General features: G+C 70.3%; 106 protein-coding genes, 2 tRNA genes and 2 pseudogenes (2 of these 110 cut by a window edge). 68 read left to right on the forward strand and 42 right to left on the reverse strand.

Going from position 1 to position 111386, the window contains the following annotated elements; genetic code table 11:
- The 3 genes from GWK16_RS13420 to GWK16_RS13430 all read left to right on the forward strand — a co-directional run.
- Positions 1–531, forward strand: the 3' portion of a protein-coding gene (locus GWK16_RS13420) for a peptidylprolyl isomerase (RefSeq protein WP_170054748.1). It extends 27 nt beyond the left edge of the window; 531 of the gene's 558 nt are visible here — the last part of the coding sequence; its start codon lies off the left edge, out of view; it ends in the stop codon at positions 529–531.
- Positions 532–553: 22 nt separating this feature from the next.
- Positions 554–1057, forward strand: a complete 504-nt coding sequence (locus tag GWK16_RS13425; protein ID WP_170054489.1) for a peptidylprolyl isomerase — start codon at positions 554–556, stop codon at positions 1055–1057.
- Positions 1058–1237: 180 nt separating this feature from the next.
- Positions 1238–1310, forward strand: a tRNA-Lys gene (locus tag GWK16_RS13430).
- 185 nt (positions 1311–1495) lie between these two features.
- Here GWK16_RS13430 and GWK16_RS13435 read toward each other — a convergent pair.
- Positions 1496–2308, reverse strand: a complete 813-nt coding sequence (locus GWK16_RS13435) for an aminoglycoside phosphotransferase family protein (RefSeq protein WP_170054490.1) — start codon at positions 2306–2308, stop codon at positions 1496–1498.
- A gap of 317 nt (positions 2309–2625) precedes the next feature.
- Here GWK16_RS13435 and GWK16_RS13440 point away from each other — a divergent pair, with 317 nt between their 5' ends.
- Positions 2626–3657, forward strand: a complete 1032-nt coding sequence (locus GWK16_RS13440) for an LLM class flavin-dependent oxidoreductase (protein ID WP_170054491.1) — start codon at positions 2626–2628, stop codon at positions 3655–3657.
- A 3-nt stretch (positions 3658–3660) separates the two neighbouring features.
- On the opposite strand, the gene GWK16_RS13445 is transcribed toward GWK16_RS13440, so the two are convergent.
- Both GWK16_RS13445 and GWK16_RS13450 read right to left on the reverse strand, forming a co-directional pair.
- Positions 3661–4119 carry a hypothetical protein gene (locus GWK16_RS13445; protein WP_170054492.1) on the reverse strand — a complete coding sequence of 153 codons (459 nt, stop codon included), beginning with the start codon at positions 4117–4119 and terminating at the stop codon, positions 3661–3663.
- A 71-nt stretch (positions 4120–4190) separates the two neighbouring features.
- Entirely contained in the window at positions 4191–5966 is a 1776-nt protein-coding gene (locus GWK16_RS13450) for a monovalent cation:proton antiporter-2 (CPA2) family protein (protein WP_170054493.1), read from the reverse strand.
- Between the two features lie 227 nt (positions 5967–6193).
- On the opposite strand from GWK16_RS13450, the gene GWK16_RS13455 reads away from it, so the two are divergent.
- Genes GWK16_RS13455 through GWK16_RS13480 form a run of 6 tightly spaced genes read left to right on the forward strand, consistent with a single transcriptional unit; the run spans position 6194 to position 13370 of the window.
- On the forward strand, positions 6194–7405 hold the full coding sequence (locus tag GWK16_RS13455; RefSeq protein ID WP_170054494.1) for an MFS transporter: 1212 nt from the start codon (positions 6194–6196) through the stop codon (positions 7403–7405).
- Between the two features lie 58 nt (positions 7406–7463).
- The gene (locus GWK16_RS13460) at positions 7464–8198 is read left to right on the forward strand and encodes a CoA transferase subunit A (protein ID WP_170054495.1); all 735 of its coding nucleotides are present in this window, start codon (positions 7464–7466) and stop codon (positions 8196–8198) included.
- Positions 8198–8827 carry a 3-oxoacid CoA-transferase subunit B gene (locus GWK16_RS13465; RefSeq protein ID WP_170054496.1) on the forward strand — a complete coding sequence of 210 codons (630 nt, stop codon included), beginning with the start codon at positions 8198–8200 and terminating at the stop codon, positions 8825–8827. Before GWK16_RS13460 ends, GWK16_RS13465 begins: the two co-directional genes overlap by 1 nt.
- A 4-nt stretch (positions 8828–8831) precedes the next feature.
- Entirely contained in the window at positions 8832–9431 is a 600-nt protein-coding gene (locus GWK16_RS13470; RefSeq protein WP_170054497.1) for a 2-hydroxychromene-2-carboxylate isomerase, read from the forward strand.
- Positions 9432–9474: 43 nt separating this feature from the next.
- On the forward strand, positions 9475–11076 hold the full coding sequence (locus GWK16_RS13475; RefSeq protein WP_170054498.1) for a zinc-binding metallopeptidase family protein: 1602 nt from the start codon (positions 9475–9477) through the stop codon (positions 11074–11076).
- Complete coding sequence (locus GWK16_RS13480) at positions 11073–13370, forward strand: xanthine dehydrogenase family protein molybdopterin-binding subunit (protein WP_338144472.1); 2298 nt, start codon at positions 11073–11075, stop codon at positions 13368–13370. Before GWK16_RS13475 ends, GWK16_RS13480 begins: the two co-directional genes overlap by 4 nt.
- Here the strand turns inward: GWK16_RS13480 and GWK16_RS13485 are convergent.
- From GWK16_RS13485 to GWK16_RS13525, 9 genes are read right to left on the reverse strand one after another with little or no spacing between them, the layout of a single operon-like run.
- The gene (locus GWK16_RS13485) at positions 13354–14553 is read right to left on the reverse strand and encodes a TIGR03862 family flavoprotein (RefSeq protein ID WP_277613622.1); all 1200 of its coding nucleotides are present in this window, start codon (positions 14551–14553) and stop codon (positions 13354–13356) included. The genes GWK16_RS13480 and GWK16_RS13485 overlap by 17 nt on opposite strands.
- Entirely contained in the window at positions 14550–14924 is a 375-nt protein-coding gene (locus GWK16_RS13490) for a VOC family protein (RefSeq protein WP_168038176.1), read from the reverse strand. The genes GWK16_RS13485 and GWK16_RS13490 overlap by 4 nt, the downstream gene beginning before the upstream one ends.
- A 19-nt stretch (positions 14925–14943) precedes the next feature.
- The gene (locus tag GWK16_RS13495) at positions 14944–16131 is read right to left on the reverse strand and encodes a CaiB/BaiF CoA transferase family protein (RefSeq protein ID WP_170054500.1); all 1188 of its coding nucleotides are present in this window, start codon (positions 16129–16131) and stop codon (positions 14944–14946) included.
- Positions 16132–16142: 11 nt separating this feature from the next.
- Complete coding sequence (locus GWK16_RS13500; RefSeq protein WP_170054501.1) at positions 16143–17111, reverse strand: Bug family tripartite tricarboxylate transporter substrate binding protein; 969 nt, start codon at positions 17109–17111, stop codon at positions 16143–16145.
- Positions 17108–18310: a CaiB/BaiF CoA transferase family protein gene (locus GWK16_RS13505; RefSeq protein ID WP_170054502.1), complete on the reverse strand. Its 1203-nt coding sequence runs from the start codon at positions 18308–18310 to the stop codon at positions 17108–17110. Before GWK16_RS13505 ends, GWK16_RS13500 begins: the two co-directional genes overlap by 4 nt.
- Before the next feature lies 1 nt (position 18311).
- The gene (locus tag GWK16_RS13510) at positions 18312–19157 is read right to left on the reverse strand and encodes an FAS1-like dehydratase domain-containing protein (protein ID WP_170054503.1); all 846 of its coding nucleotides are present in this window, start codon (positions 19155–19157) and stop codon (positions 18312–18314) included.
- A complete protein-coding gene (locus tag GWK16_RS13515; RefSeq protein WP_170054504.1) occupies positions 19154–19993 on the reverse strand; it encodes an amidohydrolase family protein in 840 nt (279 codons plus the stop codon). Before GWK16_RS13515 ends, GWK16_RS13510 begins: the two co-directional genes overlap by 4 nt.
- Before the next feature lie 2 nt (positions 19994–19995).
- Positions 19996–20847, reverse strand: coding sequence for an amidohydrolase family protein (locus GWK16_RS13520; protein ID WP_170054505.1), 852 nt, complete (start codon positions 20845–20847; stop codon positions 19996–19998).
- Positions 20844–21824, reverse strand: a complete 981-nt coding sequence (locus GWK16_RS13525) for a Bug family tripartite tricarboxylate transporter substrate binding protein (protein WP_170054506.1) — start codon at positions 21822–21824, stop codon at positions 20844–20846. Before GWK16_RS13525 ends, GWK16_RS13520 begins: the two co-directional genes overlap by 4 nt.
- Positions 21825–21959: 135 nt before the next feature.
- On the opposite strand from GWK16_RS13525, the gene GWK16_RS13530 reads away from it, so the two are divergent.
- Positions 21960–22883: a dihydrodipicolinate synthase family protein gene (locus GWK16_RS13530; protein ID WP_211187399.1), complete on the forward strand. Its 924-nt coding sequence runs from the start codon at positions 21960–21962 to the stop codon at positions 22881–22883.
- The gene (locus GWK16_RS13535) at positions 22883–23152 is read left to right on the forward strand and encodes a hypothetical protein (RefSeq protein ID WP_170054508.1); all 270 of its coding nucleotides are present in this window, start codon (positions 22883–22885) and stop codon (positions 23150–23152) included. The genes GWK16_RS13530 and GWK16_RS13535 overlap by 1 nt, the downstream gene beginning before the upstream one ends.
- Here GWK16_RS13535 and GWK16_RS13540 read toward each other — a convergent pair.
- Positions 23149–23601 (reverse strand): Lrp/AsnC family transcriptional regulator, encoded by a 453-nt coding sequence (locus GWK16_RS13540; protein WP_168038196.1) that lies wholly within the window; start codon positions 23599–23601, stop codon positions 23149–23151. The two genes, GWK16_RS13535 and GWK16_RS13540, sit on opposite strands and share 4 nt — an antisense overlap.
- A gap of 134 nt (positions 23602–23735) precedes the next feature.
- On the opposite strand from GWK16_RS13540, the gene GWK16_RS13545 reads away from it, so the two are divergent.
- Together GWK16_RS13545 and GWK16_RS13550 are read left to right on the forward strand one after the other, a co-directional pair.
- A complete protein-coding gene (locus GWK16_RS13545) occupies positions 23736–24995 on the forward strand; it encodes a D-amino acid dehydrogenase (protein ID WP_170054509.1) in 1260 nt (419 codons plus the stop codon).
- Positions 24996–25163: 168 nt separating this feature from the next.
- A complete protein-coding gene (locus GWK16_RS13550) occupies positions 25164–25466 on the forward strand; it encodes a putative quinol monooxygenase (protein WP_170054510.1) in 303 nt (100 codons plus the stop codon).
- Positions 25467–25481: 15 nt separating this feature from the next.
- On the opposite strand, the gene GWK16_RS13555 is transcribed toward GWK16_RS13550, so the two are convergent.
- The 4 genes from GWK16_RS13555 to GWK16_RS13570 are packed head-to-tail and all read right to left on the reverse strand — an operon-like array spanning position 25482 to position 28677.
- Positions 25482–26081 carry a hypothetical protein gene (locus GWK16_RS13555; RefSeq protein ID WP_170054511.1) on the reverse strand — a complete coding sequence of 200 codons (600 nt, stop codon included), beginning with the start codon at positions 26079–26081 and terminating at the stop codon, positions 25482–25484.
- Between the two features lie 10 nt (positions 26082–26091).
- Positions 26092–26961, reverse strand: coding sequence for an HpcH/HpaI aldolase/citrate lyase family protein (locus tag GWK16_RS13560; RefSeq protein WP_170054512.1), 870 nt, complete (start codon positions 26959–26961; stop codon positions 26092–26094).
- Complete coding sequence (locus GWK16_RS13565) at positions 26958–27833, reverse strand: hypothetical protein (protein WP_170054513.1); 876 nt, start codon at positions 27831–27833, stop codon at positions 26958–26960. Before GWK16_RS13565 ends, GWK16_RS13560 begins: the two co-directional genes overlap by 4 nt.
- 1 nt (position 27834) lies before the next feature.
- Positions 27835–28677: a serine hydrolase gene (locus tag GWK16_RS13570; protein ID WP_170054514.1), complete on the reverse strand. Its 843-nt coding sequence runs from the start codon at positions 28675–28677 to the stop codon at positions 27835–27837.
- A gap of 101 nt (positions 28678–28778) precedes the next feature.
- Between GWK16_RS13570 and GWK16_RS13575 the strand changes: the two genes are divergently transcribed.
- Both GWK16_RS13575 and GWK16_RS13580 read left to right on the forward strand, forming a co-directional pair.
- Positions 28779–29714 (forward strand): 3-hydroxyacyl-CoA dehydrogenase NAD-binding domain-containing protein, encoded by a 936-nt coding sequence (locus GWK16_RS13575; RefSeq protein WP_170054515.1) that lies wholly within the window; start codon positions 28779–28781, stop codon positions 29712–29714.
- Positions 29711–30550 (forward strand): phosphate/phosphite/phosphonate ABC transporter substrate-binding protein, encoded by an 840-nt coding sequence (locus tag GWK16_RS13580; protein ID WP_211187401.1) that lies wholly within the window; start codon positions 29711–29713, stop codon positions 30548–30550. The genes GWK16_RS13575 and GWK16_RS13580 overlap by 4 nt, the downstream gene beginning before the upstream one ends.
- Before the next feature lie 11 nt (positions 30551–30561).
- On the opposite strand, the gene GWK16_RS13585 is transcribed toward GWK16_RS13580, so the two are convergent.
- The 3 genes from GWK16_RS13585 to GWK16_RS13595 all read right to left on the reverse strand — a co-directional run bounded on the left by GWK16_RS13585 (position 30562) and on the right by GWK16_RS13595 (position 34763).
- On the reverse strand, positions 30562–31500 hold the full coding sequence (locus GWK16_RS13585) for a TAXI family TRAP transporter solute-binding subunit (protein WP_170054516.1): 939 nt from the start codon (positions 31498–31500) through the stop codon (positions 30562–30564).
- A 10-nt stretch (positions 31501–31510) separates the two neighbouring features.
- Positions 31511–32887 carry a dicarboxylate/amino acid:cation symporter gene (locus tag GWK16_RS13590; RefSeq protein ID WP_277613617.1) on the reverse strand — a complete coding sequence of 459 codons (1377 nt, stop codon included), beginning with the start codon at positions 32885–32887 and terminating at the stop codon, positions 31511–31513.
- Between the two features lie 169 nt (positions 32888–33056).
- Positions 33057–34763: an N-acyl-D-amino-acid deacylase family protein gene (locus tag GWK16_RS13595; protein WP_170054517.1), complete on the reverse strand. Its 1707-nt coding sequence runs from the start codon at positions 34761–34763 to the stop codon at positions 33057–33059.
- A 137-nt stretch (positions 34764–34900) separates the two neighbouring features.
- Between GWK16_RS13595 and GWK16_RS13600 the strand changes: the two genes are divergently transcribed.
- The 14 genes from GWK16_RS13600 to GWK16_RS13665 all read left to right on the forward strand — a co-directional run bounded on the left by GWK16_RS13600 (position 34901) and on the right by GWK16_RS13665 (position 54188).
- A complete protein-coding gene (locus GWK16_RS13600) occupies positions 34901–38275 on the forward strand; it encodes a transglutaminase family protein (protein ID WP_170054518.1) in 3375 nt (1124 codons plus the stop codon).
- Positions 38268–40745: a circularly permuted type 2 ATP-grasp protein gene (locus tag GWK16_RS13605; RefSeq protein WP_170054519.1), complete on the forward strand. Its 2478-nt coding sequence runs from the start codon at positions 38268–38270 to the stop codon at positions 40743–40745. Before GWK16_RS13600 ends, GWK16_RS13605 begins: the two co-directional genes overlap by 8 nt.
- Positions 40742–41617 carry a transglutaminase domain-containing protein gene (locus tag GWK16_RS13610; protein ID WP_170054520.1) on the forward strand — a complete coding sequence of 292 codons (876 nt, stop codon included), beginning with the start codon at positions 40742–40744 and terminating at the stop codon, positions 41615–41617. Before GWK16_RS13605 ends, GWK16_RS13610 begins: the two co-directional genes overlap by 4 nt.
- Before the next feature lie 132 nt (positions 41618–41749).
- Positions 41750–42523 (forward strand): class II aldolase/adducin family protein, encoded by a 774-nt coding sequence (locus GWK16_RS13615; RefSeq protein WP_170054521.1) that lies wholly within the window; start codon positions 41750–41752, stop codon positions 42521–42523.
- Positions 42520–44157: an amidohydrolase family protein gene (locus GWK16_RS13620; RefSeq protein ID WP_170054522.1), complete on the forward strand. Its 1638-nt coding sequence runs from the start codon at positions 42520–42522 to the stop codon at positions 44155–44157. Before GWK16_RS13615 ends, GWK16_RS13620 begins: the two co-directional genes overlap by 4 nt.
- Positions 44158–44164: 7 nt before the next feature.
- Complete coding sequence (locus tag GWK16_RS13625) at positions 44165–45106, forward strand: ABC transporter permease (protein ID WP_170054523.1); 942 nt, start codon at positions 44165–44167, stop codon at positions 45104–45106.
- A complete protein-coding gene (locus GWK16_RS13630) occupies positions 45103–45978 on the forward strand; it encodes an ABC transporter permease (RefSeq protein WP_170054524.1) in 876 nt (291 codons plus the stop codon). The genes GWK16_RS13625 and GWK16_RS13630 overlap by 4 nt, the downstream gene beginning before the upstream one ends.
- Positions 45979–45995: 17 nt before the next feature.
- Positions 45996–47594, forward strand: coding sequence for an ABC transporter substrate-binding protein (locus tag GWK16_RS13635; RefSeq protein WP_170054525.1), 1599 nt, complete (start codon positions 45996–45998; stop codon positions 47592–47594).
- 14 nt (positions 47595–47608) lie between these two features.
- Positions 47609–49042, forward strand: a complete 1434-nt coding sequence (locus GWK16_RS13640; RefSeq protein ID WP_170054526.1) for an amidohydrolase family protein — start codon at positions 47609–47611, stop codon at positions 49040–49042.
- A complete protein-coding gene (locus GWK16_RS13645) occupies positions 49039–50025 on the forward strand; it encodes an oligopeptide/dipeptide ABC transporter ATP-binding protein (RefSeq protein ID WP_170054527.1) in 987 nt (328 codons plus the stop codon). Before GWK16_RS13640 ends, GWK16_RS13645 begins: the two co-directional genes overlap by 4 nt.
- Positions 50022–51083, forward strand: a complete 1062-nt coding sequence (locus tag GWK16_RS13650; protein ID WP_170054528.1) for an ABC transporter ATP-binding protein — start codon at positions 50022–50024, stop codon at positions 51081–51083. Before GWK16_RS13645 ends, GWK16_RS13650 begins: the two co-directional genes overlap by 4 nt.
- A 71-nt stretch (positions 51084–51154) precedes the next feature.
- Positions 51155–52123, forward strand: a complete 969-nt coding sequence (locus GWK16_RS13655; protein ID WP_170054529.1) for a tripartite tricarboxylate transporter substrate-binding protein — start codon at positions 51155–51157, stop codon at positions 52121–52123.
- Positions 52124–52134: 11 nt separating this feature from the next.
- Entirely contained in the window at positions 52135–53022 is an 888-nt protein-coding gene (gene mmsB / locus GWK16_RS13660) for a 3-hydroxyisobutyrate dehydrogenase (RefSeq protein ID WP_170054530.1), read from the forward strand.
- Positions 53019–54188: an iron-containing alcohol dehydrogenase gene (locus GWK16_RS13665; RefSeq protein WP_170054531.1), complete on the forward strand. Its 1170-nt coding sequence runs from the start codon at positions 53019–53021 to the stop codon at positions 54186–54188. Before mmsB ends, GWK16_RS13665 begins: the two co-directional genes overlap by 4 nt.
- Before the next feature lie 21 nt (positions 54189–54209).
- Here the strand turns inward: GWK16_RS13665 and secD are convergent, their stop codons facing one another.
- Positions 54210–56777: a protein translocase subunit SecD gene (secD, locus tag GWK16_RS13670; RefSeq protein ID WP_170054532.1), complete on the reverse strand. Its 2568-nt coding sequence runs from the start codon at positions 56775–56777 to the stop codon at positions 54210–54212.
- 115 nt (positions 56778–56892) lie between these two features.
- Between secD and GWK16_RS13675 the strand changes: the two genes are divergently transcribed.
- The 3 genes from GWK16_RS13675 to GWK16_RS13685 all read left to right on the forward strand — a co-directional run bounded on the left by GWK16_RS13675 (position 56893) and on the right by GWK16_RS13685 (position 59895).
- Positions 56893–57846 carry a Gfo/Idh/MocA family protein gene (locus GWK16_RS13675; protein ID WP_170054533.1) on the forward strand — a complete coding sequence of 318 codons (954 nt, stop codon included), beginning with the start codon at positions 56893–56895 and terminating at the stop codon, positions 57844–57846.
- Positions 57847–57865: 19 nt separating this feature from the next.
- A complete protein-coding gene (locus GWK16_RS13680) occupies positions 57866–58933 on the forward strand; it encodes a ketopantoate reductase family protein (RefSeq protein WP_170054534.1) in 1068 nt (355 codons plus the stop codon).
- A 188-nt stretch (positions 58934–59121) separates the two neighbouring features.
- Entirely contained in the window at positions 59122–59895 is a 774-nt protein-coding gene (locus GWK16_RS13685; protein ID WP_170054535.1) for an SDR family NAD(P)-dependent oxidoreductase, read from the forward strand.
- A 110-nt stretch (positions 59896–60005) separates the two neighbouring features.
- On the opposite strand, the gene lpxB is transcribed toward GWK16_RS13685, so the two are convergent.
- The 3 genes from lpxB to GWK16_RS13700 are packed head-to-tail and all read right to left on the reverse strand — an operon-like array spanning position 60006 to position 62652.
- The gene (lpxB, locus tag GWK16_RS13690; RefSeq protein ID WP_170054536.1) at positions 60006–61160 is read right to left on the reverse strand and encodes a lipid-A-disaccharide synthase; all 1155 of its coding nucleotides are present in this window, start codon (positions 61158–61160) and stop codon (positions 60006–60008) included.
- Positions 61157–62056 (reverse strand): nitrilase-related carbon-nitrogen hydrolase, encoded by a 900-nt coding sequence (locus GWK16_RS13695; RefSeq protein WP_170054537.1) that lies wholly within the window; start codon positions 62054–62056, stop codon positions 61157–61159. Before GWK16_RS13695 ends, lpxB begins: the two co-directional genes overlap by 4 nt.
- Complete coding sequence (locus GWK16_RS13700; protein ID WP_170054538.1) at positions 62053–62652, reverse strand: GNAT family N-acetyltransferase; 600 nt, start codon at positions 62650–62652, stop codon at positions 62053–62055. Before GWK16_RS13700 ends, GWK16_RS13695 begins: the two co-directional genes overlap by 4 nt.
- Positions 62653–62701: 49 nt before the next feature.
- Here GWK16_RS13700 and GWK16_RS13705 point away from each other — a divergent pair, with 49 nt between their 5' ends.
- Entirely contained in the window at positions 62702–62956 is a 255-nt protein-coding gene (locus GWK16_RS13705) for a SemiSWEET family sugar transporter (protein WP_170054539.1), read from the forward strand.
- Between the two features lie 3 nt (positions 62957–62959).
- Here the strand turns inward: GWK16_RS13705 and GWK16_RS13710 are convergent, their stop codons facing one another.
- The 3 genes from GWK16_RS13710 to hisI all read right to left on the reverse strand — a co-directional run bounded on the left by GWK16_RS13710 (position 62960) and on the right by hisI (position 65437).
- Positions 62960–63796, reverse strand: a complete 837-nt coding sequence (locus tag GWK16_RS13710) for a formylglycine-generating enzyme family protein (protein WP_170054540.1) — start codon at positions 63794–63796, stop codon at positions 62960–62962.
- A gap of 193 nt (positions 63797–63989) precedes the next feature.
- Positions 63990–65036 (reverse strand): CobW family GTP-binding protein, encoded by a 1047-nt coding sequence (locus GWK16_RS13715; protein WP_170054541.1) that lies wholly within the window; start codon positions 65034–65036, stop codon positions 63990–63992.
- Positions 65033–65437, reverse strand: coding sequence for a phosphoribosyl-AMP cyclohydrolase (hisI, locus tag GWK16_RS13720; RefSeq protein WP_211187402.1), 405 nt, complete (start codon positions 65435–65437; stop codon positions 65033–65035). The genes GWK16_RS13715 and hisI overlap by 4 nt, the downstream gene beginning before the upstream one ends.
- Positions 65438–65480: 43 nt before the next feature.
- Between hisI and GWK16_RS13725 the strand changes: the two genes are divergently transcribed.
- The 5 genes from GWK16_RS13725 to GWK16_RS13745 all read left to right on the forward strand — a co-directional run bounded on the left by GWK16_RS13725 (position 65481) and on the right by GWK16_RS13745 (position 67690).
- The gene (locus GWK16_RS13725) at positions 65481–65948 is read left to right on the forward strand and encodes a Fur family transcriptional regulator (protein WP_248291373.1); all 468 of its coding nucleotides are present in this window, start codon (positions 65481–65483) and stop codon (positions 65946–65948) included.
- Between the two features lie 149 nt (positions 65949–66097).
- Positions 66098–66538, forward strand: coding sequence for a Rap1a/Tai family immunity protein (locus tag GWK16_RS13730; RefSeq protein WP_170054544.1), 441 nt, complete (start codon positions 66098–66100; stop codon positions 66536–66538).
- Positions 66539–66555: 17 nt separating this feature from the next.
- Positions 66556–66789 carry a YMGG-like glycine zipper-containing protein gene (locus tag GWK16_RS13735; RefSeq protein ID WP_170054545.1) on the forward strand — a complete coding sequence of 78 codons (234 nt, stop codon included), beginning with the start codon at positions 66556–66558 and terminating at the stop codon, positions 66787–66789.
- Between the two features lie 142 nt (positions 66790–66931).
- On the forward strand, positions 66932–67345 hold the full coding sequence (locus tag GWK16_RS13740; protein WP_170054546.1) for a Rap1a/Tai family immunity protein: 414 nt from the start codon (positions 66932–66934) through the stop codon (positions 67343–67345).
- Positions 67346–67357: 12 nt separating this feature from the next.
- A complete protein-coding gene (locus GWK16_RS13745) occupies positions 67358–67690 on the forward strand; it encodes a glycine zipper domain-containing protein (RefSeq protein WP_248291374.1) in 333 nt (110 codons plus the stop codon).
- Between the two features lie 47 nt (positions 67691–67737).
- On the opposite strand, the gene metC is transcribed toward GWK16_RS13745, so the two are convergent.
- The 4 genes from metC to GWK16_RS13765 are packed head-to-tail and all read right to left on the reverse strand — an operon-like array spanning position 67738 to position 71152.
- Complete coding sequence (metC, locus tag GWK16_RS13750; protein ID WP_170054547.1) at positions 67738–68940, reverse strand: cystathionine beta-lyase; 1203 nt, start codon at positions 68938–68940, stop codon at positions 67738–67740.
- The gene (locus tag GWK16_RS13755; RefSeq protein ID WP_170054548.1) at positions 68940–69782 is read right to left on the reverse strand and encodes a sulfurtransferase; all 843 of its coding nucleotides are present in this window, start codon (positions 69780–69782) and stop codon (positions 68940–68942) included. Before GWK16_RS13755 ends, metC begins: the two co-directional genes overlap by 1 nt.
- 5 nt (positions 69783–69787) lie before the next feature.
- The gene (locus GWK16_RS13760; protein WP_170054549.1) at positions 69788–70510 is read right to left on the reverse strand and encodes an alanyl-tRNA editing protein; all 723 of its coding nucleotides are present in this window, start codon (positions 70508–70510) and stop codon (positions 69788–69790) included.
- Entirely contained in the window at positions 70511–71152 is a 642-nt protein-coding gene (locus GWK16_RS13765) for an NUDIX domain-containing protein (protein WP_170054550.1), read from the reverse strand.
- 71 nt (positions 71153–71223) lie between these two features.
- Between GWK16_RS13765 and GWK16_RS13770 the strand changes: the two genes are divergently transcribed.
- Positions 71224–72156 carry a DMT family transporter gene (locus tag GWK16_RS13770; RefSeq protein ID WP_170054551.1) on the forward strand — a complete coding sequence of 311 codons (933 nt, stop codon included), beginning with the start codon at positions 71224–71226 and terminating at the stop codon, positions 72154–72156.
- 31 nt (positions 72157–72187) lie between these two features.
- On the opposite strand, the gene GWK16_RS13775 is transcribed toward GWK16_RS13770, so the two are convergent.
- The 6 genes from GWK16_RS13775 to GWK16_RS13800 are packed head-to-tail and all read right to left on the reverse strand — an operon-like array spanning position 72188 to position 75938.
- Positions 72188–72679, reverse strand: a complete 492-nt coding sequence (locus GWK16_RS13775; protein WP_170054552.1) for a DUF2165 family protein — start codon at positions 72677–72679, stop codon at positions 72188–72190.
- Positions 72680–72684: 5 nt separating this feature from the next.
- On the reverse strand, positions 72685–73134 hold the full coding sequence (locus GWK16_RS13780; protein WP_170054553.1) for a GNAT family N-acetyltransferase: 450 nt from the start codon (positions 73132–73134) through the stop codon (positions 72685–72687).
- Positions 73131–73592, reverse strand: coding sequence for a hypothetical protein (locus GWK16_RS13785; protein WP_170054554.1), 462 nt, complete (start codon positions 73590–73592; stop codon positions 73131–73133). The genes GWK16_RS13780 and GWK16_RS13785 overlap by 4 nt, the downstream gene beginning before the upstream one ends.
- 9 nt (positions 73593–73601) lie before the next feature.
- A complete protein-coding gene (gene parA / locus GWK16_RS13790; RefSeq protein WP_170054555.1) occupies positions 73602–74225 on the reverse strand; it encodes a ParA family partition ATPase in 624 nt (207 codons plus the stop codon).
- A 55-nt stretch (positions 74226–74280) separates the two neighbouring features.
- Positions 74281–74640, reverse strand: coding sequence for a cytochrome C-552 (locus GWK16_RS13795; RefSeq protein WP_248291375.1), 360 nt, complete (start codon positions 74638–74640; stop codon positions 74281–74283).
- Positions 74637–75938, reverse strand: coding sequence for a sulfite oxidase (locus tag GWK16_RS13800; protein ID WP_170054556.1), 1302 nt, complete (start codon positions 75936–75938; stop codon positions 74637–74639). Before GWK16_RS13800 ends, GWK16_RS13795 begins: the two co-directional genes overlap by 4 nt.
- Positions 75939–75986: 48 nt before the next feature.
- Here GWK16_RS13800 and GWK16_RS13805 point away from each other — a divergent pair, with 48 nt between their 5' ends.
- The 6 genes from GWK16_RS13805 (at position 75987) to GWK16_RS13830 (ending at position 84377) form a co-directional block, all read left to right on the forward strand.
- Complete coding sequence (locus GWK16_RS13805) at positions 75987–77420, forward strand: NAD(P)H-hydrate dehydratase (protein ID WP_170054557.1); 1434 nt, start codon at positions 75987–75989, stop codon at positions 77418–77420.
- Between the two features lie 334 nt (positions 77421–77754).
- Entirely contained in the window at positions 77755–78129 is a 375-nt protein-coding gene (locus tag GWK16_RS13810) for a hypothetical protein (protein WP_170054558.1), read from the forward strand.
- A gap of 140 nt (positions 78130–78269) precedes the next feature.
- On the forward strand, positions 78270–79694 hold the full coding sequence (locus GWK16_RS13815; protein WP_170054559.1) for a malonyl-CoA decarboxylase: 1425 nt from the start codon (positions 78270–78272) through the stop codon (positions 79692–79694).
- A gap of 448 nt (positions 79695–80142) precedes the next feature.
- Positions 80143–82527 (forward strand): 1-deoxy-D-xylulose-5-phosphate synthase N-terminal domain-containing protein, encoded by a 2385-nt coding sequence (locus GWK16_RS13820; protein ID WP_170054560.1) that lies wholly within the window; start codon positions 80143–80145, stop codon positions 82525–82527.
- Between the two features lie 105 nt (positions 82528–82632).
- Positions 82633–83055: a YciI family protein gene (locus tag GWK16_RS13825; RefSeq protein WP_170054561.1), complete on the forward strand. Its 423-nt coding sequence runs from the start codon at positions 82633–82635 to the stop codon at positions 83053–83055.
- Between the two features lie 47 nt (positions 83056–83102).
- The gene (locus GWK16_RS13830; protein WP_170054562.1) at positions 83103–84377 is read left to right on the forward strand and encodes a sigma-70 family RNA polymerase sigma factor; all 1275 of its coding nucleotides are present in this window, start codon (positions 83103–83105) and stop codon (positions 84375–84377) included.
- Positions 84378–84447: 70 nt separating this feature from the next.
- On the opposite strand, the gene GWK16_RS13835 is transcribed toward GWK16_RS13830, so the two are convergent.
- Positions 84448–85071 carry a glutathione S-transferase family protein gene (locus tag GWK16_RS13835; protein WP_170054563.1) on the reverse strand — a complete coding sequence of 208 codons (624 nt, stop codon included), beginning with the start codon at positions 85069–85071 and terminating at the stop codon, positions 84448–84450.
- A 127-nt stretch (positions 85072–85198) separates the two neighbouring features.
- Between GWK16_RS13835 and GWK16_RS13840 the strand changes: the two genes are divergently transcribed.
- The 14 genes and pseudogenes from GWK16_RS13840 (at position 85199) to GWK16_RS13905 (ending at position 99639) form a co-directional block, all read left to right on the forward strand.
- Positions 85199–85283 (forward strand) — tRNA-Leu (locus GWK16_RS13840).
- Positions 85284–85331: 48 nt separating this feature from the next.
- A pseudogene (locus GWK16_RS13845) lies at positions 85332–85748 on the forward strand (trigger factor); the annotation flags it as partial.
- Positions 85749–86378: 630 nt separating this feature from the next.
- Positions 86379–87161, forward strand: a pseudogene (gene tig / locus GWK16_RS25740) (trigger factor); the annotation flags it as partial.
- Between the two features lie 200 nt (positions 87162–87361).
- Positions 87362–88144 (forward strand): ATP-binding cassette domain-containing protein, encoded by a 783-nt coding sequence (locus GWK16_RS13855; protein ID WP_170054564.1) that lies wholly within the window; start codon positions 87362–87364, stop codon positions 88142–88144.
- Complete coding sequence (locus GWK16_RS13860) at positions 88137–88883, forward strand: ABC transporter ATP-binding protein (protein WP_170054565.1); 747 nt, start codon at positions 88137–88139, stop codon at positions 88881–88883. The genes GWK16_RS13855 and GWK16_RS13860 overlap by 8 nt, the downstream gene beginning before the upstream one ends.
- A gap of 52 nt (positions 88884–88935) precedes the next feature.
- Positions 88936–90180 (forward strand): ABC transporter substrate-binding protein, encoded by a 1245-nt coding sequence (locus tag GWK16_RS13865; protein ID WP_170054566.1) that lies wholly within the window; start codon positions 88936–88938, stop codon positions 90178–90180.
- A gap of 31 nt (positions 90181–90211) precedes the next feature.
- Positions 90212–91456 carry an ABC transporter substrate-binding protein gene (locus GWK16_RS13870; RefSeq protein ID WP_170054567.1) on the forward strand — a complete coding sequence of 415 codons (1245 nt, stop codon included), beginning with the start codon at positions 90212–90214 and terminating at the stop codon, positions 91454–91456.
- Between the two features lie 66 nt (positions 91457–91522).
- Positions 91523–92764 (forward strand): ABC transporter substrate-binding protein, encoded by a 1242-nt coding sequence (locus tag GWK16_RS13875; protein ID WP_170054568.1) that lies wholly within the window; start codon positions 91523–91525, stop codon positions 92762–92764.
- A 72-nt stretch (positions 92765–92836) separates the two neighbouring features.
- On the forward strand, positions 92837–94075 hold the full coding sequence (locus tag GWK16_RS13880; RefSeq protein WP_170054569.1) for an ABC transporter substrate-binding protein: 1239 nt from the start codon (positions 92837–92839) through the stop codon (positions 94073–94075).
- 86 nt (positions 94076–94161) lie between these two features.
- Complete coding sequence (locus tag GWK16_RS13885) at positions 94162–95379, forward strand: ABC transporter substrate-binding protein (RefSeq protein ID WP_338144473.1); 1218 nt, start codon at positions 94162–94164, stop codon at positions 95377–95379.
- Between the two features lie 65 nt (positions 95380–95444).
- On the forward strand, positions 95445–96653 hold the full coding sequence (locus GWK16_RS13890) for an ABC transporter substrate-binding protein (RefSeq protein ID WP_456306757.1): 1209 nt from the start codon (positions 95445–95447) through the stop codon (positions 96651–96653).
- 18 nt (positions 96654–96671) lie between these two features.
- On the forward strand, positions 96672–97556 hold the full coding sequence (locus GWK16_RS13895; RefSeq protein ID WP_170054572.1) for a branched-chain amino acid ABC transporter permease: 885 nt from the start codon (positions 96672–96674) through the stop codon (positions 97554–97556).
- A 3-nt stretch (positions 97557–97559) separates the two neighbouring features.
- Positions 97560–98549, forward strand: coding sequence for a branched-chain amino acid ABC transporter permease (locus GWK16_RS13900; RefSeq protein ID WP_170054573.1), 990 nt, complete (start codon positions 97560–97562; stop codon positions 98547–98549).
- Positions 98550–99159: 610 nt separating this feature from the next.
- The gene (locus GWK16_RS13905; protein WP_338144484.1) at positions 99160–99639 is read left to right on the forward strand and encodes an acyl-CoA thioesterase; all 480 of its coding nucleotides are present in this window, start codon (positions 99160–99162) and stop codon (positions 99637–99639) included.
- Positions 99640–99735: 96 nt separating this feature from the next.
- Here GWK16_RS13905 and GWK16_RS13910 read toward each other — a convergent pair whose 3' ends face one another.
- From GWK16_RS13910 to GWK16_RS13920, 3 genes are all read right to left on the reverse strand, one after another.
- Positions 99736–100170, reverse strand: coding sequence for a GlcG/HbpS family heme-binding protein (locus GWK16_RS13910; protein WP_211187404.1), 435 nt, complete (start codon positions 100168–100170; stop codon positions 99736–99738).
- Positions 100171–100290: 120 nt separating this feature from the next.
- Positions 100291–101910 carry an amidohydrolase gene (locus GWK16_RS13915; RefSeq protein ID WP_170054576.1) on the reverse strand — a complete coding sequence of 540 codons (1620 nt, stop codon included), beginning with the start codon at positions 101908–101910 and terminating at the stop codon, positions 100291–100293.
- Positions 101907–103271, reverse strand: coding sequence for an NAD(P)/FAD-dependent oxidoreductase (locus GWK16_RS13920; RefSeq protein WP_338144474.1), 1365 nt, complete (start codon positions 103269–103271; stop codon positions 101907–101909). Before GWK16_RS13920 ends, GWK16_RS13915 begins: the two co-directional genes overlap by 4 nt.
- Positions 103272–103370: 99 nt before the next feature.
- Between GWK16_RS13920 and GWK16_RS13925 the strand changes: the two genes are divergently transcribed.
- From GWK16_RS13925 to GWK16_RS13960, 8 genes are read left to right on the forward strand one after another with little or no spacing between them, the layout of a single operon-like run.
- Positions 103371–104480 (forward strand): extracellular solute-binding protein, encoded by a 1110-nt coding sequence (locus GWK16_RS13925; RefSeq protein ID WP_170054577.1) that lies wholly within the window; start codon positions 103371–103373, stop codon positions 104478–104480.
- Positions 104481–104488: 8 nt separating this feature from the next.
- On the forward strand, positions 104489–105427 hold the full coding sequence (locus GWK16_RS13930; RefSeq protein ID WP_170054578.1) for an NAD(P)-dependent oxidoreductase: 939 nt from the start codon (positions 104489–104491) through the stop codon (positions 105425–105427).
- Positions 105427–106197, forward strand: coding sequence for a class II aldolase/adducin family protein (locus GWK16_RS13935; protein ID WP_170054579.1), 771 nt, complete (start codon positions 105427–105429; stop codon positions 106195–106197). The genes GWK16_RS13930 and GWK16_RS13935 overlap by 1 nt, the downstream gene beginning before the upstream one ends.
- Entirely contained in the window at positions 106194–107294 is a 1101-nt protein-coding gene (locus tag GWK16_RS13940) for a polyamine ABC transporter ATP-binding protein (RefSeq protein WP_170054580.1), read from the forward strand. Before GWK16_RS13935 ends, GWK16_RS13940 begins: the two co-directional genes overlap by 4 nt.
- Positions 107291–108136 (forward strand): ABC transporter permease subunit, encoded by an 846-nt coding sequence (locus tag GWK16_RS13945; protein WP_170054581.1) that lies wholly within the window; start codon positions 107291–107293, stop codon positions 108134–108136. The genes GWK16_RS13940 and GWK16_RS13945 overlap by 4 nt, the downstream gene beginning before the upstream one ends.
- A 4-nt stretch (positions 108137–108140) precedes the next feature.
- Positions 108141–108929: an ABC transporter permease gene (locus tag GWK16_RS13950; RefSeq protein WP_338144475.1), complete on the forward strand. Its 789-nt coding sequence runs from the start codon at positions 108141–108143 to the stop codon at positions 108927–108929.
- Between the two features lie 6 nt (positions 108930–108935).
- The gene (locus tag GWK16_RS13955; protein WP_170054582.1) at positions 108936–109946 is read left to right on the forward strand and encodes a dimethylarginine dimethylaminohydrolase family protein; all 1011 of its coding nucleotides are present in this window, start codon (positions 108936–108938) and stop codon (positions 109944–109946) included.
- Positions 109947–109954: 8 nt separating this feature from the next.
- Positions 109955–110761: an alpha/beta hydrolase family protein gene (locus GWK16_RS13960; protein ID WP_248291376.1), complete on the forward strand. Its 807-nt coding sequence runs from the start codon at positions 109955–109957 to the stop codon at positions 110759–110761.
- Here the strand turns inward: GWK16_RS13960 and cnbZ are convergent.
- A protein-coding gene (gene cnbZ, locus GWK16_RS13965) for a 2-amino-5-chloromuconate deaminase CnbZ (RefSeq protein WP_170054584.1) crosses the window boundary here: on the reverse strand, positions 110758–111386 show its 3' portion. It continues 124 nt past the right edge of the window; only the last 629 of its 753 coding nucleotides appear in the window; its start codon lies off the right edge, out of view; the stop codon is at positions 110758–110760. The genes GWK16_RS13960 and cnbZ overlap by 4 nt on opposite strands.

Consider the following 111386-nt stretch of genomic DNA (forward strand, 5'->3'; position numbering starts at 1 on the left):
GCCGCGGCGGCCGCGGCCACGCCGGCCTTCGCCCAGCAGCCGGCGCTCGACCCCGAGAACACGCTGATCCTGGAACTGCCCGGCGGACGGGTGACGATCCAGTTGCTGCCCGACCTCGCGCCGCGGCATGTCGAGCGGATCAAGACCCTGGTCCGCCAGGGCTTCTACGACGGCACGCCCTTCCATCGCGTGATCGAGGGCTTCATGGCCCAGGGCGGCGACCCGACGGGCACCGGCACGGGCGGGTCGCGCCTGCCGGACCTGCAGGCGGAATTCAGCCCGCCGTCCCGCGCGCGCTTCATCCGCGGCACGGTCGGTGCGGCGCGCACGCAGAACCCGAACAGCGCGAACAGCCAGTTCTTCATCATGTTCGCCCCGGCGCCGAGCCTCGACGGCCAGTACACCATCTGGGGCCGCGTCGTGTCCGGCATGGACGCCGTGGACAAGATCAAGCGCGGTGCGCCCGGCAGCGGCACCGTGACCAACCCTGACCGCATCCGCACCGCGCGCATCGCCGCCGACGTGCGCTGATCCTTTCACGAGAGCCAGACCCATGACCGAGACCCCGGCCGCCGACCCCGAGAACACGCTGATCCTCGAGCTCGAGCACGGCACCGTGACGATCGCGCTGCGGCCCGACCTGGCGCCGAAGCATGTCGAGCAGATCAAGGCGCTCGCCCGGAAGGGCTTCTACAACGACGTGCCCTTCCATCGCGTGATCGAGGGCTTCATGGCCCAGGGCGGCGACCCGACCGGCACCGGCCGCGGCGGTTCCGACCTGCCGGACATCGAGGCCGAGTTCTCGAACCCGGGCACGGCGCGTTTCGTCCGCGGCACCTGCGGCATGGCCCGCACCCAGGACCCGAACAGCGCGAACAGCCAGTTCTTCATCATGTTCGCCCCGGCGCCGAGCCTCGATGGCCAGTACACCATCTGGGGCGAGGTCACCGCGGGGATGGACGCCGTGGACAAGATCAAGCGCGGCGCCGGCATGTCGGGCATGGTGCAGGGCCCGGACAAGATCCGCAGCATGAGGGTGGCGGCAGACGCCGCCTGAGGCTATCACCCGGCGCCATCCGACCCGGCGCCGGGTCCGGCGCGCCCGTAGCTCAGCCGGTAGGGCACGTGGCTTTCAAGCGCGGCCGCCGAGTGATATCGGGTCCGGAAGGCGCAGAAAACCGCCACTGCCAAGGTGGCGAGTTTCGGAGTTTCGACGCGGTTTCGACGCCGCGTCCGCGAGCCGGTAGCTCAGTCGGTAGAGCAACGGACTTTTAATCTGTAGGTCGAGGGTTCGAGTCCCTCCCGGCTCATTTCCGGCCCGCCCGAGCGCGGGCTCACCTATCGCCTTCCATCCCCTCCGACTGCAGCGGCGCCGCATCTGCGTCGTCGTGTGCCCGCTGGGGATGCTCGCCAGCATCGAATCGGCGCCGGCCTCGTCCTAGCCAAACTTCGCCAAACCATCCTGTTGGGCCGTCGGCCTGGCTGCAGGGGATGCTCAGCGGTCCAGTTCGGCCGCTGCTTGGGATGCGATCTCCAGATCGATGGATGCGAGCGGGTCTCCGTCCGCGAGGTACCAGGACGCGGAAAGGCCAGTCCAAGCCAGGATCCACGACGCCAGGCGCCTTCGTTCCAGCTTGGCGGCGGCGGTGACCACGTCGAGGCGGCGAGCGAAGCGGCCGAGCTCCGTCGCGACGGGGCGGGTAGGGTCGGCCAGGTCGGGATTGGTGAAGATGTTCGCGAAATCGAAGTGCCGATCGCCGACCAGCCGCTTTGGATCAATGGCAAGCCAGCCGCGTTCGCCGAAGTCGAGGACGTTGTCGTGGTGCAGGTCCCCATGCAGGGCTGTGACGTCGCGCTGCTCTGCCAGCAACTGCCGCGCCATGTCGGCGCTGCGGAGGAGGATGCCTCCGTACGTCCCGGCGGCGAGCTCCAGGTCGCGGAACAAGGCTGTCAGAGGAACCAGGTCGGGGAGGGGCTTCGGCCGAGGAGCGTGCAGCCGGGCCGCTGTGGCGCACAGGATACGACACGCTTCGTCGTCGTGCCCCGAGCGGGCCATGTCGGCGAGCGACGCAGGCCCCGTGGCGCGTTCCAGCAACAGGGCTTCGTCGTCGCGAGCCAGGACCCGCGCCGCACCGTCGCCGTCCCACCATTCCAGGAGCACACCTCCGAGGCGTTCATCTGCCTCGTGCGATAGCTTGAGCATGGCCGGTTCGCCGTCGCGCAGCACCGGCAGCAGGTGCGCCGCGTGGGTTGCAATTCGATCGCCGTCGGCGACCAGGCCCCATCGGACCAAGTAGGGGTCAAACATTCGATTAGGGCTACCACAACGGACAGGATGCGCCCCGTGGTCGGGTTTCATCTCTTCGTGTCCAGCGGGTGGGGAACTGCGCAGCAGATCAGCGCCGTCACTTGCCGGTCCGGACAATCGGCGGACCGGACCACGTGATACGCCGGCTGCGGGCAGGCGGCACCGGGCGCCGGTGGCAGGCCGGCGGACTTGTCCTCACAAACCAAAGCTGCGAGATCAACGCGCTGGATGATGTCGCTCGCGGCTCCCAGGCTGGGGGTTCCGGGTTCGGGTCCCCGCGGGCACACCATGTTTTCCCTGGCGATGCCGGAGCTCCGATGACCGCGGCGATCGAATTCGGCCTCGATACCTTCGGCGACATCACCGCCGGACCGGACGGGCAGTTGCTCTCCCACGCGCAGGTCATCCGCGACGTCATCGCGGAAGGCGTGCTGGCGGATCGCCTCGGCGTCGACTTCTTCGGCGTCGGCGAGCATCACCGCGAGGACTTCGCCGTCTCGGCACCCGACGTGGTGCTGGCGGCCATCGCCGGGCAGACGCAGCGCATCCGGCTGGGGTCCGCCGTGACGGTGCTGAGTTCCGACGACCCGGTGCGCGTCTACCAGCGCTTCGCGACGCTCGATGCTGCGTCGCAGGGGCGGGCGGAGGTCATCCTCGGCCGCGGGTCCTTCACTGAATCCTTCCCGCTCTTCGGCTATCCGCTCGACCAGTACGAGGTGCTGTTCGAGGAGAAGCTCGACCTTTTCACCAAACTGCTGCCGCAGGACAAGGTGACCTGGTCCGGGACGGTGCGCGCGGGGCTGCGCGACCAGCGCGTCTTTCCCACCGTCGAGAAGCCGCCGCTGCGGACCTGGATCGGCGTCGGCGGCAGCCCGGAATCGGTTGTGCGCGCGGCCCGGCACGGGCTGCCGATGATGCTCGCGATCATCGGGGGCGATCCACAGCGCTTCGTCCCCTATGCCGACTTCTTCCGCCAGGCCTGCGACAAGCTCGGCCAGTCGCGGCTGCCGGTCGGCGTGCATTCGCCAGGCTATGTCGCCGAGACCGACGCCCAGGCGCGCGCGGAGTTCTTTCCCGACTACAAGCGCATGCGCGACCGTATCGGCGCGGAACGCGGCTGGTCCCCGATGACGGAAGCCGAGTTCACGCAGGAAGCCGATCACGGCTCGCTGTATCTGGGCTCGCCCGAGACCGTCGCGCGCAAGATCGCGGCGACCGTTCAGGCCCTTGGCGCGCAACGCTTCCAGTTGAAGTACAGCGCGGGACCGTTGAGCCACGCGAAGCTGATGCGCTGCATCGAGCTTTACGCGACGCAGGTCGTCCCGCGCGTGCGGGAACTGCTGGGCTGAACCTCAGCCCGGCCCACAGGCCGCGGCGAGCGCCGCCACGCCGGCCCTTGTGCCGACAAGCGGAAAGTTCTCGGTCCGCCCGGCCACCGTGATGCGCAGGCGGCGACCTTCGCCGATCACCCGCCCCAGTGCCGGATCATAAGGCAGGTCCGCCGTGAGGATGTCGCCGAGTTCGGTGATCTCCGCACGCAGTCGCAGCGTGACGCGTCCGGCCTCCGAGACGAACTCCACCGGCACCTCGCGCCCCGGCGGCACCCCCCGCGTTCCGCCCAGAGAGACGGTGAAGCGCCGCTGGGGCAGGAGGCAGCCGAGGAATATCGGCTGGAAGTCCGTGTCCGGCTGCTCATAGGCGAGGACCGCGCCCTCGGCCGATTGGCGGACCTGCCAGCGCAGGCTCTCCGCATGGGCCGCCGGGCTCGCCATGCCGAGGGCCACCGCCAGCATCCATCGCGCCTTGCTCATTGTCACCTCATCCCACGAGGTCGGTATCGCCGCGGTATGCGCGGGGCGCCATGAAGGGCTTCGTCGGCCCGTCAGGTGTCGCCCTCGACCGGATGGGCGGCGAGCCAGTCGTCCTGGTGCGAGAGCAGGAGCCGCCGGCCCGCCTCCATGCCCTGGGAGGCCTCCAGCGCGAAGCGTTCGGCATCGCGGCGGCGCAGCGTCTCGATCGCCTCCTCGGCGTCCGCATCTGCGACGCCGAGCTGGAGCAGTCCTTCATGGCCCATGACGAGGGCAGATTCGAAGGTCTCGCGGATCTGGAAATCCGCCCCGGCCCCGAGCAGGCGCATCGCGTGCTCGCGGTCGAAGGCGCGGGCAAGGACGGGAATGCCCCGGAACTCCGCCTTCAGCAGGTGGACGATGCGCAATGCCGCTTCCCGGTCGTCGACGCAGCACATGATCAGCCGCGCCCGACCCGCGCCGGCGGCGTGCAGGATGTCGAGCCGCGTCCCGTCGCCGTAATGCACCTTGAAGCCGTAGGCATTCGCCTCGCGGACCATCTCGGGGTCGGTGTCGATCACCGAGATCGAACAATGCCGCGTCAGCATGGAACTGCCGACGATCTGCCCGAAGCGGCCGAAGCCGATGATCAGCACGCTCGCGGCATTGTGTTCGGGTGCCTCGACGCCGTCCAGCGAGGGCTCCACCGGCGGCACCAGGCGGTCGTGCAGGATGATCATCAGTGGCGTCAGCACCATCGAGACGATCACCGTCGCCGTCATCACCGCGTTCGCCTGGCTGTCGATGATGCCGACGGCAAGCGCCGCGCCGAACAGCACGAAGGCGAATTCCCCGCCCTGGGCCATCAGCACGGCACGTTCCAGGGCTTCCCGATGGCCGGCACGGGCGAAGCGCGCGACCGCGTAGATGGCGACAGCCTTCACCGCCATGTACGCCACCACGCCGATCGCGACGCTGCGCCAGTTCGCGGCGATGACCGCGATGTCCAGCGCCATGCCGACGGCGAGAAAGAACAGCCCCAGCAGGATGCCGCGGAAGGGTTCCACATCGGCTTCCAGCTGGTGCTTGAACGCGCTTTCGGACAGTAGCACGCCGGCGAGGAAGGCCCCCATCGCCATGGACAGCCCGCCCATCTGCATCGCCAGCGCCGACCCGAGCACGACGAGCAGGGCGGCGGCCGTCATCACCTCGCGCGCGCGGGACTGGGCCAGCAGGCGGAACATCGGGTTGAGCAGCCAGAGCCCCGCGGCGACCAGCGCGGCAATGGACGCGAGGCCGATGCCCACCGCCATCACCCGGTCGCCGGCCGTCGCGCTCGCCGCGCCGGGGGCGCGGAAGGCGACCAGCGCCAGCAGGGGCACGATCGCCAGGTCCTCGAGCAGCAGGACCGCGATGATGCGCTGCCCGGCCGGCGTGCCGATCATCCGCCGTTCCTCGAGCATCTGCATCACGATCGCCGTCGAGGTCAGCACGAAGCCCGTGCCCGCGACGAAGGCGACGGTCGCGGGCAGGCCGGTCAGCACGCCGACCCCTGTCAGCAGCAGGATGCACACGCCGACCTGGACGATGCCGAGGCCGAAGATCTGCTTGCGCATCGCCCAGAGCCGCGATGGCTCCATCTCGAGCCCGATGATGAAGAGGAACATCACCACGCCGAGTTCGGCGACGTGCAGGATCGATTGCGCGTCGCTGAACAGGCCGATGCCGTAGGGGCCAATCACCAGCCCCGCGACCAGGTAGCCGAGCACGGACCCCAGGCCGAGCCGCTTGAAGATCGGAACGGCGACGACGGCGGCACCCAGCAGCGCCACCACGCTGACGAGGTCCGGGCCGTGCGACTCAGCGGCCATCGGTCAGGAGATCCGGCATTGTCGGGGCGGTCATGGAGGGGTTCCGGTTGTTCGCGCCGATGCTGACCTCTGGCGGCGCCCGCCGCAATCACGAAGGCTGTCGCGACGTTCCCCGACAGGCCTTCGCGGCGCGCGGTCCAGACCCTCGGCCAGGGAATGGCGCGCTGCGCGAGACTGCGCGCTAGGCTGCGCGATCCGGGGGGAGGAATCAGGGGCATGCAGCGCAGATGAGCCAGCGCCCGTCGCGCCAGGCCTGGTTGATGGTGGCCGGCGGCTTCCTGGCGTTCACCGTCAGCGCCAGCCTGATGCACGCCTATACGGTCTTCCTGCTCGCCTTCATCGAGACCTTCGCATGGTCCCGCGCCGAAGCGAGCCTTGCCTATTCGGTGGGCCAGATCGTGGGCGGCGTCAGTTCCCCACTGGTCGGCGGGCTGGTGGATCGGATCGGCGCGCGACGGATGGTGCTGCTCGGCGGCTGCCTGCTGACCATTGGCCTGCTCGGCAGCGCGCAGGCGGATGCGCTGTGGCAGGTGGTGCTGCTCTATGGCGTGGTGATGACGCTGGGGGCGAACTGCATCGGGCTGGTCGTCTTCGTGCCGCTGGTCTCGCGCCTGTTCGTCGCGCAACGGGGGATGGCGATCTCCCTGCTGCAATCGGCCAACGGCTTCGGGCGGGCGATCTCGGCGCCGATCGCGCAGTGGCTGGTGGATGCCCAGGGCTGGCGCAACGCCTACCTGATGCAGGCGGGGCTCATGGGGGTTCTCATCATCCCGTTGGCGGCGATGTTCCGCCGGGCGGATGCACTGGCGCCAGCGGCTGCGACCTCTGGCGCGGCGACCGACGGCGGACGGGCCTGGACCCTCGCCGAGGCCATCCGCACGCGGCATTTCTGGCTGCTCTTCCTCGTCTACATGCTGACCAGCATCGGCAGCTTCCTCGTCTCCCTGCACCAGCTGGCCTTCGCGGTGGGGCAGGGGTTCGAACCGCTCTACGCCGCGACGGTGCTTGGCATGGGCAGCCTGCTGGCGCTGCCGGGGGTGATCCTGACGGGGACGCTGTCCGACTACATCGGGCGGGAATGGGCGGCGATCCTCGCCTATGGCATCTCGATCGTCGGGGTCGCGGCGGCGCTGACCATCGGGGACGGGTCGCAGCACCTGCTGCTCTGGCTGCATGCCTGCTTCTTCGGCATCACCTGGGGCGCGCGGGGGCCCGCCATCACCGCGAAGACCGCGGACCTGTTCGGCGGGCCGCGGCTCGGCACCATCCTCGGCGTCATCACGATCGGGTCCGGCGTGGGTGCGGGGATCGGCTCCTGGGGCGCGGGGCTGCTGTTCGACTTGACCGGGACCTACCGGCCGGCCTTCATCCTGTCCATCGTCGCCTATGCGCTGGGTGCCGTCTTCTTCTGGGCGCTGCGCAAGCCGGTCGCGCGCTGACCCCCTGGACAGCCATGCCCATGCGCCGGAGCATGGCGGCAGGGAAGGGAACCTAAGAATGGCGCGACGCAGCAAGGTCGTGGCGGATTTCGATGCCGCCGTGGCGGGCATACCGGACGGATCGACCATCGCCATCGGCGGCTTCGCCATGCCGGGCGTGCCGTTCAACCTGGTCGCCGCGCTGCTGCGGCAGGGGGCGAAGCGGCTGACCTGCATCGCCAACACCACCGGCGGCGCGCACAAGCCGCGCATGCCCGACATCGGCATGCTGGTGGAGAACGGGCAGGTCGCGAAGGTCATCTGCTCCTTCACCGCGGGCACGCGCGCTTCCGACGTGCTGCCCTTCACGCCCTATTACGAGCGCGGCGAGGTGGAGGCCGAGATCGTCCCGCAGGGCACGCTTGCCGAGCGCCTGCGCGCCGCCGGCGCCGGCATCCCCGCCTTCTACACGCCGACCGCGGTCGGCACCGAGCTCGCCGAGGGTCGGGAGACACGGGTGATCAACGGCCGCGAAGTCCTGCTGGAATACGCGCTGCCGGTCGATGTCGCCTTCATCCGCGCCTACCAGGCCGATGAGGCCGGCAACCTCCGCTTCCGCCGCAGCCAGCGCAACTTCAACCCGCTGATGGCCATGGCCGCCAAGCTGGTGATCGTGGAGGTGGAGGAACCCATCCTGCCCGCCGGCGCGATCGACCCGGACGACGTGCACACGCCCGGCATCCTGGTGCAGCGCCTGGTGCAGATACCGCCGCCGCCCGAAGGGCTCTGGCCGGTGAAGAGGGAGGCGCGCTGATGCCCTGGTCCCGTCCCCAGATGGCCGAACGCCTGGCGCGCGAGTTCCAGGACGGCTGGATCGTCAATCTCGGCGTCGGCATGCCGACGCTGATCGCCGACGTCCCCTTCGGCGACCGCGAGATCACCTACCACTCCGAGAACGGCGTTATCGGGTATGGCCCCGTCGCGGCGCCGGGGCAGGAGGACCTGCAACTCGTCAACGCCAGCGGCCAGAACGTCACGCTGCTGCCGGGGGCGGCCATCGTCCACCACGCCGACAGCTTCGCGCTGATTCGGGGCGGGCGGATGGATGTGACGGTGATGGGCGCCTACGAGGCGGCGGCCAATGGCGACTTCGCCAATTGGAAGGTGAAGGGCGCGAAGGGCGGGGGCATCGGCGGCGCGATGGACCTCGCGGCCTCAGCGAAGCGCGTCTACCTGATGCTCGAGCACCGCACGCGCGACGGCACGCCGCGGCTGATGGCGCGCTGCTCCCTGCCCATCACCGCGCGTGGGGTGGTGACGCTGGTGGTGACGGAACTCGGCCTGTTCGCCCCGACCGGCGAGGCCTTCGCCGTCCGCGACCTCGCCCCCGGCGTGACGCTGGACGAGGTCCGCGCCGCCACCGCCTGCCCCGTCGTGGAGTGAGCCCATGCATATCGACTACTACGCGTCCCTGAACTCGCCCTGGACGCATCTGGGGGCGGCGCGGATCGAGGCGCTGGCCGCCCAGCACGGCGCCACGTTGCGCATCTATCCCGTCGACTTCGGCACGATCTTCGCGGGGTCCGGCGGGCTGCCGCTGCCCAAGCGGTCGCCGCAGCGCCAGGCGTACCGCCTGCAGGAACTGGCGCGCTGGCGGGACGCGCTGGGCATCCCGATCCAGATCCATCCCAAGCACTTCCCGCACAACGAACTGCCGGCCGCGGCCTGCGTGATCGCGGTGCGGGAGACGATCGGCGACGCGCCGGCGATCCGCCTCGCACATCGGGTGCTGAAGGCCTTGTGGGAGGAGGACAAGGACCCGGCCGATCCCGCGACGCTCGCGGCGTTGATCGGCGACGTCGGGCTGGACGCGCAGAAGGTCATGGCCCTCGGCGCCGATCCGCAATGGCTGGAACGCCGCAAGGCGGACACCGAGGCCGCGCTGGCGCGCGGCGCCTTCGGCGCGCCCTTCTACATCATCGGGGACGACATGTTCTGGGGGCAGGATCGCCTCGACTTCGTGGCGCGGCGTCTGGCGCGCGGGTAGCACCCGGCGCATCATGCCCCCGGCTGACCACCGGGGGTTCCGCATGACCGACCTTTCCGCCCTGCGCCGGACGGCGCTCGACTGGATATCCGCCAACGAGGCGCGGATGTCCGCCTTCAACGAGCGCATCTGGCACTTCGCGGAACCCGCCTGGCGCGAATACAAATCCGCCGCGGCCTATGTGGACCTGCTGCGCGCCGAGGGCTTCGAGGTCGAGGCCGGGTCGGGCGGCATGCCGACCGCCTTCTGCGCGCGCTGGGGGAAGGGCGGGCCGCTGCTGGCCTCCTTCTCGGAATACGATGCGGTGCCGGGCAATTGCCAGGCCGTGGCGCCACGGCGTGAGCCGCGCGCCGGGATGCATCCCTATGCCGCGGGGCATACCGATCCGCATTCCTCGCTCGGCACGGCGGCGCTGACCTCGATCCTCGCGACGAAGGCGGCGCTGGAAGCGAGCGGGACGCCGGGCCGGCTGGTGCTGTTCGGCGAGCCCGCGGAGAAGGTCTGCGGATCGAAGCCCGTCCATGCCGCGAAGGGCTACTATGACGGGCTCGACGCTGCGGTCGTCTATCACCCGCACATGCAGAACACGGTGACGGCGGAGACGCAGTTCGGCGCCTATTGGTCCTGCGTCGTCACCTTCACCTGCGACAGCCCCGAGACCTGGATCGACAAGTCGCTGCTGCCGATCCGCGACGTCGGCCACGCCGCGGCGCGCGCGCCGGGTGCGACGGACGCGCTCTGCCTGATGTACACGACGACCAAGTACACCAAGGAGGCGATGTTCCCCCACGCCGGGTCCTGGACGCTCAACGAATTCATCATGCATGGGGGCGATGCGACCTCGGACAACCTCGCGCCGCGCTTCACGCAGATCCAGTATTCCTGGCGCACGCCGTCGCTGCCCATGGCGGAGCAGATCGCCAGGGTCCTGATGAACAATGCGCGCAGCGCGGCGGCCGCGACGGCCTGCACCGCGCATTGGCGCTGGGTGACCAAGACGCGCGTCGGCCTCGCCAACACCGTTCTGACGGATGCGACCTGGGCGAACCTGCAGGAGGTCGGCCCGCCGACCTACAACGACGACGCCAAGGCCTTCGCGCGCGAGATCCAGGCGGGTCTCGGCCTCAAGCCGATGGAGGATCCCTTCGCGGCGGCGAACCAGAAGCTGACGACGCCGGCCGAGTTCGAGGCCGGGATGCGTCACTTCCTGCCGCCCTGGCAGTGGCATCTCTCGGCCGACGACTATGTCGAGTTCTGCTGGCACTGCCCGACCGTGCGCCTGCTGACCGCGCGCCCGCGGCTGCGCGCGCCGGAGGGCGATTTCGACTACCCGACCTGGTCCTACAACGCGCTCGGCGGCCTGCCGGCGGCGATCGATCCGGGCATGTTCGTTGCCGCCAGGACCATGGCGCTCACGCTGGTCGACCTCGCGGCCAAGCCCGGCCTGCTCGATGCCGCGCAGGCCGAATGGCGCGAGCGCACCGGCGGCGGCAGGGGCGGGTCGAAATGGGTGCCGCCGCTGCTGCCGAAGGATTTTGTGGCACCCGTCGACATGCAATGGCCGGAATACGTGACGACGGCGCGCGGTGACGAATGGTGCGTGCCGACGCCGATCGACGGGCTCGGCGCCGGGGAGCAACTGTGACCTACAGCGGCCTCTCGCTGCGGCGCTTCGAGGATGCGCGCTTCCTGACGGGGAAGGGGCGCTACGTCGCCGACCTCGATGCGCCGGGCGCGCTGCATGGCGTGACGCTGCGGTCGCCGCATGCGCATGCGGAGATCCGGTCCATCGACGTGGCGGCGGCACGCGCCGCGCCGGGCGTCGTCGCCGTGCTGACATGCGCGGACCTGGACGCGGCGGGCGTGAAGCCGCTGCCTTGCACCAGCGTGCTCGCCTCGGTGAAGCCGATGATCGTGCCGGACCGCCCGGTGCTGGCGCGCGGGCGCGTGCGGCATGTCGGCCAGCCCGTCGCTTTCGTCGTCGCCGAGACCGAGGCCGCGGCGCGCGACGCCGCCGAGTTGATCGAGATCGACTACGACCCGCTGCCGGCCGTGGTGGACGGCGCGGCGGCGCTCACGCCGGGCGCGCCGCAGATCTGGCCCGAGGCGCCCGGCAACGAGGTCTTCCGCTTCGAGAAGGGCGACCGCGCCGCGACCGATGCCGCCTTCGCCGCGGCGGCACATGTTACGACGCTCGACCTGTTCAACAACCGCGTCCACGCGCTGCCGCTGGAACCGCGGGCCTGCCTCGCGCGCTTCGGCGAGGGCCGCTTCGACCTGGTCTTCACCGGCATGGGCGTGCATGGCGTGCGGCGGCAGCTCGCGACCGTGCTGGGCCTGCCGGAAAGCGCGTTCCACCTGGCCTGCCCCGATGTCGGCGGAGGCTTCGGGGCGAAGAACCTGCTCTTCCCGGACTATGTGCTGGCGCTGGTCGCGGCGCGCGCCACCGGCCGGCCGGTGCGCTGGGTCGCGGGGGCGAGCGAGGAGTTCGCCGGTTCCGTCCATGGCCGCGACCTGCGCGGCCATGCGCGGCTCGCACTGGACGGGGAGGGTCGCTTCCTCGGCCTCGATGTCGAGACGGTGGCCGATATGGGCGCCTATCTCTCGGCAGTCGGGCCGCATTGCCCGACCAACGCCTTCTCCACGGCAATGGGCGGGGTCTACGCCATCCCCGCCATGCACCTGACCGTACGCGGGGCCTTCACCAACACGGTGCCGATCGACGCCTACCGCGGTGCCGGCAAGCCCGAGGCGAACTACATCGCCGAGCGCCTGGTCGATGCCGCGGCGCGGGAGACCGGGCGCGATCCGGCGGCGCTGCGCGCGCTGAACATGATGCGCGACGCGCCGCGCGTGACCGCAATGGGCATGAAGGTCGATGGCGGGCGCTTCGCGGCCAATCTCGATGTGCTGGCCCGCGCTTCGGACGCCGCGGGCTTCACTGCGCGGCGCGCCGAGGCGGCGCAACGTGGCGCGCTGCTCGGCCGTGGCGTCGCCTGCTTCCTCGAGACCGCGCGCGGTGCGCCCGGCGAATGGACGAGCGTCTCCGTCGCGCCGGATGGCGGCGCGACCATCGCGGTCGGCACACATTCCAACGGGCAGGGGCACGAGACCTCCTACCCGCAGGTGGCCGCGGATCGTCTCGGCCTTCCCGTGGAGCGCGTGACCTACCGCCAGGCCGACACCGACCTGCTGGTGAACGGCAACGGCCATGGCGGCGCACGGTCGCTGCACATGGGCGGGCATGCGCTGGTGTTGGCCGTCGAGGCACTCCTCGGCAAGGCGCGGGCCATCGCCGCGCATCTGCTGCAGGCGGATGCGGCAGCGCTGGACTTCGCCGAGGGTCGCTTCACCGTTCGTGGCACCGACCGCTTCGTCGACCTGCCGGGCATCGCACGAGCCGCCGAGGATCCCGCGAGCCTCCCCGAAGGCATGGCGCCGGGGCTATCGGCGGATGCGCACAACACCAACGACCTCGTCACCTTCCCCAATGGCTGCCAGGCCGCCGAGGTCGAGATCGACCGTGAGACCGGCATCGCGCGCCTGACGCGCTACGTCGCCGTGGATGACTACGGGCGCCTGGTGAACCCGTTGCTGACGGCGGGGCAGGTGCAGGGCGGCCTCGCCCAGGGCATCGGTCAGGCGCTGCTGGAAGACGTCGCTTACGACGCGGAATCCGGCCAGTTGCTGACCGGATCGCTGATGGACTACGCGCTGCCGCGCGCGGACGACCTGCCGGATCTCGACGTGATCCTCGAAGGCACGCCGACCGCGGCGAACCCGCTCGGCGTGAAGGGCGTGGGGCAGGCGGGGGCGATCGCCGCACCTCAGGTGGTGATGAACGCCGTCGCCGATGCGCTGGCGCAGGTCGGCGCGACCGCGCCCGATATGCCGGCGACGCCGGAGAAACTCTGGCGCGCCATCAGCGCGGCGGGCTGAGCGCCCAGTCCGCCGCCGCGCGTCCGGCCGCGCGGCCGGTCGCGAAGCACGCCTGCAGGAGGTAGCCGCCTGTCGGCGCCTCCCAGTCCAGCATCTCGCCGCAGGCGAAGACGCCGGAGTGGCGCTTCAGCATCAGCCGCTCGTCGACCTCGCTCCAGGCGAGGCCGCCGGCCGAGGAGATGGCGCGCTCGATGGCAAAGGGCGCGGTCAGGCGCAGCGGCAGCGACTTGACCAGTGCGGCGAGGTCGTCGCGCGGGGCGCCGCCATGCAGAGCCTCCTGCAGCAGGGCGACGGCGACGGGTGGGAGCCCGCCCGCGCGCCGCAGGTGGTTGGACAGCGATATCGCGGTGGGTCGGCCGGCGATGCGCGCAGCCAACGCCTCCCGCGACAGGTCGGGCCGCAGGTCGACCAGCAGGGTCGCTGAACCTTGCGCCGCGATGGCCTCGCGGATCGCGGCCGAGAGCGCATAGACCGCGCCGCCCTCGATGCCGCGTTCGGTGATCAGCGCCTCGCCACGGATGGTGGCGTCACCGAAGGTCAGCGCGATGCGCTTGAGCGGCGTGCCGGCGAAGCGCGTGCGCAGATGATCGGACCAGGTGACTGCGAAGCCCATGTTGGACGGGCGCAGCGGCGCGATGGCGCAGTCGTGCAGCAGCGACGTCCAGGCAGCATCGGAGCCGAGCCGCCGCCAGGATGCCCCGCCGAGCGCGAGCACCGTCGCGCGCGGCTGCTCGACATGTGCGCCCTCCGGGCCGGCGAAGAGCAAGCCGCCATCGCCGTCCAAGCCCAGCCAGCGCTGCCGCGCGCGCAGCGTCACGCCCAGCGCCGCCAGCCGCGCCAGCCAGGCGCGCAGCAGCGGTGAAGCCTTCATCGCCTTCGGAAACACGCGCCCCGAACTGCCGGTGAAGGTCGCCTGGCCGAGGCCCTCGCACCAGGCGATGAGCGCCTCCGGCGGGAAGGCGCGGATGAAGGGCTCGAGCCTCTCCCGCGCCGCGTCGTAGCGGCCGAGGAAACGATCCAGCGGCTCGGAATGCGTCAGGTTCAGCCCGCCCCGCCCGGCGATCAGCAGTTTCCGCGCCGGCGAGGGCATGTGGTCGAAGACGGTGACGGCGGCGCCGGCCTCCGCCGCCGCCTCCGCCGCCATGAGGCCGGCCGGGCCGGCCCCGACGATGGCGACGTTCAGGCCGCGCTCCGCTCGAGCAACTCGATCGAGATGTTCTCCGGCCCACGCAGGAAGGCGATGCGCACGCCGGGGCGGATCGTCGTCGGCTCCATGGTGAAGGTCACGCCCTTGGCCTTCATCTCGGCGACCACGGCGTCGATGTCCTTCACCGCGAGGCCGATATGCTCGAGGCCGCGATAGGGCGCCGACGGCGCGTCGCCGGTCTTGTCCTCGGTAATCGGCGAGACGAACAGCAATTGCCCGCCGAGGTTGATGTCGATGCGCTGCGGCCCGTGCTTCAGCGTCGCGCCGAAGACGCGCTCGTAGAACGCGGCGGTCGCCTCCGGGTCCGGGCTGCGCAGGTGGATATGGTCGAAGGTGAAGGCGGCCATGGCGGGGCTCCGGGTTGGGTCAGACGGCGCGGCTGCCGTGCAGCGCGGCGCGTGCCGCGGCGTCGTAGCCGAGTTCTTCGAGGATGGCATCCGTGTCGGCGCCGAGCGGCCGCGGGGGCGCATCCACGCGCGGCCCGCCATGGGCGAAGCCGAAGGCGGCGACGGGCACGGCGAAGGGGCCGTCCACGCCAGGCGCGGCCGCGAAGCGATGGGTCAGGCCGCGCGCGCTCAGGTGCGGATCGGCCAGTGCCTCGTCCATCCGGCGCACGCGGGCGGCGGGGACGTGGCGGGATTGCAGGAAGGCCTCCCATTCCTCCGCGGTGCGGGTCAGCATGATCTCGCGCAGCGCGGCGGCCTCGGCGTCGCGCTGCGCGACGCGGTCCTCGTTGCGCGCCTTGGCCATCTCCGGCCGGCCGAGCGCGGCCCACAGCCGCTTCTGCTGGCGCAGGTTCGACGCGCCGAGCATCACCATCCCGTCCTTCGTCGGATAGGCGGAATTGGTCGCGTATTCGTGGTCGTTGCCGCGTGGCCGCGCCGGCCGTCCGGTCCGCGAATGCGCGGTGACGTGGGAGGCCATCATCATCATCGCGACATCAAGCATGGCGAGGTCGATGCGCTGCCCCTTGCCGGTCCGTTCCCGCTGGAACAATGCAGCCGAGAGCGCGAAGGCGCCCATCGTACCGGTCGCATAGTCGATCGCCGGCGCGCCGAGCTTGAGCGGGTTCACCTCCGGCGTGCCGGTGCAGGCCATGATGCCGGAAGTCGCCTGGATCACGTGGTCATAGGCGGTCTGCGTGCCGCGCGGCCCGCCCTGCCCGAAGGCGGAGATCGAGCAGTAGATCAGGCGTGTGTTCAGCGCCGAGAGCGCCTCGTAGCCGAGGCCAAGTGCGGCGAAGGCGCCTGGGCGGTAGTTCTCGACCAGCACGTCGGCCTGCGCGACGAGGCGGCGGAACACCTCCCGCGCCGCCTCCTGCTTCAGGTCGAGTGTCAGGGACCGCTTGTTCGATCCCTGGGTGAGGAAATACGTCCCCATGCCCGCCCGGTTCAGGTCCCAGTCCGGCCCGCTGCCGCGACTCTGGTCCGGGTCGTCGGGATGCTCGACCTTGATGACCTCCGCGCCCAGCAGGCCGAGCTGATAGGCTGCGAAGGGACCGGCCAGCACATGCGTCGCATCGATGATGCGGATGCCTTCGAAGGGGCGGGTCATGGCACGCTCCTCTAGCCCAGGGTGACGTTGGCGCGGCGGATCAGCGCGCCCCAGCGCTCGCGCTCGGTGGCGATGTAGGCGCCGAACTCCGCGGGCGTCATCGGCTGCGCGACGGCGCCCTCGGTCTCGAGCCTGGCGCGGAAGGGCGCCTCGCCGAGGATGCGGTTGCAGGCCTCGTTCAGCCGCGCAACCAGCGGCGCCGGCGTGCCCGGCGGGGCGACGATGCCGTACCATTGCAGCACGTCGAAGCCGGGTAGGCCCTGCTCGGCGATGGTCGGGATGTCGTTCGCCGAAGGCAGGCGCTGCAGCGAGGAAATGCCGAGCGCCCGCAACTGCCCCGCCCGCACCGGCGGCAGCGCTGGCGGCCCGCCGGTCATGGTGAGCTGGATGGTGCCGGAGATGAGGTCCGTCATCATCGGCCCGGTGCCGCGATAGGGCACATGAGTCATGTCGGTGCCCGTCGCCTCCATGAAGGCGACCATGGAGATATGCGCCGCACTGCCATTGCCGCCGCTGCCATAGGTCAGCACCCCCGGCTGGCGCTTCGCCAGCGCGACGAGGGAAGGCACGTCGGTCGCTTCCAGCCGGTTCGTCACCACCAGGAAGTTCGCGACATTCGCGACCAGCGCGACCGGCACGAATCCCGCGATGTCGAAGCTGATGTTCCGATACAGCGCCGGGTTCGCCGCCAGCGTCCCGATATGGCCCATCATCAGCGTGTGACCGTCGGGCGCGGAGCGAAACACCTGCTCGGACCCCAGCGTGCCGCCGGCGCCGGGCCGGTTGTCCACGATGAAGGGCTGGCCGAAGATCTCCGACAGCCGCTGCGCCATGGCGCGGGCGAGGATGTCGGTCGACCCGCCGGGCGTGAAGGGCACGACCAGGCGCACCGGGCGCTCCGGCCAGGACTGCGCCCGGGCCACTGCCAGCGGCGCGAGCGTGGTGGCCGCGATCGCGGTGCGGCGGGTGATGCTCGTCATGGCTTCGCCTCGATCAGCACGCCGTCCGCGCGCAGGGCCTCGATCTCCTCCGTGGTCAGCCCCGCCGCGGCCAGCACCGCGGCGCCATCCGCGCCGAGCCGCGGTGCAGGCGCGCGGGCCGGTGCGGTGCCGCCCGAGAAGTAGTTCGGCGCGCCGATCGCCCAGGTCGCGCCCTCGGTCGGGTGCACCTCCTCCCGCACCATGCCCACCGCGCGCAGATGCGGGTCGTCGATCAGCGAGGCAATGGTGTTGTAGGGGGACGCCGGCACGTCCACGCGGTCGAAGATCTCGAGCCACTCCGCCGTCGTCTTCCCGCCGAGGGAGGTCGCGCGGATGTGGAAGTACTCCTTCGTGTGCTGCACCCGCTGGGCGATGGTCGCGAAGCGCGGGTCGGTCTTGAGCTCCGGCCGCCCGATCGCGTCGAAGAAGGCGTGCGCCTGCGCGTCGGTGTTCGCGGAGATGCAGATGTAGCCGTCCTTCGTCGGCAGCGGCTTTCCGTCCGGGCTCAGCACGCGATGGTCGCCAGGCGGGCCGAGCGGCGGGCGGAAGGAATGCGCGCCGAGATGCTCCTGCATGATGTAGGCGGCCATGTTCTCGAACATCGGCACCTCGATGGCCTCGCCGACGCCGGTCTTCTCGCGGCGGTAGAGCGCGAAACCGATCATCTGCGCGGCGATCAGCCCGACCGTGTGGTCGGCGACGAGGAAGGGGACGTAGCGCGGCTCGCCGGTCGAGGCCTCGAAGCAGCCCGCGACGCCCGAGACGCCCTGGATGACGGTGTCATAGGCCGGTCGGCCGGCATAGGGACCACCGGTGCCGAAGCCGGTGATGGAACAATGGATCAGGCGCGGCGCGGCGGCGCGAAGGCCCTCGGCATCGACGCCAAGGCGCGCCTGCGCATCGGGGCGGATATTGGTGACGAAGACATCGACGGTTGCCGCGAGCCGCCTCAGCGCCGCGATGCCCGCGGGCTTCTTGAGGTCGATCGCGATCGACTTCTTGCCGCGGTTGAAGTTGAGGAACTTGCCGTTCATCCCCGGGCTGCGCCCCTTGCCGGCCAGGGAGCGCAGCAGATCGCCCGAGGGGGCCTCGATCTTGATGACCTCGGCGCCGTGTTCGCACAGCACATGCGTGCAGATCGGCCCCACCACCACGGCGGAGAGGTCGAGGACGCGGATGCCGTCGAGGGGACCGGCCATGTCAGCCGATCCTCGTCCGGATGCGGATGGCCATGGCGCCGTCCTCCTTCTCCACCCACAGGGCGCGCTGGCCCTCGGCGTCGGGGGCCTCGCCGCACAGGAAGGCGGGCCGGTTGCAGAAGACGGGCTGCATGGTGCGGGCCTCGTAGGATCGGATCTGCGCGCCGGGGTGGCGGCGGAGCAGTGCCTCGAACAGGAACAGGGTGCTGACGCTGCCGTTGACGACGAGGCCCGGATAGCCCTCGACGTCGCGGGTGTAGTCCGCGTCGTAGTGGATGCGGTGGCCGTTGAAGGCGAGCGCTGAGAAGCGGAACAGCATCACAGGATCGGGCGCCCAGGCATCCCGCCATTCGGCGGCGGGCACCGGCGCAGGCTTCTCGGGCGGGGCGGGCGCGTTCCGCTTGGCCTCGAGATAGGCGATGTCCTGTTCTTCCACCGCGACCAGGCCCTGCGGGCCGGTGATGGTGTGGCGGAGCATGACGAAGATCATCGCGCCGCTGCGCCCGACCTTGGGCGTGATGGCGGCGATCGCCGTCTCGCGTTCCAGCGCGTCGCCTACGCGCGGGGCCGCGTGGTAGGTCAGGCGCCGCCCGCCCAGCATGCGGCGGGGCAGGGGGACGGGGGGCAGGAAATCGCCCTTGGCCGGATGCCCGTCCGGGCCGAGCGCCGATTGCGGCGCGGCGTCGTCGAACAGGATCGACAGCCAATGGTTCGGCACCGGCGCGCCGCGGTCGAGCGCGACATCGGTGCGGTCGGTCAGCGCGGCCATGCGGCGCACGAGCGGCGTCGCCATCTCATCCGCCACGCGGCGGCTGCGTCCGACCCAGGATTGCAGGTCCCCGGTCATGCGAAGCCGTAAAGCCGCGCGGGATTGTCGACCAGCACGCGCTGGAGCGCGGCGGCATCGCCGAACTCCGGCAGCAGGTCGACCAGGTCGGCCTCGTCCGGTTCCCAGCGGACATTCGGATGCGGCCAGTCCGTGCCCCAGAGCGTGCGGTCCGGCGCGGCCTCGATCAGCCGCCGCGCGAAGGGAATGGCGTCGCGGAAGGGTGGGCCCGCGGCGGATATGCGCTCGGCTCCCGAGACCTTCACCCACCAGTTCGGTTGCTGCAGCAGGTCGAGCAGGATGCGGAAGGCCTGATGATCTATGCCCTCGGGGACCGGTACGCGGCCCATGTGGTCCACGACAACGGTCAGGCGCAGGCTGCGCAGCAGTTCCTCGAAGGCGAGGATGCTGCCGGCGTCGAGGTGCAGCACCAGGTGCCAGCCCATCCCGGCGATGCGATCCGCCGTGCGCTTCAGAAGGGCAAGGTCCGGAACGCCGCCGAGATGCTGCAGGAAGCCGAAGCGCACGCCGCGCACGCCGCCATCGTGCAGGGTCTTGTACTCGGCATCGCCGAAGCTCTCGTCCACCAGCGCGACGCCGCGCCAGGCGCCGTTGCTCGCAGCGATGGCGTCCAGCATCGCCCGGTTGTCCGATTTGTAGACCGTGGTCTGTACGATCACCGCGCGGTCGATGCCGAGCCGCGCATGCAGCGCGACCAGATCGTCGCGGTTGCGCTCGGGCGGCGTGTAGGGCGCGCCCTTCGCGACCGGATAGCGATCGAAGGGGCCCCAGATATGCACATGCGTGTCGCAGGTGCCGCGCGGCAGGACGAAGGTCGGTCGACGTTCGGAGGCCATGGTCAGATCGCCGGGAAGTCGTAGAGCCGCGCGGGCGTGTCGGTCAGGATCTTCCGCCGCAGCAGCGGATCGCGCGTCCAGTCGAGGAAGACCTCCAGCAGCCGCTTCGCGTCGGGCCGCCCGCCATCGGGGCGCGGATGCGGCCAGTCGGTGCCCCAGACCAGCGCATCGGGATTGGCCGCGACCAGCGCGTCGTGGAACGGCTTGGCTTCCAGGTAGTCCGGCTTGGTCGCGCCGAGCCGGTAGGTCCCCGACAGCTTGGCCATGTAGCGGCCTTCGCCCACGCCGCGAACCAGCGCCTGGAAGCCGGGGTCGTTGGTGCCGTGGCTGTGGTGCAGGCGGCCCATATGGTCCACCACGATCGGCACCGGCACCTTGGCAAGGCGCGGCTCGAGCTCCGGTAGGTGCCGGGCGTCGATCCACAGTTGCAGATGCCAGCCCAGTTCCTTCATCAGCGGGAAGAAGGGCTCGATCTCGGCCAGGCGGACACCGCCGTGATAGGCGGCGACGCCGTCGCGCCGGTATTCGTTCGCGCGCAGTCCGCGGATGCCGTCGCGATGCATGGCGCGCAGCGTCTCGGCCGTCGCTTCCCGGCCGACCACGGCCACGCCGCGCAGCCGGTCCGGCGCGCGGCGCAGCGCATCCAGCGTGCAGGCATTGTCGCGATCATAGGCCGAGGGCTGCACGATGACGCCGCGATCCAGGTCCAGCCGGTCGAGCAGCGCGAGGTAGTCCTCAAGCGTCTCGTCCTCCGGCGTGTAGGACCGCGGTTCGGCATAGGGGAACTTCGCCGCCGGGCCGAAGATGTGGCAGTGGCAGTCGGTGGCACCCGGCGGGGTCTCGCGCGTGCTCATTCGGGGCGGATCTCCGCGGCCTGGGCGGCGGCGCGCGACTTCGCCAGGTCCGCCGCGATGAAGGCGGCGAAGCCGGCGGGGGTCGCGAGGGCGTCGCTGGCGGCTTCGCCGCCCATGGCCGTCATGCGGTTGCGGAACTCGGTCTCGGCGACGATCGCCGCCATGGCGGCGCCGAGGGCGCGCATCGCCTCGGCCGGCGTCCCCGTCGGCGCGAGCAGCCCGACATAGGAGGCCGCGGTGAAGCCGGCGATGCCTTGCTCGATCATCGTCGGGGCCTCGGGCAGCGCGGGCAGGCGCGCAGCGGAGGCGACGGCGATGATGCGTGCCTTGCCGTCGCGCTGCAGCGGCAGGGCGGTCGAGAACTCGGTGAACAGCATCGGCAGGTTGCCGGCGAGGAAATCCGGCACCGCCGCGCCGCCGCCGCGATAGGGCACGTGCAGCAGCCGCGCCCCGCTCGCCGCCTTGAAGGATTCGAGGGCGAGGTGCGTGGCACTCGCCACGCCCGCCGTGCCGATGCCGATCGCCTCGGAGGCCGCGCGCGACGCCGCGATGACATCCGCCACGCTGCGATATGGCGCATTGGGCTGCACCACCAGACAATGCGGCACCTGCATCGCCATTGCGATCGGCGCGAAGTCGCGCACCGCGTCATAGGGAAGGCGGGCCTGCACGACGGGGTTCACGCTGAGTGGCCCGTTCGATCCGATCAGCAGCGTGTAGCCATCGGGCCGCGCACGAGCGACAGCCTCGGCCCCCACGCCGCCGCCGGCGCCGGGGCGGTTCTCGACGACGACCGGCTGGCCGAGCTTCTCCTGCAGGCGCTGCTGCAGAATGCGTCCGACGACGTCGGCATTGCCGCCCGGCGCGAAGGGTACGATCACGCGAACGGGACGGTCGGGCCAGGGCGCCTGGGCCCGGGCCCCGCTGGCGGCGGCGAGGGTGGCGCCCCCGGCCAGCAGCGCGCGGCGGCTGGTCATCGGATGTTTCCTCCGGTCGTTCCTGGACGGGTCGAGATATGACACGCCGCCGGACGGCTTCAAAGGCGACCCCCTGTGACGCGCCGCCGTCGCGCGGCTATGGTGGGGAAAGGTTTCCAGCCGGAAGGAATGTCCATGTTCGATCGTTCCGCCAAGGGCGTCTTCGTCATCGCGCCCACGCCGTTCCTGCCCGACGGGGCGCTCGACCTCGCCAGCACCGACCGCATGACGGATGCCTTCATCGCCGCCGGGGCCGCGGGCATGACCATCCTCGGCGTGATGGGGGAGGCGCCGAAGCTGACCGAGGCCGAGAGCCTCGCCTTCGTCGATCGCGTCATCAAGCGCAGCGCCGGGCGCATCCCCGTGGTGGTCGGTGCCTCCGCGCCGGGCTTCGCGCAGATGAAGGCGATCGCGCGCGGGTCGATGGATCTCGGCGCGGCCGGGATCATGGTCTCGCCGACGCCGGGGTTGAAGGGGGACGAGGCCGTCATCTCCTACATCGCCCAGGCGATGGACGTGGTCGATGCGCCCTTCGTACTGCAGGACTATCCGCAGCTGACCAACGTCACCATGACCGCGCCGATGATCGCGCGCATGGCCCAGGACCAGCGCATGGTGATGCTGAAGGCCGAGGACTGGCCCGGCCTCGACAAGCTGACGGCGATCCGCCGGCTGGAGGCCGAAGGCAAGATGCCGCGCGTGTCGATCCTCGGCGGCGTCGGCGGGCAGTTCCTGCCCGAGGAGCTCGCGCGCGGCGCCGACGGCATCATGACCGGCTACGCCTTCCCCGAGATGCTGGTGAATGTCTGCAAGCTGATGTGGGCCGGCCAGCGCGACGCGGCGCAGGACCTGTTCGACCTGCACCTGCCGCTGATCCGCACGGAAGTGCAGCCGGGCCTCGGCCTCGCGATCCGGAAATACGTGCTGAAGCGGCGCGGCATCATCGCGCACGACACGCTGCGCGCGCCGGGGCCGAAGCTGACGCCGGAAACGGCGGCGGAAGTCGATTACCTGCTCGCCCGCCTGGCGCGCACGCAGCCGCTGGCGGCCGCGGCCTAATGGATCCCGCGGCGCTGACGCAGCGCGCGGAGGCCGAGGGGCTTCCGCCGCTGCTCGCCGCGCTGTGGTGGGATGCGCGCGGGGACTGGGCCCGCGCGCATGAGATCGCGCAATCCGTCGAGACCGCGGACGGATCATGGGTGCACGCCTATCTGCACCGCAAGGAAGGCGATCTCGGCAACGCGGATTACTGGTATCGCCGCGCAGGGCGGCGTCGGCCTGGCGTGACGCTTGCGGAGGAATGGGCGGACCTCGTCCGCGCCTTCTAGTTCCGGCTGCCGATGACCCGGCGGATCGCGAAGGAGGACTGGATCCGCGCCACCCCCGGCAGCCGCGACAGCTGTTCCTTGTGGATGCGTTCGTAGTCGGCGGCGTCGCGCGCCTCGACGCGCAGTAGGTAGTCCGACATGCCGGTCATCAGGTAGCACTCGCGCACCTCGGGCAGCCGGCGCACCGAGGCTTCGAAGCGCGACAGGTGTTCCTCCGTCTGCCGGTCGAGCGTGATCTGCACGATCACCGTGACCGTGTCGCGCGCCTCCGGTTCCTCGATGATGGCGGTGTAGCCGCGGATGACCCCGCTGCGCTCGAGCAGCCGGAGCCGCCGCAGGCAGGCTGACTGCGACAGGCCGACAGCCTCGGCCAGCGCGGCATTGGTGATGCGCCCGTCCTGGCGGAGGGCGCGGAGGATCCGCAGGTCGGCGTCGTCGAGGCTTGGCATGATCTGCGACAGTTTGGCAGTTCCTGCGTCTCCGATCCACTGAGATGAGGGAAAATGCGATGATTCGGCAGGATCGGCGAAGCGCAAACGCCCCATCATTACCGCATCGCAGCAGTCTTGCGGAGCGGATCCCCATGCGCGTCATCGTCCTCGGCAGCGGCGTCGTCGGTGTCACCTCGGCCTGGTACCTGGCCAAGGCGGGGCATGAGGTGACCGTGATGGACCGGCAGGAGGCGGCCGGCATGGAGACCTCCTTCGCCAATGCGGGGCAGCTCTCCTACGGCTATTCCGCCCCCTGGGCCGGGCCGGGCATCCCGGTGAAGGCGCTGAAGTGGCTGATGATGCGCCACCGCCCGCTGGTGCTGTGGCCGCGTGCGGATCGCCGCCTCTATTCCTGGCTGGCGATGATGCTCGCGAACTGCACCGAGGCCGCCTATCGCCTGAACAAGACGCGCATGGTGCGGCTCGCCGAATACTCGCGCGACTGCCTGGGCGACCTGCGGCGCGAGACCGGCATTGCCTATGACGGCCGCTCGATGGGCACGCTGCAGCTGTTCCGCACGCAGAAGCAGCTGGACCATGTCGGCGACGACACCGCGGTGCTCGACACCTTCAAGGTGCCCTACGAGGTGCTGGACCCGGCCGGCTGCATCGCCGCCGAGCCGGCGCTGAAGAACGTGACCGGCAAGTTCGTCGGCGGCCTGCGCCTGCCGGGCGACGAGACTGGCGACGCCCACATCTTCACCCAGCGCCTGGCCGCGATGGCCGCGCAGATCGGCGTGACCTTCCGCTACGGCGCCACCATCCAGGGCCTGCGGACCGAGGGCGACCGCATCACCGGCGTCGTCACCGACCAGGGTGTCGAGACGGCGGACGTCTATGTCGCCGCACTTGGTTCCTTCACGCCGGAACTGCTCGCGCCGCTCGGCGTGCGGCTGCCGGTGTATCCGGTGAAGGGCTACTCCCTGACCCTGCCGGTGCGCGATGAGGCCGGCGCGCCGGTCTCCACTGTCATGGACGAGACCTACAAGGTCGCGATCACCCGCCTGGGCGACCGCATCCGCGTCGGCGGCACGGCGGAACTCGCGGGCTTCTCGCTGCAACTGCGCAAGCCGCGGCGCGAGACGCTGGAACACTCCGTCACCGACCTGTTCCCCAAGGGCGGCAACGTCGCCGAGGCCGCCTTCTGGACCGGCCTGCGCCCGATGACGCCGGACGGCACGCCGGTGGTCGGCGCGACGCGCTTCCGCAACCTGCATCTGAACACCGGCCACGGCACGCTGGGCTGGACCATGGCCTGCGGCTCGGGCCGGGTGCTGGCGGACCTCGTGACCGGCAGGAAGCCCGAGATCGAGACCTCGGACCTGTCGATCGCGCGCTACGCCGCGGCCTGATGCCGGCCAGCCGGGCGGCAGGCCCGGCACCAGGAACATTGTTCGCGCGCAGCCGCCACACCAGCCCTGCGCGCGTGCGGCCGAACCTCACGGGGCCCGGCAGCATGACCTTCACGGCGCGGCGGTTCCGCGCCACCCTTGCGGCCATCCGCAAGGGAAGGAACCGCCATGACGAAGATCGCCATCCACGTCGAATTCCGCCCGAAGCCCGGCTGCCACGCCGCCTTCGACGCGCTGATCCGCGAACATGCGAAGCTGACCGTCGCCGAGGAACCCGGCTGCGAGCGCTTCGAGGTGCTCCAGCCGCTCCAGCAGGACGGCACGCCGGATGAGGGCCGCATCATGCTGGTCGAGGTCTACACCGACCAGGCTGCTGTGAAGGCGCATGTCGCCAACCCGCGCATGCCCAAGGTGCGCGAGGCCTATACGCCGCTGATCGATGAACGCATCCTGACCATGTGCGCGCTGTAGGCCAGCCTCGCGGGGTCAGTCCTCGCGCGCGATGGTCGGCAGCCCGTGCCGCCAGCGGCAGCGGTCGAGGATGCGTCCGATGACCGCCTCGCGCTCCTCGGCCGTCATCGGGACGGAACGCCGCTCCTCCGTGTGCCACCATTCCGTGAGCGTGCGCAGGATGAGGCGCGGCGGGTCGCCGAAGGTGCAGATCACCGTCGCGAGGCGGCCGTCTTCGCGATAGGTGATCATCTCGCCGCGACGGTCGATCTCGAGCAGGAAGGCCGGCGGCACCGGTTCCTGCAGCGGAGCGGGCACCATCGCGGCGCGGATCGCGTCCATGCTTGGCTCCGCCGGCGGCGGGTCTGGCGGTTCGAGGACGAAGAAGCGCCGATCCGCATCGGTCCATTCGCCGGAGGTCAGCGAACTCTGCCGCGCGCGGAAGTCGAGGCCGTCGCCTGACGCTCGCGGCCGCGTCGAGACTTGCCGCGCGAGCATGAGGCAGGCGCCGATCGGCGGCGCGGGGAAGTCGTGCGTCACCTCCGTGACCGCGTTCCCGGCGGCGAGTTCGGCCTCCACCAGGGCGCGGAGCCCCTGCGGGAAGCGCTCGAACTCGGCCTGCCAGTCCGCGGCCAACGGGCGCCGGTCAGCGCGCGCGGGCGAGCAGCCGCCGCGCGCGCTCGACCACCGGCAGGTCGATCATTTGCCCTTCGAAGGCGACCGCGCCCTTGCCTTCGGCAAGCGCCGCATCGAAGGCTGCGATCAGGCGACGGGCGCGCTCCACCTCCGCCGGGGAGGGGCCGTATTCCTCGTTGATGATCGCGACCTGCGAGGGATGGATGCAGGCCTGGCAGGCGAAGCCGAGCGCGCGGGACCGTCGCAGGGACAACCGATAACCCTCGAGGTCCGAGAAATCCGCGAAGGGGCCGACCGAACCCATCGGCTGGATGCCCGCCGCGCGCGCCGCCGCCACGACCATCATGCCGAAGTGATACAGCATGTCCGCGCTCGGCACGGCGCCGAGTTCCGTCGACAGGTCCTCCGCGCCCACGCCGAGCGCAACGACGCGCCGGTCGGCTGTCGCGATGCCGCCGAGCAGCGGCAGCGCGTCCGGCGTCTCGACCACCGCGACGAAGCGGGTGTGGCCGGGCGACATGTCGAGCGCCGCCTCGCGCGCGGCGACGACCTCCGACAGCAGGCGGATGTGCTCCGGCCCCATGACCTTCGGCAGCATCAGCGTGCCGACCGCGGGCATCACCGCCGCGGCGATGTCCGGAACGGCCAGTTCGAGCGGGCGGTTGATGCGGACCGCAACCTCCGCGCCGGCCTGGCCGACGCTCGCGGCGGCCTTGGGCAAGGCGTCGCGCGCGGCCTGCTTCTCGCCGGGCGGGATGGAATCCTCGAGATCGAGGATCACCACATCGGCGCCGCGCGCATGCGCCTTGGCGACGAATTTCTCGCCGGTGGCGGGGACGAACATCAGGGACCGCCAGGTCGCGGGGGCGGGGCGGGTCATGCCGCGAACTCCAGCTCCATCTTCGCGCAGAGATGACCGTCCTTGTCGGTCGCCCAGCACTCCATCCTCCCGTCCGCCGGCGCCGCGCCGCACAGCGTGACGGTGTCGCCGACCCAGAGCGGCCGCGCGAGCCGCGCGGTGAAGCCCTTGAGCCGCCCTGGCGCGCGCTTCAGCGCTGCATCGAGCATCAGCTGCATCGTCAGCCCGCCATTCTGGACCGTCGCCGGATAGCCTTCCTCGTCCCGCGCATAATCCGCGTCGTAGTGGATGCGGTGCGCGTTCCAGGTGACGGACGAATACCGGAACACCAGCGGGGAGGAGAGCAGCACCTTGTCCGCGTAGATGCCGTTCGTCGGCGCCGCGACGGGCGGCGTCTGCGGGCTCGCCTGGCCGGGCGGCGGCGCCTCGCGATACATGGCGTCGAATTCGTCGACGGCGATGACCTGGTCGGCGGTCTCGATGACGTGGCGCATGGTCAGGATCGCCATGCGCCCCGTGCGGCCGATCTTGGGCAGCACCTGCGCCACGATGGCGCGCTTGATCGCCGGCTGGCCGATCCGCAGCGCACCGTCGATCGTCACGCGCCGCCCCGCGCCCATGCGCCGCGGCAGCGGGATCGGCGGCAGGAAGACGCCCTTGTTGGGGTGCCCGTCGGGGCCGATGTCGGACTGCTTCGCGATGTCGGGAAAGAACATCGTGAACCAGTGCGGCGGCAGTTCGTCGCCCTGCTTCAAGCTGGCCGGGTCGATGTCGAGCATCCCCGCGATGCGGCGGGCGGAGGAGAGGCCGATCTCATCCTCCACGATGCGCTCGCGGCCCACCCAGTCCTGCAGGCCCGCGATCGCGGCCTCGAATTCGGCGTCTGTCGTCATGTCAGTTCATCACATCCCAGCAAAGGCGCGTCAGCCGCCCGGCGGTGGCATAGGCTGCAGTGTAGCCGGGCAGCCCGTCCGGCAGGGTGTCCGGCACCCGGTCCGTGTAGACGGAGATGATGAAGCGCGGCGCGTCGTTCTTGTAGACGACGCCGGCATCCATGCGCCCGCGCGGCCCGCGGCCCGTCTTGTTCGCGACCTTCGCCTTCTGCGGCAGCAGGGACGGGATCAGGTTGCGCAGCCGCTGCCAGGACAGGATGTCGAGCGCCAGCCCGCACAATTCCGGCGTCGCGCCGAGGAAGGCCGCCGCCGGGGCATCCCGGGCACCCGCCACCATGCGATCCAGCAGCACGCCCTGGTCGCGCGCCGTGGTGCTCGCCACGGCCTCGACCGGGTGGTCCCAGGGCAGGCCCGGCGGGGGGAAGTTCACGCGATGCGTCGTGCCGGTCATGCCGATGCGCTTGCACCAGGCATTCAGTTCGTCCCGGTCCAGGCGTTCCAGCACGATCTGCGTGCAGACATTGTCGCTGGTGATGATCATGTTCACGAAGGCGTCGCGCAGCGGAATGACGCAGCCGGGCGTCATGTACTGGTAGGTGCCGCTGTCCACGCCCTCCTGCAGGCGCTTCTCGATGGTGCAGGGCTCGTCGAGCCGCAGCTTGCCCTCATGAACCATGGACAGCGCGTGCATCAGGATCGAGGTCTTGCGCGTGCTGGCCGACGGCACGACGACGTCGCCGCCGCGATCGGCCTCCCATCCCGTCGCCAGGTCCTTCACGTACCAGGTCGTATCGAAGGGCTGCGCGTCGCAGACCGCGTTCATCCGCGCGACGAGATCCTGCATGTCCGTTCCTCCTGCCGGCGCGGAGGCTAGACCCGGTCCCGCCGCGTGGCCAGGGCAGGGACGGCGCGATAGGCTCGGCGCGACTCATCGGAGGAACCCCCATGCGAACGGACATCAAGCGCGTCGCGGTGATCGGCGCGGGAACGATCGGCGCTTCCTGGGCCGCCTATTTCCTCAGCCGCGGGCTGGCCGTGAGCGCCAGCGACCCATCCCCCGGCGCGCCCGACCTGCTGCGGCGGATGATCGCCGATGCCTGGCCGATCCTGATGCAACTCGGCGGCAAGCCGGATGCGGACCCCACTGCCTGGACCTTCGACGCCGATCCGGCGAAGGCCGCCGCGGGCTGCGACTTCGTGCAGGAAAGCGCGCCGGAGCGGCTCGAGATCAAGCAGGACCTGCTTGCCCGCATCGATGGCGCGCTGCCGGCGGATGTGGTGATCGCCTCCTCGACCTCCGGCCTGCTGGCGAGCCGCCTGTCGGAACGCTGCGCCCATCCGGAACGCGTCGTCATCGGCCACCCCTTCAACCCGCCACACCTGATCCCGCTGGTCGAGGTCGTCGGCGGCGCCAAGGGCAGCCCGGAGGCCGTGCAGGCCGCCATGCGGTTCTATCGCGCCATCGGCAAACACCCGATCGAGATTCGCAAGGAAGTACCGGGCCATCTCGCCAACCGCCTGCAGGCGGCGATCTGGCGCGAGGCGGTGCATCTCGTCGCCGAGGGCGTCGCCACCGTCGCCGATGTCGATGCCGCGATCAGCGAGGGCCCCGGCCTGCGCTGGGCGCTGATGGGCCCGCACACCACCTTTCACCTGGCCGGCGGGGAAGGGGGCATCGAGCATTTCCTCCATCACCTGATGCCGGCCGTCACCTCCTGGTGGAAGGACCTCGGCGAGCCGGACATCGACGCCGAGGTCCAGCGCATGCTGGTCGAAGGCGTCGCGGACGCGACCGGTGGCGCGACGACCACGGACCTTGCGCGCCGTCGCGACGCCGCGTTGGTCCGCCTGCTCAGCGCGCGGCGCGGCGAGGAGGCATGAAGCGCAGCGCCTCCCTGCCGATGTACAACCTCGCCGGGTTGCGCCCGGCGAATGCGGCCTTCTGGGCGGCGGTCGCGGAGGCATTGCGGGCGCGCGGCATCGGGGAGTTGCCCGAAGCGCCTGACTTCGAACGCCCCGCGGTGCCCGACCGGATCGGGCCGGAGGTGCTCTTCACCCAGACCTGCGGCTTTCCGCTCGGCACCATCTATCGTGGCCAGCATGCGCTGCTCGGCGTGCCGGACTATGAGCAGCCGGGGGATGCGCGGGCGCAGGCCGCTGCGATGGGCATCGCCGGGCCGGTGCACTGCGCCTTCATCCTGGTGCGCGACGACGATCCGGCGCGGAGCCTCGAGGACCTTCGCGGCCGCGTCTTCGCCTGCAACAGCCAGCATTCCAATTCGGGGATGAACCTGCCACGCCGGACGCTAGCGCCGCTCGCCGGCGGACGGCCCTTCTTCGCGCGGGTGGTTGAGACGGGCACGCATCCGGCCAGCATGGCCCTGGTGCAGTCCGGCGGCGCGGACGCGGCCTCGATCGACAACATGACCTACTCCTTCCACGCCGATGTCCGGCCGGAGGCGGTCGCCGGGCTGCGCGTCCTGGCCGAGACGGTGCCAAGCCCCGCCATCCCCTTCGTGACCTCGGCGGCGACCGATACGGCGACGCAGTCTGCGCTGCGGGAAGCGTTGCACGAGGTTTCCGTCGCCCCGCGCCATGCCGCGCTCCGCCACACGCTGCGCCTGCGCGCGATCGTCCCGCCGGAAGGGTCCGACTACGCCATCCTCGCCCGCTACGAGGCCGAGGCCGCGGCGATGGGCTATCCGCGCCTCGTCTAACGGCGGCGCGCCTAGTCGCCCGTCAGCACCCCGGTCACCGCCCGGCTGCCGTAGTAGCGCATGGCGCCGGGATGCCAGGGCAGGACCGTGTTGCGCACGAAGTTGCCGGGCACCGTCGCCGCGGCGGCGGGGTGCGCCTCCATCATCTCGGCGTGGAATTCGAAGACGTCGCGGACGATCTCGAAGGCCAGGCTCGGCACCATGTCCTGGCGCGCGATGGCGATGTTGAACAGACCGACCGTCTCATAGGACGTCATCAGCGAGGGATAGGTCCCGGCGGGGATGCTGGACGCGGAGAGCTCTGGCGCCACCAGCCGGATGCGCGCCACCTGGTCGCGCGTGATCGGGATGTAGCGGATGGCGCGCCGCGCTTCGAGGTCCGCGATGGCCGGGAAGGGCACGCCGGCGGCGACCGCGATGGCGTCGATCTCGCCAACCCGGAAGCGGGCCGCCAGGTCCGCCCAGGACCCGTTGGCCGGCCGGATCTCCGCCCCGAGCGCGGAGAGCATGCGCGGCACATAGTCCGCGCCGGTGCCACCCGCCGGGCCGACCGCAACCGTCTTGCCCGCGAGGTCCACGACGCTGCGGATCGGCGAATCTCGTCGCACGACGAAGTGGAACGGCGTGTCGTACATCGCGAACAGCGCGCGCGCCGCACCGCGCTCGGCGCGCGCCTCCATCACCGCGCCGGTCGTCACGAAGCCGATCTGGGCCTGGCCTTCCTCGACCAGGCGCAGGTTCTCGCCCGGGCCGCTGGTTTCGCGGATCGAGACCGCGATGGCGAGTTCGCGCGTCAGGATGCGCGCCAGCCCGACGCCGTAGGCGTGGTACGTGCCGCCAGGCGAGGCCGTGGCGATGACGATCGCGTTCGGCCAGCGCGGATCTGCGGCGGCGGCCGGCCGCGCCAGCGCCGCGACGCCGATCAGCCCGAGGTGACGACGCCGGATCACCGCGCGGGCCTTAGGGTTTCGCCGCCCGGTGGGAGACCGCCTCGGCGCGGATCTCGCCGACGACCAGCACCGCCTCGGGCGTATCGGCCTCCGCCTCGGTCTCGCCGGCCAGCACGCGCTTCATCCGCGCGACGTCGAGGGCACCTTCCCACTTCGCCACCACCACCGTCGCGATCCCGTTGCCGACCAGGTTGGTCAGGGCGCGGGCCTCGGACATGAAGCGGTCGACGCCGAGGATGAGCGCGATGCTCGCCACCGGCACGGTGCCGAGGGAGGAGAGCGTCGCCGCCAGCACGATGAAGCCCGACCCGGTGACGCCGGCCGCCCCCTTGGACGTCAGCAGCAGGATGCCGATCAGCCCGATCTCCTGGCCCAGCGTCAGAGGCGTGTTGGTCGCCTGGGCGAGGAAGATCGCCGCCATGGTCAGGTAGATGCAGGTGCCGTCGAGGTTGAAGGAGTACCCGGTCGGGATCACGAGGCCGACGACGGATTTCTCGCAGCCGAGATTCTCCATCTTCGCGAGCATCCGCGGCAGCACGCTCTCCGACGAGCTGGTGCCGAGGACGATCAGCAGCTCCTCCTTGATGTAGGCGATGAAGCGGAAGATCGAGAAGCCGCAGAGCCAGGCGATGCCGCCCAGCACGCCGAGCACGAAGAGCAGGCAGGTGACGTAGAAGGCCGCCATCAGGGAGCCGAGCTGCAGCAGGGTGCCGACGCCGTAGCGCCCGATGGTGAAGGCCATGGCGCCGAAGGCGCCGAGCCAGGCCACCTTCATGATGTATCCCACGATGCGGAAGAAGACATGCGCCGTGCTGTCGATCATGTGCAGCAGCGGCTTGCCGTAGTCGCCCAGCGCCTGCAGCGCGAAGGCGAACAGCACGGCGATCAGCAGGACCTGCAGGATCTCTCCTTCGGCGAAGGCTCCCACCACCGTGTTCGGGATGATGTGCATCAGGAAGTCGACGGTCGATTGCTGGCCCGCCCGCGCCGTGTAGGTCGCGATGGCGCGGGTATCGAGCGCGGCGGGATCGACGTTCATCCCCGCGCCGGGCTTCCACAGGTTGACCACGATCAGGCCGATGATCAGCGCGAGCGTCGTCAGCACCTCGAAATAGACCAGCGCCTTCACGCCGACGCGCCCGACCTTCTTCATGTCGTCCATGCTGGCGATACCGTGCACGACGGTGCAGAAGATGATGGGCGCGATCAGCATCTTGATCAGCTTGATGAAGCCGTCCCCGAAGGGCTTCATCTGCACCGCGATCTCGGGCCAGAAATGGCCGAGCAGAACGCCGACCGTGATGGCCGCGAGCACCTGGGCATACAGGTGCCGCCACCAGGGATGGTGCGCCGGGGTGGAGGATGCGGTCGCGGCGGTCATCGCCATCTCGGTCGGCTCCTGCGGGCGTGCGGGCTGCATCGCGCCCGCCCCCCGGCATCGGTCGCGAAACCGTCCATCGCCCCAGGATGCCAGCACAGAAGCGGTCGGCGCGGGAAGCCGAACCTGCAGAGTCGTTGCCGGAATCCGATGCCGCGCCGCAGCAGCGGCGGCCGGGTCAGTGCCCGGCGCGCACCAGCCTGCCGGGCAGCGCGCCGGTTGCCGCACCATCGCGATAGGTGATGGCGCCGGCGACGATCGTCGCGTCGAAGCCGCGTGCGCGCTGCAGCAGCCGCCGCCCGCCCGCCGGCAGGTCGCTGACCATCCGTGGTGCTTCGAGGCCCAGCGCAGCGAGGTCGAAGACGTTCACGTCAGCCTTCATGCCCGGCCGCAGCACGCCGCGATCGGTCAGCCCCGCCGCGCGCGCGGTGTCCGAGGTCAGGCGCCGGACGATCTCCTCGACCGGGAACACCCGTTCCTTTGCGTCCCGCGCCCAATAGGTCAGCAGGAAGGTCGGGAAGGACCCGTCCGAGATGAAGCCGACATGCGCGCCGCCATCCGACAGCCCGGCGATGGCGTTCGGGTGCCTCAGGCACTCCGCGCTGGCCGACAGCGTGTAGTCGTGGAAGTTCGTCAGCGGCGCGAAGATGAAGTCGGCGCCGTCATGGGCCGTGAGGATATCGTAGGCGACCTCCTCGGCGCTGCGGCCTTCCCGTGCGGCGATGGCGGCGATCGAGGCCTCCTTCGGCGGCGCGTAGTCGGGGGGCGCGCCGAAGGGGAACATCCGTTCGAAGGATAGGCGGGTGATCAGCGGGAAGTTCGATCCCGTGATCCGATCCTCCGACAGGATCCGCGCCCGCACGGCGGGGTCGCGCATCGCCGCCGCGCGCTGCGCCGGCGGCAGGTGCGCGATCTCCTTGTAGGAGGCGCAGCCCGAGAAGGGGTTCTGGCTTCCCTGCAGCCCGAGCAGGATGCCGATCGGCCTTGGCGGAAAGACCGGGCGGATCGGCAGGCCCTGCGCTGCCGCCGCATCCGACATCGCCAGGAGTTCCTTCCACGCCTCGGTCCGGTCATGCCGCGCGGTGAGGGAGAACAGCACGCGCTGGCCCGTCGCCTCGACCACGCGCCGGACGATGCCGAACTCCGTCGCCGGGTCAGGGGTGTTCCAGTCGGACACCAGTTCCAGAAGCCCGCCGCCGGCATCGCGCAGGCCCTCGGCGAGGCCCTTCAGCTCCTCCTCCTGCGCGCGCAGCGTCGGCGTCGGGTCGCCCTTCAGGGTCTTGTGGCTGATGGTCCGCGAGGTCGAGACGCCGAAGGCGCCGGCGCGCACCGCCTCGGCGGTGATCTCGCGCATCTTCGCGATGTCGGCCTGGTTCGCGTTCTCGAGGTTCAGGCCGCGCTCGCCCATCACATGCACGCGCACCGCGCCATGCGGCAGCAGGGCACAGATGTCGATGTCGCGCGGCTTCGCGTCCAGCGCGTCGAGGTATTCGGGGAAGGTCTCCCACCGCCAGTCCAGGCCCTCATGCAGGATGGGGCCGGGGATGTCCTCGACCCCTTCCATCAGCTCGATCAGCCGGTCGCGATCCCCGGCGCGGCAGGGGGCGAAGCCGACGCCGCAATTGCCCATCACCGCCGTGGTCACGCCATGCCAGGCCGAGGGCGCGAGGTGAGAATCCCAGACCGCCTGGCCGTCGTAATGGGTGTGGATGTCGACGAAGCCCGGGGTGACGCAGCGGCCGCGGGCATCGATCTCCTCGCGGCCCCGGGCGGCGACGCGGCCGACCTCGGTGATCCGGCCGCCCTCCATGGCAACATCCGCCTCGCGCGGGGGCGCGCCCGTCCCGTCGATCACGGTTCCGCCGCGGATCACCAGATCTGCCATGGCTCGTTCCCTTCCCGTTGCTCGTCAGCCTAGGCCCCGACGGGCGGAGGTCAATCGCCCGCACAGGCCCGTGCAACTGCCGGTGGACCGCGGATTGCATCCATGGGAAAGCAGGACCCAATCGAGCAGGCTCGGACATGTCGATCCACGTCGCGCTGACGCACCGCACTTCCTACCGCTACGAGCGCCCCGCGAGCCTCGGGCCGCAGACCATCCGGCTGCGCCCGGCGCCGCACAGCCGCACCCCGGTGCTGTCCTATGCGCTGAAGGTCGAACCCCAGCCCCACTTCCTGAACTGGCAGCAGGATCCCCAGGGGAACTTCCTGGCCCGCGTGGTCTTCCCCGATCGGGTGACCCATTTCGACGTGACGGTGGACCTCGTCGCCGACATGGCGACGATCAACCCCTTCGACTTCTTCCTTGAGCCCGAGGCCGAGACCTGGCCCTTCGCCTACGACCCGTCGCTGGAACAGGAACTGGCCCCGTTCCGCCGGATCGATCCGGCCGGCCCGCTGCTCGAGGCCCTATTTGCTGCGGTGCCGCGGACCGAGCAGCGCACGGTCGACATGCTGGTCGGCCTGAACCGGGTGGTCCAGGAACGGATCGCCTACGTCGTGCGCATGGAGCCCGGCGTCTGGTCACCCGAGAAGACCCTGGGCGAGGGAAAGGGGTCCTGCCGCGACTCCGCCTGGCTGCTGGTGCAGCTGCTGCGCCGCCTCGGCTTTGCCGCGCGTTTCGTCTCGGGCTACCTGATCCAGCTTGTCGCCGACCAGAAGCCGCTGGAAGGTCCCGAGGGCCCCGAGGCCGACTTCACCGACCTGCACGCCTGGGCCGAGGTCTATCTGCCGGGCGCGGGTTGGATCGGCCTCGACGCGACGTCCGGACTGCTAACCGGGGAAGGGCACATCCCGCTGGCCGCGACGCCGGAGCCGCAATCGGCGGCCCCGATCTCCGGCGCCCTCGAGCAGGTCGAGACCGAGTTCGGCTTCGAGATGTCGGTCCGGCGCATCCGGGAAACCCCGCGCGTCACCAAGCCCTATACCCCTGCCCAATGGGCAGGCATCCGCGCTGCGGGCGAGGCAGTCGACCGCAAGCTGGCGCGGCTCGGCCTGAAGCTGACCATGGGGGGCGAGCCGACCTTCGTCGCGGCCTCCGACCGCGATGCCCCGGAATGGAACACGGATGCACTCGGCCCGACCAAGCGCGCCTATGCCGGCCGGCTGCTGCGGCGGCTGAAGGATCTCTGGTCGCCGGGCGCGGCGCTGCAGTACGCGATGGGCAAGCACTACCCCGGCGAGCAGCTGCCGCGCTGGGCGCTCTATTCCCACTGGCGGACGGATGGGGAGCCAGTCTGGACCGATGCTGCGTTGCTCGCCTCGGACGACGACCGCGACGACGCGACGGCGGCGGATGCCGCCCGCTTCGCCCGGCAGCTGGCGGAACGGCTGCAGGTCGATCCCGGCCTGGTTCAGGGCGCGCATGAGGACATCCACTACTACCTGTGGAAGGAACAGCGCCTGCCGGCGAATGTCGTGGTCGAGGACAGCAAGCTTGCCGACCCGCTGGAGCGCGCGCGCCTGGCGAAGGTGTTCGGGCAGGGGCTGTCGGCCGAGGTCGGCTCCATCCTGCCGCTGCGCCGGGTCATCCAGGACGGCGTCCGCCGCTGGCAATCAGGCCGCTGGTTCTTCCGCGGCGACCACCTCTTCCTGATCCCCGGCGACAGCCCGATCGGCTTCCGACTGCCGCTCGCCTCGCTGCCCTGGATGAGCGAGGAGGACGCGCGCCGGATCATGGAATCCGAGGCCGATCCTTTCGCCTGGCGCGAGGATCTGCCGCCGCATGCCGCGCTGCTGGCCCAACGGGCGCTGCGCGCGCAGATGCAGCCCGAAAGCCTGCGCCAGCGCGGTATCCTGGGCCCCCGGCCGGGCGAGCGCACCAGCAGCGGCATCGAGGATTTCCGGCCCCAGCCCCAGGACCTGCCCGTGGTCGGCCAGTCCGATCCGGGCGTGGTGCGCACCGCCCTCACGGTCGAATCCCGCGACGGCAAGATCCACGTCTTCTACCCGCCGCTCTATTCGGCCGAGGATTGGCTCGACCTCACCGCCGCGATCGAGGCGACGGCGGCCGAGACCGGGCGCAAGGTGGTCCTTGAGGGCTACCTGCCGCCGTCCGATCCGCGCCTGACGCATTTCTCGGTCACGCCGGACCCGGGCGTGATCGAAGTGAACATCCACCCCGCCACCCATTGGGGCGAGGTGGTCGGGCGGACCGAGCAACTCTACGAGGAAGCCCGGCAGGTCGGCCTCGCGGCCGAGAAGTTCATGCTCGACGGCCGGCATGTCGGCACCGGCGGCGGCAACCATGTGGTGATGGGCGGGGAGACGGCGGCCGAGAGCCCCTTCCTCAAGCGCCCGGACCTGCTGAAGTCGCTGGTCGGGTTCTGGCACAACCATCCCTCGCTCTCGTATCTCTTCAGCGGCCTCTTCATCGGCCCGACCAGCCAGCATCCGCGCATCGACGAGGCGCGGATGGATTCCCTCCATGAGCTCGAGATCGCCTTCTCCAAGGTGCATGCCGGGCAGGAGGTCCCGCCCTGGCTGACCGACCGGCTGTTCCGCAACCTGCTCTGCGACATGACCGGCAACACGCACCGCACCGAGTTCTGCATCGACAAGATGTACGACCCCGGCAGCAGCAGCGGCCGCCGTGGCCTGGTCGAGTTTCGCGCCTTCGAGATGCCGCCGCATGCCGAGATGTCGGCGGCGCAGATGCTGCTGATGCGCGCCGCGCTCGCGGCCTTCTGGGAACGGCCCTATGAGCGGCGTCTGGTTCGCTGGGGCACGCGCCTGCACGACCAGTTCATGCTGCCGCATTACTGCGAGCAGGATTTCCGCGACGCCATCGATGAACTGCGCAACCTCGGCGCGCCGCTCGACGCCGACTGGTTCGCGACGCACCTCGCCTTCCGCTTCCCGCTGATCGGCGAGGTGCCGGTGCGCGACACGCACCTCGAGCTGCGCCACGCCCTCGAGCCGTGGCACGTGCTGGGCGAGGAATCGGCGGCCGGCGGCACCGTGCGCTACGTCGACAGCAGCGCCGAGCGCGTCCAGGCACGCGTGACCAACTGGGTCGAGGACCGCCACCTGCTGACGGTTAACGGCGTCGCCGTGCCGCTGCGCGCGACCGAGCGCGCGGGGGACTACGTCGCCGGCATCCGCTTCAAGGCGTGGAACCCGCCGTCCTCCCTGCATCCGACGACCCGGCCGCAGACGCCGCTGATCCTCGATGTCTTCGACCGATGGAGCGGGCGCAGCCTCGGCGGCCTGACCTACCACGTCGCGCATCCGGGCGGCCGCAACTACGAGCGCTACCCGGTCAACGCCAACGAGGCCGAGGCGCGCCGCCGCGCGCGCTTCTTCCCCTTCGGCCACACCGCCGGGACGATGGCGCCGCCCGAGCCCGTCGCCGCGCTGGAACTGCCCTTCACCCTCGACCTCAGACGTCATGGCTGAGGGGGACTCACTCCCGCCCGTCGACGAGATGGTGGATGGCCGCGGCGGCGTGCGCCCGCACTGGCGCACGCTGCTGGGCATCCTCGGCGGGATGGGTGAGGGGGTGCTGGGCGAACGCGCCCGCCGGCTCGACCGTGCCTTCGAGGATGAGGGCATGGCCGGCGTGCTGCCCGGATCGAAGCGCGAGGTCGCCTGGCGCTGCGATCCGCTGCCGCTGGTGCTGCCGGCGCAGGAATTCGCCGCCCTCGAGGCCGGGATCGCGCAGCGCGCGCGGATGATCGAGGCGCTGCTGTGCGACATGTATGGCCCGCAGGCGCTGCTCGCCGAAGGGCTGGTGCCGCCCGAACTCGTCTTCGCGAACCGGTCCTTCCTGCGCGCCTGCCACAGCGAGGGCGTCGCGCCGGCCGTGCCGCAACTGCATCTCTACGCTGTCGACCTGATGCGCGGCCCGGACGGGCAGTGGCGTGTCTTGGCCGACCGGACCACCGCTCCGGCGGGTGCCGGGCTCGCGCGGGAGAACCGCCGCATCCTCGCCCGCGTGATGCCGGAGGCCTTCCGCGGCGCCTCCGTCCGATCCATGCGGCCCTTCTTCGACGTCTGGCAGGACGCGCTGCAGCGCCTTGCACCGTCGGACCGGCCCGACCCTGCGGTGGCGCTGCTGACGCGCGGGACGCACCATCCGCGCTGGGTCGAGGACATGCTGCTCTCGCGCGAATTGTCCTGCGCGCTGGTCGAGTGCGGCGACCTGACGGTGCGCGGCGGCGCGGTGCACCTCAAGACGCTGCAAGGGCTGCAGCCGGTCGACGTGCTGCTCTCGCGGCTCGAGGGCGCGATGCTCGACCCGCTGGAGAGCGCCGACGCCGGGACCTCCGGCGTGCCCGGCCTGCTGGACGCGGCGCGGCACGGGCAGGTCCGCATCCTCAATGCCCCGGGGGCCGCGCTGGCTGAAGCGCCGGGCTTCGCCGCCTTCCTTCCGGCGCTGATGCAGCGTCTGCTGGGCGAGGCGCCGCTGCTGCCCTCGATCGAGACGCTCTGGCTCGGCGACCCTGTGGCGCAGGGGCGTGTCCTCGCCGAGCCGGGCTGGACCGTCTGTGCGGCGACCGATGGCGCCGCCCGCCGCGAGGTGCAGCGTGAGGCCTGGGACGCCGCGCGCAGCGCCGAGGCGCGACCGCGCGCCCACGCCGCGACGCGCCTGCCGCTCCCTTCCGTCGTGCCCACCGTGGTCGGCGACCGGCTCGAACCGCGCCCGCTCGTGCTGCGCATGTTCGCCGTCTTCGACGGTGCGGAATGGCGCGTGATGCCGGGAGGCCTCGCGCGCATCGGCGCCGATGCCGCGCTCGGCGGCGCGCTGCCGACGCAGGGCCTGTCCAAGGATGTCTGGGTGCTGGCCGAGGAAGGCCACGACATCATCGGCCCCGCCGCGCTCCAATTGCCGCCGCTGCCGATCCGCCGCCAGCCCGGGGCGCTGCCGTCCCGCGTCGCGGACAACCTGTTCTGGCTCGGTCGCTACACCGAACGGCTGGAACGCGCCGCGCGGCTGGTGCGCGCGACGCATGCGCGCATCTCCCGCGGCGTCGTCCTGCCGCGCGAGGCGGCCGAGGTCGCCGCGCTCGCGCGCTGCCTCGGCCAGGCCGGCTTCACCGGAGCGGAGGAAGTCGCGGGATCCTCGGCTGCGCAGGCACTGCCTGGCATCATCGCGCGCGAGATGCGCCCGGACGGCGCGCTTCCTGTGCTCGCCGACCGCATCGCGACGCTGACGGCGATGGTGCGGGACCGCCTGACCGCCGACATGCACGCGACCTTCACACTGACGCTGCGCAGCGCGCGTGCCGAGCTGCAGCAGGCGGGCGACAGCCTCGAGGCGATCGCGCGGGCGATGATCCCGGTGCTGCGCTTCGCGACCGCGGTCGCCGGTGTCGCGGCCGAGAGCATGGTGCGCGGCGGCGCCTGGCTCTTCCTCGACCTCGGGCGCCGGATCGAGCGCGCCCAGGCGATTGCCTCCGAGGTCGGCTTCGCGCTCGACCAGCCGCCGGCGCGCATCGAGGGTGGGCTGCGCCTGATCCTCGAGCTCTGCGACAGCGTCATCACCTATCGCAGCCGCTACCTCAGCATCCTGCAGCCCGCGCCGGCGCTGGACCTGGTGCTTGCCGACGAGAGCAATCCGCGCGCGCTCGCCTTCCAACTGGCCGCGATCAGCCGGAACCTGTCCGAAGTGGCCGGCGAGGCCGACCACGCGCTGCCGGACGAGGCGGCCTCGCTCCTCGCCGAGGCCGAGGCGATGGTCGCCCATGTCCTCGCCGCGCCGGACCAGACCTTCGCGGCCGCGGGCCTGCCGCCGCGGCTCGAGGCCGTCGGCAACCGTATCGCCGCGCTGTCGGATGCGGTGACGCGGCGCTACTTCGCGCTGCTGCCGGCGAGGCAGACGCTCGGCATGGAAGGCGCGGCGCCGGCGCTCAAGGGGGCCGCGTGATCTACCGGCTGCGCCACGTCACAACCTATGCCTATGCGAGCCCGGTGGATCTCGCCGCGCATCTGCTGCTGCTGACGCCGCGGCGCCTGCCGCACCAATCGGTGGCGCGCGCGACACTCGCCATCACGCCGACGGCCTCGCATGTGACCGAGGCGACGGACCATTTCGGCAACCTGGCGACCCGCGCCTTCCTCGACGTGCCGCATGCGAAGTTCGAGGTTATCGCCGAGGCGCTGGTCGAAGTGCGCTTCCCCGACCCTCCGGCCATCGCCGCGACGCCGCCCTGGGCCGAGGTGGCCGAGGCCGCGCGCCTGTCGGGCGCCGCCGAGTTCGTCTTCCCGAGCCCGCTGGCGCCGCTGGTGCCGGGCGCGACCGGCTACGCCGCGGCATCCTTCCCGCCGGGGCGGCCGGTCCTTGCCGGCCTGCTGGAACTGATGGCGCGGATCCGGCGCGACTTCACCTACAGGCCCGGCGTGACCGGGCCGAACACCCAGGTGTCCGAGGTGCTGCAGACCCGCACCGGCGTCTGCCAGGACTATGCGCATGTCATGATCAGCGGGCTGCGGGGGCTTGGCCTGCCGGCGCGCTACGTCTCCGGCTATGTGCGCACGCGCCCACCACCGGGCGGGGTCGCACGGCGGGGCGCTGACCAATCCCATGCATGGGTCGAGGCCTGGCTCGGGCCGGGGCAGGGGTGGGTGGGCCTCGATCCGACCAATAACATCGTCGTGCGCGACGAACACGTCGTGCTCGCCTGGGGACGCGATTTCGCGGATGTGAGCCCGCTGCGCGGGGTGATCCTCGGCGGCGGCGAGCACGGCCTCTGGGTCGGCGTCGACCTCGAGGAGGCGGATGCGCGCGTGCCCGCCTGAGGGCAGGCGCGCATCGACCTGCCCGCCCCGTCGGCAGGCGGTGCATCCCGCGTTGCATGTCGGGAACGTAACGCGGGTTGACGCCTGCGGCGGGCGCGATGACAGTTTCGGCATCCGGCCGGAGATCGATCGATGAACGTCGTCACCCCGAGCGCCGCCATGCGCGGCGTCAGCGAAGAGGAATGGAAGATCCGCTGCGACCTCGCGGCACTCTACCGCCTCGTCGCGCATTTCCGGATGACCGACTTCATCTACACGCATATCAGCGCGCGCCTGCCGGGGCCCGATCACCACTTCCTGATCAACAGGTACGGCGTGTTGTTCCACGAGATGCGCGCGAGCGACCTGGTGAAGATCGACCTCGACGGCAACGTCGTGGAAGAAGGCGCGGAGTCGAAGCCGGTGAACGCCGCTGGCTTCACCATCCATTCCGCCATCCACATGGCGCGCGACGATGCGAGCGTCGTCATCCACACCCACACCGAAGCCGGCATCGCCGTCTCCGCCCAGCGCAAGGGCCTGCTGCCCCTCAGCCAGCACGCGCTGAAGTTCTACGGGCACCTCGCCTATCACGACTATGAGGGGATCGCGCTCGACCTCGATGAGCGGGAGCGGCTGGTCAAGGACCTCGGCACCCACAATGCGATGATCCTGCGCAACCACGGGCTGCTGGTGTGCGGGCGCTTCCCGGCCGAGGCGTTCCTGAACATCTACTACCTCGAGCGCGCCTGCCAGGCGCAGATCTCCGCCATGTCGGGCGGCGCCGAGCTCGTCATGCCGCCCGAAAGCGTGCGCCTGCACACCGCCAAGCAGTTCAACAAGGGCAGCGACGAGAGCGCCTTCGCCATGGCGTGGGGCGCGGCGCTGCGCCTGATCGAAGACGGAAAGCCGGATTACCGCTCGTGACCGCAGACCTTCTGATCTCCGGGGGGCGCGTCTTCCGGGGCCTCGCGCAAGGCTTCACCGATGCGATCGCCGTCAAGGACGAGCGGGTGCTCGCGATCGGCACCGATGCGATGATCGCGGCAGGGCCGGGGACGCGACGGATCGAACTCGATGGCCGCATCGCCATCCCGGCCTTCAACGAAGCGCATATGCACCTGCTGCCCTATGGCCTCGGCCTGTCGCAGGTGAACCTGCGCGCCGAGGAAGTGCGGACGCTGGACGAGGTGATGCGCCGCATCCGCACCGCGGCGCAGGCGTTGCCGAAAGGCGCGTGGGTGCTCGGCCGTGGCTACGATCATGGGGAGCTCGATATCGGGCGTCAGCCGCTCGCCGAGGAACTCGACGCCGCGGCGCCGGACAATCCCGTGTTCATCGTGCGGACCTGCGGGCATGTCGGCGTGGCGAACAGCGCGGCGATGAAGCTCGCCGGCGTCGGCCACAACACGCCGAACCCGGAAGGCGGCGTCATCGTTCGCAAGAATGGCAGGCTGACCGGCGAGTTCCAGGAACGCGCCATGCGCCTGGTCAAGGACGTGATGCCGGAACCCGACCAAACGCGCATGGTCGATGCCATCGGCGCCGCCTGCGACCATCTCGCCTCGCTCGGCTTCGCCTCGGCGACCGACATGAATGTCGGCATGACCGCCGGGATGAATGAGATCGCGGCCTATGACGCCGCCAAGGCCGCCGGACGGCTGCCGCTGCGGATGTGGCAGGTGCTCGCCGGCAACCCGGAAGGCATCGCGCAGGACGCCTGGGCGGCCGGGCTGCGGCCGATGGCGGGCGATGATTCCCTGCGCTGGGGCGCGGTGAAGGTTTTCGCGGACGGGTCGGCCGGCGGCCTTACGGCGGCCTTCTTCGATCCCTACCTCGCCTCGGTCGGCGGGGGCACGGGCGTCTTCACCTTCCCGGACGAGAAGATCCACGCGCTGCTGAAGCTCTATCACGAGCAGGGCTGGCAGCTGGATATCCACGCCATCGGCGACGCCGCGATCGAGCAGGTGCTGCTGGGCATGGAGGCCGCGGACAGCGAGGCGCATCCCTTCGCCGGTCGCCGCCATCGCATCGAGCATTGCGGCTTCCTCACCGCCGGCCAGCGCCGGCGCATGAAGGCGCGGGGCATCCTGCCCGTGCCGCAGCCGACCTTCATGTACGAGTTCGGCGACCTCTACGTCCGCAACCTCGGCCATGAGCGCTCGGACCGCGCCTATCCGATGAAGACCTGGCTCGATGAGGGGCATCATCCGGCGGCCTCCTCGGACTGCCCGGTCTGCACGGTCGATCCCTTCATCAACCTGTTCACCATGGTCACGCGCAAGACGAATCGCGGCACGGTGCTGGGGCCGGAGGAACGGCTGACGGCGGAAGAGGCGGTGCATTGCTACACCTGGTGCGGCGCCTTCACGCAGTTCGCCGAGGATCGCCGCGGCACGCTGGACCCGGGCATGCAGGCCGACATCGCCGTGCTCTCGGCGGATGTCTTCGCCATCGAGCCCGAGGCCATCCTGACGACCCGCGCGGACCTGACCTTCCGCGACGGCGCCGCGATCTTCGACCGGCACGGCGAGGCCGCGGGCGCCGTCGCGGCGCAGTAGCCCTACCATGCTACGCCATGCGATCCAGCGCCTGATCCTTGCCATTCCGGTGATGTTCGGCGTCCTCCTGATCGGCTTCCTGCTGATGCAGGTCGTGCCGACCGACCCGGCGACGGTGCGTGCGGGGCCGACGGCGACGCCCGACGTCATCGCCGCCATCCGCGCCGATCTCGGCCTGGACGAGCCGCTCTACAAGCAGTTCGGCCTCTATGTCTGGCGGCTGCTGCACGGGGATCTCGGCTCCTCCATCATCAACAACGTGCCCGTCAGCCAGGAGCTCGGCGCGACGATCGGGCCGACGCTCGAGCTGATGTTCGCGAGTCTGTTCTGGTCGATCCCGCTCGGCATCCTGCTCGGCACGCTCGCGGGCTATTGGCGCGGTTCGCTGATCGACCGGACGATCATGGCGATCTCGGTGGCGGGCGTGTCGGTGCCGGTCTTCTTCCTCGGCCTAGTGCTGATCTGGTTCGTTGGCTTCCAGTGGCAGTGGCTGCCCTTCACGGGCCGTGCCGGGCCGATCTGGACGCTGGACGGGATGCTCTCGCTGATCCTGCCGGCGGTGACGCTGGGCGGGGTGTTCATCGGGCCGGTGGCGCGCATGACGCGGACGGCGGTGCTCGACGTGCTGTCGGCGGACCACGTTCGCACGGCGCGGGCCAAGGGGCTGACCGAGCGTCTGGTGGTGATGCGCCATGCGCTACGCAATGCGCTGGTGCCGGTCATCACGCTGATCGGGCTGCAGATCGGCTTCCTGCTCGGCGGGGCCGTGGTGACGGAGACGGTGTTCTCCTGGCCCGGCGTCGGGCGCCTGGCGGTCGGCGCCATCCTGTCCTCGGACTTCCCGATGGCGCAGGGGACCATCATCGTCCTGTCGATGGGCTTCATCGTGATCAACCTGACCGTGGACGTGCTCTACGCTGCCCTCGACCCCAGGATCCGCGGCGCATGAGTGCGACGACCGAGACCGACGAACCGATCGCCCCGCCGCGCCCGGGCGTCCTGGCGCGCTTGATCCGCGAACCGGCGGCGGCCGTCTCCCTCGCGCTGGTGACGCTCATCATCGCCGCGGCGGTCTTCGCGCCGTTGCTGGCGCCGACCGACCCCTACGACAACGACCTCTCGCTCGCGATGCAGCCGCCGGGCAGCGAGGGCCTGCCCCTCGGTGCCGATGCGCAGGGGCGGGACATGATCACGCGGTTGCTCTTCGGACTGCGCGTCTCGCTGCTGATGGGTTTCGCGGCCGTGCTGTTGGGGGGTGGGCTCGGCGCGTTGCTCGGCTTCCTCGCGGCCTTCTACCATCGCTGGCTGGACGGGCCGATCATGCGCCTGGTGGACATCCTGCTGTCCTTCCCGGCGATCCTGGTGGGACTTGCGATCGCCGCGATCTTCGGGCCGGGGATCTTCTCGGTGGTGCTGGCCCTGTCGGTCGCGACCGTGCCGCTGATGGCGCGCATCGTGCGCGGATCGGCGATGGTGGTGATGCGGCTCGACTACATCGAGGCGGCGCGCGCCACCGGCATGACGGATGCGCGGCTGATCTGGAAGCACCTGGCGCCGAACTGCCTGTCGGCGATCTTCGTCTTCGCGACGCTGCGTTTCGGGCAGGTCATCCTGCTGGGGTCCGCGCTGTCCTTCCTTGGCCTCGGGGCGCAGCCGCCGGTGCCGGAACTGGGGGCGATGGCCTCCGAAGGACGGAACTTCCTGTTCTTCGCACCGCACATCGCCGTCGTGCCCTGCGTGCTGATTTTCATCGTCGTGCTGGCGTTCAACGTCCTGGGGGACGCGCTGCGCGACGCGCTGGATCCAAGGCTTCGCGTTTGATCGGGAGAGGGAAGACCATGAGGAAGACCTTCGGCGCCGCGCTGCTCGCGCTGGCGGCGGCCATGCCGGCGGCGGATGCCCTGGCCCAGGCGGCCAATCCGCGCAACACGCTGGTGATCCTGCGCGAGATCGACGCGGACAACTACGATCCGCCGCGCTCGACCGCCCGTGGCGCGGGCGAGGTGATCTACATGATGAGCGACACGCTGGTGGCGCTCGACTTCGACATGCAGACGGTCCGCCCGCTGCTTGCCGAGCGGTGGGAGGTCAGCCCCGACGGCAAGACCTACACCTTCCATCTCCGCCGCGACGTGACCTTCTGCGACGGCCGCCCGATGACGGCCGACGACGTGGTCTATTCGCTCAACCGCTTCATCGACCCGGCGACGCGCAGCCCCGTGCGGTGGCGCGCCGGTCCGGTGAAGGAGATCCGTGCACGCGATCCCTACACCGTCGAGTACGAGCTGAACGAGCCCTTCGGCGAATTGCTGTTCCAGTTGACGCTGTTCTTCGCCTCGATCGTGGATCGCAACTCGGTCGAGCGTCTGGGCCAGAACTTCGGCGTGCAGGGCTTCAACGGCACCGGTCCCTATTGCTGGTCGACCTGGACGCCACGGCAGGAAATGGTGCTGACGCGCCACCCGAACTATCGCTGGGGGCCGGCGGGCGTCTACCAGAACCCGTCCCCGCAGGTGGAGCGCGTGGTGTGGCGCGTCACGCCGGAATCGCAGACGCGCCTCGCCGCGCTGCAAACCGGCCAGGGCGACGTGACTCAGTACATTCCGGCGATCGCGGTGCAGCAGCTGCAGCGGACGCCGAATGTCCGCATGTCCCAGCAGCAGAACTACTTCTGGGACCATTTCATGGGCTTCAAGGTCGACAAGCCCGTGGTGAGCGATCCGGCGGTGCGCCGCGCCATCAACATGGCGGTGAACCGCGACGCGATGGTGCGCGCAACCTGGTTCGGCACGGCCACGCCGGCCGATTCCTACCTGAACCCCGCGGTCACCGGCTTCGACGCCGAGGCCGCGCGCCTGGTGCCGCGCTTCGACCAGGACGGCGCCCGCCGCGTGCTGGATGAAGCCGGCTGGCGCGTCGGGCCGGATGGCATCCGCGTGAAGGACGGCCAGCGCGCCACCTTCCTTGTCTACGGCATCCAGACCCAGGCGGCGCAGCAGTACCTGCAGTCGATGCAGGCCGACCTGCGGCGCATCGGTCTCGAGATGCGCATCCAGATGTGGGATGCGACGGTCGGTTGGGGGCGCCTCGCGACGCAGGAGTTCGACGCCTTCGTCATGTCCTATCCCTATGTGACGGCGACGGACGCCTTCTCGCTGTACTTCAACAGCCGCAACCGGCCGACGCCGAACCGGATGAACTGGAACGACCCGGAGACCGACCGCGCGCTGACCGAGGCGCAGACCTCCGTCGACCCGGCCGTCCGCGCGGCCGCCATCGCCCGCGCGCAGCGCATCGTCGCCGAGAACAACGTCTGGTTCCCGGTGGCGCGTGAGCAGCTCTGGGTCGCCGCCTCGGCGCGGACCGAGGGCGTGCGGGCGCACGGCATCTACGGCATCGCCCTCTACAAGGGCCTCGACATCCGGCTGACGCGCTGAGGAAGGGTGCTGCCATGACCACCACGCTCATCAAGAATGCCGAACTCGTCGTGGGGTGGGACTCCACGGCGAAGTCCCACAGCTACATGCCCGACATGGATGTCGCCTTCACGGACGGCACCATCACCTTCCTCGGCCGCGCCTATGAAGGGGCCGCCGATGCGGTGATCGACGGGCGCGGGCTGATGGTCATGCCGGGGCTCGTGAACATCCATTCGCACCCCTCGAGCGAGCCGCTGAACAAGGGCTTCCTCGACGAGATCGGCTCGCCGGGGCTCTATAATTCGTCGCTCTACGAATACATGCCGATCTTCCGCGCCGATGCGGAAGCGGTGCCGCATTGCGTGCGCGTGGCGCTGTCGGAGCTGCTGCTCTCCGGCGTCACGACGCTTGCGGACCTGTCCATGGCGCATCCGGGCTGGCTCGACCTGCTTGCCGAAGCGGGCATGCGGGTCTGCGTCGCGCCGATGTTCCGTTCCGCGCGCTGGTTCACCAAGAACGGCCACGTCGTGGAATACGAGTGGGACGAGAAGGCCGGCGAGAAGGCGATGGAGGAGGCCCTCCGCCTGATCGAGCGCGCCGAGCAGCATGAGTGCGGCCGCCTGTTCGGCATGGTGGTGCCGGCGCAGATCGACACCTGTTCGGCTGGCCTGCTGAAGGACAGCCGGGCGGAGGCGAAGTCACGCGGCCTGTCCTGGCAGATCCACGCCGCGCAGTCGGTGGTCGAGTTCCACGAGATCACCCGCCGCCACGGCATGACTCCGATCGGCTGGCTCGACAGCATGGGGCTCCTCGGCGAGCGGACGATCATCGGGCACGGCATCTTCCTCGACGACCACCCGTCGACGCGCTGGCATACGGAGTCCGACCTCGGCCGTCTCGCGGAGACGGGCAGCACGGTCGCGCATTGCCCGACCGTCTTCGCCCGCCGCGGCATCGCGATGAAGGACCTCGGCCGCTACATCCGCGGCGGGGTGAACATGGGCATCGGCACCGACACCTATCCGCACAACATGCTGGATGAGATGCGGCTCGCCGCGCATATCGCGCGCACCCAGGCGGGGTCGCCGCGCACACTGCAGACGACCGACCTGTTCAACGCCGCAACGATCGGCGGGGCGAAGGCGCTCGGGCGCGACGACATCGGGCGGCTGGCCGTCGGCTGCAAGGCCGACTTCTCGCTGGTGGACATCACCCATCCGATGATCCGCCCGGCCTATGACCCGCTGCGCAGCCTGATCTACGCCGCCGGCGACCGCGCGCTGAAGGCCGTCTATGTCGACGGCAACAAGGTGGTCGAGGATGGCGAGGTGCTGACCATGGACTACCGGCAGGCCGCCGAGCACCTGCACGAGGCGCAGAAGCGCGTCGTCGGCCGCGTGCCGCAGCAGGACTGGGCGCATCGCAGCGCCGAGAAGATCGCGCCGCCGACGTTCCACTGGTCGTGAGCGAGGATCTCCTCCGCATCGAGGGGTTGCGGACCGTCTTCCGCACCCATGGCGGCGAGGTGACGGCGGTCGATGGCGTGGACCTGTCGGTCCCGCGCGGCCGCACCCTCGGCATCGTGGGCGAGAGCGGCTGCGGCAAGTCGGTGCTCTCGCTGTCCGTCATGCGCCTGGTCGCGCATCCCGGCCGCATCGCGGCCGGGCGCGTGCTGCTGGAAGGGCGTGACCTGGTGGGCCTGTCCTCGGCCGAGATGCGCCAGGTCCGCGGCAGCCAGGTCGCGATGATCTTCCAGGAGCCGATGACCAGCCTGAACCCGGTCCACACCGTCGGCTTCCAGATCACCGAGGCGATGCGCGCCCACGATCCGCGCGCTTCGGCGGCCGAACTGCGCGAACGCGCCATCGAGGCGCTGAATCGCGTCCGCATCCCGTCGCCCGATCGGCGCTTCGACGAATATCCGCATCAGCTCTCGGGCGGCATGCGGCAGCGCGTGATGATCGCCATGGCGCTCGCCTGCCGTCCGAAGCTGTTGATCGCGGACGAGCCGACGACCGCGCTCGACGTGACCGTCCAGGCGCAGATCCTGGACCTGCTGCGCGACCTGCAGGCCGAGACGGGGATGTCGATCATCCTCATCACCCACGACCTCGGCGTGGTGGCGGAAATGGCCGACGAGGTCGCGGTCATGTATGCCGGCCGCGTGGTCGAGCGCGCCGAGGCCGGCGCCATCTTCGGCGACCCCATGCATCCCTACACGCTTGGGCTGCTCGGTTCCGTGCCGCGGCTGGACGAAGAACGCGAGACGCTGCTTGCCATCGACGGCAGCGTGCCGCCGCCCTTCGCGCTGCCCAAGGGCTGCCGCTTCCATCCGCGCTGTCCCTTCGCCGCGGCCGAGTGCAAGTCGGACCAGCCGCCGCTGCGCGAGGTCGTCTCGGGGCACAGCGCCGCCTGCCTGCGCGCGCCCGTGGAGGCCTTCGCGGCATGAGCGAGACGCTGCTCGAGGTCACGGGCCTCGCCAAGCACTACCCGGTCCGCAAGGGGCTGATCGTCGCCAAGCAGGTTGGCACGGTGCGCGCCGTCGATGGCGTGTCCTTCAGCGTGAACCGCGGCGAGACGCTCGCTTTGGTCGGTGAATCCGGCTGCGGCAAGTCGACTACCGCGCGGCTCGTGCTGCGGCTGATCGAACCTTCCGCCGGCAGCATCCGCTTCGAGGGCGTGGACGTCACGCGCATCACCGGCGCCGCACAGCGGGCGATGCGCCGGCGGATGCAGATCGTCTTCCAGGACCCCTACGCCAGCCTGAACCCGCGCCTGACGGTCGCCGAGACCATCGCGGAACCCATGCTGGTCCACGGCATCGGCGACGCCGCCGCGCGGCGCAAGCGGGTCGAGGAGTTGCTTACCGTGGTCGGCCTGCGGGCCTTCCACGCGCAGCGCTACCCGCACGAATTCTCGGGCGGCCAGCGCCAGCGCATCGGCATCGCGCGCGCCTTGTCGGTGCAGCCCGACCTCGTAGTGTGCGACGAGCCGGTCTCCGCCCTCGACGTCTCGATCCAGGCGCAGGTGGTGAACCTGCTGAAGGACCTGCAGCGGCGCTTCGGCCTCGCCTATCTGTTCATCGCGCACGACCTCGCGGTGGTGAAGCATGTCGCCGACCGGGTGGCGGTGATGTATCTCGGCCAGATCGTCGAGATCGGCGACAAGCGGTCGCTATTCGCCTCGCCGCGCCATCCGTATACGCGCGCGCTGCTCTCCGCGATCCCGCATCCGGACCCCGAGCGGCGCGGCCAGGTCAAGCCGCTTGGCGGCGACCTGCCGAGCCCGCTCAACCCGCCCCCGGGCTGCCGCTTCCACACGCGATGCCCCTTCGCGCAGGACCGCTGCCGGAGCGAAGCGCCGTCGCTGCGCCGCCTTGGCCCCGGCCACGATGCCGCCTGCCACTTCGCGGAGGCCCTGCCGCCGGCCGGCCTCGACTTCACCGGCGGGCTGTCGGAGAACGCGGCGAAGCGCCTCGCGCTCTACGCCAAGGCGCGGGCCGCCTGACGCGCGGGGTGGTTTGACAAGCGGGCAATGCCCTACCGACACTGGGGGCAATCAAGCCCCCGGAGGAAACAGTGTCCACGACGTTGCGCCGGCGATTGTTCATCACCGCGGCGACCGCCGCGCTCGCCGCGCCCGCCTTCGCGCAGGCCTCCTGGCCGAACCGGCCCGTGCGCATCCTCGTCGGCTTCCCGGCCGGCGGAACGACGGACATCCTCGGCCGCCTCGCCGCGCAGATCCTGCAGGAAGCGCTCGGCCAGCCCTTCGTGGTCGAAAACCGCCCCGGCGCGGGGTCCAACATCGCCGCCCAGGCGGTGCTGCGCAGCCCGGCGGATGGCTACACGCTGCTGCTCGGCTCGCCGGGTACCAATGCGATCAACCCGCACCTCTATGCGAATGCGGGCTTCGACCCGCTCAAGGATTTCCTGCCGATCGGCCAGATCGCGGAGGTGCCGAACCTCATCGCCGCATATCCCGGCGTCGGGGTGCGTGATGCCGCCGCGCTGATCGCGCTCGCGAAGCAGCGCACGCTGTCCTATGGCGAGACCAGCATCGGCGGCTCGACGCATCTCGCCGCCGAGCTCTTCCGCCTGATGGGCGGCTTCGAGGCGACGCATGTTTCCTATCGCGGCAGCGCGCCGATGATGACGGACCTGCTGCCGGGTCGCATCGATTTCGGCTGCGACAACCTGCCGTCCATCATGCCGCACATCCGCTCCGGCGCGCTGGTGGCGATCGGCGTGACCTCGGCGGAGCGCTGGCCCGCGAACCCGGAGATCCCGGCGATCGCGGAGACCCTGCCGGGCTACGAGGTCACCGCCTGGTTCGGCCTGGTCGCCCCGCGCGGCACGCCGCCCGAGATCATCGTCCGCACCAATGCTGTATTGCGCGCCGGGCTCGAGAAGCCCGAGATCGCCGCGCGCATGGCGGAACTTGGCGCCCGGCCGCTGCCGGGCACGCCCGAGGTCTATCAGGCACGCAACGAACGCGAATTCGTCCGCCTCGGCGACCTGATCCGCCGCGTCGGCATCCGCGCCGAATAAGGGAGAGCGTCATGGCACGCATCGGTTTCGTCGGTCTTGGCCGCATGGGCGCGCATATGGCGCGCAACCTGCTCAAGGCCGGGCATGAGGTCGTCGTCTTCGACATCGTGCCGGCGGCGGTCGACGCCGTCGTCGCGTCGGGCGGCAAGGCGGCCTTTTCCTCGGCGGCCGCCGCGCAGGACGCCGACGTCGTCATCACCATGCTGCCCGCGGGCGAGCAGGTGCGCGACGCCTGGCTGGGGCAGGGCGGTCTCGCCAAGGCCTCGCGCGCCGATGCGCTGCTGATGGATTGCTCGACCATCGACGTCGCGACGGCGCGTGATGTCGCCGCGGCGGCCGGGCGCCCCTTCTTGGACGCGCCGGTGTCGGGTGGCGTCGGCGGGGCCGAGGCCGGCACGCTCACCTTCATGGTCGGTGGCGAGGCCGATGCGGTGGAGCGCGCGCGCCCCATCCTCGGCGCCATGGGCAAGACGATCGTGCATTGCGGCCCGGCCGGCGCGGGGCAGGTGGCGAAGCTGTGCAACAACATGATGCTCGCCGCCACCATGGCGGTGACCTCGGAAGCCTTCGTCATGGCCGAGCGCCTCGGCCTGCCGGCACAGGCGCTCTATGACGTCTGTTCCAAATCCACCGCCATGTCCTGGGCGCTGAACAATTCCTGCCCGGTGCCCGGCCCCGTGCCGACGAGTGCGGCGAACCGCGACTTCGCCCCGGGCTTCACTGCGGCGTTGATGCGCAAGGACCTCGGCCTCGCGCAGCAGGCGGCGAAGGATGCCGGCGTGGATGCGAAGGTCGGCGCGCTCGCGCTCGCGCTGTTCGACCGCTTCGTCGAAAGCGGAGGCGGCGGCAAGGACTTCTCCGGCATCATCACGATGATCCGCGAGGGGAAGGCGTCGTGACCACGACCTTCGTCTCGCCCCGCCTGCTGATGATCGGTGGCGGTTCGGTCGGCAGGCTCGCCGAGGTGCTGGGCCAGTTCGGCCTGTCGAAGCCGCTGGTGGTGACCGATCCCTGGATGGTCTCCTCCGGTACGGTCGAGAAGGCGCTCGCGCCGCTGCGCGCGGCGGGCATCGCGGCGGGCGTCTTCAGCGACACCGTCCCCGACCCGACCGACACCGTCATCGAGGCCGGCGTCGCGGCGATGAAGGGCGGCGACTACGACTGCCTGGTCGGCTTCGGAGGCGGCTCGCCGATGGACACGGCCAAGGCCATGGCGATCCTCGGCGCCGCCGCGCCCGGGGCGAAGATGCGGGACTTCAAGGTGCCGGCGCAGGCCAACCGCGCCGCGCTGCCGGTCATCTGCATCCCGACCACGGCGGGGACGGGCAGCGAGGCGACGCGCTTCACCGTCATCACCGACACCGAGCGCGACGAGAAGATGCTGATCGCCGGCCTCGGCGCGCTGCCGCTCGCCGCCGTGGTGGATTTCGAGCTGACTTTCAGCGTGCCGCCGCGCACGACCGCGGACACCGGCATCGACAGCCTGACCCACGCGCTCGAGGCCTTCGTCTCGAAGCGCGCGAACGACGAGGCCGACGAATACGCGCTGCGCGCGATGCGCCTGATCGCGCCGAACTTGCGCACGGTCTATCGCGAACCGTCCAACGCCGTGGCGCGCGCTGCGATGATGAAGGGTGCGACGCTGGCCGGCATCGCCTTCAGCAATTCCTCGGTCGCGCTGGTCCATGGCATGTCGCGCCCGATCGGCGCGCATTTCCACGTGCCGCACGGGCTGTCGAACGCGATGCTGCTGCCGGCGGTGACGGAGTACAGCCTGAACGCCGCCCTGCCGCGCTACGCCGAAGCGGCGCGCGCCATGGGCATTGCCACCTCGGCCGAGGGCGACCAGTCCGCGGGGGCGAAGCTGCTGCAGGAACTGCGCGACCTGAACCGCGACCTCGCCGTGCCGACGCCCGGTGCCTTCGGCATCGATCCGGCGAAGTGGGACGGGCTGCTGACGACCATGGCCGACCAGGCGCTCGCCTCGGGCAGCCCGGCGAACAATCCGGCGGTGCCGGATGCCGCGACGATCGTCAGCCTCTACAGGCGCGCCTGGGAAGGCTGACGCGCCCGGCCGGCCGCCCCGTCAGGCGGCCGGCTTGCCGGCGGGTGCGACAGCGGTTTCCTCGCTGCGCCGCAGACGGTTGCGCCCGCTGTAGAGCACGATCGGCGCCGCGATGAACACCGACGATCCCGCCGAGATGACGATGCCCACGAGCATCACCCACGCGAACCCCGACAGCGTATCGCCACCGAACAGCGCCAGCGGCACGGCTGAGAGCAGCAGCGTCATGGAGGTGCCGAGGGAGCGGTTCATCGTCTCGTTGATCGACTGGTCCACCAGCTGGTCGAGCGGCATCGTCTTGAACTTGCGCAGGTTCTCGCGCATGCGGTCGAACACCACGACCTTGTCGTTCGCGCTGAAGCCGATGACCGTCAGGATGCCGGCGATCGTGGTCAGGTTGAACTCGACCTGGAACAGCACCATGAACCCGATCGTCTTGGTGACGTCCAGGATGAGGGTGACGATGGCGGCGAAGCCGAACTGCCATTCGAACCTGGCCCAGATGTAGAACAGCATCGCGATGAAGCTGAGGCCGAGGGCCATCATCCCGCCGATGAACAGCTCGTCCGACACGCGGTTGCCCACAGCGTCCACGCGCAGGATCCGCGTGCCGGGTGCCACCTGCTCGAGCGCATCGCGGACCTTGTTGACTGCCACCTGAACCGCGCCCTCGTCGCCCTGGGCGGGCAGGCGGATCGCGAAGGTCGAGGCGTCGCCGAACTGCAGGATGGTGGCGTCGCCGAGGTTCAGCCCGCCGACGCTCGCGCGCAGCGCGCCGATGTCGCCGGCCTGGGGCGTGCGGACCTCCATCTCGATCCCGCCCTTGAAGTCGATGCCCTTCTCGAGGCCCGGATAGAAGGCGATCGCGATCGACAGGGTGGACAGCACGGCCGACCCGATCAGCCCCATTCGCGCCGCCTTCATGAAGGGGATGCGCGTGTCGTCGGGGAAGATGCGGAACAGCGGGCGGCGCAAGCGCTCGTAGAGCGACAGGCCCGGCCGCTGGAACACCGGCAGCTCCTTCGGCCGCGTCGCGCGATACCACCAGGAGGTGATGAGGCGCGTCAGCACCGTCGCGGTCCACATCTGCACCACGGTGCCGATGGCCACCGTCACCGCGAAGCCCTTCACCGTGCCCGACCCGAAGCCGTAGAGGCAGGCCATGGCGATCAGGTTCGTCAGGTTCGAATCCATGATGGTGCCGGAGGCCTTGGTGTAGCCGGCCTCCAACGCGCTGATCGGCGTCCGTCCGTTGCGGACTTCCTCGCGTATGCGCTCGTTGATCAGGATGTTCGCATCGAGCGCCGTGCCGAGCGTGAGCACGATGCCGGCGATGCCCGGCAGGGTCAGCGTCGCTTCCATCAGCGTCATGCTGGCGATGACCAGCAGGATGTTGATGGCGAGCGCGATGTTCGCGAACCAGCCGAGAACGCCGTAGGCGAGGCCCATGTAGAGGAAGACGAAGATCGTGCCGGCGGCGAGCGCGATCATGCCCGCCCGGATGGCGTCGGCGCCGAGCTCGGGCCCGACGGTCCGTTCCTCGACCACCGTCAGCGGGGCGGGGAGGGCGCCGGCGCGCAACAGCACGGCGAGGTCGTTGGCCGAGCGGGCGTTGAAGCTGCCGCTGATCTGGCCCTGTCCGCCGATGATCGGCTCGCGGATCACCGGGGCGGTGATGACCTTGTCGTCGAGAACGACGGCGAAGGGGCGGCCGACGTTCTCGCGCGTGATCTGGGCGAAGCGGCGGGTGCCGACGGAATCGAACTGGAAGTTGACCACCCATTCGCCGGTCCGGCTGTCCTGGCCGGCGCGGGCGTTGGTGAGGTTGGCGCCGTCGACTTCGACGCGGCGGCGCACGGCATAGCGCTCGCCTTCGCGTTCGCCGGGCAGGAACATCACGCCGGGCGGCGGGGTCGCGGCGAGGGCAGCGTTGTCGTCGACCAGGTGGAAGGTCATGCGGGCCGTGCGGCCCAGCAGTTCCTTGATGCGATTGGGGTCCTCGACGCCAGGCAGCGTGACCAGGATGCGGGATTGGCCCTGTCGGGCGATCAGGGCCTCGGACACGCCGGTCTCGTCGACGCGCCGGCGCACGATCTCGAGCGACTGCTCGACGGCTGAGGTCGCCTTGGCGCGCAGCCCGGCCTCGGTCACCGTGGCCCAGACCTGCCCGTCGGGCTGGCTCGTCACCTCGAGGTCGGGGATGGACTGGCCGGTCGCGGTCTGGATGGGGTTCGCCAGTTCGCGCAGCGCCGCGACCGCCGCCTGGACCTGGGCAGGGTCGGTGACGCGCAGGCCCATGCGCCGGTTCGGCACGTCCGCGGCCAGGTTGACGTAGCGGATATTCGCCGTGCGCAGCCGGGTGCGGGCGCCATCGACCATGCTGTCGAGCCGTTCGCGGACCACCGTGTTCAGGTCCACCTCGAGCAGCAGGTAGGATCCGCCGCGCAGGTCGAGGCCGAGGTTGACCTGCCGCACCGGGAACCAGTCCGGGAAGGCGGTGCGCGGCAGCAGGTTCGGGATGCTCACCAGCAGCCCGGCCAGGCAGACCAGCAGGATGCTGGCCGTCTTCCAGCGCGCGAAATGTAGCATCGGCAGTCGGTACCCCAGTTCTAAGCGGGGCGGACAATGGCGAGGGGGGGCAGGGGATGCAACCCCGCTGTCCGGGCCGATTTCCATGCCAATGAGAAGGGTCTAGGACCGCGTCATGAGCGCCACCGATCCTCGACTCGCCCTCGGAATCCTCGGTGTCGGCCATTTCGGCCGGTTCCATGCCCTCAAGGCCGCGGCGAACCCGCGGGTCCGGCTCGCCGGGCTGCACGATGCCGACCAGGCCCGGGTCGCGGCCGTGGCCGCCGAGACCGGAACGATCCCCCTCGACGCCGCTGCCCTGGTCGCGGTCTCGGATGCCGTGATCATTGCCGCGCCGACCCGATTCCACTTCGCCCTGGCCGAGGCGGCGCTCTCCGCCGGCAAGCACGTCTTCATCGAGAAGCCCATCGCCGCGACGCTGGCCGAGGCCGATGCACTGATCGCATTGGCCACCGGCCGTGGGCGGGTGCTGCAGGTCGGTCATATCGAGCGGTTCTCGGCAGCCTTCCGGGCGGTGACCAGCGCGCCGGCCGGCGGTCAGGCGCTGTCCTGGGATGCCGTCCGCGCCGCGCCGTTCCGGCCGCGCAGCCTGGATGTCTCCGTCGTACTGGACCTGATGATCCACGATATCGACCTGGTCCTCGAACTCGCGGGCGGCGAGCCCGAGGCGATCGAGGCGGTCGGTTCCGCCGTGGCTTCGGACCATCCGGACTTTGCCGTGGCCCGGCTGCGCTTCGCCGGCGGCCGGGCGGCGGTGCTGACCGCCTCGCGCGTCTCCCTCGCCATGGAACGCCGCCTGCGCGTGCTCGGCACCGAAGGGGAGATGAGCGTCAACTTCCTCGACCGCTCGCTCGCGGTGCTGCGCCGTGGTGGCGCCGAGCCGGTCGCGACCATGCCGGGTTCGGGCATCGACCGCGCGACCTGGACCGACCATGACAGCCTGGAAGCCGAGCAGGCGGCCTTCGTCGCCGCCTGCCTGGACGGCGCGCCGGTTGTGGTGGACGGTGCCGCCGGCCGGCGCGCGCTGAAGGTCGCGCTGGCCGTGGAAGCCGCGATCCGCGCGGGCTGAGGGAAGGAAGCGAAAGAGTATGGACAAGCCACGCATCGCCATCGTCGGCGCCGGCGCGGTCGGCGGCTATGCCGGGGCCTACATGGCCCAGGCCGGATACGACGTGACCTTCATCGACCCCTGGCCCGAGCATGTCGAGGCGATGCGGAGCAAGGGCCTGACCATCGCCCATCTCAAGGACGTCCCGGAGTTCACCGTGCCGGTGAAGGCGATCCACCTCACCGAGCTGCAGTCCTTCGCGAAGCAGAAGCCGGTCGACATCGCCTTCGTCTGCATGAAGTCCTACGACACCGCCTGGGCGACGACGATGATCGCGCAGTATCTCGCGCCCGGCGGGTACGTCGTCTCCCTGCAGAACTGCATCAATGAGGAAGTGATCGCGGGCATCGTCGGCTGGGGCCGGGTGCTGGGCGCGATCGCCTCGCTGATCACGGTGGAACTGACGGGTCCGGGCCTGGTGAAGCGCGCCGCCGGCAAGTCGGGCGCGTCCCATACCGTCTACCGCGTGGGCGAGCCGCATGGCCGCGTCTCCCCGCGCGCCGAATACATCACCTCGCTGGTGGCGCTGTCGGATTCCGCGCTGACCACGACGAACCTCTGGGGCGAGCGCTGGTCGAAGCTCGTCGCCAACGTCATGGGCAACGGCATCGCCGCGGCGACCGGGATGGTCGCGAAGGACGCCACGGCCGACGATGCGATCCGCGCCTTCGCGGCACGCCTCGGCTCGGAGGCCATTCGCGTCGGCCAGTCCCTCGGCTACGACCTCGAGGAGATCCTGCACCTCGATCCCGAGATCATCGCCAAGGCGGGCGAGGGCGATGCCGCGGCCCGCGCGGCCTATGACGCGCAGCGCCTGGCGGACACGCAGAAGCCGGGCGGCGGTGCGCATCGTGCGTCGATGGGCCAGGACATGGTGAAGGGCCGGCGGACCGAGATCGAGTTCCTCAACGGCTTCGTCGTCGCCAAGGGCAAGGAAGTCGGCATCGACGCCCGCGCCAATGCCGCGCTGACCGAGATCGTGAAGCGCGTCGAGCGTGGCGAGGTCGCGCCGTCTCCGGATCTCATCCGCGGCCTGCGACTGAACTGACGCGGAGGGGGCTTTGCCCCCTCCGGACCTCCCCCACCAAAGGCCGTAGGGCCTTTGGAAACCATTACCTCGTGGCGGGTTGCAGAGGCCTTCCGGCCTTTGCCGGAGGGGCGGTGCCCCTCCGGTATTGCCAGCCTGACCGGCCGGCGCGACGTTCCCTCCAGGAACACTCAGGGGAAGGAAGCGCCATGACCAATCCGATGGCCCTCACGGGCCGCACCATCATCGTCACCGGTACCGGGCAGGGGATCGGCCGGGCCATCTCGGAACTCGTACTCGAACTCGGCGGCAACCTCGTCATGGTCGAGCGCAACCCGGAGACCTTCGCGGCCGTCTCCGGCGCGCTCGCCGGCGACCGGACGCTCGCCATCCAGGGCGACGTGACGGACGAGGTCGTTTGCGCCCGCATCGTCGATGACGCCGCGGCCCGCTTCGGCGCCGTGCACGGCCTGGTCAACAACGCCGGCATCACGCGGCCCGCGATGATCGAGAAGATGACCCTGCCGCAGTGGCAGGCCGTGATCGACGTGAACCTGACCGCCTGCCACCTGATGCAGCAGGCCGTGGGCCGGCACATGATCGCGCGCGCCAAGGCGGGCGAGCAGCGGCCCGGGGCGATCGTCAACATCTCCTCGACCGCCGGGAAGCGCGGATCGATCGGCCAGGTGAATTATTCGGCGGCGAAGTCCGGGCTCTACGGCATCACGATGACGGCGGCGCTGGAATGGGCGCGCTACGGCATCCGCGTGAACAGTGTCGGCTTCGGCACGGTCGAGACGCCGATGACCGAGACCATCCGTTCCGACCGGTTCCGGGACCGCACGCTGGCGCGCATCCCGCTGGGACGCATCGCCACGCCGAAGGAGGTGGCGCCGCTGATCTGCTTCCTGCTGTCCGAGGGCGCGTCCTTCATCACCGGGCAGAACTGGCTGGAGGACGGCGGGAGCCACATGCAACCGTGAAGGGCAGGGGGGAGAAGGGAACTTCTCCCCCCTGCACCCCCCTCAACCTTCGTTGGAACCAAGTATCCAAATAAGGGAGGGGGATCGGGGGAGGTTCTCCTCCCCCGACCTTATTCCTTGATCGCCTTCAGCACGGCCTCGGCCGCCGCATCCGACGGCAGCCCTTCCGGCGCGCGCAGCTTCCCCAGCGCCTCGGCGAACCCCGCGCGCTGCGCCTCTGCCACCGTAGGGTCGAGCATCGGCCGCAGCAGCGCCTCGGCCAGTGCCTCGGGCGTGCAGGCCTCCTGGATGCGTTCGGGCACCACCTCGCGCTCCGCCAGCAGGTTCACCAGTGAGGCATGCGGCACCTTCACCAGCCGCCGGACGATCGCCGCGGTGATGGGGTTCACGCGATAGGCGACGACATGCGGGATGCTCGCCACCGCCATCTCCAGCGACGAGGTGCCGGACTTGATCAGCCCCGCGCCGCCTGACCGCGCGACGGCGGCGAAGGCGTCGTGCTTGGCATCGTTGCCCTCGACGAGGATCGGGGCGGCGGGCCAGTCCGCGGCGACGCGGCGTACCGTCTCGGCGACGATCGGTGCCACGGGCACGACGGGACGCAGGCCGGGCAGCTTCTCCGAGGCGATGCGCAGCGCCGCGCCGAAGATCGGCAGCAGGCGCGATGCCTCCATGCGTCGGCTGCCGGGCATGACGATGATGGGGCGTTCCTCTCCGCGCAGGCCGTGCGCGGTGCGGAAGCGTTCCGCGTCGCCGGCATCCGCTCCGCTTTCCAGCACCGGATGGCCGACGAAGGTCACGGGTATGCCGGCGGCCTCGAAGAAGATCGGCTCGAAGGGCAGGAGGCAGAGGATGCGATCCACCTTCTCCTTCAGCTTCACCACGCGCCCCGGCCGCCAGGCCCAGACCTGGGGCGCGACGTAGTGCACGATCGGTACGCCGGTCGATCGGATCATCGCAGCGAGCCGCAGCGTGAAGCCCGGGCTGTCGATCGTCACCAGCACGGCGGGGCGCTTCGCCGTCACGTCCGCCGCAGCCTCGGCCAGCAGGCGCTTGAGGCGGAAGACCTTGGGCAGCACCTCGAGCAGCCCCATCAGCGCGAGCTCGCGATAGTCGAACAGGCTGGGGACGCCCTGCTCGGCCATGCGCGGCCCGCCGATGCCGGCGAAGTCGAGGTCCGGGCGCTTGCGGCGCAGCGCCGCGATCAGCCGCGCGCCGAGGACGTCGCCCGAGGCTTCGCCGGCGACGATGTAGACCAGCGTCATGCGAATGCCGCCGGCGTCGCCGGGCGGAAGGGGCGCGCGGGCCAGTCGCGGTGGTTGCGCACCTGGCCGTCGGCGCGCACCGCCGCAATCTTCGCCGGGTCGAGCCGGCAGAACACCCATTCCTCCTGGTCGAGCGCGCCGCGCGCCAGCACGCCGTCCTCCGGGAAGCCGCGATCCACCGGGCCGAAGACCGCCGCATGGCCGCGATTCACGTCGAGCGCGGCCGACCACGGGGCCGTGCCGACGGTCGGCGTGATGGCGACGTAGCACTGGTTCTCCATCGCCCGCGCCGCGGCGCCAACACGCACGCGGTTGAAGCCGTGCATGGAATCCGTGCAGGAGGGTGCCAGGATCGCCCAGGCGCCGGCCTCGACCTGCACCCGAACATGCTTGGGGAATTCCACGTCGTAGCAGACGGAGATGCCGATCCGCCCCCAGGGCGTGTCGAACACCTGCGGATCGCTGCCCTGCGAGACGCCCCAGCGCTCGGCCTCGAAGCGCGTCATGGCGCGCTTGTCCTGGAACGCGATACGGCCATCCGGGGCGATGAGCGGCGCGCGGTTCACCACGCGCCCGTCCTCGGCGGGCATCGGCAGCGTGCCGGGGATCAGCCAGACGCCGAGCCGCCGCGCGGCCTCGCGCATCGTCGCGAGAATGTCGGGCGCGGCCGCGACCATGGCCGCGAGCTCGGTCCGCTCGTCGGCGGCGTCACCGCCGGCCAGCGCGGCGCCGAGCTCGACGCAGGCATACTCCGGCAGCACGAGTAGGTCGGCCTGCGCCCGCCCGGCTTCGAGGCGCTGCTCGAGCGCGCGCCCGAAGGCCGCGACGCCTTCGGGGCGGCCGACACCGTATTGCAGTAGCCCGAGCCGCAGCGGCTTCGCCTCGGGCGTGCTCACAGCGGGTCCTTCACCCAGAAGCCGAGGGCGTGCGGCGTCTTGCGGTCGTCACCAACCTCCTGCCAGTCGAAGACCAGCGAAACGTCACCGCGGCGTTCGTAGCCGCGCTTACGCCAGAATGCGTCCAGCGGAACATACGCCTTCGGCCGGCGCGGATCGTTGTCATTGCGCGTGACGGAGCAGAAGGCTGCTGCCTGGAGGCCGAGCGCGCGGGCATGCGCCTCCCGCAACTCGAAGAACCGCACGCCGGCCCCGCGGCCACGATAGTCGGCCAACAGCACGCTCTCGCCGAAATAGCACCAGCGCGAGGGATCCAACCCACGGGACCGGAAGGCCTGCGGCACGACCTCCTCCGCTTCCGTCATCGGCTGGCATGTGGCGCAGCCGACCACCTGGTCCCCGTCGAAGGCGGCGATCAGCGCCGCGCCCGGGCTCTCGGCGAAGGCAACGAGGTAGGTCTCCTCGTAGGCGGGGTTGCCCTCATAGAGGTAGGGCCACTCCCGGAAGACGGCGATGCGCAGCCGCGCAAGGTCGGCCAGCCGATCGCGCAGCGCCGCACCGCGCAGCGTTTCGAAGCGGAGGTGGACAGGTTCCATGGCCCGATGCATAGGGGCGCCCCCGCCGCCGGGAAAGGGGGGAGGCATCATGAACCCCATCGAAGTCCTCGGCCTGGCCGCTGGTGCGCTCACCACGACAGCCTATCTGCCACAGGCCGTGCGCACGCTGCGCAGCGGCAGCGCGCGGGACCTCAGCCTCGCGATGCTGCTGCTGCTGATCACCGGCATCGTCCTGTGGCTCGCTTATGGGGCGCTGGCCGGATTGCCCGCCGTCGTCGCCGCGAATGCGGCGACGCTGCTGCTGACGCTGCCCATCCTGTGGGTGAAGCTGCGCCGCGGCTGAACCTCAGCGTTCGCGCACCAGGCGGAAGCCTGCGAAGTTGAATCGGTCCGTCGCATGCCCGCGCGCGCGGTTGCCGGCCCGGACATACCAGGGGAGATGGCTCCAGGACCCGCCCCGCATCATGCGGGTGGCGCAGTCCCCCGTGGTGCGGGTTGCGCCGTCGCTCGACTGTCCCGACAGGTCCGGATTGAGGCAGTCCATCGTCCACTGCCAGACATTGCCGAGCATGTCGTAGAGCCCGAACGGGTTGGGCCGGAAGCTGCCGACGGGCGCGGTGTAGACGAAGCCGTCGTTGCAGCGGAACGAGAATTGCGGCCGCCGGTCGAGGTTCAGCGCCGAGGCGAGGGTGAGGTCCGCGACATTGGCGAACTGGCAGGCCTGCGAATTCGCATCGCCCCAGAAGCGCGCTCCCGTGGTCCCCGCCCGTGCCGCATACTCCCACTCCGCCTCGCTCGGCAGGCGGTAGACATGCCCGGTCCGGCGCGAGAGCCACTCGGCATAGGCGTTGGCATCCTCCCAGCTCACGCAGACGACGGGGTGATTGTCGGCCTGCGAGAATCCCGGGTCGCGCCAGTTCAGGCCGGCCCGCTCGAGGTATTCGTAGGAGGAGCCGTTGTTCGAGAATGCCCAGCAGCTGCTGCCCGGCGCATAGCCGGTGGCGGCGACGAAGGCCGCGAACTCGCCGCGGGTCACCGGACGCGCCGCCATCGCCAGCCCCGGGGCGATGGTGACGCGCGTCTGCGGCGAGGAGCGTCCGCGGACATCGACGGGAACGGTCTCCCGTTCCTCCTCGCCGGCGGGCACGCCCATGGTGAAGGTGCCGCGCGGCAGCATCACCATCTCGGGGCAGTCCTGGCAGTCCCGGACGGTGGGCGGGGTCGGGGTGGCCGGCGCCTGCGCCCCCGCAGGCAAGGAACACAGAAGCAGCGCGAGCAGGACAAATCCTCTCCCGATCCCGATCCTTCCGTCGTGCATGGCGTCCTTGGGCATATCACGGCTCCGATACTACACGAGTATGTGTAGTTTCTCGTTGTCAGCGCCCGGATTCCCGCCCGGTTTCGGCGGCCTCTCGCGCGGATGTGACGAATGACACGAGTCCGGCCTCCACCACCTCGCGCGGGAGGTTGCGCAGGACGAAGGTGATTCTCGACCGTCGGTCGTGACCCGGGGGCCATGTCGCCAGCATGGCGGGTGGATGGAAGACGTGCTGCACGCCATGGATGGCGACGGGCCGGTCCTTGCCCTCCAGGTTCAGCAGACCCTTCACCCGCAGCACGCTGTCCCCCCGGGTGACGGCCAGCATCTCGAGCCAGGTCGCCACGCCCTGCCAGGGCAGGGGCTCGTCGAAGACGAGGCCGAAGGCGTGGATCGCGGCGTCGTGGCGGTTCGGGTCGTGGTGGTGATGATGATGATGGTGCCCGCGCGCCGCCTCGGCCGTGAGCCAGGTCGCGACCTCGGGGATGCGGCCTTCGGCCGTGAAGCCGCCGAGGCCGAGCAGCGTCGCCGGCGCAATCGCCCCGGCAACGGCGCGCAACACGGGCGCGACCGGATTCAACCCCGCGAGCCGCGCCTCAAGCGCCGCCACATCGGCCGGATCCGACAGGTCGGTCTTGGTCAGCACGATGCGATCGGCCATGGCGGCCTGCTTCACGGCTTCGGCCTGGGTGTCGAGCGTGGCCTGGCCTGCCACCGCATCGACCAGCGTCACCACCCCGTCGAGGGCGTAGACCGACAGGACGACCGGATCGGACATCAGCGTCTGCAGGATCGGCGCGGGATCGGCGAGGCCGGTCGTCTCGACCACCACGCGCGTGAGCACCCGGCCGTCCTGGGCCCGCGCCGCGAGGTCGCGCAGCGCCCGCACCAGGTCGCCGCGGACCGTGCAGCACAGGCACCCCGCGTTCAGCAGGACGGTGTCCTCGTCCAGACGCTCGACCAGCAGGTGATCGAGGCCGATCTCGCCGAACTCGTTGATCAGCACGGCCGTGCCGGCCATCTCCGGCGCCTTGAGCAGCCGGTTCAGCAACGTCGTCTTCCCGGCGCCGAGGAAGCCCGTCAGCACCGTGACCGGGATCTTCATGCGCCGTAGAGCGCCTTGGGATCGACCTCGGGTTCGGCGATGGTCGCGAGCTCCTCGCCCCGGATCGCCCGGAAGAAGCAGTTGTGCCGCCCGGTGTGGCAGGCGACGCCCGTCTGGTCGACCAGCGCGAGCAGCGTGTCCCCGTCGCAATCGACCCGAAGGTCCACCAGCCGCTGCACCTGGCCGGAGGTCTCCCCCTTGCGCCACAGCGCCTGGCGCGAGCGGGACCAGTAGCACACGCGCCCGGTCGCCAGCGTCTCGGCCACCGCCTCGGCGTTCATCCAGGCCATCATCAGGACCTCGCCCGTGTCGTGCTGCTGGGCGATGCAGGCGACGAGGCCGTTGGCGTCGAAGCGGACGGCGTCGAGGAAACGCGCCGCGGCGGTTGCGGTGGTGCTCATGGCGTCACGATATAGTATCACGCGACGTGAACGGGAAACGCGCATGACCGCGACCATCAGCCGGGAACAGCAACTGAACGAGGCCGAAGCGGCCTGCCTGCGCCGCGGAGCCAAGCTCACGCCGCTGCGCCGCCAGGTGCTGGACCTGATCCTGGCCTCGGATTCGCCTGTCGGTGCCTATGCGCTGCTCGACCGCCTGAAGGCCGACCGGCCCGGGGCGGCGCCGCCCACCGTCTACCGCGCTCTCGACTTCCTGCTGGAGCATGGGCTGATCCACAAGGTGGAGCGGCTGAACGCCTTCATCGGCTGCACCGAGTCCGGTCACGGCCATGGGCACGACCATGATCACCCGCACCAGTTCCTGATCTGCCGCCGCTGCGGCGCGACGGTCGAGATCGCCGACCATGCGGTCGCCGACGCGATTGCCGCTGCGGCCACGCGCGCGGGCTTCACGGCCGTCGAGGCCACCGTCGAGATCGAGGGCATCTGCGCCCGCTGCGGCACGGCCTGACTTGGCGGGACGTCCCGCCAGTGCGACCGGTGTCCCGGAAACTTGCGCTTCGTCATTGTGGTGGCGCGCGACGCCCGGCAGGCTGCGGTCGTGACCTCGACACGACCAGCGGCCATGGGGCCGCGGCAAAGGAGGAGGAAGGCACACACATGATGTCCCCGACCATCACACGGACGATCCGGGGCGCCGGCCTGGCCGTCGCGCTCGCCGTTGCCGGCGCCGCGACCCCGGCGCTTGCGCAAGGCCAGGCCGCCGGCGGCGCGCCCGCGGCCTTCACCACGGCCGACCTCGCCCGGCTGTGCGGCCCGGCGGCCGATGACGCGAATGCGATGGCGCTGCGCCCGGCCTGCTACGCCGCGCTCGTGTCCATCGGCCAGGTGCATTCGCTCTACACCTCGGGTCGCAACGCGCAGCGCCCGATCTTCTGCCTGCCGGAACAGCCGCCGACGCTCGACGTGGTCTCGGCCGCCTTCGTGTCCTGGGCCGCGGCGAACCAGCAGTATTCCACGACCCGCGCGGCGGAAGGCGTCCTGCGCTTCGCGGCCCAGACCTATCCGTGCCCGGCCGCCCCGGCCGGTCGCCGCCGCTGAGCGAGGAGGAGACCATCATGACCACCCGTAAGCCTCTCCGCCTCGGCGCGGTTCTTGTTCTCGGCCTCGGCCTCGCCGGTTGCGCCGGCATGACCGAGAACCAGCGCGCGACCGCCACCGGCGCCGGCATCGGTGCCCTTGGCGGTGCCGCGCTCGGCTCGCTCTCCGGCAACGCCGGCTGGGGTGCGCTGATCGGCGCCGGCGTCGGCGGCGTCTCGGGCTACGCGATCAGCAACAGCCGCCAGCGCTGATCACGACAGGGCCGCCCGCCCGGTGCGGGCGGCCCACTGCCTTGCACGTTGCGAGTCCGGCCCGAAGCGTTCGACATTGACGGGGCGCGTCGAGTCGCCAGCGAGGGCGGCGAGCTTCGCGCGACGCAAGGAAATGACAGACATGCGCTTCAAGACATTCCTCTCGGCGGCGGCCCTGCTGGCCGCGGGGCCGGCCTTCGCCCAGGCGCCGCCGGCCGCGCGCGGGTCCCACACCGCGACGGTGGCCGAACTCGCCGCGCTCTGCGCCACGCCGCAGACGGATGCGAACTTCGCCAGCGCCGATGGGCTGTGCCGCGGCTTCATCGCCGGCTTCGCGCAGTACCATGCCGTCATGACGCAGCCCGGCACGCGGCATCGCCCGCTGTTCTGCGTGCCCGACCCGGCGCCGACCGGCGCGCAGGCCGGCGCCGCCTTCGCCGCCTGGGCGCGCAGCAATCCGCAGGTGTCGAACGAACTCGCGGTGGATGGCCTCGCCCGCTGGTTCATCGCCACCTATCCCTGCCCGCAGCCGCCCGCGCGGCGCCTGGCGCGCTGAGACGGAGACCGCATGATGCGCAAGATCGCCATTCTTCCCGCCGCGGCCCTCGTCATCGGCCTTGGCGGCTGCTCGGACGGCAGCATGACGCAGGGCGGGCGTGACGTGCTCGCCGGCGGCGCCGTCGGTGCGCTCGCGGGCGCGGCCATCGGGTCCTTCACCGCCCAGGCGGGCGTCGGCGCGCTGATCGGCGCCGGCGCCGGCGTGGTGGGCGGCTACCTGTGGCACCAGCACGAGATCGCCGAGCGCCAGGCGGCCGAACGCCGCCAGCAACAGCTCAACGCGGCCTATGAGCGCGGCTACAGCCAGGGCCAGCAGTCGCGCCGCACGACGACCGGCAACTGATGCGGGGAAGGGCGGGCGGCCCGCGGACCGCCCGCCCGCCCGCCCGGTCACTTCGGCAGGGTCGCGAGCCCGTGCTCGAGATCCGCGATCAGGTCCGCCACATCTTCGAGCCCGATGTGGATGCGGACCGTGAAGCCACCGAGGTCCGGGCTCGTCGCCGTGCGGGTGATGAAGCCCGTGGTCGGCAGGGCGAGGCTCTCATATCCGCCCCAGGACGCGCCGATGCCGAACAGCGCCAGGCTGTCGATGAAGCGGAAGATCTCCGCTTCCGTGTAGCGCGGCTGGAAGACCACGCCGAACAGGCTGCAGGACCCCGTGAAGTCGCGCTTGAACAACGCGTGCTGCGGGTGGGACGGCAGGCCCGGATGCAGCACGCGCTGCACCTCCGGCCGGCTTTCGAACCAGCGCGCGACGGCCAGCCCGCTCTGTTCCTGCTGCTTGAGGCGCACGGCCATGGTCCGCGCACCGCGCAGCGCGAGCCAGCAATCGTCGGGGGCGGCGAAATGTCCCATCTGGCTCGCCGCACCGCGGACGATGGCGAAGTCCTCCTCGGTGTTCGTGGTGATCGAACCGAGCAGCACGTCCGAATGCCCGCCGACATACTTCGTCAGCGCCTGGATGGAGACGTCCACGCCGTGCTTGAACGGCATGAAGTGATGGATGCCCCAGGTGTTGTCCATCAGCACCTTCGCACCGCGCGCATGGGCGACGCGGGCGAGGGCCGGGACGTCCTGCAGCTCGAAGGTGTGGCTGCCCGGGCTCTCGGTGTAGACGACCTTGGTGTTGGGCTTCATCAGCGCGGCGATGCCGGCCTCGTCGATCGCCGGGGCGTAGAAGGTCGTCTCGACGCCGTAGGCTGCGAGCAGGCCGTTCGCGATGTTGCGCCCGGGGCCATAGACGCTGTCGGGCATCAGGCAGTGGTCGCCGGCCTTGAGATAGGCCATCAGCGGCACCGTGACGGCTGCGAGGCCGGTGCCGACCAGCGTGCAGCGCGTGCCGCCCTCGATGTCGCAGATGACGTCCTCGAGCGCGTAATGCGTCGGCCCGCCCTGCGTGCCGTAGGTCATGACGCGGTTGTAGCGATCCTTGGCGAAGGACCGGCGGCTCTCGCAATCCGGATGCAGCACGGTCGATCCGCGATGCACCGCCGGGTTCACGAAGCCATGGGCATGCGTGCCGGCGCGGCCGGCGTGGGACATCTGCGTCGCGAAGCGGTAGTCGTGACGCGGCTTGGAAACGTCGTCGGGCATCAGGCGCTCTTTTCCTTGGTTGTTTCCGGGCGCGAGGCCCATTCGGTCCAGGAGCCGTCATAGACGGCCGGTTCAGGCAATCCGGCGCGCACCATCCCGAAGGCGATGACGCAGGCGGTGACGCCCGAGCCGCAGGAGGTCACGACCGGCTTTCCGCCCGTCGCGCCCGCCGCGGCGAAGATGGCGCGCAGCGTCGCCGCGTCCTTCATCTTCCCGTCGGGTCCGGACATCTCGGTGGCCGGCACGTTGCCCGCCCCCGGCATGTGCCCGGAGGGCAGGCCCACGCGCGGTTCCGGCGCGGCGCCGTCGAAGCGACCCTTGGCGCGTGCATCGAGGATCAGCGCCGAGCCGTCGGCGACGATCCGCTTGATGTCGCCGATGCCCTTCAGCATCGCGGCGCGGAAGTCGGGGATGAAGGTCGCGGGTGCCGGGGCGGGGGCGTCGCCGGTCTCGACCGCGCGGCCGTCCTTCTTCCAGGCCGGCAGGCCGCCATCGAGCACCGCGACCTTGTCGTGGCCGAACAGCCGCATCATCCACCAGCCGCGCGGCGAGGATCGCAGCCCATGCTGGTCGTAGAACACGACCCGCGTGTCGTTGGACACGCCGAGCGCACCCATCATCCGCGCGAACTTCGCCGGCATCGGCACCATGTGCGGCAGATCGGTCTCGTCATCGGCGATGACGTCGATGTCGAACATCCGCGCGCCCGGGATATGCGCGGCGCGGAAGCCGTCATGCTTGTTGCCGGCCTCGTTCGGCAGGTAGGTCGAGCAGTCGAAGACGACCAGGTCCGGCTTGCCGAGTTCCCCGGCCAGCCATTCGGTCGATACCAGCATCTCCATCGGCGTCATTCCCCCGCAAGCACCAGCGTCACCCGCCGGTTCGCCTTGCCCTTGTTCTCGATCTTCGCAACCTCGACGCGGCCGATCTCCCCGGTGCGGCGCACATGGGTGCCGCCGCAGGGCTGGTAGTCGACCGGCGCCGCCGGATCCCCGATACGTACCAGGCGGATGCGCCCCGAGCCGCGCGGCGGCTGCACCGACAGGGTGCGCACCAGGCCCGGATTGGCGTCGAGCTCGGCCTCGGTGATCCAGGTCTCGCTGACCGGATGGTCCGCCGTGATCAGCGCGTTCAGGCCTTCCGTCAGGCTTTCCTTGGTCGGCGGATCCGGCAGGTCGAAGTCGAGGCGCGACTTGTCCGCCCCGATCTGCCCGCCCGTGACGCCCGCGCCCGGGATCAGGCTGCACAGCAGGTGCAGCGAGGTGTGCATGCGCATCAGCCGGTGCCGCCGCGCCCAGTCCAGCACCGCGGCGACCTCGGTGCCGACCGGCGGCAGCGCGGCCTCGGGCGCGGGGAGGTGCAGCACGGTGTCCTCGGGGCCCTTCAGCGTGTCGGCGACTACCATCTCGCCGCCCGTCCAGCGCAGCGCGCCGACATCGCCCGGCTGGCCGCCGGCGCGGGCGTAGAAATTCGTGCGGTCGAGCACGACGCCCTCGGGCGCGGCAGAGACGACGCGGGCGGTGATCTCGCGCGCATAGGCATCGTCACGGAAGACGAGTTCGGTCGGCATTCAGGCAGTCCAGTCCTTGAGCATCGCCGCGCGGCGGCGCGCGAAGGCCGAAAGGCACAGCGCGCCGGTGGCGTTGCAGATGCGGTTGTCGTCGAGCATCGCCAGCGCCTCATCGACCGGCAGCACGGACAGGCGGATGTCCTCGTGCTCGTGCTCGAGCCCGTGGTGCCCGACCACGCCCGTTTCCGGCAGGCGCACGCGCGCGAGGAAGAGGCTGATCGTCTCGTCGCAGCCGCCCTGGGTCAGGATGTAGCGGCCGAGCGGGACGACGCGGTCGGGCTCGAGGCCCGTCTCCTCATGCAGTTCGCGGCGCACGGCCTCGACCGGGTCCTCCCCGTCCTCGAGCAGCCCGGCGGGGCATTCCACCATCACCGGCGGCAGGCCGGCGGCGAGCGCGGGGAGGCGGAACTGCTCGATCAGCGCGACGCGGTCCGACCAGGGGTCCCAGGGCAGCACGGCCACCGCCGCGCCGCGGCGCAGCAATTCCCAGGTCTGCACCCCGCCTTCGCCGCCGTCGAAGCGACGCTTGCGGAAACGGATGCGCTGCACGGGGAAGCGGCCGTCCCAGACCACCTCCTCCGAGAGCACCGTCACGTCGCGATGCGCCGGGATCGGCTTCGCCTTCGGGTGTCTGGCGTTCATGCGGGCCGGACCCTACCCTTGGCCGCCCGGCCCGTCCATGCACCGGGGCGCAGGGGAGGGCAGCAGCCAGGATGGAGAAGGCCAGCAGCGGCACGCGCGGGAGCGCCCCCGCCGATCCGCAGGCGCGCACCCGCGCCCAGCGCCGCGCGATCGTCCTCGTCCTGCTGGCGACTGCGGCCTTCTCACTGGCCGCGGCCTGCGCGAAGACCATCGGCGCCGGCATACCGGTCGCCGAGGTCATCCTGTTCCGCAACCTGTTCGCCATTCCCGCGCTGCTGCCGGTGGTGCTGGCGAGCGGCGGGCTCGCCGCGCTCGCCACCCGCAACCCCATGAGCCACGCCGCGCGCACGGTCTTCGGCATGATGGGCATGGTCGGCGCCTTCTACGGCTACGTCCATCTGCCGATCGCGACGGTCACCGCGCTCGGCTTCACCATGCCGTTGTTCCTGACCGTGCTGTCGGTGCCGCTCCTCGGGGAATCGGTCGGCTGGCGGCGTGGCCTGGCGGTCCTGGTCGGCTTCGCCGGCGTGCTGATGATGGTCCGCCCCGGCGGCGCGGCCATGGAAGGCGAGGGGCTCGCCATCACGCTCTGCCTGCTGGGATCGGTCGGCTGGGCGCTGGCGATGATCACCATCCGGCGCATGGGCGAGGCGGGGGAAAGCTCCGTCGCCATCGTCTTCTGGTTCGCGGTGGGGTCCGCGGTGCTGGCAGGGATCGCCGCGCTGCCCGGCTGGGTCTGGCCCAGCCTGACCGAATGGGCGCTGCTGCTCGGGATCGGGCTGATCTCGGCCCTCGCGCAGGTGGTGATGACGACGGCCTACCGCACCGGCGAGACGACGCTGCTCGCGCCCTTCGAATACGCGGCGATCATCTGGACCACCGCACTCGGCGCCTTCGTCTGGGCGGAACTGCCCGACGGATGGGACTTCGCGGGGATCGCCGTGCTGGTGGGCGCAGGCATCTATATCTGGCACCGTGAAGTCACGCTCGGCGTGAAGCGGTAAGGGGCTCCATCGCGCGTGTTGCCCGGGGCCGCTATCCGGTCTCGGCGGGCGACAGGTGCAGCAGGGCGATGCCGATGAAGGTCAGGAACATCGCCGCATTCGCCTGACCGTTCCATTCTCGCGACTGCCACATCGAGAACCACTCGCCTGCGACGACGAGGAAGCCGAAGCCGTACAGGACCGCGCCCATCGTCAGGCCCAGGATCGCCGGCCCGCGCGCCGCATTCCAAGCCGCGCCCGGGCCGCCCCGTGCACCCCACAGCCGGCCGACCCCGACCCATAGGAACACGGCGGTGCCGACCTGCCAGGCGATGATGGCCGCGTAGGCTGCGTGATGGGCCCAGGGGGCCGTCACCGCCCGCCACATCACTCCGGGCGAGCGGAAGGTCGTATCCATCGACAGCACATGCTGCACGAAGGCGAAATTGGTGCCGTAGTCCGTGATGTTGCCGAAGGCGATCAGGCTGAAGAAGGCTGCGAGCGAAGCAGTCAGTGCGATGCGGGACAGGCGCAGCGCACTCATCGTCCCTACAGCGCCTTGCGGAACCAGACCCGCGCATGGCCCGCGGGCATCCCCTCCAGCCGACCGAACTCGACATATCCGTTCGTTTGCCAGAAGCCCGGCGCCTGGAAGGAGAAGGTGTCGGTATAGGCGTTGGTGCAGCCGCGCTCGCGCGCGATCGCCTCGGCCCGCTTCAGCAGGTCGGCGCCGACGCCCTGGCCCCGCAGGTCGGGGCTGAGCCACAGCCAGTCGATGAACAGCCAGCCCCAGAAGGTCAGGCCGAGCAACCCGCCCAGCGTCTTGCCCTCGGCGTCCTGGACCAGCAGCGTCACCGGCTCGCGGTCGTAGGGCCCGCCCATCGCCTGGTTGAAGTCGTGCAGGCCGCGCTGGATGGCGCCGACCGCCTCGAATTCCGGCGCGGCATCCTCGACGATCTCGATGCCCTCGAGGCGGGGCTTGCGGGTCCGCACGCTCATCCGCCGAACCGTCCCCAGGCGGCGACGGCGACGGTCAGCACGCCGATTCCGAGATTGAGGGTCACGCCGAGCCGGATGCGGTTCATCGCCGCCACGGCGTCCGCCGTCCGCCCTTCCGCGATGGCCCCGCGCATCGCCTTCCACGGCACCATCGTGACGTAGAGGAAGACGCCCGTCATCACGATGCCGGTCAGGTTCATCAGGTGCACGTGCCAGATGCTGGCGCCGAATCCCCAGTAGGTCAGGCCGAAGATGGCCCAGCCGGTCAGCAGGATGATCGGCACCACATGCCACAGCACGCGGAAGAAGCGCCGGAAGACGTCCTGCATCAGCGCGAGGCGCTGGGGGCCTTCGAGCACCCCGTGCGCGGCCGGGCGCAGCACAAGGACCGCGAACGCCATGCCGCCCACCCAGAGGACGGCGCCGAGCACGTGCAGGACATAGAGAATCGTCGCCATGCGAACGCCCTACGCGCCCCGCAGCGCGGCGGCAAGGGCGCGCATCTCCTCGGCCGCGACACCCTTCGGTGCCGCCTCCACCGCGCCGAGCCCCGCCATGAAAGCCTGCGCAAAGGCGGTCCGGTTGCCGATGGTGGCTCCGGCGAGCGGCAGGCCACGGTCGCGGATCGCCGCCGTCACGCTGTCCAGCAGGCGGCCCGAGGCCGGCGCGCGGTTCAGCACCAGCAGCACCTTGCGCCCTTCCTTCTTCGCCAGGTCCAGCGTCGCATCCATCGACCACAGGTCGGCGGCCGAGGGCTGGAGCGGCACGAGCACCAGATCGGAGGAGCGGATCGCGACCCGCGCATCGGTATCGTCGTGCGGGGCGGTGTCGAGCAGCACGACGTCGCTGTCCCGCCGCAAGCGGTCGAGAATCCCTGGCACGCGCCAGCCCGACGGGGCCTCGAAGTGCAGCGGGCGTGCCTTGGCGGAGCGGCCGCGCAGTTCGTCCCAGCGGGACAGGCTGTGCTGGGGGTCGACGTCGAGCAAGGCCACCCGCTGCCCCTGTTCGGCATAGGCGGTGGCGAGGTTCGCGGCGATGGTCGACTTGCCGGCGCCACCCTTGCGCTGCGCGACCGCGATGACGAAGGCCATGTGCGACTCCGGTTACGGCGGCGCAGCATACCAGGGTGCTGCCCTGGCGGGCCGGTCAGTCGAGGAAGGGGTTTCGCCCGCCCCGCGTCCGCGGCCCGTAATGCTGCGCGAGATAGTTGACGATGGTCTCGCGGAACTCGCCCTCGAGCGGGTTCATGCCCTGCTTCTCCGCCATCCAGTCCATCAGGTCGTCCCAGCGCTCGCGGGAGAAGGCGCTCCGGCGGATCAGCGCCGTGTTGTGGCAGGCGGTGCAGTAGGCAAAGGTTTCGGATCGGCCTTCGCCTTCGGCCAGTACGGTTTCCTCTTCCTCCGGAGGAGAGAACCCCGCCTGGCCCGGCGGGTTCCCTTGGGCGAGCGCCACCGCCACGACACCCGCGGCCAGCATCGCGGCGATGGTCGGGACCTTTCCCCTCATCCGACGAGGACCGCCGCGCGGCCGATGGCGTTGGCGCCATAGCCCTGCGGGTTCCAGTTGGCGGCAGCGTGGGGCTGCATCCGGCCCTCGCTGTCGGTCGCGCGGTGCCAGATCTCGAAATAGCCATCCGAAGGCAGGCGCACGCTGCCGGTCCAGACCTGCCAGGCGTGGCGGTTGGCCGGTGCGCCGACCTGGACGGGCTGCCAGCTCGCCCCGAAATCGACCGAGACATCCACCGCGCGGACCGTGAGGTCGCCTGCCCAGGCCTTGCCGCGCAACGGAACCTCTCGGGTGCCGGTGGGCAAGCGCGTTCCGTGCGCGAGATTCGTGAGGATCGAGCGCACCGGCATGCTCTCGAGGTCGGTGAAGTCCGCCCCGTTGTTGCGGCTTCCGGGCACGATCGGGCGTACCGGAACACGATAGGAGGTGCCGCCCATCCCGCGCCCGCGATGCGGTTCGGCAAGCACCTCGATGCGCGTGAACCATTTCTGGCTGAGGCTGCCGGGCCAGCCCGGGACGATGAGACGGACCGGGGCGCCGTTGATGTGGGGGATCGCCTGACCGTTCATGCGGAAGGCGATCAGCGTGTCCTCGTCCATCGCCTTGGCGATCCGCATGCCGCGGCTGATCGCCTCGCCCTGGGCCGAGAGGTGGCTGTCGGCGCCATGATGGCCCGTGAAGCGGGCCGTGTCGCGGATGCCGGCCGCGCGAAGGACGTCGCGCAGCCGGACGCCCGTCCATTCCGCGCAGGAGATCGCCCCGTTGCCCCACTGGTTGCCGGAGGTCTGCGGAGCGAAGGCGGATCGGCCATTGCCGCCGCATTCCATCTGGAGCCGGCGCGTGACCACCTCGAACCGCCCTTCGAGCTCGCCGAGGGTCAGTTCCAGCGGCGTCGCCACCTCGCCCGTCACGGCGATCTTCCAGCTGCGCGGGTCGCCGGCGGCGGCTTCGGGGATCTGGCCGTTGTTGCGGATGAAGACCTTGTCGGCCGGGGTGACGTCGTCATCCAGCAAGTGCTCGGGCGTCTCGGCGACCAGCGGCCGCTCGCCCAGCACGATCAACGGCGCCTTGCCGTCCATCTGCAGGAGCTGCGGTCCGCCCTGGCCCTGCGCCAGCGCAGCCGGCAGCAGCCCGGACGGCATCCGGCCCGCGAAGGGAATGCCGGCGCCGAGGGCCGTTCCCATGGCGGCCAGGGCGGCACCCTTGAGGCTTCCACGCCGTCCCCAGGCCAGCGCATCCGCGCGTTCGGGGTCATCGCGATACAGTTCCTGAAGCGAGCGTTCCCGGCCGGTGGTCATGCTGTTCCCTCCCTGGCTTGATTCGGCGCGTCCGAGCATTCTGCATGGATGCGCGATCCTGCAAGTCCGCTCGCCCTTCTGACGCCTGACGAGATGGCGCGCGCGGATGCCGCGGCGATTGCCCGGGGCGTGGCGGGCGATCGCCTGATGGAGGCCGCCGGCCGCGCGGTGGCCCGCGCCGCCCAGAGGCGCTTCCGGCCCTGCCGGACCCTGGTGCTGGCCGGGCCTGGCAACAATGGCGGGGACGGCTACGTGGCTGCGCGCCATCTCGAACAGGCCGGCTGGCCGGTGTCCGTCGCGGCGTTGGCGCCGCCCCGCGCTGGCAGCGACGCCGCCGCCGCCGCCGCGCGGTGGCGCGGACCGATGGCCGACTTTGCCCCGCATGAAGCCGCCCGGGCCGGCCTCGTGGTCGATGCCGTGTTCGGCGCTGGGCTGACGCGGCCGATCGGCACCGAGGTTGAAAGGGTGCTCGCGGCCTCCGGCGGGCCGATCCTGGCGGTCGACGTGCCTTCGGGCCTCGATGGCGCGACCGGGGAGGGCAGGGGTGCGGTCGCTCGCGCGGCCGTGACGGTGACGTTCTTCCGGCTCAAGCCCGGCCACCTGCTGATGCCCGGACGGTCGCTATGCGGTGAGACCGTGCTCGCGGATATCGGCCTGCCGGCCGAGGTGCTCGGGGACATCCGGCCCAGGTGCTGGCAGGCCGCGCCCGGCCTGTGGCGCCTGCCGGACCATGGGCCGTCCGCGCACAAGTACAGCCGGGGGCACGTTACGATCCTGGCCGGGACGGGCATGACCGGGGCGGCACGGCTCGCCGCCGCCGGCGCGCGGCGAAGCGGTGCAGGGCTGGTGACGCTGCTCGCCCCGGACCGCGCCGTGGCCGGCCTGCTCAGGACCGGGGAGCCGGGCGTCATCGTCAGCGAGGAACCGCTCGAACGGGTGCTGGCCGACGAACGGCGTCGTGTCTGGGTGGTGGGTCCGGGCTTGCCGGCCGGGCCCGCGGCGCTCGACGCGGTGGCGGCCATCCGCGACGCGGGCCGCCTCGTCGTGGCGGATGCCGGAGCTCTTGGGGCCGCCGCCGGACATCCGGAGGCTCTCGCTGGCTGCGCCGTGCTGACACCACATGAGGGGGAGTTCGTGCGGCTCTTCGGCCCGGTGCCGGGCGATCGCCTGAAAGCCGTTCGGCGGGCCGCCGCGAGCCTTGGGTCGGTGGTGCTGCTGAAGGGGCCCGATACGGTCGTCGCTGCGCCGGACGGTCGGACCGCGGTCAATGCGCATGCGCCGGCGACCCTGGGGACCGGGGGGACCGGCGATGTGCTGGCCGGAATGATCGCGGCGCTGCTGGCCCAGGGGATGCCGGCCTTCGAGGCGGCGGCAGCAGCGGCCTGGGTCCACGGGGAGGCGGCGTTGCGCTGCGGACCCGGCCTGCTGGCTGAGGATCTGCCGGATCGGATCCCGGCGGCCCTGGCTGCGGCCACCCGGTGATGATGTGTTTTTGAATCAGTAGTTTATACGATATTTCTAAATGAATTTGTAAGAAACTTGGCGGTGAGGCTGCAACCATTCCGGGTGGCTATATTCACGCCGGTGTGAGTCGGCCGCTGGTCGCGTCCCCAGGTCGCCCACGCCGCTGCTGTACATCCCATGGGCGTGTCCCGCGCCGCACAACCACCTCCGCGGGAACTACATCTTGGTCACGGGCAGACCATCTCCCTACCACATGATGATCTGAAAAACGAGACTCTCGAAATTGACGCAAGCCGTTGATTTCACGACTCAGTTGCTCATACGTTAACGCATCCTTGAGCAGGGGGCCTCAATGAGCAGCAACCTCATCACCGCGCTCCACCAGGAAGAGCGGTCCATTATCGCCGAACTTCGCGCATCGCGGCTCTTCCAGCGTCTGGAAGGCGTACGGAAGTTGTTGTCGCTGTATGATGCGCAACCTTCGGTCACCACGGGCATCGACGGCCTGGCCGAAGGGGAACGCGCTCCCGCGGCAGCCGCGCCTCTCCGTATGGTGCAGCCGCAGGCGGCGCCGGTGATGGGCTCTCAGCCCATTCCGATGCCAGGGCCGGCGGACGTCGTGTCGCATGAGCCCGTCCGGGCGCAGGCGGCTGGCGAGACCGCCGCCGAGGCAGGCAGCGTCGTGTCGAGCGTTCGTGCCGCGCTTCTGGGGATCGGCAAGCCCTGACGCCTCCCGGCGCATCAGTGAACGGGCAGGCCGTGCACCGGGGGGCGCACGGCCTGTTTGCTTTCAGCTTCCTGCGAGTGGTGCTTTCACTTCACGGGATGTGTCGCTAGATTTCAGGCGAGACACGACCGGGGGTGTGCATGTCTGATGTCGCAATCCAAGCCGGCCTGATCGACCGTGCGCTGAGGCGGGTCTCGACCCTGTGGCGCGACATGGCGGCGGTGGTCGGCGTTGGCGACCAGGCGGATGCCGACCTGTCCTCCCGGCTCAGGGATTGCCTGGAAGGCCGCGGTGGCGAGATTTCCGCGCGGGCGCGCGCGGCCGGCCTGGCCGAGACCTACCGGACCCTCGATCCGGCGGGTCGCACCGAGTTCCTCCGGGCGCTCGCCGCCTTCGATTCCGATGCCGACGCCGTCGGCAAGGCGATGGAGAAGGTCGGTGCTGCCAGTGATGCCGCGGAGCGTGCCGTCGCGACGGCACGCCTGCGCCGGGCGCTGGAACCGCCGCGGATCCGGCTGCTGACGGCGGTTGCCGCCATTCCTGATGGCGTGAAGTTCCTGGTCGACCTGCGCGCCGACCTGCTGGCCCGGCAGGATGGGGACAAGCTGCTCCAGGCGCTCGAGACGGACCTCAAGGGGCTGCTCGCGTCCTGGTTCGACGTTGCCTTCCTCGAACTACGCCACATCGACTGGCGCTCTCCGGCCGTCATCCTCGAGAAGCTGGTGGAATACGAGGCGGTGCATCGCATCCGCACCTGGCGGGACCTCAAGAACCGCTTGGACTCCGATCGGCGCTGCTACGCCTTCTTCCATCCCCGCATGCCCGAGGAGCCGCTGATCTTCGTCGAGGTCGCGCTGGTCCAGGGCATGTCGGACAGCGTCCAGCGGCTGCTCGACGAGAAGGCGCCGGTGCTCGACCCGCGCCAGGCCGATACGGCGGTCTTCTACTCCATCAACAACTGCCAGCGTGGGCTGGACGGCATCTCCTTCGGCAACTTCCTGATCAAGCGTGTGGTCGGGGTGTTGTCGGACGAAATGCGCAATATCAAGCAGTTTTGCACGCTTTCTCCCATTCCAGGTTACCGGAAGTGGCTCGATGCCGCCCTGGCTGCCGGGGAGATCGCGCTCACCGAGGAGGAACGGAAGGCGCTGCGCGCTCTCGCGCCCCTGCTGCCGCCGCCGTCTGAAGATGCCCCCGAGCCGGACGAGGCGGCGATCCTGCGCAGCCTGCTCGCCCGTCGCCCGCCTTGGCGGGAGGAGGGGACGCAGAAGGTGCTGGAACCGCTGCTCTCGCGCCTCTGCGCCCGCTACCTGTTGAAGGAGGAAGCACCGCGCCGCCCGGGCCGCGCCCGCGACCCGGTTGCCCATTTCCACCTGTCCAACGGCGCGCGGATCGAACGCGTGAACTGGAAGGCCGACATCTCCGAGAACGGCCTGCGGCAGTCCCACGGCCTGATGGTCAACTATCTCTACGATCCCGAACGGATCGAGGACCACCACGAGGCCTATGTCGGCGAAGGGCGCCGTGCGGCGTCGACGGCGATCCGCAAGCTCGCCAAGGCCTAGGCGCAGGACTGCATGATCGCCCGCTCCGGCGGGTAAGCTGCCACCGCTGGCCGGCGATGACGCCGTCATGGCCGATGCCGGTCTGCAAGTGGTGGCTGCGCATCGAGCTCGGCAGGGACGGGGCCGCGACCGCGCCTCGCGCCCGTGGTGCTGCCGATGCCGGCGGAATGCTGCGTTGCACATGGCAGATGCGCGAGTGCTGCGCGCGGCCACGGCCTTTGGCGACCGGGTGTGCGACCTTTGGCGTGCTCGCAACGGAAACCCGGCATGGTCGCTCTCGCCCGGTTCCTGCTGATCCTGGCGATGACGCTTGCCCGCATGCACGGGCTGGCCTGCGGCGCCGCCCCGCCCGTGCGGGTGCGCCGGCGGCCCTGATCGCCGCGGCCTTCTCCCGCCCCGATCCAGGCCCCATAGTCAATGGGGAGCGAAGGGTCGGGGGAGTCCGGGTATGACCGCAGAGGGCAAGTCGCGCCGCCAGGACACGCCCGATGCCGCGCGCCGGGTGGAAATCCTTCACGCGCTGGAACGCAAGCTGCTCTGGCTCTCGGCCTGGATGATCCACCACGCCAACCACATCCGGCCCAATCGCGACGGGCTGAAGGTGGGCGGGCACCAGGCCTCCTGCGCCTCCTCGGTCTCGATCCTCGCCGCACTCTATTTCGGCATCCTGCGACCGGCCGACCGCGTGGCGGTGAAGCCCCATGCCGGACCGGTCTTCCACGCCATCAACTACCTTCTGGGTCGCCAGCAGCGCGAGAAGCTCGAGACGCTGCGTCAGTTCGGCGGCATCCAGCCCTATCCCTCTCGGGTCAAGGACGGGCCGGAGGTCGATTTCTCCACGGGCTCGGTCGGCCTCGGCGTGGCGCTCGCCTCCTTCGGCTCGCTCGTGCAGGACTACGTCCACCTGCACAACCTCGCGCCCGAGGGCGTGCCGCCCGGCCGCCATGTGGCCGTAGTGGGCGATGCGGAACTCGACGAGGGCAACATCTACGAGGCCCTGCTCGAAGGCTGGAAGCACGACATCCGCAATGTCTGGTGGGTGGTCGACTACAACCGCCAGTCCCTCGACAGCGTCGTCCCCGACCGGCTCTTCGGCCGCATCGAGGGCCTGTTCCGCGACATGGGCTGGAACGTCGTCACGCTGAAATACGGGCGGAAACTCGAGGCCGCCTTCGCGCGCCCGGACGGGGATCAGCTCCGCCGCTGGATCGACGATTGCCCGAACAGCCTCTATGCGGCGCTGACCTTCCAGGGCGGGGCGGCGTGGCGCGCCGCGCTGCTCGCCGAGCTCGGCCGGGTCGACGGCATCCGCGCCATCATCGACCCGCTGACCGACGACGAGCTTGCGGCGCTGATGAACAACCTCGGCGGCCATGACATCGAGACGCTGACCGAGGCCTTCCACGCCCAGGACGCCGAGGGCGACCAGCCCACCTGCTTCATCGCCTACACGGTCAAGGGCATGGGCCTGCCCTTCGCGGGGCACAAGGACAATCACGCCGGGCTGATGACCAAGGAGCAGATGGAGGGCTTCCGCCAGTCGCTCGGCATCCGCTCCGGCCATGAATGGGACCCCTTCGAGGGCCTGGGCATCCCCGAGGCGGAGCTGCGGGACTTCCTGGCCTCCGTTCCCTTCGCGAAGACGCTGAGGCCGGGCGGGCGCTCGCTCGCCTCGCCCACGATCCATGTGCCCGCCGCCTTCGCCCCGCCGCGGGTGGGCGAAGGGCGGAAACTCTCCACCCAGCAGGCCTTCGGCGAGATCCTTGCCGAGATCGGGCGCGGGCAGGGCGAATTCGCCGACCTCGCGAAGCGCATCGTCACCACCAGCCCCGACGTGACCGTCAGCACCAATCTCGGGCCCTGGGTGAACCGCCGCGGCATCTTCGACCGGCACAAGAAGAACGACGTCTTCCGCGACGCGAAGCTGGCATCCGCGCAGCGCTGGGGCATGTCGCCCGAGGGCCAGCATGTCGAGCTCGGCATCGCGGAGCAGAACCTGTTCCTGGTGCTGGCCGGGCTGGGGCTGGCGGATCGGCTCTACGGCGCGCGGCTGCTGCCGATCGGCACGGTCTACGATCCCTTCGTCAACCGCGGCCTCGATGCGCTGATCTATGCCTGCTACCAGGATGCGCGGTTCCTGCTGGTCTCCACGCCCTCGGGCCTGACGCTGGCGCCGGAAGGGGGGCAGCACCAATCCGTCAACACGCCGCTGATCGGCATGGCGGCGGACCGGCTGGCCTCCTTCGAGCCGGCCCATGCCGACGAGCTCGCCATCCTGCTGCGCCACGCCTTCGACCACATGCAGAAGCCGGACGGTTCGGCCGTGTGGTTGCGGCTTTCGACGCGGGGGCTCGAGCAGCCGCCGCGGACGCTCGATCCGGCGGCGGTCATCGCCGGCGCGCATTGGGTCGTGCCGCCGGGGCAGGGGGCGCGGATCGCCATCGCCTACCAGGGCGCGCTCGCGCCCGAGGCGGTCGCCGCCTTCGAGGAGTTGCGGAGCGAGGAACCCATGGCGGGCCTGCTCGCCATCACGAGCCCTGACCGGCTGCATGCCGACTGGCTCGCGGTGCGGCGGCAGGTGCGGGGCGGCGTGCGGGCGGGCTCGCATATCGAACGCATCCTGGCCCCGCTCGCACCCGGCGCGGCGCTGGTCACGGTGCTGGACGGGCACCCGGCGGCCCATGCCTGGCTGGGGGCGGTGCGCGGGCAGCGCGTCGTGCCATTGGGGGTCGACCGTTTCGGCCAGGCAGGCGACATCCCGGATCTCTATCGGGAATACGGGCTCGACAGCGACGCCATCCTCGACGCCTGCGCCGAAGCGCTGCTGGGCTGACAGCCGCCGCGAACTTTTTTCGTCCGCCCTGTCGATTCCGCCGCCCGACATTCGTCGCATCGGCAGGAGGGTCGATGGGGCCTTCCGCGATCGAGGAGAACGACGATGCGTGTGATGGTGATGGTCAAGGCGACGGCCGACAGCGAGGCGGGCGCCATGCCCACGACCGAGCTCCTGCAGGCGATGACCAGCTTCAACGACGAACTCGTGAAGGCCGGGGTGATGCTGGCGGGCGAGGGGCTTCGCCCGTCCTCGCAGGGCAAGCGCGTCGCCTTCGACGGGCCTCGGCGGGCCGTGATCGATGGTCCCTTCGCCGAGACGCGCGAACTGGTCGCGGGCTTCTGGCTGTGGGAAGTCAAGGACATGGCCGAGGCCGTGGAATGGGTGAAGCGCTGCCCCAATCCGATGCCCGGCCCGAGCGAGATCGAGATCCGGCCCGTTGTGGAGGCCGGCGATTTCGGTGAGGCCATGACCGAGGAACTCGGCGAGCAGATCCAGCGCCTGAGGGAGCAGACCGCCGGCCGCTGACCGGCGGCGGCTTGCCGCGTCACGCCCTGCCGCCGTAAGCGGGGGGCGTGGCGTCGACGGATCCTCACCGGGCGATCGAGGCGGTCTTCCGCATCGAACGGGCCAGGCTCATCGGAGGCCTGGTCCGGATGCTGCGGCAGATCGACCTTGCCGAGGAATGTGCCCAGGACGCGTTGCTGGCCGCCCTCGCCGAATGGCCACGGACGGGCGTACCGGCGAACCCCGGCGCCTGGCTGATGGTCACGGCGAAGCGGCGGGCCGTCGACCACATCCGTCGCGAACGGATGGTCAGCCGCAAGCACGAGGAAATCGCCCGCGAGATCGACACTGGCGGGGATGAGAGCGGCGCCGCGCGCGATGCCGCGTTGGACGACGAGTATGGCGACGAGCTGCTGGCCCTGATCTTCACCGCCTGCCATCCGGTCCTCGCCCCCGAGGCGCGTGCCGCCCTGACGCTCCGGCTGATCGGCGGACTGACGACGGAGGAGATCGCGCGGGCCTTCCTCTCCTCCGAGCCCACGATCGCGCAGCGGATCGTGCGGGCGAAGCGGACGCTCGGGAACAGCGGCCTGGCCTATGCCGTGCCGCGGGGCGCGGAGCGGGCCGGGCGCCTCGCCTCGGTGCTCGAGGTTCTCTATCTCATCTTCAACGAAGGCTACGCGGCGACGGCCGGCGACAACCTCGTCCGCCCCACGCTGTGTGCCGAGGCATGCCGGCTCGGCCGGATCCTGGCAGGGCTGGCCCCGGAAGAGCCGGAGGTGTTCGGGCTGCTGGCCCTGATGGAGATCCAGGCATCGCGGCTCGCGGCGCGGATCGGGCCGGATGGCGCGCTGGTGCCGTTGCCCGCGCAGAACCGCGCAGGCTGGGATCGGCTGCGGATCCGGCGCGGCCTCGCCGCGCTGGACCGCGCCGAGGCCCTTGGCGGCGCGGACGGGCCTTATGCGTTGCAGGCGGCGCTCGCGGCCTGCCACGCCCGGGCGAGGTCCTACGCCGACACGGATTGGAGGCGGATCGCCGGGCTCTACGACCGCTTGGCCGTGGCGCTGCCATCACCGGTGGTGGAGCTCAACCGGGCCATCGCGCACGGCATGGCCTTCGGCCCGGAGGCGGGGCTCGGCCTGCTTGCGGCGCTGGAAGCCTCCGATGCGCTCGGCGGTTACGCCCCGCTGCCGGCGGCGAAGGGGGACGCCCTCTTCCGCGCCGGGCGGCTCGCCGAGGCGAAGGTCGCCTTCACCGAGGCGGCCGGTCTGACGCGGAACGCGCGGGAACGGGACTTCCTGCTCGGGCGCGCGGCCGCCTGCGGTGCCGGCACCATGCCCTGACGCGGCTTGCCGCCGCCGTCGGCGCTCAGGGTCGGAACAGGGGCGCCGGCCTGACCCGGGTCCCAACCCGTCATGAGGGTGGGATGAAGGGCTGCTGGATCGCCTGGAAGGCCTCCATTGCCTCGAGGTCCCGGCAGCGGCGGGTGAGGGCAGGCAGGGCGACCGGATCGAGCAGGCCCGGATGGGCCTCCGTCACGAACCGCACCGCCGCGGCGAGCGCGATGTCGGCATGCGTGATGGCCGCGCCGCACAGGAACGGCGTCGCCGCGGTGGCGGCCGCGGTCTCGAGCACGGCTGCCGTTGCGGTCACCTGCGCCCCGCGCCTCTCGATCAGGAGGGGCGAAGGATGGTCGTGCAGGATCTTCTCGTAGAACAGGCTGACCGCGGTCTCCGCCATGCCTGTCGCGAGACCGACCAGCTGCCGGGCCGCCAGCCGGTGCACCGGGTCCGCGGGCATCAGCGCGGTCCCCGGAGGCGCCAACTCGTCGAGTTGCGCCAGGATCAGGTGGCTGTCCGTCAGGGCCACGCCATCCACGAGCAGGACGGGAACGCGGGTGAGGGGGCTGAGCGGACGGATGCGGCCGGCGTCCCCGAAGGTGGACCACGGGCGGTGTTCGAAGGCGATGCCGTAGAGGGTCAGGGCGATCCCCACCCGCCTCACGAACGGCGAATCATACTGCCCGATCAGGATCATCCGGCCCTCCTTGGCCCATTCCGGCCCGCTAGCCTCGCCTGGCCGGCCGATTTCCGTCCAGCCGCGCTTGGAAACCCCGGCCCCATGCGCTACACCCCGGCCCCTGCCGCCGCGCGGCGCCTCGCGGGCGGGCGTGGTGGAACTGGTAGACACGCCGGATTTAGGTTCCGGTGGCGCAAGCCGTGGGGGTTCAAATCCCTTCGCCCGCACCAAAGGCGCCGCCGGGTTTCTCTAGCCTTAGAATGGATGGACGTCCCTCGATGCAGGTCACCGAGCTCGCGAATGACGGTCTGAAGCGCGCTTATTCCGTCACCGTTTCCGCGGGCGACATCGCCTCCACGCGCGACAAGCGCCTGGCCGAGATCGCCAAGACCGTGACCATGCCGGGCTTCCGCCCGGGCAAGGTCCCGATGTCGGTCGTCAGCCGCCGCTACGGTTCGGCCGTGCTGGGCGAGGTGCTGGAGCAGTCGGTGTCCGATTCGTCGCGCAAGGTGATCGACGACCGCGGGCTGAAGCCCGCGATGCAGCCGAAGATCGAGATCGTGAACTTCGCCGAGGGCGCCGACCTCGAATTCAAGATGGAATTCGAGATCCTGCCGGATGTCCCGATGCCTGATTTCTCGGGAATCGCGCTGGAGCGGCTCAAGGCCGAGCCGACCGACGATGCGATCGAGAAGGCGCTGGCCTCCATCGCCGAGCGCAACGGCACGCTCGAGGACGCCGAGCCGCGCGCCGCGACCAAGGGCGACGTGCTGGTCTGCGACTTCACCGGCCGCCTGCCCGCCGACCTGCTGAAGAACGGCCCTGGCCTCGGCGCCGTCCCGGGCAACCCCGGTGAGATGCCGACCGGCTGGAACCTCTCGGTGCCGGCGGGTCTCGCCGCCGAGGTCTCGGCCATCGGGTCCGAGAAGGGCCTCCCCTATTTCGACGTGACGGTGAAGGGTTCGGCCGGCGAAGCGGGCGCGATCCGCATCGACGCGGGCGAGGCGGTTGCGGCGAAGCCCGGCGCCGTCCTGACGCTGTCGATCCTCGCCCATGTCGCCGCCGGCGCCCTGCCGGCCGGCGCTGCGGCGAGCTTCGGCCTGGAGGAGCGTTCGGCCGACGCGGCGCTGGGCGTCGCGCGCGCCAATGCCTCGCTCGGCGCGAATGGCGACCGCGTCACCCTGACCCTGTCGGACGCCGCGGGCCTCGCCTTCGTGCGCCCGCTGATTGAGGTCGCGATCCCCGCCGGCGCGGCGGTTGACCTGACGCTGCGCGTCGGCCCCGCGCGGCTCTATGCCGGCGCCGAGGAGCCCGAGGCCCGCATCTTCGCCGGCGGCACGGCCAGCGACATGCCGATCGAGGTCGGCGGTGCCGGCTTCATCCCGGGCTTCACCGAGCAGATGGACGGCATGGCGCCGGGCGAATCGCGCGACATCGACGTGACCTTCCCTGCCGACTACGGCTCGGCCGAGCTGGCCGGGAAGCATGCGCGCTTCACCATCGCGGCGAAGGCGCTGAAGACCCGCAAGCCGCGCGCGGTTGACGACGAACTCGCCAAGGCCGTCGGCATGGCCGACCTCGGCGCGCTGAAGGAGGCGATCCGCGGGTCGCTGCAGCGGGAGTATGACGCGCTGTCGCGCCTGAAGGTGAAGCGGGCGCTGCTCGACAGCCTCGCCGACCGGGCGACCTTCCCGGTGCCGGACGGCATGGTGGATGCCGAGTTCAACCAGATCTGGCAGCGCGTGGAGGCCGACCTCAAGGCCGGGCGCCTCGACGACGAGGACAAGGGCAAGGACGAGGCGACGCTGCGGACCGAATACCGCACGATCGCCGAGCGCCGCATTCGCCTCGGCCTGATGCTGTCCGAGATCGGTCGGGCGAACAACGTCCAGGTCGCGCAGGATGAGATGACGCGCGCGGTCTACCAGGAAGCCTCGCGCTATCCCGGCCAGGAGCAGCAGGTCCTGGAGTTCTTCCGCAAGAATCCGCAGGCCGCGGAGAACCTTCGCGCGCCGCTGTTCGAGGAGAAGGTCGTCGACTTCATGCTCGAACTGGCGAAGGTCACCGAGCGCCAGGTTGCGCCCGAGGAACTGACCGCCGCCGCCTGATCCCGCGCGGAACCTATAGGTTCGCATGGGGCAGCCGGGTGACCGGCTGCCCCTTTTTCATGCAGCGTGTCCCTTCCGCTGCGAAAATCATGTGTTTTCAGAGAGTCCCGCTTGCGCGGGGCCCGGTGCCTTGCGTAGATGCGAGCGAGAGCAACGAGCGGTCGCCCAGGCCGCCAGCATGATAAGGGAGCGCTTCAAGGGTGTCCGACGCCATCCTGGAAACGAAGGGTCTGACGAAGGAGTTCCGCGGCTTCGTGGCCGTGAACGACGTCGACCTGACGGTTCGCCGCGGCACGATCCACGGTCTGATCGGCCCGAACGGCGCCGGCAAGACGACGTGCTTCAATCTGTTGACGAAGTTCCTGCAGCCGACCCGCGGCACGATCCGCTACGACGGCCGCGACATCACCGGCATGAAGCCCGCCGAGGTCGCTCGGCTCGGCCTGGTGCGTTCCTTCCAGATCTCCGCCGTCTTCCCGCACCTGTCGGTGCTGGAGAATGTCCGCGTCGCGCTGCAGCGCCAGCGCGGCGGGTCCTTCGATTTCTGGCGCAGCGAAGGCCTGCTGCGGCAGTACGACGACCGTGCGCGCGAACTGCTCGAGGATGTGGGGCTGTCAGCCTACGCCAATCTCACGGCGGGCGAGTTGCCCTATGGGCGCAAGCGCGCGCTCGAGATCGCGACGACGCTCGCGCTCGACCCGGTGATGATGCTGCTCGACGAACCGACGGCGGGCATGACGCATGACGACGTCGGGCGCATCGTCTCGCTGATCCGTCGCGTATCCGCGGGCCGCACGGTGCTGCTGGTGGAACACAACCTGACGGTCGTCTCGGGCTTGTGCGACGCCATCACCGTCCTCGCGCGCGGGCGCGTGCTGGCGGAAGGGGACTACAACACGGTCGCGCGCAACCCCGACGTCATCGCCGCCTATCTCGGCACCGAAGTCCCCCCCGCCGCCGCGACGGAGGCCGCCCATGGCTGACGCCCTCGCTGAACTCCCGATCGCCGCGCAGGAAGGCAGCGCGCCGCTGATGGTCGTGCGGGGCCTCGAGGCCTGGTACGGGGAAAGCCACGTCCTCCATGGCGTGAACCTCGAGGTCCATGAGGGCGAGGTCGTCACGCTGCTCGGCCGCAACGGCGCCGGCAAGACGACGACGCTGCGCTCTATCATGGGCCTGGTGCCGAAGCGATCCGGGTCGGTGCACTACGCGGGTCGGGAACTGATCGGCGCGCGGCCGGACATCATCGCCCGTGCCGGCATTGCCTACTGCCCCGAGGAGCGCGGCATCTTCGCCTCGCTCGACGTGACCGAGAACCTGATGCTGCCGCCCGTGGTACGGCCGGGCGGGCTGCCGCTCGACGAGATCTACGAGCTGTTCCCGAACCTCAGGGAACGCGCGCGGAGCCAGGGCACGAAGCTGTCCGGTGGCGAACAGCAGATGCTCGCGATCGCCCGCATCCTGCGCACGGGCGCGAAGCTGCTGTTGCTCGACGAACCGTCCGAGGGCCTGGCCCCGGTCATCGTGCAGCAGATCGGGCGCACCATTCGCGAGCTCAAGCAGCGCGGCTTCACGGTCGTGCTGGTCGAGCAGAACTTCCACTTCGCGCAGACGGTCGCCGACCGGCACTACGTGATGGAACACGGCAAGGTCGTGGACATGGTGCGCAACGAGGACGTCGAAGCCTCGCGCAGCCGCATCGACGAGTATCTGCGCGTCTGAGGCCCGTAGAAGGCCGCGACGCAGACACGAAGCAACAGGGAGAAGCACCAGGATGAACGAGACAAGCAGACGAGGCCTTCTCGCCGGCGCTGCGGCGCTGCCGGTCCTCTCGGGCCTGCCCGCGCCGCGCAGCGCCCGCGCGCAGGCGGCGAACACCGTGAAGATCGGCCTGCTGTCGGACATGTCCGGGCCGTACCGCGACCTGAACGGCCCGAACAGCATCGCCGCGGCGCGCCTCGCGCTGCAGGAGATGGCGCCGCGGGGGCTGACGCTCGACCTCGTCGTGGCCGATCACCAGAACCGTCCCGACGTCGGCGTGAACATCGCGCGCCAGTGGTTCGACCGCGACGGCGTCGACATGGTGCTGAACCTTGCGGCCTCCTCGGTGGCGCTCGCCGTGTCGGACCTGGCGCGGGAGAAGAACAAGGTGATGATCGCGACCTCGACCGCGACGTCGGATCTCACCGGACGGGCCTGCAATCCGAACACCATCCACTGGGTCTACGACACCTACATGCTCGCCAAGTCGACCGGCTCGGCGATGGTGCGTGCAGGCGGCGACACCTGGTTCTTCGTGACGGCGGATTATGCCTTCGGCCACGCGCTGGAACGCGACACCTCGACCTTCGTGCGCAATGCGGGCGGGCGGGTCGTCGGGTCGGCGCGGACGCCCTTCCCGGGGACGACCGATTTCTCCTCCTTCCTGCTCCAGGCGCAGGCCTCGCGCGCGAAGGTGATCGGCCTGGCGAACGCCGGGACGGACACGACGAACTGCATCAAGCAGGCCGCCGAGTTCGGCCTGACGCGGCGCGGCATCAAGCTCGCCTCGATGCTGATGTTCATCACCGACGTCCATGCGCTGGGGCTCGAGACGGCGCAGGGGCTCGTCTGCAGCGCGTCCTACTACTGGGACATGAACGATCAGACGCGCGACGTGGCGCGGCGCGTGCGCGCGATCGCCGGCGGCGACACGCCGGTCGCGATGAGCCATGCGGGCGACTATTCCGGCACGCTGCACTACCTCAAGGCCGTGCTCGACATGGGCGTGGCGGCGGCGAAGGCCGATGGGCGCGCGACGGTCGCGCGCATGAAGGCGATGCCAACCCAGGACAACGCCTTCGGCGCCGGTTCCATCCGCGCCGACGGGCGCAAGATCCATCCCGTCTACCTCTTCGAAGTGAAGACGCCGGCGGAAAGCCGCGGCCAGCACGACTACTACAAGCTGCTGCAGACCAGCACGCCCGAGGACGCCTTCCGCCCGCTGAACGAGGGCGGCTGTTCCCTGGTCCGCAGCTGAACAAGAAGAACGACACGGCAGGAAGCGATCCATGAGCATCGGCAACACAAGCAGACGCAGCGTGATCGCCGGGGCCGCCGCTACGGCGGCCTGGGGCGCCCTCCCATACCGGAAGGCCAGCGCCCAGGCGGCGAACACCATCAAGATCGGTGTCCTCAACGACGGATCGGGGATGTATCGCGACATCTCCGGTCCGACGGCTGCCGCCTGCGCGCGGCAGGCCGTGGCGGATTTCGGCGCCCGCGGATTCAACGTCGAGGTGCTGGTCGCCGACCATCAGAACAAGCCGGATGTCGGATCGAACATCGCCCGGCAGTGGATCGACCGTGACGGCGTGGACGTGTTGCTCGACGTCACGACCTCCTCGGTCGCGCTCGCGGTCAACGACATCTGCCGCGAGAAGAACAAGGTCCACCTGAACAGCAGCGCCGCGACCTCGGACCTCACGGGCCGCGCCTGCACGCCGAACACCATCCACTGGACCTACGACACCTGGATGCTCGCGAAGTCGACCGGCGGGGCGATGGTGCGCGCGGGCGGCGACAGCTGGTTCTTCATCACCGCCGACTACGCCTTCGGCCATGCGCTCGAACGCGACACCGGCGGTTTCGTCCGCGCGGCCGGCGGCCGGGTGCTCGGCCAGGTGCGGACGCCCTTCCCGGGGACGACGGATTTCTCCTCCTTCCTCGTGCAGGCGCAGGCGTCGCGCGCGAAGGTGATCGGGCTGGCGAATGCAGGGTCCGACACCACCAACTGCATCAAGCAGGCAGCGGAGTTCGGGCTGACGCGGCGCGGCATCAAGATCGCCTCGCTGCTGATGTTTCTCAACGACGTGCATGCGCTGGGGCTGCAGACGGCGCAGGGCCTCGTCTGCACCGAGACCTTCTACTGGGACATGAACGACCGCACGCGGCGCTTCACCGACCGCGTGCGCGCCGCCATGGCGCCGAACATGCCCTGCATGACCCATGCCGGCTGCTATGCGGGCGTGCTGCACTACCTCAAGGCGGTGCAGGACATGGGCGTGACGGCGGCGAAGGCGTCGGGCGTCGCGGCGGTCGAGCGCATGAAGGCGATGCCGACCGACGACGACTGCTTCGGCGCCGGCGCCATCCGCGCCGATGGCCGCAAGATCCACCCATCCTACCTGTTCGAGGTCAAGACCCCGGCCGAGAGCCGCGGGCCCTGGGACTACTACAAGCTGCTGCAGACCACCTCAGCCGAGGAAGCCTTCCGCCCCGTGAGCGAGGGCGGCTGCTCGCTGATCCGAAGCTGAGTTCCGCAACGGGGCGCGGCGACCCTGCCGGCGCCGCGCCCCACCTGGAGTGAAAGGACGACCCCCATGATCGACACGACCCGCCGCGGCCTTCTGATGGGCACTGCCGCCGCCGCCTCATTCGGTGCGCTGCCGCTGTCACAGGCGCGCGCCCAGGCGGGGACTGCGATCAAGATCGGCGTCCTCAACGACCAGTCGGGCCTGTATCGCGACCTTTCGGGGCCGGGCTCGACGGCCTGCGTGCGCCAGGCCATCGCCGATCTCGGCCAGCTCGGCTTCAACGTGGAGGTCATCCAGGCCGACCACCAGAACAAGCCGGATGTCGGGTCGAACATCGTGCGCCAGTGGCTCGACCGCGACGGCGTCGACCTCGTGATCGACGTGCCGACCTCCTCGGTCGCGCTCGCGGTCGCGGGCATCGTGCGCGAGAAGAACAAGGTCTACATCAACAGCACCGGCGCCTCCTCGGACCTCACCGGGTCCCAGTGCAGCCCGAACACGGTGCACTGGACCTACGACACCTGGATGCTGGCGAACGGCACCGGCGGCGCGATGGTGCGCGCGGGCGGCGACACCTGGTTCTTCATCACCGCCGACTATGCCTTCGGCCATGCGCTCGAACGCGACACGACCAACTTCATCCGCGCCAATGGCGGCCGGGTGCTCGGCTCCGTGCGCACGCCCTTCCCGGGGACGACGGACTTCTCCTCCTTCCTCGTGCAGGCGCAGGCGTCGCGCGCGAAGGTCATCGGACTCGCGAATGCCGGTGGCGACACCATCAACTGCATCAAGCAGGCGGCGGAATTCGGCATCACGCGCCGCGGCGTCCGGCTTGCCGGCCTGCTGGTCTTCATCACCGACGTCCATGCGCTCGGCCTGCAGGCGGCGCAGGGCCTGGCGCTGACCGAGAGCTTCTACTGGGATCTGAATGACCGCACGCGGGCGCTGACCACGCGCGTCCGGCCGTCCATGCCGGCCAATGCGCCGCCCACTATGGCGCAGGCGGGCTGCTATGCCGGCGCGCTGCACTACCTCAAGGCGGTGAAGGACATGGGCGTCGCGGCGGCGAAGGCCGATGGCGCGGCGGTCGTGGCCCGCATGAAGGCCATGCCGACCAATGACGACGCCTTCGGCGAGGGCGTGATCCGTCCCGACGGCCGCAAGATCCATCCGGTCTACCTCTTCGAGGTGAAGAAGCCGGAGGAGAGCCGCGGCGCCTGGGACTACTACAAGGTCCTGCAGACCGTGCCGGCCGACCAGGCCTTCCGCCCCCTCAACGAGGGCGGGTGCTCGCTGGTGCGGAGCTGACGCGACAATTCCGGGGCGTGGCGGGAACCAACCCGCCCGCCCTGTCCGGGCGATTGAGATAGGGAGAGAGTGATGACTGAACTGAACCGCCGCCATCTTCTTGCCGCCGCCGCGATCGGCGCCGGCGCTGGCGCGCTGCCGTTCCGATCGGCCCGCGCCCAGGCGGCGAATACGATCAGGATCGGCGTGATGAACGACCAGTCCGGCCCGTACCGCGACATCGGCGGACCGAACGGCGTTACGATGGCGCAGATCGCTGCCCAGGAATTCGGCAATCGTGGCTTCAATGTCGAGGTGATCGGCGCCGACCACCAGAACAAGCCGGATGTCGGCGCCAACCTGGCGCGGCAGTGGTACGACCAGGGCGTGGACGTGATTCTCGATGTGCCGACCTCCTCGGTCGGGCTCGCGGTAAACCAGGTCGCGCGTGAGAAGAACAAGGTCTACATCAATGTCGGCGCCGCGACTGCCGACCTGACGGGGCCGCAGTGTTCGCCGGTGACCGCGCATTGGGTCTACGACACCTACATGCTCGCCAAGTCGACCGGCGGGGCCATGGTGCGGGCGGGCGGCAAGCGTTGGTTCTTCATCACCGCCGACTACGCCTTCGGCCACGCGCTGGAACGCGACACGACGAACTTCGTGCGCGCGGCCGGCGGCTCGGTGGCAGGGTCGGTGCGCTATCCTTTCCCGGCCACGACCGACTTCTCCTCCTTCCTGCTCCAGGCGCAGGCGTCGCGGGCCGAGGTGATCGGCCTGTGCAACGCCGGCCAGGACACGATCAACTCCATCAAGCAGGCGGCGGAATTCGGGCTCACGCGTCGCGGCGTGAAGATCGCGGCGTTGCTGATGTTCATCGCCGACGTCCACGCGCTCGGCCTCGAGCAGGGGCAGGGGCTGGTGATGACCGAATCCTTCTATTGGGATCTTAACGACCGCACGCGGGCCTTCTCGCGGCGCGTGCAGCCGCGCCTGAACCAGCGCGCGATGCCGAACATGGTCACGGCCGGCAACTACTCGGCGACGCTCCATTACCTGAAGGCGGTTGCCGACATGGGCGCCGCCGCGGCCAAGGGGCCGGGCGTCGAGGTCATGAACCGGATGAAGGCCATGCCGGTGGAGGACGAGGCGTTCGGGCGCGGCACGCTGCGCCAGGACGGACGGATGATGATCCCGTCCTACCTTTTCGAGGTGAAGAAGCCGTCGGAATCGACCGGCCCGTGGGACTATCTCAAGCTGCTGCAGACCACGCCGGCGGATGAGGCCTGGCGGCCGCTGTCCGAAGGGGGATGCCCGCTGGTCCGCAGCTGATGTGACGACCCCGGGCGGGGCAACGACCCCGCCCGGTTGCACCAAGAACGATCACAGGGAACGACACGGAGGACGTCTGGATGGAGATGAATCGCCGAAGCCTGCTTGCCGCAGGCACCGCCGCTGCGATCGCGCCGCTCTCGCGCGCCCGCGCGCAGGCGAACACGATCCGCATCGGCGTGCTGACCGACATGTCGGGCACCTATCGCGACAACACCGGCCCGACCTCGGTCGCCGCGACGCGCGAGGCGGTGGCCGAGTTCGGCACCAGCCACGGGTTCACGATCGAGGTGCTGGAGGCCGACCACCAGAACCGCCCCGATGTCGGGTCCAACATCGCCCGGCAATGGTACGACCAGGGCGTCGACCTGATTCTCGACGTGCCGACCTCCTCCGTCGGCCTCGCGGTCAATCAGATCGCGAAGGAGAAGAGCAAGGCCTACATCAATGTCGGATCGGCGACGGCAGATCTGACGGGGCCGCAATGCGGCGCGACGACCCTGCACTGGGCCTATGACACCTACATGCTCGCGAAATCGACCGGCGGGGCGATGGTGCGTGCAGGCGGCGATACCTGGTTCTTCATCACCGCCGACTACGCCTTCGGCCATGCGCTCGAGCGTGACAACACCAACTTCGTGCGCGGCGCCGGCGGGCGGGTGCTGGGCTCGGTTCGCACGCCCTTCCCGGGAACGACCGATTTCTCCTCCTTCCTGGTGCAGGCGGCGGCCGCTCGGCCGAAGGTGATCGGCCTTGCGAACGCTGGCGCGGACACCGCGAACTGCGTCAAGCAGGCCGCCGAGTTCGGCATCACCCGCCGCGGCATCAAGCTCGCGGCGCTGCTGCTGTTCGTGAACGACGTCAACGGCATCGGCCTGCAGACGGCGCAGGGCCTGGTCTGCACGGAATCCTTCTACTGGGACACGAACGACAAGACCCGCGCCTGGACCCAGCGCGTCGTGCGTCGCACGCCGACCAACTACCCGAACATGATCCACGCGGGTTGCTATTCGGCGGCACTGCACTTCCTCAAGACGGTCGCGGCGATGGGCGTCCCGGCTGCCAAAGCCTCGGGTCTCGACCTGATCAACCGGATGAAGGCGACGCCGTCCGAAGACGATTGCTTCGGGCGCGGCGTGATCCGCCAGGACGGGCGGCGCCTGATCCCCTCCTTCCTGTTCGAGGTGAAATCCCCGGCCGAGAGCCGCGGTCCCTGGGATTTCTACAAGCTCCTGCAGACGACGCCGGCGGACGAGGCCTTCCGGCCGCTGTCCGAAGGCGGCTGCCAGCTTGCGAGGACCTGACGGAAACCGGGGCGGCGCAGCGGCGTCGCCCCCCACATCAAGCGTAGGGAGGACAGTCTATGGAGATGAATCGCCGTAGCCTACTCGCCGGAGCAGCGGCCGTGGCCGCCCCGCTCTCCCGCGCCCGCGCGCAGGCGACCACCATTCGCCTCGGCGTGCTGACCGACATGTCGGGACCGTACCGCGACACGACCGGGCCGGGCAGCGTCGTGCTGACTCAGGCTGCCGCGTCGGAATTCGGCAATCGCGGCTTCAACGTCGAGGTGCTGTCCGCCGACCATCAGAACAAGCCCGATGTCGGCGCCAACATCGCGCGGCAATGGTACGACCAGGGCGTGGACGTCATCCTCGACGTCCCGACCTCCTCCGTAGCGCTCGCGGTCAACCAGATCGCGCGAGAGAAGAACAAGGTCTTCCTCAATTCCGGGGCCGCGACCTCGGACCTGACGGGATCGCAGTGCAGCCCGAACACGGTGCACTGGACCTACGACACCTACATGCTCGCCAAGGGCACGGGCGGGGCGATCGTGCGGACCGGCGGCGACAGCTGGTTCTTCATCACCGCCGACTATGCCTTCGGCCACGCGCTGGAACGCGACACGGCGAATTTCGTCCGTGCTGCGGGCGGGCGCGTGCTGGGCCAAGTGCGCTACCCGTTCCCCGCGACGACGGATTTCTCGGCCTTCGTCGTGCAGGCCCAGGCGTCGCGGGCGAAGGTGCTCGGCATGGCGAATGCCTCGACCGACACCGTCAACACCATCAAGGCGGCGCGGGAGTTCGGCCTGCACCGCTCGATGAAGTTCGCCGCCCTGCTGATGGGGGTGATGGACATCCACGCCCTCGGCCTCGAATCCGCCCAGGGGCTGATGCTGACGGAATCCTTCTATTGGGACCTGAACGACCGGACGCGAGCGCTGACGCAACGCGTGCGCGCGGCGAACCAGAACCGCCCGCCCGCGATGGTGCCCGCCGGCTGCTACGGCGCGGCGCTGCACTACCTCAAGGCCGCGGCCGACATGGGCGCGGCGGCCGCCAAGGCCGATGGCCGGGCGGCGGTCGCCCGCATGAAGGCGATGCCGACCGACGACGACGCCTTCGGACCCGGGCGCATCCGCGAGGATGGGCGGAAGCTGCATCCGGTGTTCCTCTTCGAAGTCAAAAGCCCCTCGGAATCGCGGGGCCCGTTCGACTACTACAAGGTTGCCGCCACCACGCCGGGGGACGATGCGTTCCGCCCGCTGGCCGAGGGCGGCTGCTCCCTCGTGCGTTCCTGACAGGAGCCTGATCACCGCATGGACGAAATATTCGGCATACCGGCACCGCTGCTCTTCGGGCAGTTGCTGCTGGGACTCATCAACGGCGCCTTCTACGCGATGCTCTCGCTCGGCCTCGCGGTGATCTTCGGGCTGCTCAACATCATCAACTTCACCCACGGGTCCCAGTTCATGATGGGGGCCTTCGTGGCGTGGATGCTGCTCGCCTGGGCGGGGCTCGGCTACTGGTGGGCCCTGCTGCTCGCGCCGCTCATCGTCGGCGCGACGGGCGTCATCATCGAACGATTGATGATCAGTCGATTGTACAAGCTCGACCATCTTTACGGCCTGCTGCTGACCTTCGGCATCGGCCTGATGATCGAGGGTGTCTTCCGCAACGAGTTCGGTTCCTCGGGCCTGCCCTATCGCATTCCGAACGAGCTCCAGGGCGCGTGGGACCTCGGCTTCATGTTCATGCCGGTCTATCGCGGCTGGGTGGTGGTCTTCGCGCTCGCCTGCTGCCTTGCGACCTGGCTGGTGATCGAGAAGACGCGCCTCGGCGCCTATCTCCGCGCGGCGACGGAGAACGCCGCGCTGGTCCAGGCCTTCGGCGTGAACGTGCCACGCATGATCACCCTGACCTACGGGGCGGGCGTGGCGCTCGCGGCCCTCGCCGGCGTGCTGGCCGCGCCGATCTATTCGGTGAACCCGCAGATGGGCACGAACCTGATCATCATCGTCTTCGCGGTGGTGGTGATCGGCGGCATGGGATCGATCCTGGGGTCCGTCATCACCGGCTTCGGCCTCGGCATCGTCGAGGGGATGACCAAGGTCTTCTGGCCCGAGGCGTCGTCCACCGTCATCTTCGTCATCATGGCGATCGTGCTGCTGACGCGGCCGGCCGGCCTGTTCGGGAGGGCCTGATCCATGGCATCCGAAACCACTGTCGGCGCGATGCCGGCGGGCGTGCATGAAAGCCACGGGGTCTGGGGCTTCACCAAGGCGCAGTTGACGGCGCTCGTGCTGCTGGTCGCCTTCCTCGCGATCGGGCCGTTCTTCCTCTACCCCGTCTTCCTGATGAAGCTGCTCTGCTTCGCGTTGTTCGCCTGCGCGTTCAACCTGCTGATCGGCTATGTCGGGCTGCTGTCCTTCGGCCATGCCGCCTATTTCGGGATGGGCGGATATATCGCCGGCCATGCCGCCAAGGTCTGGGGACTGACGCCGGAGCTCGCGATCGTCGCGGGCGCCATCGTTGCGGGCTTCCAGGGCTGGGTGTTCGGCTGGATCGCCATCCGCCGGCAGGGCATCTACTTCGCGATGATCACCCTCGCGCTCGCACAGATGATTTACTTCCTGTGCGTGCAGGCGCCCTTCACCGGCGGCGAGGACGGCATCCAGGCCATTCCGCGCGGCAGCCTGTTCGGCTCGATCAGCCTGTCCAACGACATGGCGATGTACTGGTTCGTCGCGGCCGTCTTCCTGTTCGGCTTCCTGATGATCCACCGCATCATCCATTCGCCCTATGGCCAGGTGCTGAAGGCGATCCGGGAGAACGAGCCGCGCGCGACCTCCCTCGGCTACCGCACGGACGACTACAAGCTGGTGGCCTTCATCCTCTCGGCGACACTTGCCGGCGTGGCCGGGGCGACGAAGTCCCTGGTGTTCGGCATCGCGACGCTGACGGACGTGCACTGGTCCATGTCGGGCGAGGTGGTGCTGATGACGCTGGTGGGCGGCCTCGGCACGGTGTTCGGCCCGGTCGTGGGCGCTGCGGTGATCGTGACGATGCAGAACTACCTGGCCGAGATGGGCGCCTGGGTGACGGTCATCCAGGGCGGCATCTTCGTCACGGTCGTGCTCGCCTTCCGGCGCGGCATCGTGGGTGAGATCGCCAATGTCTTCCGCGTGAAGCTGTAGGAGCCAGCCGGAAAGACGTTGGATCGATCGACTCCGCTTCCATTCGCTTGTCCCGCGGCCGATTCGGGGTCGCGCGGACGGCGGAACATGGACAAGCGGCGGATCGCCAAGGCCTGCGTCAACTGTCCGACCTGACGGATACCGGACGGGCGCTGGTGTCGCCGGCGATCCGTGCGGCGAGGCAGGTAAGGACCCGTGCACGGAGGATGCCGAACGCGGTGTTCGAGGTGCGCTCGACCGGCTGTCAGTGGCAGGCGCTGCCCGAGGGCCTGCCGCCGAGGGGACGGTGTGGGACCCGCTCGCTCGATGGGCATCCACCATGTGCCCCACGCGGCGGCGCCCGATCAGGCGCGGCGCTGTTCATCGGCGGCCGGACCGCGACGGTGGCGCACAGGGGGGCTCTACGCCCGGCCCGTCCGACGGGCAAAATGGTCGTCGTCCGTAAGCGCCATCCGCTGAGCGACACCGTGGACATCCGGCCGGCGTTCAGGATCGCGAAGGGGCCGCGCCGCGGCTGCGTCCCGGGCATTGACGTACCCCGCGCACACGGTCAGAGCGGAGGCGTCGATGCGATCCGTGCTTCTGCGGGGGCAACTGAGTGGGGGAGCGTGTGGGGAACTCGCTGGATGCATCCGCTGAAACGCCGCGAAATGCGTCGCGCCCGGCGTTGTGCCACGTTCGTCGTGAATGGGTCGACCACTACGGGCATATGAATCTCGCCTTCTATCTGGTGGCCTTCGACCTCGCGACGGACGCGTTGTGGCCGTCACTCGGGCTCGGCAAGGCGTTCCGCGAGAAGGGCCTCGGCACCTTCGCCGCGGAATCCTGGCAGGCCTATACCCGCGAGGTGACGGAGGGCGCGCCGCTCGCCTTCGACAGCGAGGTGCTGGCCTATGATTCCAAGCGGCTGCTCTGCCGCCACGTGATGTACCACGCGGCGGAAGGCTGGCAGGCGGCGGAGAACGAGGTGCTCTACCTTTGTGTCGACCTCGAAGCGCGGCGTGTCGCCACCTGGCCCGAGGAGGTTCTGGCGCGCTTTGCCGCGCAGGCGACTGGCGGCGCGGCGAAGCGGCTCGCGCTGAAGCGATAGAGCGGATCCCGATCAGGCGGGCTCACCCGATCGGGCAAAGATGCTTGCGCAACGGGCTGGAGACGTGGCCGTGAGCGTGCGCCCACGGAGACGGCTCTAGTTCAGCCGCTCGCGGATGCGGGCGATGCCGGCCTCGGCGCATTGGTCGTCGAGGTGTCCGCCCGGCGCGCCGCCCACGCCGATCGCGCCCACGACCTCATCCCCCGCGCGGATCGGCATGCCGCCGCCGACGACGAGGAAGCCCTCGATGTCCGGCAGCCGCGCCGCGCCCGGATTGGTGCGCACCGTCTCGAGGATCTGCGACGTGCCCGTGCGCATGGTCGCGGCCGTGTAGGCCTTGGCGCGCGACGACGGGACGGTGTGCGGACCGGCGCCGTCCGCGCGCAGCACGGCGCGCACCACCCCGGACCGGTCGACGACCGTGGCGGCGACGCGGTAGCCGCGCGATGCGCAGGCTTCCACGGCCGCCGCCGCCGCCTCGGCGGCGAGGCTCGCGCTGATGGTCCGTTCGGTGACGAGGCCTTGGGCCATGCCGCTCACGGGAAGCAGGACAAGGCATGCCAGGAGAATGCTGCGCCGCATGATGGTCTCGCTGTTGGGTTCCGGCCCGCAACACCTCGCATGCCGGACCACCTGGCGGGAAGAGGGAGTTCAGCCCCCGTGCCGCAACATGCCGCCAACGACGGTCGCGATGACGCCGGTCCCTCGGATGGCCGCCGGATCACAGGTGAGGATGTCGGTATCGAGCACGGCGAGATCCGCGAGCTTGCCGACCTCGAGGCTGCCCTTCTCGTGCTCTTCCCGCTGCGCCCAGGCGCCGAGTGTCGTGTAAGCCGCGAGCGCCTCCATCGGCGTCACGGCTTCCGAGGCATCGAGGTCCGCGCCGGTTTGGCTGCGGCGCGTCACCATGGCGCCGAGCGCGGTGAAGGGATTGACCCTGCAGACCGCGAAGTCCGAATGGCCCGGCGCGGGAATGCCGGCGGCGATCAGGCTGCGATGGGGCCACATGTGGCGCAGCGCCGCCTGGCCGCGATTGGCGACGTAGGCCTCGCCAAGTTCGTCCATGAAGCCGGTCGCGGAGGAATCGACGAAGCCGCCGCGCTTCAGCCGCGCGAGGATGGGCGGCGTCACGTAGCAGCAATGCTCGACCCGCATCCGATGGTCCTCGACCGGATGCGCGGCGAGGGCGGCTTCCATGACGTCGAGCGCGAAGTCGATGCCGCGGTCGCCCACGCCCTCGATCATAACCTGCAGCCCGGCCTTGTGCGCGGCGGTGGCGCGCGCGGTCAGGTCGTCCTTGTCGTAGAGGATCATGCCGGTGTTCGGCACCGGCTCGCCCGGCACCGTGGTGCCGACATAGGGCTCCCAATAGGCGGCGGTGCGGCCGGAGGTGGAGCAGTCCGGGCACCACTCGACGCCGATCATCCGCAGCCATTCGTCGCCGAAGCCGGACCGGATCCCGGCGCCGATCAGATGCGGGATCAGCGGCTCGTCGCGCCCGGAGGCGATGATGCCCATGCGCATCCGCCAGCGCCCGTCGCAACGCATGTCCTGATAGGCGCGGATCGCCTTGGAGGGCGTCAGCGAGTTCGCCACCGAGGTGATGCCGTGGCGCAGGCATTCGTCCTGCACCACCTCCATCCCTTCGGCGATGTCGGACTCGCTGTCGGCGCCGTGCACGGCGCCGAGGAAGATGTGCGCCGCCGTCTCCCGCACCAGGCCGGTGAAGGCGCCTGTCGTGGGGTCGCGGTCGAAGGCGCCGTAGGGCGGGTCCTGCGCCTCGGGCCCGATGTCGCAGGCGGCGAAGGCGGCGCGGTTCGCAAGGCCCAGATGCCCGTCCGTGCGCAGGATGAACAGCGGTCGTCCGCCGCTCGCCGCGTCGAGCTCGTCGAGAGTGGGGTAGCCGCCGGAGGCGCGCTCGTTCAGCCGGTAGAAGGCGCCCCAGCGGCCGGGCGGCAGGGTCTCGCAGACGCGGCTGATGGTCGACAGCACCTCGTCCCGCGAACGCACGCGGTCGGGGGAGAGCAGCGTCCAGGTGCGCAGCCGGACCGCATAGGCATCCGGATGGGCGTGGCTGTCGACGATGCCGGGAATGACGCGCCGTCCGGCGGCATCGAGCACGCGCGTCGCGGGGCCGACATGGTCGCGCATGGCCGCGCTGGTGCCGGTCGCCACGATGCGGCCGCCGAAGGCTGCGAGCGCTTCCACTTCCGTCCCCCTCCCGTCCATCGTGGCGATGCGGCCGTTCAGGAGGACGAAATCGGCGTTCATGCGGCAGCCCTGTCGATATGGTCGCGCAGACGGTACCAGCCGCCGATCAGCGGCAGGAACCAGTTCGGATTGCCGTTGTAGAGGGGAACGGTGGGGAAGGTCAGCCCGTCCAGCGCGAAACCCTCATTGTCCGCCCCCGCGATCTTCAGCGCCGCGCGGTGGCCGAGCCAGGTCGCCATCGCGACACCCGATCCCTGGCAGCCGGCCGCGTAGTGGATGCCGTCCTGCAGGCCGATATGCGGCAGGAAGTCGAAGGTGAAGGCGACGTTGCCGGTCCAGGCATGGGTGATCTGGACCTCCTTCAGCTCGGGGAAGACGGCGAGCATCATCCGACGCAGCGCGGGCGCCGCCTTCTCGGGCTCGGTCGGGCCGAAGGAGGCGCGGCCGCCCCACAGGATCCGGTTCCCGTAGGGGGAGGGACGGAAGTAGTTCAGCACCCGCCTGGTGTCGCTGATCATCCGTCGGCCGGGGAAGAAGGTGTCGATGGCGTAGTGCGGCAGTTCCTCGGTGGCGATGATGTAGGAACCGACCGGGATCATCCGCCGCGCCAGCCAGGGCATCGCCGCATTGCCGTGCTTGTCGCGCGAATAGCCGTTGGTCGCGACCAGGACGGCATCGGCGCGCATCTGCCCGCGATCCGTGACGATGCGGAAGGACGACCCGTCGCGCCGGATGCCGTTGGCGCGCACGCCGTCCACCAGGCGGGCGCCGGCGCGCTCGGCCGCATCGGCCAGGCCCCGCGCGTACTTGCCGGGATGCAGGCTGCCCGAGGCATCCGCGATCATCCCGCCATGGTAGTGGTCGCTGCCGAGGGCCTCGCGCTGTCGGTCGCGGGACAGCATCCGCGTGGGCAGGCCGGTGATCTCGGCGATGCTCTCCGCGCGCGATGCGAGGGCGTCGTAGTGCTTCGGCGTCCAGGCCGGGACGAAGCGGCCGCAGCGGACATAGTCGCAGGCGATGCCTTCGCGGGAGATCGTCTCTTCGATGAAGGGGAAGGAGGCGGCCGCGGCCAGCGCGATGGCTCGGGCGCGTTCGGTGCCATAGGTCTTCTCGAGCGGTCCCGAGGCGACCTTCAGCCCACCCGAGACCATGCCGCCATTGCGGGACGACGCGCCCCAACCGATCCGTTCGGCATCGAGCACGGCGACGTCGTGGCCCAGGCGCCGCAGGGTCAGCGCCGCCGACAGGCCGGCATATCCTCCGCCGACGATGGCGACGCCGACGCGGTCGGGCAGGACGCTGTCGCGCTTGGGCGGTTCGGCGGCTTCCCACCACCATGGCGTGGTCTTGAAGTCCGGAGCGAAGATGAACTGCGCGTCGGTCATTGCCGTGAAGGCCTGCCCATGGTGAAGTTTCGACACGGGAGACTTCACGCCGGCACGGCGACAACCGCAAGTGGTATTGCCCGGTCAGGCCGCACCTGCGCCGGGCGCTGCGTTGCAGCGCGAGGAGAGACGGTGATGCAGAGCTTCCAGCAAGATTGCGTGGACCTGGCCTTCCAGAAGTTCCGGCGCGGACAGATCAGCCGGCGCGGCCTGCTGACCGCGCTCTCCGCGCTCGGCGTGGCGCCGCTCGCAGGCGGCGAGGCCCGTGCGCAGGGCAATCGCCAGCTGGTCATGGTCAACTGGGGTGGCTTGGCCAACCAGGGCTTCGGGCGCTTCTACGGGGACCCCTTCATGGCCGCGAACCAGGGCTGGACGGTGGTGCAGGACAGCACCGGTCCGTCGGCCGGCCGCATCCGCTCGATGGTCGAGAGCGGGCGCACGACCTGGGACATGTGCGACTCCTCGGCCTCGTCCTCGAACCTGCTCGGGCGGCAGAACCTCGTGACGAAGATCGACTACAGCATCGTCAAGAAGGAGGACACGCTGCCGGTCGGCTTCGCGCTGGAATACGGCGCCGCGCCGTACTCGTTCAGCAGCGTGCTCTGCTACGACAGCGCCAAGTTCCCGGAGGGCGGACCGACCTCCTGGGCCGATTTCTACGACCTGCGGAAGTTCCCCGGCACGCGCCTGCTGCGGCGCGACGCGCTGGCGACGCTCGATGCCGCGCAGATGGCGCTCGGCAAGGATCCGGCGAACCTCTATCCGCTCGACGTGCGGGCCTGCCTGCGCAAGGTGTCGGAACTTCGCCGCAACGCCGTCTATTGGAACAGCGGCAGCGAGAGCGAGCAGTTCCTGCGCACGGGCGAGGCGGTGATGGGCCAGGTCTGGCATACCCGCGCGACCGTGCTGGAAGCCGAGACGAACGGCCGCATCAAATTCATCTGGCCGCAGGCGCTGCTGCAGGCAGGCATCTTTGTGATCCCGCGCGGCAACCCGGGCGGCGAGATGGCCCAGCGCCTGCTCGCCTCCATGCTCGCCAATCCGGAACCGCAGGTCGGGTTGCTGCAGTTGCTCGGCAACGGGCCGACCAACCCACGCGCGGCGGCGCTGGTGCCGCAGGACCTCCGGCGGAAGAACCCGACGGATCCCGAGAATGCGCGGGTGCAGGTGGTGCTCGACGGGAACTGGTGGGGCCAGAACTATCAGCAGGTGAACGCGGACTTCATCGACACCATCACCGGCTGAAGCTGTCCGTGATCCTCGTGGTGAAGTCGGGGGGCGAATCCGCCCTCCCCGAATGGCGGGCGCATTTCGCTGAATGCGCGCCCGATCTTGAGCTCCGCTGGTGGGACGACCCGTCTCTCGATCCCGCTGCGGTCGACTTCGTGTTGGTGTGGGATCCCGATCCGGGCCGTCTCGCGCGGATGCCGAAGCTCCGCGCGATCTTCGGCTCCGGCGCCGGTGTCGATGGGATCGTCGCCGATCCCGACCTGCCGCGGCATATCCCGCTGGTGCGCTGCGTCCCGCCTGAGGCGACGCAGCGCATGGGCGAGTTCGTCACCTGGGCCGTGCTGTCGCTGGTGAAGGATGCGCGCCGCATGGCGATCGCGCAGTCCCGGGGCGTCTGGGACTATTTCGAGGCGCCTTTCGCCGCGGCCGAGCGGACGGTGGGCGTCATGGGCCTGGGTGCCATGGGGCTGCGCAGCGTCGAAATGCTGCGCGCCCTCGGTATTCCGGTGATCGGGTGGTCGCGCACGCGCAAGGACGTCCCCGGCGTCGAGACCTTCGCCGGCGCTGACGAACGGGATGCCTTCCTTGCACGATGCGACATCCTCGTCTGCCTGCTGCCGGCGACGGAGGAAACCCGCGGGCTGCTGGACGCCCCGTTGTTCTCCCGGCTGCCGCACGGCGCGGGCCTCGTGCAGGTCGGGCGTGGCGTGCAGCAGGTGGTGCCGGATATCCTGACCGCGCTCGATAGCGGGCAGTTGTCGGGGGTCATGCTGGACGTCTTCGACCCGGAGCCCCTCGCGGCGGACAGCCCGCTCTGGTCGCACCCGCGCGTCACCGTCACGCCGCATGTCGCCAGCCTGCCGAGCCGCCGCGAGCGCGCCCGCTACGTCGCCGACTGTATTGCGCGTCTCGGGCGTGGCGAGCCCTTGCCCAACGTCTACGACCCCGAGCGAGGCTACTGATGGCCCTCCCGCCGCCGCCGGCGAAGCCGGATCCGAACCGCCCGCAGACCGAGCAGGAGGTGCGCGAGGACCTTGCGGCCGCCTACCGCCTCGTTGCCTATTTCGGCATGACGGACTTGGTCTTCACCCATCTCTCCGCCCGCCTGCCGGGGGAAGGGCACCGTTTCCTGGTGAACCCCTACGGTCTGCTGTTCGAGGAGGTCACGGCCAGCAGCCTCGTCGTCGTCGACGCGGAGGGCGCACCGGTGCAGGAGACCTCCTGGCCGGTGAACCCGGCGGGCTTCGTCATCCATTCCGCCGTGCACCGCGCCTGCGAGCACGCGATGTGCGTGATGCACACCCATACCCTCGCGGGCATGGCGGTGGCCGCGCAGTCGGGCGGGCTGCTGCCGCTCAATCAGATCAGCATGGAGTTCGACGGCCGCGTCGCGCTGCACGACTACGAAGGCATCGCCGCGGACGACAACCTGTCGGAACGCGACCGCCTGGTGCGCGACCTCGGCGACAAGCCCTGCATGATCCTGCGCCACCACGGGCTGCTGACCGTGGGCCGCACGGTCGCCGAGGCCTTCTACTGGATGTACTACCTGGAACAGGCGTGCCGCATCCAGTTGGCGGCGCAGTCCTCCGGCGCACCGCTCGCGGTGCCGCCGGCCCCGGTGGTGCGACGTGCCCGGGACCAGTTCGGGACTGGCCCGACGAAGGGCTGGCTGCCCTGGCAGGCGCTGCGCCGGAAGCTCGACCGCGAGCAGCCGGACTACGTCTCGTGAGCGCCGCGGCCGGGCACGCGCTGGGGCTGCGGGGGCTGACCAAACGCTACGGCGACTTCATCGCGGTGAACGACGTCTCGCTCGAGATCGAGCAGGGCGAGTTCGTGACGCTGCTCGGGCCGAGTGGCTCGGGCAAGACCACGATCCTGATGGCGATCGCGGGGTTCGTGGCGCCGAGCGAGGGCGCGGTGCTGCTCGACGGGCGGGACATCACGCCGCTGCCGCCCGAGAAGCGGAACTTCGGCATGGTCTTCCAGGGCTATGCGCTGTTCCCGCACATGACGGTGGCGGAGAATGTCGCCTTTCCGTTGCGCGTCCGCGGCATGTCGCGGGCCGATCGCGACGCCAAGGTGCGGGCGGCGCTCGACCTGGTACAGCTCGCGCAGTTCTCGGGGCGGCTGCCGAAGCAATTGTCGGGCGGGCAGCAGCAGCGCGTCGCGCTCGCCCGCGCACTCGTCTTCGATCCGAGCCTGCTGCTGCTCGACGAGCCGCTCTCGGCCCTCGACAAGAAGCTGCGCGCCGAGTTGCAGGAGGAGCTGAAGGCGCTGCACCGCCGCGTGGGTCGCACCTTCATCAACGTCACCCATGACCAGGAGGAGGCGCTGTCCATGTCGGACCGCATCGCCATCCTGAACCATGGGCGGTTGGTCCAGGCCGGCGCGCCGGGGGAGCTGTATGAACGCCCGCGCACGCGCTTCGTGGCGGACTTTCTCGGCAAGTCGAACTTCCTCGAAGGCACGGTCCGGCAGCCGGCTCCCGGGGGCTTCATGCTCGAGGTCGGCGCGTCGCGGCTCGCGGTTGCGCACGGGCCGGGGACGGCGCCGTCGCCGGGCACCCGGAGCCTGCTCTCCCTGCGCCCCGAGAAGATCTCGCTGCTCGCCGAAGGCGAGGCCGCGGAGAACCAGGTCGAGGGCCGCATCCTCTCCTGGGCCTATCTCGGCGCAGGCTTCGCCCTGCGCATCGCGACGGCGGACCTCGGCGAGTTGCGCGCCGTGCTGCCCTCCTGGAAATCCCCGGTCGCGCCGGCGGAGGATCTGCCGGTCCGTCTCGGCTGGTCCGCGGACGCCGCCGTGCCGGTCGAGGAGGACGCGGCGTGAGTGCCGCGGGGCGTACCGGCGCGGGTTGGTGGCTGCTGATCCTGCCGGCCTTCCTTCTGCTGGTTGTCTTCTACGTCGCTCCGATCGCGCAGGTGCTGACCATCAGCGTGACCGAGCCCGAGCTCGGCCTCGGCAATTACGAGAGGCTCTTCACCTCCTCGGCCGTGCAGCGGGTCATCGAGACGACGCTGCGCATCTGCCTGATCACCACCGTGCTGGCGCTGCTGCTGGGCTACGGTATCGCCTATGCGATCACGCTCGCCCGCCCGCGGGCGCAGGGGTGGTGGATCCTCGCGGTGCTGGTGCCGCTGTGGATCTCGGTGCTGGTGCGCGCCTTCGCCTGGGTGACGCTGCTGCGCCGCCAGGGGCTGGTGAACAACGCGCTGCTCGGCGCCGGCGTGATCGATGAGCCTCTCCCGCTGGTGTGGAACGAGTTCGGGATCATCGTCGGCATGGTGCACTACATGGTGCCCTTCGCCGTGCTGCCGATGCTGGCATCGATGCGGGAGATCGACCCGCGGCTCCTGGCCGCCGCGCGGGGTCTCGGCGCCAGCCGTGGTGAGGTGTTCCGCCGCGTCTTCCTGCCGCTGTCCCTGCCTGGCGTCATCGCGGCGGGGGTGCTGGTCTTCATCTTCTCGCTCGGCTTCTACATCACGCCGGCGATCCTCGGCGGCGGCAAGACACTGATGGTCGCGGAATGGATCAGCCTGCAGATCCTCGACCTGATCCGCTGGGGCCTCGGGACGATGATGGCGACGATGCTGATCGCGGCCATCCTGGTGACGCTGCTGGTGTTCTCCCGCATCGTGGACCTGCGGCGCATCTTCGGGGCGGGGGCCTGATCCGGTGGATGGCATCTACAGCCCAGGCGCCGCCAGCCGCAGCCTGGCCTGGGCCACGGCCTTCTACCTGGTGCTGCCGATCCTGATCGTCGTGCCGGTGGCGCTGACGGACCAGCGCTACCTTTCCCTGCCGCAGGACGGGATCTCCTTCCGCCATTTCGCGACGGTGTTGTCCTCGCCGGAATGGCTCGGCTCCATCTGGCAGTCCTTCACCATCGCGGTGGCGGCGACGATCCTGTCGGTCACGGCGGGGACGCTGTGCGCCATCGGCTGCTGGCGCATCTCGCGCCGGACCACGGAACTCGTCCGCGTGCTGATGCTGCTGCCGCTGATCATCCCCTCGATCGTCTATGCCATCGGGTTGTACCGGTACTTCGGGCCACTCGGGCTTCTGGACCGCTTCCTCGGCGTGGTGATCGCGCACGGGGTGACGGGGATTCCCTACGTGGTGATCACCGTGTCCACCGCGCTCGCCGCCTTCGATCCGCGGCTCGAGCAGGCGGCCCGCGGCATGGGAGCATCCCTGTCGCAGACGCTGCGCTGGGTGATCCTGCCACGCATCGCGCCGGGCATCTTCTCGGGCGCCATCTTCGCCTTCATCCATTCCTGGGATGAACTGGTCATGGTGCTGTTCATCGCCTCCCGCGACGTCTTCACCCTGCCGCGCCGGATCTGGGACGGGATCAACGAGAACCTCGATCCCGCCATGGCCGCCGTCGCGGTGCTGCTGATCCTGTTCACGCTGCTGCTGCTCCTCGCCGACCGCGCCCTGCGGCGGCGCAACGAAGGATAAGACGCCATGTCGCGCGCGATGAGCGAGTTCGACCACCGCTACAACATGCTGATCGAGCGGTTCCATTCCGAAGCGGAACCGGCCTTCAACAGTGCCGCCGAGCAGGAGTTCGGCTGGGGCCGCCGCTGGGGCTGCAATTCCGACATCGGCCGGCTGCGCGTCGTGCTGATGCACCGGCCGGGAGAGGAGATGAAGGTCCTCGACGGTCTGCCGCTGATCCCGGAGCTCGGTGCCTATGGCGACCCGAAGACCGGCGCCTATTGGCGCGGCGAGGTCATCCCGCCGCTGGCCGAGCAACTGGCGCAGCACGACGCGCTGGCCGCCGCGCTGCGGGAGGAAGGCGTCGAGGTCGTGATGCTGAATCGCGCGGCACCCGGCCGGCACAAATCCGTCTACACGCGCGATTCCTGCATCGCGATCGATGGCGGCGCCGTCGTCACCCGCATGGGCCCGCGCATCCGTCGTGGCGAGGAACGCCCGGTGACCGAGACGCTCGCCGCCCTGGGCATGCCGATCCTGCGCACCATCGCCGGCACCGGGCTGATGGAAGGCGGGTCCTTCGCCTATGTCCGCCCCGATGTCGCGGTGATCGGCGTCTCCTCCCGCGTCAACGAGGAAGGCGCGCGGCAGATGGAGGAGGTGCTGGCCCTGCAGGGCACGCGCCTGATCCGCGTGCAGATCCCGGGCTATCGCCTGCACATCGACGGCGCCTTCGTGATGATCGACCACGACGTCGCCATCGTGAATCCGGTGATCCTGCCCTTCGTCTTCATGGAGGAGCTGAAGCGCCTGGGTATTCGCATGATTCCGCTGAACCACGAGGATCCGTCCTGGGCGATCAACTGCCTAGCCGTCGCGCCCGGCCGCGTGCTGATGAGCGACCAGGTCGGCCCCCGCACGCAGGAGGCACTGGACAAGGCCGGGATCTCCGTGCGGCTGGTGGCCTACGACAAGGTCTATCTCGGCGGCGGCGGCATCCATTGCTCCACCAGCCCGCTGGTGCGCGACCCGATATGAGCGGCGCGATGCCCGGCTGGCGACCGGCGATGGAGGGACGCACCCCCTTCTTCGCCTGCGCCGCCGAGCCGCGCTTTCCCTACTGCCTCTATGTCCCTTCGGGTCTGGGGCCGGACCCCGCGCCGCTGATCGTCGCCGTGCATGGCAGCGACCGGCGGCCGGGGGCCCTGCGCGACCTCATGGCGCCATTCTGCGATCGTCGCGGCGTCGTGCTGCTGACGCCCCTGTTCCCGATCGGCAGCACCGCGCCCGACGACGAGCCCAGCTACAAGTTCGGCCTGTTCCGGGGGCTGCGTTACGACCAGGCGTTGCTCGCCATGGTCGCGGACGCGGCGACCCGCGTGCCGCTCGCGACGGATCGCTTCATGCTGACGGGCTTTTCCGGCGGCGGGCAGTTCGCGCTGCGCTTCCTGATGCTGCACCCGCACCGGCTGTCGGCGGTGTCCATCGGCGCGCCCGGCTACGTCACGCTGCTGGACGAGGCGCTGCCCTGGTGGGCCGGTACGCAGGATTTCGCGGCCATCTTCGGGCAGCCGCCCGACCTCCATGCGATGCGCGGGGTCGCGATCCATCTCGTTGTCGGCGCCGACGACCTCGAGACCGAGGTTCTGCGCGTGCCCGAAGGCCATCCGCTCTGGGTCCGCGGCGCGGAGCAGGCGGGCCCGACCCGCGTCGCGCGGATCGAGGCGCTGGCGGCCAGCCTGCGCGCGGCCGGCTGCGCCACGGCGCTCGACCGCGTCCCCGGCGTCGAGCACTCGCAGGAAGGCGTCTGGCCGGCGGTCGAGGCCTTCCTTGACGCACAATCCGGCGGCTAGGCCGGCAGCACGCGCTCCATCGCGACGCCGCGGCAGTCCATCTCGTAGTCCAGGCCCTCGACCGGCGGGCGGCAATCCTGCCAGGTCAGGCCGTGCCGGGCGGCGCCGCGGGTGACGATCTCCTCGGTCAGCGCCGGCGGCAGGGGGTAGACGGTGTAGGCCTGCACCCCGGTCGTGTCCGGCCAGCCGAAGCCGAGCAGCCCCATGCGGCGTTCCATCTCGCCCAGGACGTAGCGGCCCTTCTGCAGCATCCCGGCCGGCGAGGTATCGCCATAGGCGACGGTGCTCTCGCGATAGGTTGCCTTGCCCTCGATCGATTCTCCGCTGCCCGCGACGACGAAGGACGGCGGCGCGCCATCCGCCGGCACCGTGAAGGCAAAAGCGTGGAAGGCGGGCGCCGCGGGCGGCGCGACGCGCGGGCAGACATTGCTGCGGGCGACGGGATTCTGGCCCGCCCGCAAGACGCCCCATTCCGCCAGGACCTCGGCATAGCCGCGGTTGAAGGCCGCGAATCCGGCCTCGCTGAACGGGGCGGGGGAACGCAACTCGCAGGCTGCGAAGGCGGTCAACGGCCGGCCGATCGAGCCGAGATAGGCCGCGATGCGCCGCCACCCCTCGGCCATCG

It is taken from the genome of Neoroseomonas marina, assembly GCF_012927745.1.
Lineage (GTDB): Bacteria > Pseudomonadota > Alphaproteobacteria > Acetobacterales > Acetobacteraceae > Neoroseomonas > Neoroseomonas marina.

Excerpts from the sequence above, each read along its gene's own strand:
- GWK16_RS13705 (WP_170054539.1), top strand. The coding sequence starts at position 62,702 with ATGAACCCCATCGAAGTCCTCGGCCTGGCCGCTGGTGCGCTCACCACG.
- GWK16_RS13650 (WP_170054528.1), top strand. The coding sequence starts at position 50,022 with ATGAGCGAGACGCTGCTCGAGGTCACGGGCCTCGCCAAGCACTACCCG.
- GWK16_RS13460 (WP_170054495.1), top strand. The coding sequence starts at position 7,464 with ATGGCGCGACGCAGCAAGGTCGTGGCGGATTTCGATGCCGCCGTGGCG.
- GWK16_RS13575 (WP_170054515.1), top strand. The coding sequence starts at position 28,779 with ATGCGAACGGACATCAAGCGCGTCGCGGTGATCGGCGCGGGAACGATC.
- GWK16_RS13615 (WP_170054521.1), top strand. The coding sequence starts at position 41,750 with ATGAACGTCGTCACCCCGAGCGCCGCCATGCGCGGCGTCAGCGAAGAG.
- GWK16_RS13565 (WP_170054513.1), bottom strand. The coding sequence starts at position 27,833 with ATGACGACAGACGCCGAATTCGAGGCCGCGATCGCGGGCCTGCAGGAC.
- GWK16_RS13730 (WP_170054544.1), top strand. The coding sequence starts at position 66,098 with ATGATGTCCCCGACCATCACACGGACGATCCGGGGCGCCGGCCTGGCC.
- GWK16_RS13490 (WP_168038176.1), bottom strand. The coding sequence starts at position 14,924 with ATGGCCGCCTTCACCTTCGACCATATCCACCTGCGCAGCCCGGACCCG.
- GWK16_RS13630 (WP_170054524.1), top strand. The coding sequence starts at position 45,103 with ATGAGTGCGACGACCGAGACCGACGAACCGATCGCCCCGCCGCGCCCG.
- GWK16_RS13560 (WP_170054512.1), bottom strand. The coding sequence starts at position 26,961 with ATGACCCGCCCCGCCCCCGCGACCTGGCGGTCCCTGATGTTCGTCCCC.
- GWK16_RS13785 (WP_170054554.1), bottom strand. The coding sequence starts at position 73,592 with ATGGCGACGATTCTCTATGTCCTGCACGTGCTCGGCGCCGTCCTCTGG.
- GWK16_RS13895 (WP_170054572.1), top strand. The coding sequence starts at position 96,672 with ATGGACGAAATATTCGGCATACCGGCACCGCTGCTCTTCGGGCAGTTG.
- GWK16_RS13495 (WP_170054500.1), bottom strand. The coding sequence starts at position 16,131 with ATGACCCGCCCCTTCGAAGGCATCCGCATCATCGATGCGACGCATGTG.
- GWK16_RS13445 (WP_170054492.1), bottom strand. The coding sequence starts at position 4,119 with ATGAGCAAGGCGCGATGGATGCTGGCGGTGGCCCTCGGCATGGCGAGC.
- GWK16_RS13875 (WP_170054568.1), top strand. The coding sequence starts at position 91,523 with ATGATCGACACGACCCGCCGCGGCCTTCTGATGGGCACTGCCGCCGCC.
- GWK16_RS13540 (WP_168038196.1), bottom strand. The coding sequence starts at position 23,601 with ATGCCAAGCCTCGACGACGCCGACCTGCGGATCCTCCGCGCCCTCCGC.
- GWK16_RS13825 (WP_170054561.1), top strand. The coding sequence starts at position 82,633 with ATGCGTGTGATGGTGATGGTCAAGGCGACGGCCGACAGCGAGGCGGGC.
- GWK16_RS13570 (WP_170054514.1), bottom strand. The coding sequence starts at position 28,677 with ATGCAGGATCTCGTCGCGCGGATGAACGCGGTCTGCGACGCGCAGCCC.
- GWK16_RS13635 (WP_170054525.1), top strand. The coding sequence starts at position 45,996 with ATGAGGAAGACCTTCGGCGCCGCGCTGCTCGCGCTGGCGGCGGCCATG.
- GWK16_RS13590 (WP_277613617.1), bottom strand. The coding sequence starts at position 32,887 with ATGGCGATGACCGCCGCGACCGCATCCTCCACCCCGGCGCACCATCCC.
- GWK16_RS13715 (WP_170054541.1), bottom strand. The coding sequence starts at position 65,036 with ATGAAGATCCCGGTCACGGTGCTGACGGGCTTCCTCGGCGCCGGGAAG.
- GWK16_RS13890 (WP_456306757.1), top strand. The coding sequence starts at position 95,445 with ATGAATCGCCGTAGCCTACTCGCCGGAGCAGCGGCCGTGGCCGCCCCG.
- GWK16_RS13955 (WP_170054582.1), top strand. The coding sequence starts at position 108,936 with ATGTCGCGCGCGATGAGCGAGTTCGACCACCGCTACAACATGCTGATC.
- GWK16_RS13860 (WP_170054565.1), top strand. The coding sequence starts at position 88,137 with ATGGCTGACGCCCTCGCTGAACTCCCGATCGCCGCGCAGGAAGGCAGC.
- GWK16_RS13545 (WP_170054509.1), top strand. The coding sequence starts at position 23,736 with ATGCGCGTCATCGTCCTCGGCAGCGGCGTCGTCGGTGTCACCTCGGCC.
- GWK16_RS13775 (WP_170054552.1), bottom strand. The coding sequence starts at position 72,679 with ATGAGTGCGCTGCGCCTGTCCCGCATCGCACTGACTGCTTCGCTCGCA.
- GWK16_RS13640 (WP_170054526.1), top strand. The coding sequence starts at position 47,609 with ATGACCACCACGCTCATCAAGAATGCCGAACTCGTCGTGGGGTGGGAC.
- GWK16_RS13805 (WP_170054557.1), top strand. The coding sequence starts at position 75,987 with ATGCGCGATCCTGCAAGTCCGCTCGCCCTTCTGACGCCTGACGAGATG.
- GWK16_RS13535 (WP_170054508.1), top strand. The coding sequence starts at position 22,883 with ATGGATCCCGCGGCGCTGACGCAGCGCGCGGAGGCCGAGGGGCTTCCG.
- GWK16_RS13740 (WP_170054546.1), top strand. The coding sequence starts at position 66,932 with ATGCGCTTCAAGACATTCCTCTCGGCGGCGGCCCTGCTGGCCGCGGGG.
- GWK16_RS13820 (WP_170054560.1), top strand. The coding sequence starts at position 80,143 with ATGACCGCAGAGGGCAAGTCGCGCCGCCAGGACACGCCCGATGCCGCG.
- GWK16_RS13595 (WP_170054517.1), bottom strand. The coding sequence starts at position 34,763 with ATGGCAGATCTGGTGATCCGCGGCGGAACCGTGATCGACGGGACGGGC.
- GWK16_RS13425 (WP_170054489.1), top strand. The coding sequence starts at position 554 with ATGACCGAGACCCCGGCCGCCGACCCCGAGAACACGCTGATCCTCGAG.
- GWK16_RS13900 (WP_170054573.1), top strand. The coding sequence starts at position 97,560 with ATGGCATCCGAAACCACTGTCGGCGCGATGCCGGCGGGCGTGCATGAA.
- GWK16_RS13675 (WP_170054533.1), top strand. The coding sequence starts at position 56,893 with ATGAGCGCCACCGATCCTCGACTCGCCCTCGGAATCCTCGGTGTCGGC.
- GWK16_RS13455 (WP_170054494.1), top strand. The coding sequence starts at position 6,194 with ATGAGCCAGCGCCCGTCGCGCCAGGCCTGGTTGATGGTGGCCGGCGGC.
- GWK16_RS13770 (WP_170054551.1), top strand. The coding sequence starts at position 71,224 with ATGGAGAAGGCCAGCAGCGGCACGCGCGGGAGCGCCCCCGCCGATCCG.
- GWK16_RS13795 (WP_248291375.1), bottom strand. The coding sequence starts at position 74,640 with ATGAGGGGAAAGGTCCCGACCATCGCCGCGATGCTGGCCGCGGGTGTC.
- GWK16_RS13755 (WP_170054548.1), bottom strand. The coding sequence starts at position 69,782 with ATGGAGATGCTGGTATCGACCGAATGGCTGGCCGGGGAACTCGGCAAG.
- GWK16_RS13680 (WP_170054534.1), top strand. The coding sequence starts at position 57,866 with ATGGACAAGCCACGCATCGCCATCGTCGGCGCCGGCGCGGTCGGCGGC.
- mmsB (WP_170054530.1), top strand. The coding sequence starts at position 52,135 with ATGGCACGCATCGGTTTCGTCGGTCTTGGCCGCATGGGCGCGCATATG.
- GWK16_RS13605 (WP_170054519.1), top strand. The coding sequence starts at position 38,268 with ATGGCTGAGGGGGACTCACTCCCGCCCGTCGACGAGATGGTGGATGGC.
- GWK16_RS13505 (WP_170054502.1), bottom strand. The coding sequence starts at position 18,310 with ATGGCCGGTCCCCTCGACGGCATCCGCGTCCTCGACCTCTCCGCCGTG.
- GWK16_RS13765 (WP_170054550.1), bottom strand. The coding sequence starts at position 71,152 with ATGAACGCCAGACACCCGAAGGCGAAGCCGATCCCGGCGCATCGCGAC.
- GWK16_RS13800 (WP_170054556.1), bottom strand. The coding sequence starts at position 75,938 with ATGACCACCGGCCGGGAACGCTCGCTTCAGGAACTGTATCGCGATGAC.
- GWK16_RS13735 (WP_170054545.1), top strand. The coding sequence starts at position 66,556 with ATGACCACCCGTAAGCCTCTCCGCCTCGGCGCGGTTCTTGTTCTCGGC.
- GWK16_RS13450 (WP_170054493.1), bottom strand. The coding sequence starts at position 5,966 with ATGGCCGCTGAGTCGCACGGCCCGGACCTCGTCAGCGTGGTGGCGCTG.
- GWK16_RS13880 (WP_170054569.1), top strand. The coding sequence starts at position 92,837 with ATGACTGAACTGAACCGCCGCCATCTTCTTGCCGCCGCCGCGATCGGC.
- GWK16_RS13925 (WP_170054577.1), top strand. The coding sequence starts at position 103,371 with ATGCAGAGCTTCCAGCAAGATTGCGTGGACCTGGCCTTCCAGAAGTTC.
- GWK16_RS13685 (WP_170054535.1), top strand. The coding sequence starts at position 59,122 with ATGACCAATCCGATGGCCCTCACGGGCCGCACCATCATCGTCACCGGT.
- GWK16_RS13525 (WP_170054506.1), bottom strand. The coding sequence starts at position 21,824 with ATGACCAGCCGCCGCGCGCTGCTGGCCGGGGGCGCCACCCTCGCCGCC.
- GWK16_RS13835 (WP_170054563.1), bottom strand. The coding sequence starts at position 85,071 with ATGATCCTGATCGGGCAGTATGATTCGCCGTTCGTGAGGCGGGTGGGG.
- GWK16_RS13625 (WP_170054523.1), top strand. The coding sequence starts at position 44,165 with ATGCTACGCCATGCGATCCAGCGCCTGATCCTTGCCATTCCGGTGATG.
- metC (WP_170054547.1), bottom strand. The coding sequence starts at position 68,940 with ATGCCCGACGACGTTTCCAAGCCGCGTCACGACTACCGCTTCGCGACG.
- GWK16_RS13470 (WP_170054497.1), top strand. The coding sequence starts at position 8,832 with ATGCATATCGACTACTACGCGTCCCTGAACTCGCCCTGGACGCATCTG.
- GWK16_RS13475 (WP_170054498.1), top strand. The coding sequence starts at position 9,475 with ATGACCGACCTTTCCGCCCTGCGCCGGACGGCGCTCGACTGGATATCC.
- GWK16_RS13500 (WP_170054501.1), bottom strand. The coding sequence starts at position 17,111 with ATGACGAGCATCACCCGCCGCACCGCGATCGCGGCCACCACGCTCGCG.
- GWK16_RS13530 (WP_211187399.1), top strand. The coding sequence starts at position 21,960 with ATGTTCGATCGTTCCGCCAAGGGCGTCTTCGTCATCGCGCCCACGCCG.
- GWK16_RS13700 (WP_170054538.1), bottom strand. The coding sequence starts at position 62,652 with ATGGAACCTGTCCACCTCCGCTTCGAAACGCTGCGCGGTGCGGCGCTG.
- GWK16_RS13725 (WP_248291373.1), top strand. The coding sequence starts at position 65,481 with ATGACCGCGACCATCAGCCGGGAACAGCAACTGAACGAGGCCGAAGCG.
- GWK16_RS13810 (WP_170054558.1), top strand. The coding sequence starts at position 77,755 with ATGAGCAGCAACCTCATCACCGCGCTCCACCAGGAAGAGCGGTCCATT.
- GWK16_RS13465 (WP_170054496.1), top strand. The coding sequence starts at position 8,198 with ATGCCCTGGTCCCGTCCCCAGATGGCCGAACGCCTGGCGCGCGAGTTC.
- GWK16_RS13580 (WP_211187401.1), top strand. The coding sequence starts at position 29,711 with ATGAAGCGCAGCGCCTCCCTGCCGATGTACAACCTCGCCGGGTTGCGC.
- GWK16_RS13915 (WP_170054576.1), bottom strand. The coding sequence starts at position 101,910 with ATGAACGCCGATTTCGTCCTCCTGAACGGCCGCATCGCCACGATGGAC.
- GWK16_RS13710 (WP_170054540.1), bottom strand. The coding sequence starts at position 63,796 with ATGGTGATGCTGCCGCGCGGCACCTTCACCATGGGCGTGCCCGCCGGC.
- GWK16_RS13600 (WP_170054518.1), top strand. The coding sequence starts at position 34,901 with ATGTCGATCCACGTCGCGCTGACGCACCGCACTTCCTACCGCTACGAG.
- GWK16_RS13865 (WP_170054566.1), top strand. The coding sequence starts at position 88,936 with ATGAACGAGACAAGCAGACGAGGCCTTCTCGCCGGCGCTGCGGCGCTG.
- GWK16_RS13550 (WP_170054510.1), top strand. The coding sequence starts at position 25,164 with ATGACGAAGATCGCCATCCACGTCGAATTCCGCCCGAAGCCCGGCTGC.
- GWK16_RS13745 (WP_248291374.1), top strand. The coding sequence starts at position 67,358 with ATGATGCGCAAGATCGCCATTCTTCCCGCCGCGGCCCTCGTCATCGGC.
- parA (WP_170054555.1), bottom strand. The coding sequence starts at position 74,225 with ATGGCCTTCGTCATCGCGGTCGCGCAGCGCAAGGGTGGCGCCGGCAAG.
- GWK16_RS13515 (WP_170054504.1), bottom strand. The coding sequence starts at position 19,993 with ATGGCCTCCGAACGTCGACCGACCTTCGTCCTGCCGCGCGGCACCTGC.
- GWK16_RS13935 (WP_170054579.1), top strand. The coding sequence starts at position 105,427 with ATGGCCCTCCCGCCGCCGCCGGCGAAGCCGGATCCGAACCGCCCGCAG.
- GWK16_RS13960 (WP_248291376.1), top strand. The coding sequence starts at position 109,955 with ATGCCCGGCTGGCGACCGGCGATGGAGGGACGCACCCCCTTCTTCGCC.
- GWK16_RS13870 (WP_170054567.1), top strand. The coding sequence starts at position 90,212 with ATGAGCATCGGCAACACAAGCAGACGCAGCGTGATCGCCGGGGCCGCC.
- GWK16_RS13435 (WP_170054490.1), bottom strand. The coding sequence starts at position 2,308 with ATGTTTGACCCCTACTTGGTCCGATGGGGCCTGGTCGCCGACGGCGAT.
- GWK16_RS13815 (WP_170054559.1), top strand. The coding sequence starts at position 78,270 with ATGTCTGATGTCGCAATCCAAGCCGGCCTGATCGACCGTGCGCTGAGG.
- secD (WP_170054532.1), bottom strand. The coding sequence starts at position 56,777 with ATGCTACATTTCGCGCGCTGGAAGACGGCCAGCATCCTGCTGGTCTGC.
- lpxB (WP_170054536.1), bottom strand. The coding sequence starts at position 61,160 with ATGACGCTGGTCTACATCGTCGCCGGCGAAGCCTCGGGCGACGTCCTC.
- GWK16_RS13510 (WP_170054503.1), bottom strand. The coding sequence starts at position 19,157 with ATGACCGGGGACCTGCAATCCTGGGTCGGACGCAGCCGCCGCGTGGCG.
- GWK16_RS13910 (WP_211187404.1), bottom strand. The coding sequence starts at position 100,170 with ATGGCCCAAGGCCTCGTCACCGAACGGACCATCAGCGCGAGCCTCGCC.
- GWK16_RS13520 (WP_170054505.1), bottom strand. The coding sequence starts at position 20,847 with ATGAGCACGCGCGAGACCCCGCCGGGTGCCACCGACTGCCACTGCCAC.
- GWK16_RS13780 (WP_170054553.1), bottom strand. The coding sequence starts at position 73,134 with ATGAGCGTGCGGACCCGCAAGCCCCGCCTCGAGGGCATCGAGATCGTC.
- GWK16_RS13885 (WP_338144473.1), top strand. The coding sequence starts at position 94,162 with ATGAATCGCCGAAGCCTGCTTGCCGCAGGCACCGCCGCTGCGATCGCG.
- GWK16_RS13440 (WP_170054491.1), top strand. The coding sequence starts at position 2,626 with ATGACCGCGGCGATCGAATTCGGCCTCGATACCTTCGGCGACATCACC.
- hisI (WP_211187402.1), bottom strand. The coding sequence starts at position 65,437 with ATGAGCACCACCGCAACCGCCGCGGCGCGTTTCCTCGACGCCGTCCGC.
- GWK16_RS13760 (WP_170054549.1), bottom strand. The coding sequence starts at position 70,510 with ATGCCGACCGAACTCGTCTTCCGTGACGATGCCTATGCGCGCGAGATC.